Annotated in this window: 105 protein-coding genes (2 of these 105 cut by a window edge); 48 read left to right on the top strand and 57 right to left on the bottom strand. The window is 63.1% G+C overall.

Annotated elements, in window-relative coordinates; all coding sequences use genetic code 11:
• The 5 genes from XH91_RS10070 to XH91_RS10090 all read left to right on the top strand — a co-directional run.
• Nucleotides 1-1584, top strand: partial view of a thiamine pyrophosphate-binding protein gene (locus tag XH91_RS10070; RefSeq protein ID WP_128950452.1) — the 3' portion only. 144 nt of this gene lie to the left of the window's left edge; the window shows 1584 of its 1728 coding nt (coding positions 145-1728); its start codon lies beyond the left edge, outside the window; its stop codon occupies nt 1582-1584.
• Nucleotides 1585-1830: 246 nt separating this feature from the next.
• Nucleotides 1831-3435, top strand: coding sequence for a S10 family peptidase (locus tag XH91_RS10075; protein ID WP_128950453.1), 1605 nt, complete (start codon nt 1831-1833; stop codon nt 3433-3435).
• Between the two features lie 96 nt (nt 3436-3531).
• The gene (locus XH91_RS10080) at nt 3532-7320 is read left to right on the top strand and encodes a LodA/GoxA family CTQ-dependent oxidase (protein WP_128950454.1); all 3789 of its coding nucleotides are present in this window, start codon (nt 3532-3534) and stop codon (nt 7318-7320) included.
• 5 nt (nt 7321-7325) lie between these two features.
• Complete coding sequence (locus XH91_RS10085; RefSeq protein ID WP_245477348.1) at nt 7326-8456, top strand: FAD-dependent monooxygenase; 1131 nt, start codon at nt 7326-7328, stop codon at nt 8454-8456.
• Between the two features lie 515 nt (nt 8457-8971).
• Nucleotides 8972-10282 carry a vanadium-dependent haloperoxidase gene (locus XH91_RS10090; RefSeq protein WP_164934159.1) on the top strand — a complete coding sequence of 437 codons (1311 nt, stop codon included), beginning with the start codon at nt 8972-8974 and terminating at the stop codon, nt 10280-10282.
• 221 nt (nt 10283-10503) lie between these two features.
• Here XH91_RS10090 and XH91_RS10095 read toward each other — a convergent pair whose 3' ends face one another.
• Complete coding sequence (locus tag XH91_RS10095; protein WP_245470729.1) at nt 10504-11508, bottom strand: LacI family DNA-binding transcriptional regulator; 1005 nt, start codon at nt 11506-11508, stop codon at nt 10504-10506.
• Nucleotides 11509-11780: 272 nt separating this feature from the next.
• Between XH91_RS10095 and XH91_RS10100 the strand changes: the two genes are divergently transcribed.
• From XH91_RS10100 to XH91_RS10120, 5 genes are all read left to right on the top strand, one after another.
• Nucleotides 11781-12854, top strand: coding sequence for an ABC transporter ATP-binding protein (locus tag XH91_RS10100; protein WP_128950458.1), 1074 nt, complete (start codon nt 11781-11783; stop codon nt 12852-12854).
• Nucleotides 12855-12928: 74 nt separating this feature from the next.
• Entirely contained in the window at nt 12929-14170 is a 1242-nt protein-coding gene (locus tag XH91_RS10105) for an ABC transporter substrate-binding protein (protein WP_128950459.1), read from the top strand.
• Nucleotides 14171-14257: 87 nt separating this feature from the next.
• Entirely contained in the window at nt 14258-15205 is a 948-nt protein-coding gene (locus tag XH91_RS10110; protein WP_128950460.1) for a carbohydrate ABC transporter permease, read from the top strand.
• Nucleotides 15202-16056: a carbohydrate ABC transporter permease gene (locus XH91_RS10115; RefSeq protein WP_128950461.1), complete on the top strand. Its 855-nt coding sequence runs from the start codon at nt 15202-15204 to the stop codon at nt 16054-16056. Before XH91_RS10110 ends, XH91_RS10115 begins: the two co-directional genes overlap by 4 nt.
• Before the next feature lie 56 nt (nt 16057-16112).
• Nucleotides 16113-18104, top strand: coding sequence for an alpha-glucosidase (locus XH91_RS10120; RefSeq protein ID WP_245477349.1), 1992 nt, complete (start codon nt 16113-16115; stop codon nt 18102-18104).
• A gap of 67 nt (nt 18105-18171) precedes the next feature.
• Here XH91_RS10120 and XH91_RS10125 read toward each other — a convergent pair whose 3' ends face one another.
• Nucleotides 18172-18573, bottom strand: a complete 402-nt coding sequence (locus tag XH91_RS10125; protein ID WP_128950463.1) for a DUF1622 domain-containing protein — start codon at nt 18571-18573, stop codon at nt 18172-18174.
• 169 nt (nt 18574-18742) lie between these two features.
• Between XH91_RS10125 and XH91_RS10130 the strand changes: the two genes are divergently transcribed.
• From XH91_RS10130 to fabI, 6 genes are all read left to right on the top strand, one after another.
• Nucleotides 18743-20035: a DUF2254 domain-containing protein gene (locus tag XH91_RS10130; RefSeq protein WP_128950464.1), complete on the top strand. Its 1293-nt coding sequence runs from the start codon at nt 18743-18745 to the stop codon at nt 20033-20035.
• A 17-nt stretch (nt 20036-20052) separates the two neighbouring features.
• On the top strand, nt 20053-20697 hold the full coding sequence (locus tag XH91_RS10135) for a hypothetical protein (RefSeq protein WP_245477295.1): 645 nt from the start codon (nt 20053-20055) through the stop codon (nt 20695-20697).
• Nucleotides 20698-20843: 146 nt separating this feature from the next.
• Nucleotides 20844-23063, top strand: a complete 2220-nt coding sequence (locus XH91_RS10140) for a TerB family tellurite resistance protein (protein WP_128950467.1) — start codon at nt 20844-20846, stop codon at nt 23061-23063.
• Nucleotides 23064-23092: 29 nt separating this feature from the next.
• A complete protein-coding gene (locus tag XH91_RS10145) occupies nt 23093-24055 on the top strand; it encodes a phosphate acetyltransferase (RefSeq protein ID WP_128950468.1) in 963 nt (320 codons plus the stop codon).
• Between the two features lie 4 nt (nt 24056-24059).
• Nucleotides 24060-25274 (top strand): acetate/propionate family kinase, encoded by a 1215-nt coding sequence (locus tag XH91_RS10150; protein ID WP_128950469.1) that lies wholly within the window; start codon nt 24060-24062, stop codon nt 25272-25274.
• On the top strand, nt 25271-26059 hold the full coding sequence (gene fabI / locus XH91_RS10155; protein WP_128950471.1) for an enoyl-ACP reductase FabI: 789 nt from the start codon (nt 25271-25273) through the stop codon (nt 26057-26059). Before XH91_RS10150 ends, fabI begins: the two co-directional genes overlap by 4 nt.
• Nucleotides 26060-26090: 31 nt before the next feature.
• Here the strand turns inward: fabI and XH91_RS10160 are convergent, their stop codons facing one another.
• From XH91_RS10160 to XH91_RS10180, 5 genes are all read right to left on the bottom strand, one after another.
• Nucleotides 26091-26549 (bottom strand): MaoC family dehydratase, encoded by a 459-nt coding sequence (locus XH91_RS10160; RefSeq protein WP_128950472.1) that lies wholly within the window; start codon nt 26547-26549, stop codon nt 26091-26093.
• Nucleotides 26550-26560: 11 nt separating this feature from the next.
• Complete coding sequence (locus XH91_RS10165) at nt 26561-27211, bottom strand: 3-oxoacid CoA-transferase subunit B (protein WP_128950474.1); 651 nt, start codon at nt 27209-27211, stop codon at nt 26561-26563.
• Nucleotides 27212-27215: 4 nt separating this feature from the next.
• Nucleotides 27216-27863 (bottom strand): CoA transferase subunit A, encoded by a 648-nt coding sequence (locus XH91_RS10170; RefSeq protein WP_128950475.1) that lies wholly within the window; start codon nt 27861-27863, stop codon nt 27216-27218.
• Nucleotides 27864-27952: 89 nt separating this feature from the next.
• A complete protein-coding gene (locus XH91_RS10175; RefSeq protein ID WP_128950476.1) occupies nt 27953-28549 on the bottom strand; it encodes a hypothetical protein in 597 nt (198 codons plus the stop codon).
• A complete protein-coding gene (locus XH91_RS10180) occupies nt 28546-29472 on the bottom strand; it encodes an alpha/beta fold hydrolase (protein WP_128950477.1) in 927 nt (308 codons plus the stop codon). The genes XH91_RS10175 and XH91_RS10180 overlap by 4 nt, the downstream gene beginning before the upstream one ends.
• A gap of 133 nt (nt 29473-29605) precedes the next feature.
• Between XH91_RS10180 and XH91_RS10185 the strand changes: the two genes are divergently transcribed.
• The 5 genes from XH91_RS10185 (at nt 29606) to XH91_RS10200 (ending at nt 33861) form a co-directional block, all read left to right on the top strand.
• Nucleotides 29606-32113 carry an alpha/beta hydrolase gene (locus tag XH91_RS10185; protein ID WP_128954788.1) on the top strand — a complete coding sequence of 836 codons (2508 nt, stop codon included), beginning with the start codon at nt 29606-29608 and terminating at the stop codon, nt 32111-32113.
• A gap of 9 nt (nt 32114-32122) precedes the next feature.
• Complete coding sequence (locus XH91_RS10190; protein WP_128950478.1) at nt 32123-32986, top strand: alpha/beta fold hydrolase; 864 nt, start codon at nt 32123-32125, stop codon at nt 32984-32986.
• Complete coding sequence (locus tag XH91_RS10195; RefSeq protein WP_245477296.1) at nt 32943-33365, top strand: phasin; 423 nt, start codon at nt 32943-32945, stop codon at nt 33363-33365. The genes XH91_RS10190 and XH91_RS10195 overlap by 44 nt, the downstream gene beginning before the upstream one ends.
• A gap of 61 nt (nt 33366-33426) precedes the next feature.
• The gene (locus tag XH91_RS38770; protein ID WP_164934160.1) at nt 33427-33603 is read left to right on the top strand and encodes a hypothetical protein; all 177 of its coding nucleotides are present in this window, start codon (nt 33427-33429) and stop codon (nt 33601-33603) included.
• Nucleotides 33604-33663: 60 nt separating this feature from the next.
• Nucleotides 33664-33861, top strand: coding sequence for a hypothetical protein (locus XH91_RS10200; protein ID WP_128950479.1), 198 nt, complete (start codon nt 33664-33666; stop codon nt 33859-33861).
• Nucleotides 33862-33876: 15 nt separating this feature from the next.
• Here XH91_RS10200 and XH91_RS10205 read toward each other — a convergent pair whose 3' ends face one another.
• The 3 genes from XH91_RS10205 to groL all read right to left on the bottom strand — a co-directional run bounded on the left by XH91_RS10205 (nt 33877) and on the right by groL (nt 36981).
• Complete coding sequence (locus XH91_RS10205; protein ID WP_128950481.1) at nt 33877-34599, bottom strand: CBS domain-containing protein; 723 nt, start codon at nt 34597-34599, stop codon at nt 33877-33879.
• A gap of 67 nt (nt 34600-34666) precedes the next feature.
• Nucleotides 34667-35188: an Hsp20/alpha crystallin family protein gene (locus tag XH91_RS10210; RefSeq protein WP_128950482.1), complete on the bottom strand. Its 522-nt coding sequence runs from the start codon at nt 35186-35188 to the stop codon at nt 34667-34669.
• 167 nt (nt 35189-35355) lie between these two features.
• Nucleotides 35356-36981: a chaperonin GroEL gene (gene groL, locus XH91_RS10215; protein ID WP_128950483.1), complete on the bottom strand. Its 1626-nt coding sequence runs from the start codon at nt 36979-36981 to the stop codon at nt 35356-35358.
• 207 nt (nt 36982-37188) lie between these two features.
• On the opposite strand from groL, the gene ftsH reads away from it, so the two are divergent.
• Nucleotides 37189-38991, top strand: coding sequence for an ATP-dependent zinc metalloprotease FtsH (ftsH, locus tag XH91_RS10220; protein ID WP_430648553.1), 1803 nt, complete (start codon nt 37189-37191; stop codon nt 38989-38991).
• Nucleotides 38992-39061: 70 nt separating this feature from the next.
• Here the strand turns inward: ftsH and XH91_RS10225 are convergent, their stop codons facing one another.
• Entirely contained in the window at nt 39062-39400 is a 339-nt protein-coding gene (locus XH91_RS10225) for a hypothetical protein (protein ID WP_128950485.1), read from the bottom strand.
• Nucleotides 39401-39582: 182 nt separating this feature from the next.
• Here XH91_RS10225 and XH91_RS10230 point away from each other — a divergent pair, with 182 nt between their 5' ends.
• Together XH91_RS10230 and XH91_RS10235 are read left to right on the top strand one after the other, a co-directional pair.
• A complete protein-coding gene (locus XH91_RS10230) occupies nt 39583-39765 on the top strand; it encodes a hypothetical protein (protein WP_128950486.1) in 183 nt (60 codons plus the stop codon).
• Between the two features lie 177 nt (nt 39766-39942).
• Nucleotides 39943-40161: a DUF6894 family protein gene (locus tag XH91_RS10235; RefSeq protein WP_128950487.1), complete on the top strand. Its 219-nt coding sequence runs from the start codon at nt 39943-39945 to the stop codon at nt 40159-40161.
• 150 nt (nt 40162-40311) lie between these two features.
• On the opposite strand, the gene XH91_RS10240 is transcribed toward XH91_RS10235, so the two are convergent.
• Entirely contained in the window at nt 40312-40788 is a 477-nt protein-coding gene (locus tag XH91_RS10240) for a hypothetical protein (protein ID WP_128950488.1), read from the bottom strand.
• A gap of 147 nt (nt 40789-40935) precedes the next feature.
• Nucleotides 40936-41919, bottom strand: coding sequence for a zinc-dependent alcohol dehydrogenase family protein (locus tag XH91_RS10245; RefSeq protein ID WP_128950489.1), 984 nt, complete (start codon nt 41917-41919; stop codon nt 40936-40938).
• Between the two features lie 22 nt (nt 41920-41941).
• On the opposite strand from XH91_RS10245, the gene XH91_RS39230 reads away from it, so the two are divergent.
• The 3 genes from XH91_RS39230 (at nt 41942) to XH91_RS10260 (ending at nt 44181) form a co-directional block, all read left to right on the top strand.
• Nucleotides 41942-42142 (top strand): hypothetical protein, encoded by a 201-nt coding sequence (locus tag XH91_RS39230; protein ID WP_206733548.1) that lies wholly within the window; start codon nt 41942-41944, stop codon nt 42140-42142.
• A 126-nt stretch (nt 42143-42268) separates the two neighbouring features.
• Entirely contained in the window at nt 42269-43750 is a 1482-nt protein-coding gene (locus XH91_RS10255; RefSeq protein WP_128950490.1) for an aldehyde dehydrogenase family protein, read from the top strand.
• Nucleotides 43751-43785: 35 nt separating this feature from the next.
• Entirely contained in the window at nt 43786-44181 is a 396-nt protein-coding gene (locus XH91_RS10260; protein ID WP_128950491.1) for a lysozyme inhibitor LprI family protein, read from the top strand.
• Between the two features lie 25 nt (nt 44182-44206).
• On the opposite strand, the gene XH91_RS10265 is transcribed toward XH91_RS10260, so the two are convergent.
• The gene (locus XH91_RS10265) at nt 44207-45613 is read right to left on the bottom strand and encodes a DHA2 family efflux MFS transporter permease subunit (protein ID WP_128950492.1); all 1407 of its coding nucleotides are present in this window, start codon (nt 45611-45613) and stop codon (nt 44207-44209) included.
• A gap of 223 nt (nt 45614-45836) precedes the next feature.
• On the opposite strand from XH91_RS10265, the gene XH91_RS10270 reads away from it, so the two are divergent.
• Both XH91_RS10270 and XH91_RS10275 read left to right on the top strand, forming a co-directional pair.
• A complete protein-coding gene (locus XH91_RS10270; protein ID WP_128950493.1) occupies nt 45837-46145 on the top strand; it encodes a hypothetical protein in 309 nt (102 codons plus the stop codon).
• A gap of 20 nt (nt 46146-46165) precedes the next feature.
• Nucleotides 46166-47056 (top strand): sigma-70 family RNA polymerase sigma factor, encoded by an 891-nt coding sequence (locus tag XH91_RS10275; protein ID WP_128950494.1) that lies wholly within the window; start codon nt 46166-46168, stop codon nt 47054-47056.
• Nucleotides 47057-47101: 45 nt separating this feature from the next.
• Here the strand turns inward: XH91_RS10275 and XH91_RS10280 are convergent, their stop codons facing one another.
• The 6 genes from XH91_RS10280 to XH91_RS10305 form a co-directional block, all read right to left on the bottom strand.
• Nucleotides 47102-48334 carry a Zn-dependent hydrolase gene (locus tag XH91_RS10280; RefSeq protein WP_128950495.1) on the bottom strand — a complete coding sequence of 411 codons (1233 nt, stop codon included), beginning with the start codon at nt 48332-48334 and terminating at the stop codon, nt 47102-47104.
• Nucleotides 48327-49112 (bottom strand): ABC transporter ATP-binding protein, encoded by a 786-nt coding sequence (locus XH91_RS10285; RefSeq protein WP_164934161.1) that lies wholly within the window; start codon nt 49110-49112, stop codon nt 48327-48329. The genes XH91_RS10280 and XH91_RS10285 overlap by 8 nt, the downstream gene beginning before the upstream one ends.
• On the bottom strand, nt 49109-49882 hold the full coding sequence (locus XH91_RS10290; protein ID WP_128950497.1) for an ABC transporter permease: 774 nt from the start codon (nt 49880-49882) through the stop codon (nt 49109-49111). The genes XH91_RS10285 and XH91_RS10290 overlap by 4 nt, the downstream gene beginning before the upstream one ends.
• A 64-nt stretch (nt 49883-49946) precedes the next feature.
• Complete coding sequence (locus XH91_RS10295; protein WP_128950498.1) at nt 49947-50891, bottom strand: ABC transporter substrate-binding protein; 945 nt, start codon at nt 50889-50891, stop codon at nt 49947-49949.
• A gap of 83 nt (nt 50892-50974) precedes the next feature.
• Nucleotides 50975-51703 carry a histidine utilization transcriptional repressor HutC gene (hutC, locus tag XH91_RS10300; protein WP_128950499.1) on the bottom strand — a complete coding sequence of 243 codons (729 nt, stop codon included), beginning with the start codon at nt 51701-51703 and terminating at the stop codon, nt 50975-50977.
• Nucleotides 51700-53058 (bottom strand): formimidoylglutamate deiminase, encoded by a 1359-nt coding sequence (locus tag XH91_RS10305; protein ID WP_128950500.1) that lies wholly within the window; start codon nt 53056-53058, stop codon nt 51700-51702. The genes hutC and XH91_RS10305 overlap by 4 nt, the downstream gene beginning before the upstream one ends.
• 101 nt (nt 53059-53159) lie before the next feature.
• Between XH91_RS10305 and hutI the strand changes: the two genes are divergently transcribed.
• The 3 genes from hutI to hutU are packed head-to-tail and all read left to right on the top strand — an operon-like array spanning nt 53160 to nt 57613.
• Nucleotides 53160-54374, top strand: coding sequence for an imidazolonepropionase (gene hutI, locus XH91_RS10310; RefSeq protein WP_128950501.1), 1215 nt, complete (start codon nt 53160-53162; stop codon nt 54372-54374).
• A complete protein-coding gene (hutH, locus tag XH91_RS10315) occupies nt 54371-55930 on the top strand; it encodes a histidine ammonia-lyase (RefSeq protein WP_128950502.1) in 1560 nt (519 codons plus the stop codon). The genes hutI and hutH overlap by 4 nt, the downstream gene beginning before the upstream one ends.
• A 12-nt stretch (nt 55931-55942) precedes the next feature.
• The gene (gene hutU, locus XH91_RS10320; RefSeq protein WP_128950503.1) at nt 55943-57613 is read left to right on the top strand and encodes a urocanate hydratase; all 1671 of its coding nucleotides are present in this window, start codon (nt 55943-55945) and stop codon (nt 57611-57613) included.
• 18 nt (nt 57614-57631) lie between these two features.
• Here the strand turns inward: hutU and XH91_RS10325 are convergent, their stop codons facing one another.
• From XH91_RS10325 to XH91_RS10335, 3 genes are all read right to left on the bottom strand, one after another.
• A complete protein-coding gene (locus XH91_RS10325; RefSeq protein WP_128950504.1) occupies nt 57632-59638 on the bottom strand; it encodes a putative bifunctional diguanylate cyclase/phosphodiesterase in 2007 nt (668 codons plus the stop codon).
• Between the two features lie 285 nt (nt 59639-59923).
• Nucleotides 59924-60934, bottom strand: coding sequence for a hypothetical protein (locus XH91_RS10330; RefSeq protein ID WP_128950505.1), 1011 nt, complete (start codon nt 60932-60934; stop codon nt 59924-59926).
• Nucleotides 60935-61098: 164 nt separating this feature from the next.
• Nucleotides 61099-61371 (bottom strand): hypothetical protein, encoded by a 273-nt coding sequence (locus XH91_RS10335; RefSeq protein ID WP_128950506.1) that lies wholly within the window; start codon nt 61369-61371, stop codon nt 61099-61101.
• A 309-nt stretch (nt 61372-61680) separates the two neighbouring features.
• Here XH91_RS10335 and XH91_RS10340 point away from each other — a divergent pair, with 309 nt between their 5' ends.
• Nucleotides 61681-62490, top strand: a complete 810-nt coding sequence (locus XH91_RS10340; protein WP_128950507.1) for an ABC transporter substrate-binding protein — start codon at nt 61681-61683, stop codon at nt 62488-62490.
• On the opposite strand, the gene XH91_RS10345 is transcribed toward XH91_RS10340, so the two are convergent.
• The gene (locus tag XH91_RS10345; RefSeq protein WP_128950508.1) at nt 62464-63162 is read right to left on the bottom strand and encodes an ABC transporter permease; all 699 of its coding nucleotides are present in this window, start codon (nt 63160-63162) and stop codon (nt 62464-62466) included. The genes XH91_RS10340 and XH91_RS10345 overlap by 27 nt on opposite strands.
• 354 nt (nt 63163-63516) lie before the next feature.
• Between XH91_RS10345 and XH91_RS10350 the strand changes: the two genes are divergently transcribed.
• The 4 genes from XH91_RS10350 to XH91_RS10365 all read left to right on the top strand — a co-directional run bounded on the left by XH91_RS10350 (nt 63517) and on the right by XH91_RS10365 (nt 67886).
• Nucleotides 63517-64368 carry a 3-hydroxybutyryl-CoA dehydrogenase gene (locus XH91_RS10350; protein WP_128950509.1) on the top strand — a complete coding sequence of 284 codons (852 nt, stop codon included), beginning with the start codon at nt 63517-63519 and terminating at the stop codon, nt 64366-64368.
• A gap of 285 nt (nt 64369-64653) precedes the next feature.
• Nucleotides 64654-65118, top strand: a complete 465-nt coding sequence (locus XH91_RS10355; RefSeq protein ID WP_128950510.1) for a group III truncated hemoglobin — start codon at nt 64654-64656, stop codon at nt 65116-65118.
• A gap of 263 nt (nt 65119-65381) precedes the next feature.
• Nucleotides 65382-66032, top strand: coding sequence for a QcrA and Rieske domain-containing protein (locus XH91_RS10360; protein WP_128950511.1), 651 nt, complete (start codon nt 65382-65384; stop codon nt 66030-66032).
• Nucleotides 66033-66161: 129 nt separating this feature from the next.
• Nucleotides 66162-67886 carry a methanol/ethanol family PQQ-dependent dehydrogenase gene (locus XH91_RS10365; protein WP_128954790.1) on the top strand — a complete coding sequence of 575 codons (1725 nt, stop codon included), beginning with the start codon at nt 66162-66164 and terminating at the stop codon, nt 67884-67886.
• A 263-nt stretch (nt 67887-68149) separates the two neighbouring features.
• Here the strand turns inward: XH91_RS10365 and XH91_RS10370 are convergent, their stop codons facing one another.
• The 7 genes from XH91_RS10370 to xoxF5 form a co-directional block, all read right to left on the bottom strand.
• Nucleotides 68150-68413 (bottom strand): hypothetical protein, encoded by a 264-nt coding sequence (locus XH91_RS10370; RefSeq protein ID WP_128950512.1) that lies wholly within the window; start codon nt 68411-68413, stop codon nt 68150-68152.
• A 54-nt stretch (nt 68414-68467) separates the two neighbouring features.
• On the bottom strand, nt 68468-70780 hold the full coding sequence (locus XH91_RS10375) for a xanthine dehydrogenase family protein molybdopterin-binding subunit (protein WP_128950513.1): 2313 nt from the start codon (nt 70778-70780) through the stop codon (nt 68468-68470).
• Between the two features lies 1 nt (nt 70781).
• Nucleotides 70782-71234 (bottom strand): (2Fe-2S)-binding protein, encoded by a 453-nt coding sequence (locus tag XH91_RS10380; RefSeq protein ID WP_128950514.1) that lies wholly within the window; start codon nt 71232-71234, stop codon nt 70782-70784.
• Nucleotides 71235-71849: 615 nt separating this feature from the next.
• Complete coding sequence (gfa, locus tag XH91_RS10385) at nt 71850-72413, bottom strand: S-(hydroxymethyl)glutathione synthase (RefSeq protein WP_128950515.1); 564 nt, start codon at nt 72411-72413, stop codon at nt 71850-71852.
• 31 nt (nt 72414-72444) lie between these two features.
• Entirely contained in the window at nt 72445-73554 is a 1110-nt protein-coding gene (locus XH91_RS10390) for an S-(hydroxymethyl)glutathione dehydrogenase/class III alcohol dehydrogenase (protein ID WP_128950516.1), read from the bottom strand.
• 61 nt (nt 73555-73615) lie between these two features.
• Nucleotides 73616-74104 (bottom strand): c-type cytochrome, methanol metabolism-related, encoded by a 489-nt coding sequence (locus XH91_RS10395; protein ID WP_128954791.1) that lies wholly within the window; start codon nt 74102-74104, stop codon nt 73616-73618.
• Between the two features lie 111 nt (nt 74105-74215).
• Nucleotides 74216-76018, bottom strand: coding sequence for a lanthanide-dependent methanol dehydrogenase XoxF5 (gene xoxF5, locus XH91_RS10400; protein WP_128954792.1), 1803 nt, complete (start codon nt 76016-76018; stop codon nt 74216-74218).
• A 514-nt stretch (nt 76019-76532) separates the two neighbouring features.
• On the opposite strand from xoxF5, the gene XH91_RS10405 reads away from it, so the two are divergent.
• Nucleotides 76533-77495 carry a helix-turn-helix domain-containing protein gene (locus tag XH91_RS10405; protein WP_128950517.1) on the top strand — a complete coding sequence of 321 codons (963 nt, stop codon included), beginning with the start codon at nt 76533-76535 and terminating at the stop codon, nt 77493-77495.
• Nucleotides 77496-77508: 13 nt separating this feature from the next.
• On the opposite strand, the gene XH91_RS10410 is transcribed toward XH91_RS10405, so the two are convergent.
• From XH91_RS10410 to XH91_RS10425, 4 genes are all read right to left on the bottom strand, one after another.
• Nucleotides 77509-77934 (bottom strand): hypothetical protein, encoded by a 426-nt coding sequence (locus XH91_RS10410; RefSeq protein ID WP_128950518.1) that lies wholly within the window; start codon nt 77932-77934, stop codon nt 77509-77511.
• Nucleotides 77935-78230: 296 nt separating this feature from the next.
• Nucleotides 78231-79181, bottom strand: coding sequence for a substrate-binding periplasmic protein (locus XH91_RS10415; protein ID WP_128950519.1), 951 nt, complete (start codon nt 79179-79181; stop codon nt 78231-78233).
• On the bottom strand, nt 79178-79534 hold the full coding sequence (locus tag XH91_RS10420) for a c-type cytochrome (RefSeq protein ID WP_128950520.1): 357 nt from the start codon (nt 79532-79534) through the stop codon (nt 79178-79180). The genes XH91_RS10415 and XH91_RS10420 overlap by 4 nt, the downstream gene beginning before the upstream one ends.
• Before the next feature lie 9 nt (nt 79535-79543).
• Nucleotides 79544-81208, bottom strand: a complete 1665-nt coding sequence (locus XH91_RS10425; protein WP_128950521.1) for a methanol/ethanol family PQQ-dependent dehydrogenase — start codon at nt 81206-81208, stop codon at nt 79544-79546.
• 338 nt (nt 81209-81546) lie between these two features.
• On the opposite strand from XH91_RS10425, the gene lanM reads away from it, so the two are divergent.
• Entirely contained in the window at nt 81547-81939 is a 393-nt protein-coding gene (gene lanM / locus XH91_RS10430) for a lanmodulin LanM (protein ID WP_128950522.1), read from the top strand.
• A gap of 171 nt (nt 81940-82110) precedes the next feature.
• Nucleotides 82111-82191 carry a pyrroloquinoline quinone precursor peptide PqqA gene (pqqA, locus tag XH91_RS10435; protein ID WP_012029362.1) on the top strand — a complete coding sequence of 27 codons (81 nt, stop codon included), beginning with the start codon at nt 82111-82113 and terminating at the stop codon, nt 82189-82191.
• A gap of 196 nt (nt 82192-82387) precedes the next feature.
• Here the strand turns inward: pqqA and XH91_RS10440 are convergent, their stop codons facing one another.
• A complete protein-coding gene (locus XH91_RS10440) occupies nt 82388-85567 on the bottom strand; it encodes an efflux RND transporter permease subunit (RefSeq protein WP_128950523.1) in 3180 nt (1059 codons plus the stop codon).
• Nucleotides 85557-86621: an efflux RND transporter periplasmic adaptor subunit gene (locus XH91_RS10445; protein ID WP_164934163.1), complete on the bottom strand. Its 1065-nt coding sequence runs from the start codon at nt 86619-86621 to the stop codon at nt 85557-85559. The genes XH91_RS10440 and XH91_RS10445 overlap by 11 nt, the downstream gene beginning before the upstream one ends.
• 213 nt (nt 86622-86834) lie before the next feature.
• Here XH91_RS10445 and XH91_RS10450 point away from each other — a divergent pair, with 213 nt between their 5' ends.
• A complete protein-coding gene (locus tag XH91_RS10450; protein WP_128950524.1) occupies nt 86835-87044 on the top strand; it encodes a hypothetical protein in 210 nt (69 codons plus the stop codon).
• A 10-nt stretch (nt 87045-87054) separates the two neighbouring features.
• On the opposite strand, the gene XH91_RS10455 is transcribed toward XH91_RS10450, so the two are convergent.
• Genes XH91_RS10455 through XH91_RS10470 form a run of 4 tightly spaced genes read right to left on the bottom strand, consistent with a single transcriptional unit; the run spans nt 87055 to nt 89869 of the window.
• A complete protein-coding gene (locus XH91_RS10455; RefSeq protein WP_128950525.1) occupies nt 87055-87408 on the bottom strand; it encodes a hypothetical protein in 354 nt (117 codons plus the stop codon).
• 47 nt (nt 87409-87455) lie between these two features.
• Complete coding sequence (locus XH91_RS10460) at nt 87456-88166, bottom strand: ABC transporter ATP-binding protein (protein ID WP_164934164.1); 711 nt, start codon at nt 88164-88166, stop codon at nt 87456-87458.
• Nucleotides 88156-88893, bottom strand: a complete 738-nt coding sequence (locus tag XH91_RS10465; protein WP_128950527.1) for an ABC transporter permease — start codon at nt 88891-88893, stop codon at nt 88156-88158. The genes XH91_RS10460 and XH91_RS10465 overlap by 11 nt, the downstream gene beginning before the upstream one ends.
• A 1-nt stretch (nt 88894) precedes the next feature.
• Nucleotides 88895-89869, bottom strand: a complete 975-nt coding sequence (locus XH91_RS10470) for an ABC transporter substrate-binding protein (RefSeq protein ID WP_245477297.1) — start codon at nt 89867-89869, stop codon at nt 88895-88897.
• Between the two features lie 87 nt (nt 89870-89956).
• On the opposite strand from XH91_RS10470, the gene XH91_RS10475 reads away from it, so the two are divergent.
• Nucleotides 89957-90316, top strand: coding sequence for a hypothetical protein (locus tag XH91_RS10475; RefSeq protein WP_128950529.1), 360 nt, complete (start codon nt 89957-89959; stop codon nt 90314-90316).
• A gap of 100 nt (nt 90317-90416) precedes the next feature.
• On the opposite strand, the gene XH91_RS10480 is transcribed toward XH91_RS10475, so the two are convergent.
• Together XH91_RS10480 and XH91_RS10485 are read right to left on the bottom strand one after the other, a co-directional pair.
• Entirely contained in the window at nt 90417-91235 is an 819-nt protein-coding gene (locus tag XH91_RS10480) for a quinoprotein dehydrogenase-associated SoxYZ-like carrier (protein WP_128950530.1), read from the bottom strand.
• 110 nt (nt 91236-91345) lie between these two features.
• The gene (locus XH91_RS10485) at nt 91346-92272 is read right to left on the bottom strand and encodes a quinoprotein relay system zinc metallohydrolase 2 (RefSeq protein ID WP_164934165.1); all 927 of its coding nucleotides are present in this window, start codon (nt 92270-92272) and stop codon (nt 91346-91348) included.
• Between the two features lie 129 nt (nt 92273-92401).
• Here XH91_RS10485 and XH91_RS10490 point away from each other — a divergent pair, with 129 nt between their 5' ends.
• Together XH91_RS10490 and XH91_RS10495 are read left to right on the top strand one after the other, a co-directional pair.
• Nucleotides 92402-93280, top strand: a complete 879-nt coding sequence (locus tag XH91_RS10490) for a substrate-binding domain-containing protein (protein WP_128950532.1) — start codon at nt 92402-92404, stop codon at nt 93278-93280.
• Entirely contained in the window at nt 93277-93849 is a 573-nt protein-coding gene (locus tag XH91_RS10495) for a PQQ-dependent catabolism-associated CXXCW motif protein (RefSeq protein ID WP_128950533.1), read from the top strand. The genes XH91_RS10490 and XH91_RS10495 overlap by 4 nt, the downstream gene beginning before the upstream one ends.
• 114 nt (nt 93850-93963) lie before the next feature.
• On the opposite strand, the gene XH91_RS10500 is transcribed toward XH91_RS10495, so the two are convergent.
• The 6 genes from XH91_RS10500 to XH91_RS10525 form a co-directional block, all read right to left on the bottom strand.
• On the bottom strand, nt 93964-94263 hold the full coding sequence (locus XH91_RS10500) for a copper-binding protein (RefSeq protein ID WP_128950534.1): 300 nt from the start codon (nt 94261-94263) through the stop codon (nt 93964-93966).
• 149 nt (nt 94264-94412) lie between these two features.
• Nucleotides 94413-95027, bottom strand: coding sequence for a hypothetical protein (locus XH91_RS10505; protein WP_128950535.1), 615 nt, complete (start codon nt 95025-95027; stop codon nt 94413-94415).
• Nucleotides 95024-95872, bottom strand: coding sequence for an ABC transporter permease (locus XH91_RS10510; protein ID WP_128950536.1), 849 nt, complete (start codon nt 95870-95872; stop codon nt 95024-95026). The genes XH91_RS10505 and XH91_RS10510 overlap by 4 nt, the downstream gene beginning before the upstream one ends.
• A complete protein-coding gene (locus tag XH91_RS10515) occupies nt 95869-96675 on the bottom strand; it encodes an ABC transporter ATP-binding protein (protein ID WP_128950537.1) in 807 nt (268 codons plus the stop codon). The genes XH91_RS10510 and XH91_RS10515 overlap by 4 nt, the downstream gene beginning before the upstream one ends.
• The gene (locus XH91_RS10520) at nt 96672-97628 is read right to left on the bottom strand and encodes a YVTN family beta-propeller repeat protein (protein ID WP_430648545.1); all 957 of its coding nucleotides are present in this window, start codon (nt 97626-97628) and stop codon (nt 96672-96674) included. Before XH91_RS10520 ends, XH91_RS10515 begins: the two co-directional genes overlap by 4 nt.
• Before the next feature lie 206 nt (nt 97629-97834).
• Nucleotides 97835-99016, bottom strand: coding sequence for an ABC transporter substrate-binding protein (locus tag XH91_RS10525; protein WP_128950538.1), 1182 nt, complete (start codon nt 99014-99016; stop codon nt 97835-97837).
• 128 nt (nt 99017-99144) lie between these two features.
• On the opposite strand from XH91_RS10525, the gene XH91_RS10530 reads away from it, so the two are divergent.
• Entirely contained in the window at nt 99145-99645 is a 501-nt protein-coding gene (locus XH91_RS10530; protein ID WP_128950539.1) for a DUF3280 domain-containing protein, read from the top strand.
• A gap of 65 nt (nt 99646-99710) precedes the next feature.
• On the opposite strand, the gene fghA is transcribed toward XH91_RS10530, so the two are convergent.
• On the bottom strand, nt 99711-100556 hold the full coding sequence (gene fghA / locus XH91_RS10535) for an S-formylglutathione hydrolase (protein ID WP_128950540.1): 846 nt from the start codon (nt 100554-100556) through the stop codon (nt 99711-99713).
• Between the two features lie 72 nt (nt 100557-100628).
• Nucleotides 100629-101249 carry a response regulator gene (locus XH91_RS10540; protein WP_128950541.1) on the bottom strand — a complete coding sequence of 207 codons (621 nt, stop codon included), beginning with the start codon at nt 101247-101249 and terminating at the stop codon, nt 100629-100631.
• A gap of 194 nt (nt 101250-101443) precedes the next feature.
• Here XH91_RS10540 and XH91_RS10545 point away from each other — a divergent pair, with 194 nt between their 5' ends.
• Both XH91_RS10545 and XH91_RS10550 read left to right on the top strand, forming a co-directional pair.
• A complete protein-coding gene (locus XH91_RS10545; protein WP_164934166.1) occupies nt 101444-102799 on the top strand; it encodes a histidine kinase in 1356 nt (451 codons plus the stop codon).
• Between the two features lie 181 nt (nt 102800-102980).
• Nucleotides 102981-105449 carry a TonB-dependent receptor gene (locus tag XH91_RS10550; protein WP_164934167.1) on the top strand — a complete coding sequence of 823 codons (2469 nt, stop codon included), beginning with the start codon at nt 102981-102983 and terminating at the stop codon, nt 105447-105449.
• A gap of 162 nt (nt 105450-105611) precedes the next feature.
• On the opposite strand, the gene XH91_RS39365 is transcribed toward XH91_RS10550, so the two are convergent.
• The 3 genes from XH91_RS39365 to XH91_RS10560 form a co-directional block, all read right to left on the bottom strand.
• A complete protein-coding gene (locus XH91_RS39365) occupies nt 105612-106037 on the bottom strand; it encodes a tetratricopeptide repeat protein (RefSeq protein ID WP_245477299.1) in 426 nt (141 codons plus the stop codon).
• The gene (locus tag XH91_RS10555) at nt 106034-107335 is read right to left on the bottom strand and encodes an adenylate/guanylate cyclase domain-containing protein (protein ID WP_245477351.1); all 1302 of its coding nucleotides are present in this window, start codon (nt 107333-107335) and stop codon (nt 106034-106036) included. Before XH91_RS10555 ends, XH91_RS39365 begins: the two co-directional genes overlap by 4 nt.
• Nucleotides 107336-107979: 644 nt before the next feature.
• Nucleotides 107980-109830, bottom strand: coding sequence for a caspase family protein (locus tag XH91_RS10560; RefSeq protein WP_128950544.1), 1851 nt, complete (start codon nt 109828-109830; stop codon nt 107980-107982).
• Between the two features lie 615 nt (nt 109831-110445).
• Between XH91_RS10560 and XH91_RS10565 the strand changes: the two genes are divergently transcribed.
• Nucleotides 110446-110769 carry a hypothetical protein gene (locus tag XH91_RS10565; RefSeq protein WP_128950545.1) on the top strand — a complete coding sequence of 108 codons (324 nt, stop codon included), beginning with the start codon at nt 110446-110448 and terminating at the stop codon, nt 110767-110769.
• Nucleotides 110770-111020: 251 nt separating this feature from the next.
• Here the strand turns inward: XH91_RS10565 and XH91_RS10570 are convergent, their stop codons facing one another.
• The 3 genes in view from XH91_RS10570 to XH91_RS10580 are tightly spaced (at most 30 nt apart) and all read right to left on the bottom strand, a layout consistent with a single transcriptional unit that may run on beyond the window.
• Entirely contained in the window at nt 111021-112034 is a 1014-nt protein-coding gene (locus XH91_RS10570) for an ABC transporter permease (protein WP_128950546.1), read from the bottom strand.
• A 12-nt stretch (nt 112035-112046) separates the two neighbouring features.
• A complete protein-coding gene (locus XH91_RS10575) occupies nt 112047-113549 on the bottom strand; it encodes a sugar ABC transporter ATP-binding protein (RefSeq protein WP_128950547.1) in 1503 nt (500 codons plus the stop codon).
• A gap of 30 nt (nt 113550-113579) precedes the next feature.
• Nucleotides 113580-114210, bottom strand: partial view of a sugar-binding protein gene (locus XH91_RS10580; RefSeq protein WP_128950548.1) — the 3' portion only. Its footprint extends 323 nt past the window's final position; 631 of the gene's 954 nt are visible here — the last part of the coding sequence; the start codon falls outside the window, past its right edge; the stop codon is at nt 113580-113582.

The following is a 114210-nucleotide window of genomic DNA, read 5'->3' on the forward strand; positions in this document are numbered from 1 at the left end:
ATCTTCACGACATATGAGATGGAAGCCGCGTACGCAGCCGACGCCTATGCCCGCATCAAGGGGTATGGCGCGATGTGCAGCACTTATGGCGTCGGTGCGTTGAGTGCGCTCAATGGCGTCGTCGGGGCTTTCGTCGAACGCTGTCCGGTCGTCGTTATCAACGGAAGTCCTTCTGCAAGTCAGCTCGATCTTGAGATCGACTACGGCATCATGTTCCAGCATTCGACGGGTCAGCTCAAGACGGACCTGACGATCTATTCGCAGACGACGGTGGCAACAGCCGTGATCGAGCGGGCGGAAGAAGCGCCAGACAAGATCGACGAGGTTCTGATCGCCTGCATGACGCGTCGGCGCCCTGTCTACATCGAAATCAGTCAGGATCTATGGGAGCAATCCTGTGCATTGCCGGTGGGCAGGCTCAGCGCTGCGTTATCGATCGTCAATGCAGACTCGCTGTCGGAATGCCTCGACGATGCAATGGCGCGGCTCGCCGGCGCGCAGCGTCCCGTGTTGTGGGTCGGCGAAGAGCTCGATCGCTGGCGATTGCATCAGGAATGTGCGGACCTGTTGCGCGCGAGCGGGCTCGCCTATGTCACCACCCTGGCCGGAAAATCGGTGCTGGCCGAGACCACGAGGGGATTCCTCGGCGTGTATGATCGCCGGTTCGCGACGCCCGATCTTCAGGAGTTTGTCGAGAGAGCCGATTTTGTCATTGCACTGGGCACCACGATCACCGATTTCGTCGGAGACATAGTCGCGAAAGACTACGGCAGCATGATCCTCGCTTCGCAGGGTGGGGTCCGCATCGGACATCATATCTACAGCGACGTCAGCCTCAGGGATTTCATCGTTGGGCTGACGCAGCGATTGGGAGGTCATGCCGACGCTCCACCCGCTTGGGAAACGGCATCGAAGCGTCAGGCCGCCGACGTCCCATCTGGCGATTCACCCATGACTTTCGATCTTCTCTTCGCTCGCATGCCGGATTTCGTGCGGGGCAAGATTGTGATCGCGGACACCGGCCTTTCGCTCTTTGGATCCGCTGGACTGCCGATCGTCGATCGGCAGGGATTTTTGTCGCAATCGATCTGGATGTCGATCGGATACAGCCTCGGAGCTTCGGTCGGCGCGGCCTGTGCCGGCGCCAAGCGGCCGGTCGTGTTCGTGGGAGATGCCGCCTTTCGGGAGGGGCCACAGGCCCTCTCCACGCTGGTTCAGTACAAGCTGCCCGCCGTGATCTGCGTGATGAACAACGGGATCATGGGGATTCAGCAGTTCATGGGCCATCCGCGATTCTACGATAGCCCGCACGGCCAGCCGGACGGTCACAATGTGCTCCGTCGCTGGGATTACTGCGCGTTAGCTGGCGCTTTTGGTGCACGATATGCAAGCGCCAGAACCCTGGCCGAATTCGACCAGGCGCTGCGACTGGCAGCTGAGCTGACCGACGTGCCGATCTTGATCGATGTCATGCTCGATGAACGGGATATCCCGAGCGTGATCCGTCACACCATCGGGCGCACCGCTCCCGAGGCGGTTCAGGCGAATTTCGAGGCGCCGCTGCTGCGACGCATCGTGCCTTGATGCGGTACCAGTTCCTCGGTGCCGCGGCCCTGCCAAGTTGATCTGTGCGATTCTTATCACTCATTGAGAAAATATTACGGGTTCCTCGCGAACCCGTTGCAGACTAGTCTCCCGCCAAGATTGTGGCAGCGTCCCATTAAAGCCTCTCAGGGCACTGGGCGCAATTCCTATTGCTGAATACAGAGGCGACGAGACGACATTTTCGACGGACCAACGTTCCGATATCCGATTTCAGCGAGGTCATTCATGAGCGCAATGCCTTTTGAAGAACAGCCATCGGACCCGCCGCTTCTCGATACGGTCATCTATGGTGCGCGCAAGGAAGACTCGATAACGGACACGACCGAGGCATCAGTCGCCACTCAACACGAGCTCACCGTCGGTGGGGTGACACTCGAATACACTGCCAGGGCAGGCCATCTGGTTACGGTCGACCTGTACAGCGGGCAGCCGGCTGCGAAGCTGTTCTACGTGGCATTCACGGCCAATGTTCCAAATCAGAAAGAGCGCCCCGTCACGTTCTTCTACAACGGAGGGCCGGGTTCCTCGTCGGTCTACCTCCTGCTCGGTTCGTTCGGCCCACGGCGCATCAGGACGAGCATGCCGGACTTCACGCCGCCCGCGCCCTACGCCTTGGAAGACAATCAGGATACTCTCCTGGACCATTCGGATCTCGTCTTCATCAATCCCGTCGGCACCGGCTACTCGGCAGCGATCGCGCCGAACAAGAACAAGGATTTCTGGGGGGTAGACCAGGACGCCGGATGCATAAAGCAGTTCATCAAGCGCTACCTGACCGTCTTTCAGCGCTGGAATTCGCCAAAGTTCCTTTTCGGCGAGTCATACGGCACGCCCAGAACCTGCGTCCTCACCTGGATGTTGCATGAGGACGGTGTCGATTTGAACGGCGTCGTCCTGCAATCCTCCATCCTCGACTATTCCAAGGCGAGCAATCCGATCGGGACACTGCCGACGTTGGCGGCCGACGCGCACTATTGGAAAAAGGTCGCCACCAAGCCTCCTCCCAAGGATCTTCCGTCCTTCATGGAGTCAGTGGAGGCATTCGCCCGCGGTCCTTACGCGAAGGCGCTGTCCGAGTATCCAAAGATCAAGCCGGAACTTCTAGAAACCCTCAGCGAAATCCTCGGGATTCCGCCTGCGACACTGCGTCATTGGAAATTGAATCCTGCCGCCGACGACGCGACGCCATTTCTGACGAGCCTGCGCCGGGACGAAGGCTATGCGATCGGGTCCTACGATGGGCGCAACTATGCGGACGAAGAAGGAATTGCCGGCGCAATTTCCCCGGATTCCGGGAACAACGACCCGACGATCACGGCGATCGGCGGCGTCTATACCACGATGTGGAACGTCTATCTCAATGAAGAGCTGAAATACACTTCGGTATCGCCGTTCCTGGACTCAAACGATGAGGCCTTCAAAAACTGGGATTTCCGCCATATCGATCCAACGGGCGCACACAAGGGCGGACCCGATTCTCTCTACACAGCCGGCGATCTTGCCGCGGCCATGTCGCTCAACCCGAATTTGAAAGTATTTTCAGCCAACGGTTACTACGACGCTGTGACGCCGTTCTTCCAGACGAAACTGAATTTCGAGCAGATGCCGCTCAAGGGCCCACATACGGCCGAGCGGATAGAGATCCGAAATTATGGCTCGGGTCACATGGTCTATCTCGACAATGAGTCGCGGGCGGCGATGAAGGCCGACCTGGCCAATTTCTACCAGCCGCCACCGCCGACTGCGGCTGCGGCTGCACGATCAGTTCAGCAGGCCGGAAAAATTCACAGCACGCGCGTTCGTAGGCGGATGAGCCGCACTCCGTACTAGGTACCAGTCAGTTCGCAATTCCTCGAGCACCCTTCCTCATCGGGACTATCATCGCGAGCAAGATGACGGCCCTGAGCACCTTGTGGATCCGGCGTCATGACCACGTTCAGAATTCACCCCGCCATCGGCATCGCGCGCGTCGGCAACTCCGATGACTACGTGATCGCGCCGGAGACCATGGCAGGGAGTCCGGCTACCGACGGGACCAGACTGACGGGTGGATTGCCGATCCGGCGGGGAACCGAGAGCGAGCCCATTCGGAGCAGCGATCTTCGCGATGCATCCGGGGCCCTGAAGCGTCACGCCGCACGGTTTCGCCTTTTCTCCTATGGTGATGGCAATCCCGAAAGCTGGCCCCGTGGCGACGGTCGCGAAGTCCGGATTGGCGACGAGATCGACGGACGAAAGATCGCCGATATCATCTGGACCGTGCATATTGCGAACAAGAAGACAAACTGGTTCGTGCTCGCCGAGAGCGATCCGCAGGGGATCGAAAGCTACGAGAATGGGAACCTCCCTGAAATTCGAAATCCGTCCTTGACACAGGCCGGTGCTCCGCAACCCCCCGACAAGCTCGCCACGCTCGCTTTGCCGGATCGCTTGCGCAAGCTTGTGATCGATCCTGGCCCGCGTGTCGTGTCCGGCGCGTCGGCGGCTCCTGTTCGGTTTGATGCGCCGACCCCCGCGAGATATTTCGACGGTGCTCGCGGAGCGGTCGTCGATATGCCCGACTATCCGAAATCGTTTCCATCCAACGGCCTCGGACCACTCGACTGTCCTTCCGGGCCGATCGATAGCCTGGGTGAAATTCAGACCGATTCCTTCGGTCGGCTTCTCGTGCTCGGCGGTCGGGGCCCTGCGGTTGCGTGGAAGATTGCGGGAAAATCGCCCCTCGACGACGACGTCAACAACAACCAATGGTTCGATGATACGTCGGACGGGCCGGTCAGTGCGACGATCGTCTTCGAGGACGGCGGTCGTGCGGCCGCGCATGGCGCGTGGGTGTCGGCGACCGATCCCTCCTTCGCGCCGCAGATCCTCAATGTCGTATCGATGTGGGATGACGTTTACGATGTCTGGGTACGTCAACTCGAACTCGCCCCCGACATCTTCGACAAGACGTCCCAGGCTTACAATCCGGCCTACAAGCCCACTTTCGGCGACCAGGTTGCGCCCATCCTCAAAAGTGCGAGCCAGCAGCACTGGGTTGCCAATCTCAGTCAGAACGGCATCGCAGCGCATGCTGCCTTGGCCAGGATCACGGAGACGACCGATCCTGCGAGGACGTCATTGGCTGGCTTGTCTGCGGTCTTCAGGGATCCGTCGCAGGATCAGTTGAAAAATACCACCCTGATGCCTCTGCACCTCGGCGATGCAGATCAGTCACTACTCGCCTTGCGGCAAACGCAGCACTTCTTTCTGAAGCAATGGAATAAGGGCCGTGACTATTTTCGGCCGGGCTCCGGCTCCCTCGGTCCCGGGGAATTTCTGGACAAGGCTACACTCGTCAATTGCATCGGCGGCCGGTTGAGCCCGGGCATCGATCTGACATTTGTCATGCGTGAGCCGGCGCTCTACGAGCTTCCCTGGCAGACGTCGGGAGCAGGGCCATTCAGAATTCGGGCGAAGCCGCTCGCTTACGATGCGGGTCTCGTCCGCAACAATGCCTTCCTGGGCGTCGGCTACGTTCCTCGCCATGCCGATCAGTCGGGACTTGAGCCGGGGGACCTCTCCAAATTCCTGGCCTTGCCGTGGCACACCGACTACAACTCCTGCGCGACCCATCCGTTGGATCCCCCTGTTGGCAAAGTTCGGACGTTGTTCTGGTCCTGGCCAGCGCAGCGGCCCGTTGCGGTCTACGACGCATCCCAGGTGAACTGGGGACCGCGCGACCTCGACGATTCAACCAATGTATTCCAGTTGGGTCCGCAACTATGGTCGCTTCGCGGTTGGGGCACCGACGCCGCGGATGCCGAGAATTGGGGAAGATATCAAGAGCGCAAGGACATGCTGTACAACTGGCACCGGATCGGCACGGTGCTGCAGTCCCCGGCGATTGACCCTCCACTCACGCACACCGAGTCGGGCTCGACCGTCGTCACCACCGCGCCTGATGATTGGTACCTCGAGGTTGAGAGCCAGTTGCGCGACACCGGCCTCACGCCGGTCGTGCCGTTCCCGAACTACGCGACGGAAATTCCGTCGAATCTGGTTCCGCAGCCGACGCAAGATGATGCCGGGCCAACGCCGGACAGCCAGAATCCGGGCGCGGTCCGCGAGTTGTTCTATGAACTTCTAAATGTCGACGAATATCCCGGAGCGCTGCGGAATGCGCGGCACTATGTGGATTTCTGGCTGAAATGGGCCGAGGTTTTTTCGCTCGATCCCACGGTGGCCCCGTACGATCGCACGTTCTTTCCCTATTCGCCTCAGGCAATCGAGGACAGGATGCAGCTGATCTACCAGGAACTGTCGGATGATGCCGATCTCGTGGACCCCGACCCGTTGATCACGAACGTTGCGCAGATGGTCATCCGTATCAAGCAGTTCACGCCGCTGAACCTGCTGGACGGCGCCTGGCTCCGCAACATCGGGAAGGCCGGGCCGACGGACGAAGTGCGCGCGCTCCTGTTCTCGATCTGGATGGATGAGTTCGGTGACGGAGAGGTGTCGAAAAATCACTGCAATATCTATCTCGATCTCTGTCATAGCGTCGGATTCTATCCGTCGGACCTGAGCAGTCGCGAATTTGCGTTCGACGAAGAGCTTTTGGACAGCGCCTTCACGGTGCCAACCTTCGAGCTTGCGATCTCGCAGTTCACCGAGGAATACTACCCAGAGATACTCGGCATGACGCTGCAGCTCGAGTGGGAGGTGCTCGGTCTCAAACCAACGCGCGATCTCCTTGCGAGCTTGGGTCTGAATCCGCATTTCTACGTCATGCATATCGGCATCGACAATGCCGTGAACGGCCACGGCCGTCGTGCGCTCGATGCGGTTCTGCTCTATCTCCAGACGATACAAGAAGCCGGCGGGACCGACGCGGTCAACAAGGCGTGGCGACGGATCTGGAACGGATATGTCGCATTCGGGCAAATCGGAAATCTGGGTCAGGATCTTCGGAACCTCATAACGGATCCGCCGAGCCTGGAGGAGAGGATGATCGCGCTCATCAAGAGCAAGGCCGATTTCGGAAGTCGAAACCACCAGGCCCACACTTTGGGCGGGACGCCGATCAACGAGCTGTTTGCCGTGCCGGAACAGTTCCTGCAGCTCATAAAGTCCGACTTGCTGACGCCCGGTGATTGGGAGAACAGCAGGCTGAACCAGCTGATCCAGTTTCAGACGGGCGCGATGTTCAGGGTGTTCACGGATGATGAGATCGATCTGCTGAGAGACTACACGCTGTCTTTGGCCGGCGCTCCGAAGCCGCCTCCGCCGAAAGGACTGCCACCCGCTGCCGCCATGGAAGCCGTGATCAAGCAGCTGAAACCGCAGCAGATCGGCGCGGTGGGGCACACCGCGAATTCGCTGACCGACGAGTCCGGAGTGGCACATACGATCGCCTGGTGGTTCGATCAGCCACCGGCTGCATTCATGGCAGCTCTCGCATCGTCTCGGAACAACGTGATCACGCCGGGAGATCCCGCGGCGAGCTCCTTCCTGACAAACTGGATTGCGCCCACCGGGCCGATGGGAGGCGTATTCGCACAGATGGCCGTGGAGTCTCCTGGCATGACGTGCCGCGCCGTCGTTCAACGCTGGATCGCGAACGGCTGCCCGGCAGTCGACCAGGTCGTTCGAATGCTCCGGCTGACCACGCCGTCGACGAAACGGCGACGACACAAGACCGGACGCATGTTTGGGATGGGTAGTGTCCATTGATCGGAGTGATCAAGAGCGATGTCGTCGTGCTCGGCGGAGGAATTGCCGCCAGCGCCACGTCTATCGCGCTCGCTCGAAAAGGTGTCAGGGTCGGGCTGTCGTATCCGGTACACACCAGACCGCGGCTGGCGGTCGGTGAGACCGTCCCGCCCGATGTAAGGAAGCTTCTCAGTGAATTAGGGGTCTGGGAGAAGTTTCTTGGGCAACGGCATGAGGCAAGTCTCGGCAGTTGCTCAGCATGGGGCGGGACGGAGCTGGGCTACAACGATTTCGTGTTGAATCCGCAGGGCTGCGGTTGGCACCTGGACCGCGCCAGGTTTGAGGCGTTGCTGCTTGACCACGCAGCAAGCTGTGGCGTGGCCGTCTTCCCGATCGCCAAGTGCGCCTCACTGGAGCAGGCCCCGGACGGAGGCATCGCTCTCAGCGCGATCATGCCGAACGGGGCCACACAGCACCTTTCGGCGCGTTACATCGTCGATGCCACGGGATCGCGCTCCGTCGTTGCACGCCAGATGGGCGCGCGCCAGATTCCGCTGGATCGACTGAGCTTTGTCTACGGGTTCTTCGATCAGCCGCAGGCGGCCGCTTCTTCGCAACTCACCCTGCTCGAAGCCCGGGAGCTCGGCTGGTGGTACAGGGCGAGGCTGCCTGATCACAGGCTCGCAATTGCCTTCGCCTCGGACGCTTCGATCGTCCGGGACCATAATCTCGCGCGCGCGAGCGAGTGGCTCGCTCTTCTTCGCGCGACGAGTCACGTCGCGCAGGCGATCGAAGCATATCGGCTGAAGGATATCGTCGTGCGCGCCGCGCCGAGCTTTCGTTTGGACTGCGTCGTCGGGGCCAATTGGTTGGCCGTAGGAGATGCGGCGGCCGCCTGTGATCCAATTTCCTCACAGGGCATCATGAATGCACTCGAGGACGGGCTCCGCGCCGCTACGACGATTGCCGACGTGCTCGACGGACGTTCCGACAGCAGCGGGTTTTACGCCCGATACCTCGACGCCCGATACGCGGACTACCTCGCGAACCGCAACTATCTCTACAGCCTGGAACGACGCTGGCCGAAATCGCCATTCTGGCGGCGGCGATACGCGCCCAGCGGAAATGTGTCGCTTCCCGGCGAGAGAGCTGCCTAGGCCACAGGAGGACCGAAGTTTTGTATTGAGCACGAAGACTAGAAGACATTTTCCATAATTGATCGTTTCACGAATTTCATTAGGAGACAGAATTAATGGCCATATCGCGTAGAACTCTCATGTCCGGTGCGGCGTCGGCCTTGGCGTTCGCGTTTCCGGCCGTCTCTCGCGCCCAGGACGAACAGAACGCGCTCGAATTTTCCCGGATATTCGGCAAGCCCGACATGAAGGGTGGCCCGGATCTGGACACGGCTCGGATCCTGCAGGAGAACCGTACGGCCGTGCCACGCCAAGCTGGCGAATTTGCAGACTTCCTCTCCAAGTCTCCGTTGCTCCAGAACATCACCGGTGGCGTCTCCAACAATGATTATTATCATCTGTTGCAGTGGAACGCGCTTGCGCTGGATCTGACGGCGCAGGATCACTCGACCACCACCGGGACGACGGATCCGACTTACGCCGAACAATACGGTCCGCATCGATCGAGTTGGGCGCTTGCGATCCTGCACCTCGCGATGTTCGAAGCGGTCAACGCGATCATCCAGCGGCACAAGAGCTACAAAGGATCCCAGGCCGCCATCTGGTCGGGGGTCGGTCAACCGGGCACGGCCATCAATCCGAAGACGGCGTCTGTCCGCGCCGCACTCGCCTCGGCGGCGTACGACACGCTCGCGGTCCTCTACAAGAACAAGATCGCGTACACGAAAGTGGTGTTCAACAGACTGGAACTGGCCATCGACGACCCGCTGCCCGCCGTGCAGCTTGGAGCAAGGATTGGCTCCGAAGCCTCCAAGGTTATCCTCGCCACCCGCAAATACGATCCCGGCACCGGAAAATTCGGTGACGGGTCGAAAGCGCAGGTCGGGCTGCAATCGTTGTCCACCGAGCCGCGCTTCACCGATCTGTTCAAGGGGCCGGTCGGTACTCGGGATTGGGATATCGATCCCATTAGCCAGCTTCCCGTGGCACTCGGCGGACATTGGAATGAGGTCATGCCGTTCGTTGTGGCCGATCTTCACCTGCCTCCGGGACCGCCTGCTGAAAACGATCCGAAGTTCAAGTCGGCGTTGGATGCCGTCCGTAGGCTCGGCGGGGATCCTGCGCCGCCAGCCTTGGGCTCTCGCTTCAAAACGCCGACGAGCCGGAAAGGCAGCGTGTTCGCTCCGCTGGATTCCTCGAACGAGACGCTGAAGGGCATCTACTGGGCGTACGACGGGACGCCGCTTCTGTGCGCACCGCCGCGGCTTTACAATGAAATCGCGCTGTCGGTCGCATTCCGCGAGCGGCCGATCAAGCGTGTCGAGGACCTGGCGCAATACCTCGCCTTCATCAACGTGGCGATGGCCGAGGCCGGCATAGGTGCATGGACCGGTAAGTACAAATTCCACCACTCGCGGCCCGTCACCTACATTCGCAAGACGGATCCCGAAGGATCGGTGCTCGGTTCGAAGAACAAGGAGTTCACCCCGCTGGGAGCACAAGTCTCCAACGGTACGCCAGCGGGCGCAAACTTGACACCTCCGTTTCCGGCGTATCCTTCGGGGCATGCAGTGTTCGGAGGAGCCGTGTTCGAAGCGATGCGACTCTATTTGCGGGGCGACACCGCGTTCACATTCGTGTCGGACGAGTACAACGGCCTCAACAGGGGGCCGACGGGCGCCACGCGACCGAAATTCGAGCGTAAGTTCAAGAACCTCACGGAGGCCGAGATCGAGAACGGACAAAGTCGCATCTGGCTTGGCATCCACTGGCAATACGACGCCGACGACGGCATCAAGCAGGGCAAAGCGATCGCCAAGGACGTCTTCGATACGTTCAATAGCTAGATTTGGCTAAATCAAAAGCGCGGCGGCGGCTCAAGGCGTCGCCGCGCTTTGTTGCGAACTTCGGACGAGGGGCCGATGCGACCAAAGGAACGCCGAAACGGTGACCCGCCGGTGTTCTCCGCTCAAAGCCGAATGCGACTATCCACACAGAAGCAGATACGCCGAAAGCGCGGGCGGTCCAAAGGTCTGGCCCATCAGCAAAGGCAACGTCTTTCCGATAATCAGCTGCTTTGCCGATGGAGCAGGGTGAAGCGCGTATCGATGACGGCCTGTTCGGGCTCGGCGTCGGGGTGCGCAATCCGGGCGATGATGAGCCGCGCTGCTTCCTTCCCGATCAAGTCGCCGGGAGGACGGATGGTCGTCAGGGACGGATTGGAGGCCGCGCTGAAGCTCAAATCGCCAAACCCCACCACCGACAGGCGCTCGGGAATTGCGACACCGGAGCGCTGGCACTCGAAGATCACGCCGAGGGCGATATGGTCGTTGGAGCAGGCGATCCCGTCGACGTTCGGAAAACGATGCAAGGCCTCGCCAAGCAACATCGCGCCGACCTCGGCACTCGCCGGAGCGGGGTGCTGGATGATCTCTGCGGTGACGTCGGTCGTGTTTCGTGCAGTCTCGATGAAGCCCTGGGCGCGCCGCGCGGCGCGCCGATCCTCATGTAGGCGGGCGCCGAGAAACAGCAGTCGCTTGCGCCCGCGCTGAAGAAGATGCGACGCGGCGGCATGACCGACCTGGTCGTGGTGGAAGCCGACCGCCATGTCCATGGTCGGGGAACCGAGCTCCCAGATTTCGACGATTGGCACTTTGCTGTCGCGCAGCAGCCGGCGCGTTGCTGCGCTGTGAGACAGGCCGGTCAAGACGACGGCGGCGGGCGCCCAGGACAGTGCCACGCGGACCAGATTCTCCTCGTCGTGCTCCTTGTACTCGGTGTGGCTGAGCATCACCTGCAGTCGCTGCTTGCCGAGCTCGTCTTGCAGGGCCGCGACGGTCTCGGCGAAGAACGCATTGCGCACCGATGGCACGATGATGCTCACGACGCGCGATGAGGCCGCTGCCAAGCCGCCGGCCATCAGGTTCGGCACGTAGTCGAGCGCTTCGATGGCCCGTGCGATCGCCTCGCTCGCCGCCGCCGAGACCGCATCTGGCTTTCTGAAATAGAGCGACACCGTGGAGGGCGACAGCTCTGCGCGCGCCGCCACATCCATGATCGTGACCCGTTGCATCTTGCGCCGGGTGCGTAGGGGCTTTGATGCGGCCATTGCCATGTTGGCTTGAGATAATAGCGCTATTATCTAGCTGAAGCCCAGGAGCGATACAATCGTGTTTTGCCAAGAGGACGATATAGTCATCTAAATCAACCAGATAATGCCAAAATTCGTGTCTGACCGCGTCGGAGCCAGCCTTTATGGCTCAGGCGTTGATTTCCAAAAATCGTAGCGCTATGATGAATGTTCACCCCGGCCGCAAGAACCGTCGGGACGGGAGATGAGGGCTCATGGCTTCGGTCAGCCTGCGCAAGCTTGAGAAGAGCTACGGCGCGTTTCGCGTCGTCAAGGCGATCGACCTCGAGATCATGGACGGCGAGTTCGTCGTGCTCGTCGGTCCGTCCGGCTGCGGCAAGTCGACCACGCTGCGCATGATCGCCGGCCTCGAACGCATTAGCGGCGGCGAGATCCGGATCGGCGATCGCGTCGTCAACGATCTGCCGCCGCGCGAGCGCGACATTGCCATGGTTTTCCAGGACTACGCGCTCTACCCGCACAAGACGGTGCGCCAGAACATGGGCTTCAGCCTGAAGGTGCGCGGCGCCAACGCGGCGGACGCCGACAACAAGATCAGGGACGCGGCGGAGATGCTCGGCATCACCCATCTGCTCGACCGCCGGCCGGGACAGCTCTCCGGCGGCCAACGTCAGCGGGTTGCGATGGGCCGGGCCATCGTCCGGCGGCCGCAGGTCTTCCTGTTCGACGAACCGCTCTCCAATCTCGACGCGAAACTGCGCGGGCAGGTGCGCACCGAGATCAAGCGGCTGCATCAGACGATCGGGACCACCATCGTCTATGTCACCCACGACCAGGTCGAGGCGATGACCTTGGCCGATCGCATCGTCATCCTGCGGGGTGGCGACATCGAGCAGATCGGCACGCCGGACCAGGTCTACAATCATCCGGCGAGCGTTTTCGTCGGCGGCTTCGTCGGCGCTCCCTCGATGAATTTCGCGAAAGCCAGGACCACCCAAGGCTATCTCGATTTCGCCGACGGCAACCGTCTGCCGCTTGCCGGCCTCGCCGGCGCAAAACTCTCGGTCGCCGACGAGCGTGAGCTCATCGTCGGCATCAGGCCCGAGCATTTCATGCCGCTGAGGTCCGATGTCGGCCTGAACAGCCAGGTTCAGGTCGTCGAGCCGCTCGGCTCCGATACGCTGGTGCATTTTGCGGTAGGCGGCGCGACATTGACCGCGCGGCTGCCGCCCGAGCTGCGCCCGAAAGCCGGCGAGGCGATCAAGCTTGGGCTGGACCCCGCAAAGATCCACCTGTTCGATCCTGAGACGGAGCGCGCCTTGCAGTAGAGAATGCGCAGCCAGGCCACAACACTAAGCCAGTCGAGCCGCAAACAAGCGGCGATCTTTTCCGGGAGGACGGCATGAGTTCAGGACGCATTTCGAAGGTGGCGGGTTTGCTGCTCGGATGTGCAGCGGTCGCATTCGCAACCGCTGCATCCGCCGAGACCAATTTGAAGGTCTTCGTGACCAGCCAGGGGCAGCCCGCCATCTGGCGCACGCTGCTCGATCAATACGAAGCGCGCAATCCCGGCATCAAGGTCAGCATCGAGCTGGGCGGCACGACTTCGGACATGCAGGCGCAATATCTCAACACGGTGCTCACAGCGAAGGACTCCTCGCTCGATGTGCTGATGCTCGACGTGATCCGCCCGGCGCAGTTTGCGGCGGCGGGCTGGACCAGCCCGGTCGCAAGCGACATGTCTTCCTATCTGCGTGCCTATGCCGAGGCGAACACGATCGACGGCAAGGTGGTGGCGCTGCCCGCCTTTGCCGATTCCATGTTCCTCTATTATCGCAAGGACCTGCTGGACAAATACGGGCTTCAGCCGCCAAAAACCTGGGACGAGCTCGCGGACGCCGCAAAGAAGGTCGCGGACGGCGAGAAGAATCCGAACCTGCAGGGGCTGTCGTTCCAGGGCAAGGCGATCGAAGGCGCAGTCTGCACCTTCCTGGTGCCCTATTGGAGCCAGGGCAAGGTGGTGACGAAGGACGGCAAGCTCGATTTCGATCGCGAGGCGGCGACCAAATCGCTCGCGCTCTGGAAGGGTTTTGCCGACAGCGGCGTTGCCAAGAAGAACATTGCCGAGGTCGCGACCGACGATACGCGCAAGGAGTTCCAGGCCGGCAACGTCCTGTTCGCGGTAAACTGGGCCTATGCATGGGCGATGTCGCAGGACGCCGAGTCCGCGGTGGTTGGCAAGGTCGGCGTCGCGCGGCTTCCGGCCGTCAAGGGCGGCGAACAGGCGACCTGTCTTGGCGGCTGGGAGTGGGGCGTTTCCGCGTTTTCCAAGCATCAGGACGAGGCGAAGAAGCTGGTCGAATATCTGTCGAGTCCCGAAGTCTCCAAATACATGGCCATCAACGGCTCGCTGCTGCCGACCTACGGCAAGCTGTACAAGGACGCCGACGTGACCAAGGCGGTGCCGTGGTTCGCCGACGCGCAAGCCATCGTCGAGACCGCAAAGCCGCGCCCGGTGACGCCGCGCTACAACGAGGTCAGTGAAGCGATCCGGACCACGGTCAACGCGGTGCTCGCGGGTGCGACCACTCCGGCAGACGGCGCCGCCCAGATCGAGGCGCGCCTGAAGCGGATCATCCGCTAAGGCATGATCCGGAAAACTGCGAAGCGGTTTTCCGATCAGATCATGCGCAAGCTCTTAGGGCGCGTATTGCAATCCGGACCGGACCTGATGACGACGACATCGACGTTCAAAAGCGAGGCCGATCGCTCGCTCGCGCGGCGGCGATGGCTGTCGCGCTGGTCCGATCCTGACGACACCACACTTGCCGTGATGCTCTTGGCGCCCGCAGCGATCCTGCTCAGCGTGATGATCGTCTATCCGGTGAGCCGGCTGATCTACACGAGCTTTCTCGACCTGTCGCTGACGTCGGGCTTGCCGGCGCGGTTCGCCGGGCTCGCGAACTTCAGGCAGATGCCCGACGATCCGGTGTTCTGGCAGGCGACCTGGAACACGGTGCTGATCACGCTCATCACGGTGCCCGGCTCGCTCTTCGTCGGCTTCGCACTCGCGCTGCTCGCCAATCTGCCGTTCCGGATGAAATGGCCGGTGCGGCTCTCGCTGCTGATCCCCTGGGCGCTGCCGCTCTCCTTCGCCGGCCTGATCTTCGGCTGGTTCTTCCATTCCGAGTACGGCGTCGTCAATGATGTGCTCAACCGGATCGGCCTGCCCAGCGTGATCTGGTTCAATTCGCCGCGGCTCGCCTTCGCAGCGATCTGCCTTGCCATCATCTGGAAGGCCTCGTCCTTCATGGCGATGATCATTCTCGCGGGCCTGCAGACCATTCCGCGTTCGCTCTACGAGGCCGCGGACGTCGATGGCGCCGGGCGCGTGCGGCAGTTCTTGGAGATCACGCTGCCGCTGCTGAAGCCCACGATCGTGGTCGCGCTGATCTTCCGCACCATCACCGCGCTGCAGACTTTCGACATTCCCTACATGATGACCGGCGGAGGGCCGGGCACCGAAACCACCACGCTGGCCATGTACATTCACCAGAACACCGTGTCGTTCCTCGACCTCGGCTACGGATCGGCGCTCGCGGTGGTGATGTTCGGCCTGTCGATGCTGGTCACCGCGCTTTACCTGCGCATGATCCGCGGCAATGAGGCTGCGTCATGAGCACGGCTGTCGCCTCCACGTTCGACCAGGCTCTGTCGGGCAAGCCGCTGCGGGCCATCGCCGCGTTCATTCTCATCGTCAACGGCCTGTTCCCGGCCTTGTGGATCCTGTTGACCTCATTCAAGACCGAGGCGGAGCTGACGCAAAAGCCGATCACCTGGCTGCCGCACGCAGCGACGCTGCGGAATTACATCCAGGCGTTCTCAGATCAGCCGCTGCTCACCTTCCTGTTCAACAGCTTCATGGTCGCGTTGCTCTCGACCGCGCTCACGCTGCTGGTCTCGGTGCTCGCGGCCTATGCGCTCGCGCGCCTGAACTTGCGGTTCAGGGGACTGATCATGTCCGTGATCATCGCAGTTTCGACCTTTCCGCTGGTGACGCTGCTGGTGCCGCTGTTCGAAACCATGCGCGCGCTCAACCTCCTCAACTCGTGGACCGCGCTGGTCCTGCCCTACACCGTGCTGAGCCTGCCCGTGTGCACGTTGGTGCTGACGTCCTTCTTCGAAGGCATTCCGCGCGATCTGGAGAATGCCGCCATGATCGACGGTTGCACCCGGTTTGGCGCGCTGTTCAGGGTGGTCGTGCCGCTGTCGGCGCCCGGCGTCTTCACCGCCGGTATCCTCGCCTTCGTCAATGCCTGGGACGAATTCCTGCTGGCCTTGTCGTTCAACTCCAATCCGGGATTGCGGACGCTGCCGGTCGGAATCCAGCTTTATCAGGGCGAGTTCGCATTTCCCTGGCCGGTGATCTCGGCCGCGCTCGTCGTCGGCATCGTGCCCGTCGCGATCCTGATCGTGATCTTCCAGGAGCGCGTCGTCTCGGGATTGACCACAGGCGGCGTCAAGGGCTGACGGAAAGGCCAAGGAAGGGTCAGGGAAAGGCCAAGGAAAGATCAAGAGGAATGGACCTGAAACTCGACACGACCCCGTCCGGCTTTGCGCTCTCCATCGCGGGCCGCCGGATACTTGCCCACAGCGCCGCGGCGCCATGTTTTTTCGTCGGCCGGGGCAACGACAGCATCGAAATGCACCGCGGCCGCTTCACCATCGAGGATCGCCTGGCCGAACGCTGCCCGCTCGCGTATGCCGAGATCGACGGCGCCTCGATCATGCTGTCCGCGGCCAAGGGGCAGCGTCCGCGCCTCGCCGTGACGCTTGAGGGCCATGCATTGAAGCTGCGGTCGCTCGATCCCTCCGTGAACCGGTTTTGGCTGCGCGTCGTGGCCGACCGTGACGAGCATGTCTGGGGCGGCGGCGAGCAATTCTCCTATTTCGATCTGCGCGGACGGCGGTTTCCGTTGTGGAGTTCGGAGCCGGGCGTCGGGCGCGACAAGACCACCGAGATCACCTTCAAGGCCGACGTCGCGGGCCAAGCCGGCGGCGACTACTATCACACCAACTATCCGCAACCGACCTACGTCTCCTCGGCGCGCTATGCTCTTCATGTCGAGACGTCAGCCTATAGCGTGTTTGACTTTCGCGAGGATGAGTTTCACGAGATCGAGGCCTGGTCCGTTCCTGAAAGCATCGAGCTGTTCGCCGCGCCGTCGTTCGTTGCGCTGGTGGAGACGTTGTCGGCGCGATTCGGCCGCCAGCCTCCGCTTCCGGAGTGGATTTACAACGGCGCGATCGTCGGCCTCAAGGATGGCGCGAACTCGTTCGCTCGCCTTGCGGCAATGCGCGCGGCCGGCGTCAAGGTTTCCGGACTCTGGTGCGAGGATTGGGTCGGGATTCGGCCGACGGCGTTTGGCGCACGGCTGTTCTGGGACTGGAAGGCCAACGAGACGCGTTATCCTGGCCTTCGGCAGCGCATCGCCGAATTGAACGACCAGGGCATCCGATTTCTCGGTTACGTGAACCCGTATCTCTGCAACGACGGCGTCCTGTTCGAGGAGGCCCAGAATGCCGGTTACTTCGTGAGGGATGCCTCGGGACGAACGGCCCTGATCGATTTCGGTGAGTTCCACTGCGGCACCGTCGATTTCACCAATCCGGACGCCGCGGCCTGGTTCTCCGAGCAAATCATCGGCAAGAACATGCTCGATTATGGCCTGTCCGGCTGGATGGCCGATTTCGGCGAGTATCTGCCGGTCGAGGTGCGTCTCGCCAGCGGCCTCGATGCAAGGCTCGCGCACAACCTTTGGCCCGTGCTGTGGGCCGAGGTGAACGCGAAGGCTGTATCGAGCCGTGGGCGCACCGGCGAAGCCGTGTTCTTCATGCGGTCCGGCTTCACGGGCGTGCAGAAGTTCTGCCCGTGGCTCTGGGCCGGCGATCAATCGGTCGACTTTTCCAGGCATGACGGGCTGGTCACGGTGATCTGCGCCGCCCTGTCGTCGGGATTGCTCGGCAACGCGTATCACCACTCCGACATCGGCGGCTACACCAGCCTGTTCGGCAATCTGCGTACGCCCGAGTTGTTGATGCGCTGGAGCGAGATGGCGGCCTTCACGCCTGTCATGCGCAGCCACGAAGGCAACAGGCCTCGTGACAATCTGCAACTCGATGGAGATCCCGCGGTTCTCGCGCATTTCGCCAGGATGACGGCGATCTACGTTCACCTCTCGCCTTATCTGCGGACGTTGTCGCTGGAGGCTGCGCGCCGGGGCCTTCCGGTCCAACGCCCGCTGTTTCTTCATCACGAGGACGACCGGCGAACCTACGACATTCAGGATTGCTATCTCTATGGTCGCGACCTGCTCGTCGCGCCCGTCTGGCAGGCAGGCCAGGATGAGCGGGGCCTCTACCTCCCGGCAGGGATCGATTGGATTCATGTCTGGACCGGACAATCATTTGCCGGCGGACAGGAGATATCGGTCGCCGCCCCGTTGGGGCGGCCGCCCGCGTTCTATCGGGTGGATAGCGAATTCGACGCGCTCTTTGCGGGATTGCGGGAGCTGTAGGGCTGGCTGAGCTCGACCGGATCTCGTGATTTGCAAAGGCTTCGAGGGCACTTCGACAGGTCGGTGCCTAAGCGGCGGGATGGTCTTCTCGACCTGAGGCGAGCTCATCGCCGCGGTCCGACTGCCACGGCCAGCGACCTTCGATTTCAAGGGTCAGGGTCCAGCCCAGGAACGTGCGAACCAGAACCAGGCCGGCAAGTAGGCCGAGGCTCACGAAGGTCAGTTCGATCGCGATCGTCTTCACGATATCTGCGGCAACCAGCACCTCGAGGCCAAGCAACAGCGATCGCCCGATGCTGATCTTGTAATTGTCGTAGCGAGACGCGACGTTCCGTCCAAGAACGTACCGGATCGACCAGACGATCCCCAGGACGATGACGAAGACGCCATAGATCTCGATGCTGACGCCAACCAGGTGAATCCAGTGGCTGGCGGCCGTCTCGATCGACTGGGAGGGATCGGCGATCATCTTCCTGGTTTCGTTGCGTGCGCGGGTCCGACGCCATGGATGCCGGGAGCATCCCGGGTGAGGTCACATCAGCTCACGATCGCATGGACGCGCCTTGATCAAGATCAACGAAACAGCGGCTCGTCGCGAAGATGCTGGTGTCCATCGATGATATCAAAAAGGCAGTGGCATGCAGCTCTGGCTGATACCCACGCTCTACGCCGCTGCAAGTGTCGCGGCGGGCTTTCTGGTGCCGCGCCTGGAATCCAAATTCCTGGCCGTCAGTCTCAATCTGTCGACGTCTTCGGCCCAGGCTTACCTGTCGGCAGTTGCCTCGGGCATGATGGCGCTGACCGGCATCGTGTTCTCGATCGCCTTCGTGCTCGTTCAGTTCAATGCCGTCGTCTATTCACCTCGGCTCGTCGTCTGGTTTGCGCGCGACCGTCTCTTGTTCCATTCCCTCGGCATGTTCGTCGCGACCTTCATGTATAGCCTTGCGACGCTGGCGTGGGTCGATCGTCCGGGTGCTCAAGGCGTACCTTTTCTGTCTGCGGCGATCGTTGCGGCCATGCTGGTCGCCAGCGTCTTGATGCTTGCGCAGCTCGTCCAGCGTTTGAACAATCTTCAGATCATGCGGGTGCTGCAGGCGCTGGGGGATACGGGCCGGCAGGTCATCAGCAGCACCTATCAGTCCAGCCCGTGGCAGGCCCCGGGCAAAGCGGCGCGAGCGCAAGAGCAGTTGTGTTCGGCCAGGCTGACCGTCAAATATGTCGGCAATCCGCAGTCGGTGACATCGATCGATATCGACAGGTTGGTCGGCCATGCCCGGAGAATGAACGGGCTCATCATGATGGAATGCGGCGTCGGCGACACGCTGCTCGAAGATAGTGTGATCTTGCACGCTCAATGTGCGACGACCTTCGTACCCGAGGAGGAGTTGAGCGCATGCGTACATCTCGACGAGCAGCGAACGTTCGAGCAGGATCCGAAATATGCAATTCGGCTGCTCGTCGACGTCGCGATCAAGGCGCTGTCTCCAGCCATCAACGATCCAACGACCGCCGTCCAGGCCATCGACCAGATCGAGGACCTGCTGCGGCGGCTGGCCAAATGCGACCTGGAAGCGTGCCGCGCCTTCGACGAGGACGGCGTTCTGAGGGTGGTTCATCGTATGCCGACCTGGGAGGATTATCTTGGGTTGGCTTTCGATGAAATCCGGCAGTTCGGGTCGACGTCCATCCAGGTGATGCGCCGGCTCCGCGCCGCGCTCGCCGGCCTCGCCGAGTGCGTCGGCGAGGGGCGCGCGGAACTCGTTCACGCCTACCTCAATCATCTCGATTATGGAATCGAGCGCTCGAGCTTCGATCCGCAGGACCGCGCCGCGGCTCGTATCGAGGACAGGCAGGGCCTTGGCTTGTCGCACCACGTGGAAGCAGGGGTGGCCAGTCCGGCCGCGGACGGGAAGGGGCGGCCGGTGTCGTGATCACGCAAGCGACTGGATTGACGCGAGCCAGGTTGCGGGCCCCACGCGTTGCGGCCGCGGCCGGTGTCCTGTTCTCAGTGCTGCTTCTCGCAGTATTCTGGTTGATGCGGCGATCCGTGCCGGCCGACCCGCTCGAGCCGGGCGCATGGCTGCATGGAGGCACCAGCAATGTCGCTTTGGCCTTGAACCTCGTGCCCTTCGCGGGTGTGGCCTTCCTGTGGTTTGTCGGCTTTTTGCGTGACCAGCTCGGCGCGCGCGAGGACCGGTTCTTTGCAACGATCTTTTTCGGCAGCGCTGTCCTGCTGCTCGCGATGCTGTTCGCCGCCGCCGCCGTCATCGGCGCGGTCATTCTGGCCTTCCATGCCGCGCCGAACGTGCTGATCAACTCCGCGACCTTTCATTTCGGCCGCGGCCTTGCCTACGGAATGGTCAACATCTATCTCGTCAAGACCGCCTCCGTGTTCATGATCACGACGTCGACGATTGCCCTCTACACGGGGCTCACGCCGCGTTGGCTTGCCTATGGCGGTTACGCCGTTGCCGCCACCCTTCTCATCGGAAGCTACTTCATCGACTGGAGCCTCGTCGTCTTTCCGTTCTGGGTGCTTCTCGTCAGCATCAACATCTGGCTCAAGAAAGACGAGCCCGAGGCGCGACCGTAAAGACGCCAAGCCGGCCTGTATGGGGAGTTGATCCGGCCTGTCATCCGTTCTGGTCCGACCGGCGATCCATCCGATCGTTGACCTAAGTCAACGTATCCAGCCGTCTGGGGCTCTCTATGAAAGGGGCGGGCAAGAGAGGTCGGAACATGGCGATGGAAATATCAAATCTCCCCGGTGGCCCCATGTCCGGGCTGGTTGCTTCGGCCGTCGAATATATGGTCGACGCAGGGCAGCGCAGTGTGCTGTTCCTTGACATCATGCGTCGGCGCGGCGACCAATATCGTGAGCATGTGGCGCAAACGGCGCCACACGTCCTGCAGTATGCCGCCGAATTGATCATTGACGGCCGCCAGCTCGACGACCCCGTCAACTACGCGCTGGTGCGCATCATTCCGCCGAAGGGCGTCGAGATAAACCTCGAGCGACGGCCGTTCATCGTGGTCGATCCGCGCGCCGGGCACGGCCCGGGCATTGGCGGGTTCAAAGCCGACAGCGAGATCGGTGTTGCGATGAAAGCGGGCCATCCCTGCTATTTCATCGGCTTTCTGCCGGAGCCGATGCCGGGACAGACGATCGAGCGCATCGCGCGGGCTGAGGCTCTTTTCATCGAGAAAGTCATCAGCCTGCATCCAAAAGCCGACGGCAAGCCCTGCGTCATCGGCAATTGCCAGGCCGGCTGGGCCGTCATGATTCTGGCCTCGTTGCGGCCGGAACTGTTCGGGCCGATCATCATTGCCGGCGCGCCGCTGGCCTATTGGGCCGGCGTGCATGGCAAATATCCGATGCGCTATTCGGGCGGGCTGCTGGGCGGAAGCTGGCTGACGGCGCTCGCCAGCGATCTCGGCGCAGGCAAGTTCGACGGCGCCTGGCTGGTGCAGAATTTCGAGAACCAGAATCCGTCGAACACGCTGTGGACCAAGCAGTACAATGTCTATTCGAAGGTCGACACCGAGGCGGACCGTTACCTCGAATTCGAACGCTGGTGGGGCGGACACGTCAATCTGAACGCAGAAGAGATCCAGTTCATCGTCGACGAGCTGTTCATCGGCAACAATCTGGCCGCCGGCAACATCGAGATGTCCGACGGCAGCAAGGTCGACCTGCGCAACATCCGATCGCCCATTGTCGTGTTTTGTTCCGAGGGGGACAACGTCACCCCGCCTCAGCAAGCGCTCGACTGGATCCTCGATTGTTACGCCGATGTCGATGAGATCAGAGCCTACGGACAGACGATCGTCTATACGGTCCACGAGAGTGTCGGCCATCTCGGCATCTTCGTCTCGGGAGGTGTCGCAAAGAAGGAACACGCCGAGTTTTCGAGCAACATCGATCTGATCGACGTGCTGCCGCCCGGCCTCTATGAAGCCACCTTCGAGGCCAAGGGCGAAGAGACCGCAAGCTCGGACCTGGTCGTCGGCCAATGGGTCATGCGTTGTGAAGCGCGAACCCTCGACGATATCAGGGCCATGGGAGGCAACTCGCCCGAGGACGAACGGCGTTTCGCCGCCGCAAAGCGCGCATCCGAGATCAATCTCGCGGCCTACCGGAAGTTCGTCCAGCCGTGGATCAAGAGCGTCGTGACCCCGCGATTGGCGGAGACGATGCGCACTTTCCACCCGTTGCGGCTGCAATATGAGGCATTCAGCAGCAAGAATCCGCTCATGGCGACGGTCAAGTCGGCAGCGGAGGAGATCGAGGACAATCGCAAGCCGGTGTCGAAGGATAATCCTTTCCTGGCATTGCAGGAACGGATGTCGAAGCAGATCGTCCGCGCGCTCGATAGCTGGCGCGACGCGGCGGAAGCGCTGAGCGAAACGATTTTCCTCAACGTCTATGGCTCGCCGGCCGTGCAGGCGGCCCTTGGCGTCGATCCCAAGTCGGAGCCCTCGCGCCGCCGCGAGATGTCCGCCGAGCACCAGGCGATGCTGGCGGCGCGGATTGCCGAATTGAAATCCAGGATCGGTGAAGGCGGTCCGCGGGAGGCCGCCATTCGCAGCCTGCTCTACATTGGCTCGGCGCGCGGCATGGTCGACGAACGCAGCATCGAGGCCTTGCGCCGGGTGCGGCGGGATTACGGCGGGGCGCGCATGCCGCTCCCCGAGTTCAAGACGCTGGTTCGAGAGCAGTTCTTCATGCTGCTGCTGGATCAGGAGGGTGCGCTCGCAGCCATTCCGCGGCTGTTGCCAGACGACATCAATCAGCGCCGGACTTTGATTGCAGCCATGCGGGAGGTGCTGTCCGCCAGTGGAGAGATCACGGGAGAGCGCGCAAGCCGCCTCCAACGGGTGGCCACGCTGCTTGGCGTCGGCACGGAGGAGGGAAGCGTGACCAACGTTGCCCCTTTCGACCAGGCGAAAGCATCGTAGCGGCCGTCCAGACCATCGGGAGCAACACCATGTCGACCGATACCGGGCAATCACAATCCCCGAGCAAGTATGACCGGCTGATCACGGCGGCCAAGGCCGCCACTCCGGTTTGGACCGTCGTCGTGCATCCCTGCGACGAGACGTCGTTGCGGGGGGCCGTCGACAGCGCGCAGGCCGGCATCATCCGGCCTATTCTGGTCGGGCCCGAAGGAAAGGTCAGAGATACCGCCAGAAAGTTCGGTCTCGACATCGCCGGCTTCGAGATCGTCGACGCCGCGCACAGTGAGGACGCCGCCGCCAAAGGGGTCGAGCTGATCCACGCTGCGCGAGGCGAGATGCTGATGAAGGGCAGCCTTCACACCGACGAGCTGATGCGCTCGGTGACGGCGAAGGTAGGAGGGCTGCGCACGGACCGCCGTATCAGTCACGTGTTTGTCATGGACGTACCGGCCTATTCCGAGACCCTGTTCGTGACGGATGCTGCGATCAACATCTTTCCCGACCTCGATGCCAAGCGGGATATCATCCAGAACGCGATCGATCTCTACACCCAAGCCGGCTTCGGCAAGGCGCCTCGCGTTGCCATCCTGTCGGCGGTCGAGACCGTCACCTCCAAGATTCCATCGACGATCGAGGCCGCCGCACTCTGCAAGATGGCCGATCGCGGCCAGATCACCGGCGGCGTACTCGACGGGCCGCTGGCTTTCGACAATGCGATCGACCCCGAGGCGGCACGCATCAAGGGCATCAGGTCCGAGGTCGCCGGTCGGGCGCAGGTCCTGGTCGTTCCCGATCTCGAGGCCGGCAACATGCTGGCGAAGAATCTTGCCTACTTCGCCAAGGCCGATGGAGCCGGCATCGTGCTCGGTGCGCGCGTGCCCGTCGTCCTGACGTCTCGGGCCGATACGCCGCGCGCCCGGATGGCATCCTGCGCGATCGCGTCGCTCTACGCCAATGCGCGCCGACAGCAAGCCCCCACAATCGCAGCGTGATGCCATGGACAGCATTCTCGTCGTGAACGCCGGCTCCTCGAGCGTCAAGTTCCAGATCTTCTCGGTCGAAGGCGAAGGCAGGCTGCGGCGGCAAATCAAGGGACAGTTGGACGGCATCGGCAGCCGTCCGCGGTTGAAGGCCGGCGGGGCGGCGGGCGATCCCCTGGCCGACCGGGCTTATCCGATCGAGGCGGTGCCGGACGTTACGACCGCAATGGGGGTCGCCGGCGAGTGGCTGCGCGAGGAGCTCCGCATTCACCCGATCGCTGTCGGGCACCGGGTGGTCCATGGCGGCCCGGACTATGACAAGCCGGTCTTGATTGACCACGGCGTGGTGGCCTCGCTGGAGCGCTTCATCAATCTCGCACCGTTACATCAGCCGCACAATCTGTCGCCGATCCGGTCGATCCTCGCGAATTATCCGACCCTGCCGCAGGTCGCCTGCTTCGACACCGCATTTCATCGCACGCACGGTGTGTTGGCCGATCACTACGCTATACCGCATCCGCTTCATGCGGAGGGCGTGCGGCGCTATGGCTTTCACGGCCTGTCGTACGAATACATCGCGAGGACTTTGGCCGGCGTGGCCCCCGAAATCGCAAAGCGTCGGGTGATCGTCGCGCATCTCGGCAGCGGCGCCTCGATGTGCGCCATGAAGGACGGGCGGAGTGTCGAGAGCACCATGGGATTCACCGCGCTGGATGGTCTTCCCATGGGAACGCGGCCTGGACAGCTCGATCCCGGCGTCGTGCTCTACCTCATCTCCGAGAAGGGCATGCCGGCTGCGAAAGTGCAGGATTTTCTTTATCGCGAATGCGGCCTGAAGGGCCTTTCCGGTGTCAGCAACGACATGCGCGCATTGGAGCAAAGCGACGATCCCAAGGCCAGGCTTGCGATCGACTATTTCGCCTATCGGATCGGCCTTAACGCCGGCATGCTGGCCGCGGCCTTGCAGGGCCTGGACGCCTTCGTCTTCACGGCCGGTATCGGGGAGAATTCTGCAACCATTCGCGCCCGCGTGGTCGAGCAGCTCGGCTGGCTCGGTGCCACACTCGACCCCATCCAAAACTCCCGCCACGCGCGCCTGATCTCGCAACCCGGCAGCCTCATTCCGGTCTATGTGGTCCCGACCGATGAAGAGCTGATGATTGCGCAGCATACGCTGTCGTTGCTGATGAACGCGCCATCGACCAACCCCAAGCAAGAGAGGGTGTCATGATTCCCGTATATCCGGATACCAAAGTGGCCCTCAAGGGCAAGAAGGGGCTCGTCGTCGGTATCGCCAATGATCAATCGATCGCTTGGGGCTGCGCCAGGGCGTTCCGTGCGCTCGGGGCCGACCTCGCGGTCACCTATCTGAATGACCGCGCGAAGAAGCATGTCGAGCCACTCGCCCAGGCGCTCGAGGCGCCGATCTTCATGCCGCTCGATGTCATGGCCGAGGGCCAGACCGAGCAGGTTTTCGAACGAATCGCGAAGGAGTGGGGGCAGCTCGACTTCCTGCTGCACTCGATCGCTTTCTCGCCCAAGGAAGCGCTACACGGCCGTGTCGTCGACGTCGGCCGTGAGGGCTTTCTGAAGACCATGGACGTGTCGTGCTGGTCGTTCCTGCGGATGGCGCATCTGGCCGAGCCGCTGATGAAGAACGGCGGCACCATGTTCACCATGACCTACTATGGCAGTCAGATGGTGGTCGAGAACTACAATATCATGGGCGTCGCGAAGGCGGCGCTGGAATCGGCGGTTCGTTATGCGGCGGCCGAGCTGGGCCCGAAGGGCATCCGTGTGCACGCGATCTCACCGGGACCGCTGGCGACGCGCGCCGCTTCGGGCATCCCCGAGTTCGACGAACTGATGGACAAGGCGCAGTCGAAGGCTCCGTCGCGCAGCCTGGTGAGCATCGATGACGTCGGCAATGCAACGGCATTTCTGGCGCTCGACGGCGCCAAGCTGATCACCGGCGGCGTGCTCTATATCGACGGCGGCTATCACATCATCGACTGACGGGCGAGAGCGTTGCTTTCGTCTTTTTGGCTCAGCGATAGTGCAGGGCGATCAGCTCGGCGATGCAGGCCGGTTTCTTGCCGCCTTCGATCTCGATCACGAGATGGTAGTTCACCCGTAGTCCGTCGGGCGGGACGTCCTCGGCTTCCGCGATGGTGACGCGGCCGCGCAGTCGCGATCCTGCTGGCACCGGCGCCAGGTAGCGGATCCGGTCGGCGCCATAGTTCAGCGTATTGCGCAAGCCTTTCAGGCCGATCACCGATCGAATGAACAGCGGCGCGAGCGCGAGCGACAACAGGCCATGGGCAATGGTCTTGCCGCCAGGCATCTCCTTGCTGGCGCGCTCCTGATCGACGTGAATCCACTGCTCGTCGCAGGTCGCTTCGGCAAACTGATCGATGCGTTGCTGTGACACCTCGACCCAGTCGCTCACTCCGATCTCGGTGCCGATGGCGGATTTGATCTCGTTGAAGTCGCCGAAGATGCGCATGACCGTGCCCCTCAGAGTTTCATTTCCGGGACATTGTCGGGCACAAAGAGCTCGGCCTCCGTGACCGCCATGACCTCGCCGACGCTGACGCCGGGCGCGGTTTCGAGCAGCGTGGCCCTTCCTGCCGGGAATCCGATCACCGCCATGTCCGTGACGACAAGGTTTACCGGCCGCGCCGAGGTCAAAGGCAGGGTGCATTTGGCGACGATCTTGGACTTGCCCTTGGCGGCGTGCTGCATGGCGACGATGACGCGCCTGGCGCCACTGACGAGGTCCATCGCGCCGCCCATGCCTGGCACCATCTTGCCGGGGATCATCCAGTTGGCGAGCAAGCCGTGTGCGTCGACCTGGAGACCGCCGAGCACGGTGATGTCGACATGACCACCGCGGATCAGCCCGAACGACATCGCGCTGTCGAAGGTCGCCGCACCCGGCAGTGCGCTGATCGGCCGGCCGCCGGCGTCGGTGAGCAGGGGATGGGCCATGCCTTGCTCCGGAATCGGGCCAGTGCCGATCAGGCCGTTCTCTGACTGGAAGAACACCTTGAGGTCGGCCGGAACGTAGTTGGCAACCAGGGTCGGAATGCCGATGCCGAGATTGACCAGGTTGCCGCTCTGGAGCTCTTTGGCGACGCGGCGGGCGATGATGATCTGCGGGTCCATGATCTCACCCGTTCGCAATGAGGTAATCGACAAGCGGCGCCGGCGTCATGACATGGTCGGGGGCGATCACGCCGACCGGTACGATATGCTCGGCCGTGACGATGACCGTATCGGCCGCCATCGCCATGATGGGATTGAAATTGCGCGCGGTGAGCGCATAGGTGAGATTGCCGAGGTAATCGGCGAGAAAAGCATGGACCAGCGCGAATTGCGCGCGGATCGCCGTCTCCAGCAGGAACGGCTTGCCGTCGACCTCGATCTGCCGCTTGCCCTCGGCAACGAGCGTGCCGACCCCGGTCGGCGTCAGCACGCCGCCAAGGCCGCAACCGCCGGCCCGGATGCGTTCGACGAAGGTCCCCTGCGGCACCAGGTCGACATTGATCTGGTTGGCCAGCATCTGCCGCTGCGCCGTGGGATTGAGACCGATATGCGTCGCCGTCAGTTTTGCGACCAGCGTCGCATCGAACAGTTTGCCGACGCCCTTGCCGACGAAGGCGGCATCGTTGGAGATCACGGTCAGGCCCGCCTTCTGTTGCCGCACCATTTCGTCGAGCACGCGCTCCGGCGTGCCCACGCCCATGAAGCCGCCGACCATGACGCTGGCGCCTGCGGGAATCATCGCAACGGCTTCTTCGACGGAAACGGCCTTCATGATTGAAACTCCGATCGGCACGACCAGGCAGCGGACCGATGTTGGCGACGCCCCCCTTGCGATCCTTGATCTGCGTCAAAGCCTGCGCATCATTCGCGAATGTGGATGCCGAGGCTTGCCAGCATTTCGCGCCACAGTTTGCGCACCTCGCGATGCCGCCGCTCCAGCGCCGCGCTGACGGCATCGCGGTAGGGCAGCAGATCCGGCCCTTTCAGAAACAGGATTTGTGCCTGCAACAATCGTCCGCTTTCAAACTCGATCCGGCGCAGCGCGGCCACGAACGGATCATCCGCCCTTGCCTCCGTCGGAAGCAGGGCGGCCGGCCGTATTCCGGCGTGGACCGCATGCGCAAGCGTCGCGAGGTGGATGGCCTGCGCACGCGCGTCATCGGCGATGGCTTCCATCGGTTCAGGGAGCCAGGCCATCTCCCAGGAGACTGCCATGGGACCTAACGCCAGATCCGGGGTCCACGCGGTGGCGCGGGTGAGCAGCGAGACGATCTCGCTCTCGCGATAGAGCTGTGCATTCAGCTCGGTCTGCCAGGCGGCATCGAATCTAGCGGGTAACGCGAGTGCATATTGCCGTGCCAACGCGCCATGGGCGGAGACCAGGAACGCGGCGACCCGCGTCTGCTGGCTCGGCGGCAAACGACCATCGGCCTCCAGCGGTCCGAGGAACGCGCTCATGTCGCCGCCCTCTGCACCGGGATCGCGCGCAGGTGGTCGTACCCAGCCGGAAACGCCGAAATCGCGCCGCCGGGCTCGTTTGGCGCGATCAAGACAGCCTTGTTGCCCTGCCAGCGTCCGGCCAGCACGTCCTCGGCGAAGCGTGCGAGCAGGTCGGCGGTGAGCGCACCCTTCTCGAGCGTGAAGGCGTGATAGGCCTCTGGAACGATCACCAGCGCACTGTCGGGAATTTCGACGCGCAGGGTCTCATGCAGCGCCCGTGGCGTCAGGAAGTCGAATTCGCCGTTCAGGATCATGGTCGGCGCAGCGATCGACGAGAGAAGCGGCGTCAGCGGCTTGAAGTCGAGAAAGGACTCCATCAGGTTCTGCAGGGCATAAATGTCGTTGACCAGCCAGCCCTGGCGCTTGACGCTGTCGAGCTTGTCCAGCAACGGCTTCAGCCATTGGTCGGACAGGTTCATCGGCAGCAGCAGGTCCTGGAGGTAGCCGGTGCCGCCGAGGATCAGTCCAGTGCGCAAGGCATTGCCAATCAGCAGCAACTGCGGTGAAAGCTCGGCAAAGCAGCTCATCGGCACCAGGCCCGACAGCCGTGCGCCGTGTTCAATGGCATAGCGAAGCGCGATCAAGCCGCCGAAGCTGATGCCGCTGAGAAAAATCGGCCCGTCGCCGAGCTCGCCGATCAGGCGATGCAGCACGGCAACGTGGTCGTCCTGGTTGATGAAAAGCGCAGGTTTGTCGGAGACGCCTTGGCCGAGCAGGTCGAAGGTCGCGACGCGGAAGCCGCGTGCGGTCAATGCGTCGCGATAGGCTCCCCATAGCTCCGAGTATTGGGTGAGGCCATTCACCAGCACATAGGCGGGCGCATCCGCAGGTCCGTCCAGCTCATAGCGGATCCGGTATGAGCCGTGACTGAGGAAGGGCATTGCTGGATCCGGCGGCAGGTTTCAACCGGAATGATCCTCACAACCCGCAAGGTTCAATCCATTGAGTTAGATCAAAGCTCGTCCGGCCGCCTTGCCTAGCGTCGCGTCAAAATGCGTCAGGGAGGACTTCGTGATGGTCCGGAGAGAGATCGCAAAGCGCTGCTTCGTCAGCCTGATCCTGCTGCTGGTCGGCACTGCGCTTGCAGTCGCCCAGCCCTTCACGCGTCGCTCGTCGCAGATGCAGCATGACGGCTTGAAGAAAACCTACGAGATCGCCAACTTCAAGATCGGCGGCAAGTATGATCTATCCGATCCCTCGAAGTGGGAATTTGGTGGCGAGGGCGGTGTCACGCTGGAATCTCTCGGTGCGGGCAAGCTGCGCACCGCCTACATCACGATCGGCACCGCGCGGCGCAATGAGGCGGGCGAAATCACCAACGCCGTCGTCATCAACTCCTATTACTCCGGTGACTCCACCGACATGTATGAGCAGTGGGTCAAGGGTGCGCCACTCTCGGGCGGCGTGCCGATCATCGGCCCGGGCCGGCCGATCGATACCGACCGCTATTACGTCATCATGGTCGATCCGCTCGGCACTTGGGGCGCCAGCAAGCCATCGGACGGCCTCGGCATCAAGTTTCCGCAGTACAGCTACTACGACATGGTGCAGGCGAACTATCGTCTCTTGCGCGACGAGCTGAAGGTCGCGCGCGTCGCACTCGTGACTGGCGTCTCCATGGGGGGCACGCAGACCTATGTCTGGGGCGTGATGCATCCGGAGTATGTCAGCGCGATCATGCCAATCGGCGGCACGACGCAGTCCGATGGTGACGATCCCGTCGGCAACTGGACGTTCCAGATGATGACGGCCGCGATCGAATCCGATCCGGTCTGGCAGGCCACCAAGGGCGACTATTACAAGCTGCCCAAGGAGAAACATCCGGTGCCGGGCGTCGCGTTCGGCTGGTCGATCCTGGGAATGACCGGGTACGACTTCGCCTTTCGCACGACCCAGAACTGGAAGGCGGTGCAGCCTGAGATCTTCTACTGGGATCCGCCGAACGAGAAGGCAGGCCTGAACGTCACCAACCGCGCCAAGCTCTATGACGCGGTCGACCTCGTCTGGCGCAATCGCGTCGGCGAGACCCACAACATCAACCCGTATCTCGGCCGCATCCGGGCGCGCACGCTGGTGATGCATATCACCAACGACCTCTGGCTGAATTTCAAGTTGGCGCAGCAGGCCGTCGATCGTGTGCCGGGCGCGGACCTGATCGCCCAGGAAAGCCCGGTCGCCCACTACGGCGTCTTCCCGATCATTAACCAGCGCAAGAACGATCCAAAATTCGTCGCCTTCATGGACGACGTGGCGGCGCTCGATCGTGCGCAGTTGTTTGTCGACAAAAACTATCGTGTTCCGCGCGTCGCGGAGAAGATCGATCCAAGCAAATCCTTCTGGAAGGACTTCGTCACCTATCCCTATCCGGTCAAATACGCCAACGCCAAGGACAAGATCGGTAACACCTGGCAAATCGGTTACATGGACGAGTATGCCGGCACCGACAAGGATCCCAAGGTCCTCGTCATCATTCACGGCAAGGGAGCGTTCGGCGGGCACTACGGCAACATCATGCAATACGCGCTGCGGAGCGGCCTGCGCGTGATCGTGCCGGACTTGCCGGGCTACGGCATGTCCGGGCCGGGCAATCTCGACAAGAGCCCGGCGCGCACCATGCAGGACATGCGCGAGACCATCTACGATCTCGTCGTCAACCAACTCGGCGTCAAGAAAGCCTATTATCTCGGCCACTCGCTCGGCGGCCAGTTCGTCATGGGCTATGCGCTGACCTGGCCGGATGCGGTGCAGGGACTTGCACTCGAAGCGCCGTCAGGTCTCGAGGAATACCCGCGAGACATCACGATTGCGAAGGACAAGAAAGCACCCTTGTTCCAGCAGGGTCTTGGCCGCGATTTCGACAAGTGGAGGCAGATCTGGGATCAGACCGGCATCCTTGCGGCGGAAAAGGCCCGCGACGAGCAGAGCATCCGCGACTTTTTCTACTTCAAGAAGCGTGATCCCGACACCGGCGTCGTGTCGGCGGCCAAGAGCGGCTACTTCTTCAGCGACAGCGAGTATGCCCGCTTCCACACCGAGCAGCGCGTCGGGCTGACAAGGGGTAACCCGAAGGAGCTCGAACAATGGTGCAACGTCTTCATCTTCGACATCTACACGATCGGATCCGAGCTCCAGCAGGATGATCCGAAGAACCTCTACGAGCGCGTCACGGAGATCAAGGCGCCGATCTTCCTCGCGTTCGGCGACAAGGAGCCGTTCATCCCGACGCCGGCGTTCAACGGACTGACCGATCTCGGACGGGACGTAATCACGCCGTTCATGACGCGGATGACCAATGCCGGTAACCGGCCGATGCTCAAGATCTATCCGGAGACCGGACACTTCATCCACACCGACAACCCGGTGGAATATTCCGCCGATGTCGTCGACTTCGTGACCAAGGGACGGGTCGACGCCTCATCGCCACTCGGCACGGACCGCATGATCAAGGGCGCGGTGGCGTCGGCCATTCCGGTAGCACCGACGCCGCCCGGCGCGGCGCCGACGGCAGGGCTGAACAAATAGGATGGTTCGATGCCGCGGGTGCAGGCAGGTGAGGTCCAGCTCGGCTGGCGGGAGTGGGGACAGGGCGATGTCACGGTCGTGTTCATCCACGGCAATCTCGCCAGCAAGGATTGGATCGAGCTTGCCGCGCCCATGTTTCCCACCGGGCTGCGCGTGATCGCGATTGATTGGCGTGGGTGCGGCGACAGCGACCGGCCGAAGCCGACTGCGGACTACTCCAACTACTCGATGCAGCAGCATGCGCAGGATCTGCTGGCGGCTCTCGATGCGCTTGATATTCTCTTCTGCCACCTCGCCACCCACTCCACGGGCGGAATCATCGCGGCACGGATGCTGCTGATGCAGCCCGAACGGTTCGGGCGGGTGTTCGCGCTCGATCCGGTCACGCCGCTCGGCCTGGCCTTCAATGCCGACCAGATCGGCGTCTTCCGCGCGATGATGGCAAGCAAGGACGTGACGCGAGCGGTGATGGCGACTGCTGCGTCTTCCTTGTTCGTTCCTGACAGCCTTGCGCCGACGTCCATGCCGAGGTTTCGGGAGGGGCTTGGCGACGTCCAAGCCTTGTTTGAGCGAATTCTCGAACAAACCTTCGGCGTGTCCGAGGGAATATGGCTCGGCACCCCCTTCAATCTCAACCGCGAGTGGGAGAGCAAGCAGCTCGGGCTTCGGATGGCCGAAATCCGGCATCCGCACCTGGTGCTATGGGGCGAGCGGGATGGGTGGATCCCGCCGGCGGATCTGAGAGCAATGGCGGTGGCGATGCCTGACTGCCGCTTGGTGATCGTGCCCGGTGTCGGCCATTCGATGAATCTTGAAGTCCCGGCGCTCTATGCTGGCTATTTCGGCGCCTGGTTCGGAGGCCTTTCGCGATAACCCGTTTTCCACCCAAGGGAGCCATGCCATGGCAAATATCAATCCTTCCGCCGACAACGTCCGGGCGATGCTGACAGAATCGCTCGGCCGCGTTCGACAGGCCAGCACCGAGTATTTCGACCTTCTCGAAAAAAATCTCGGCGCCTCGCCGCTGCCGATCGCCGATCAAGCCAAGCAGTTTTGCAACTATCTGCAGCGCAACGTTGTGGCGACTTTCGACCTCGGCGACAAGCTCATCCAGGCCAAGGACGTTCAGGATGCGCTCAAGGTACAGTCGGAATTTTTCCAGGCCCAGATGCGGGCGCTGACGGACCAGGCCAAGGACATGGGCGAGTCGGCGATGAAGGCTGCAAGCGGCATGTTTCAACCGAAGAGCTGAAGTACTGCCGCGAAGAAGGTTTCCTGCTCGCAGACACCTGCCATCGAGAGGAGTTAGCCAAATGGCGGATACCACCAAGATCTCGGTCGAGAAGGCGCTCGAGAAGATCAGAGAGGGCGATCAGCTCAAGTCGAAAGATCAGCGCCGCGATGAGCAAACCGAGAAGCTCAATGAAGACATCAAGCGCATGAGAGCGCAGAGATCACGTCTCGACCGGACCTCTCGTCCGCGCGATTGAAGCGCGGGGTCCTTGCGAGGTCATCGGCGCGCCTATTGCGGCGCGGCAGTCCGGGATACAATGGCTGATGATGGCATTATGCCGGTGTTTTGCCCGACGGAGCAAGTGGTTTTGCAGACGCAAATGGCGGCGATGAAAAAATCCAATGATTCCATGCGCGGTTCTACTGTGCATGGGGTTGTTTTCACGCTGCCGGAAATCTTGGGCTCGAAAGAGGTGGTGGCCCCTTCAATGCTTCGAGAGGAGCTTCTGGGCTGAACCTGCGGCTGGTGCCTAGCCGGCCGCTTTCAAGTCCTCCGGCGATTCCAAATAATAGCCGGAGTAAGAGTCGACGAGGCCGAGGTGGTCATGGACTTCCTTGACGCCGCTGGTGTTTTCGGCAGCGATCATCGACGCTCGCCGGGCCTCGTCGGTCGTGATGAGACCGTGCAGATGGACGATGCCGTTGCGGACATCCGCTCTGAAACCGATCGGGCGCCAGTCGGCTTTATTGATCGCCCGCGTGATGCGGTCGCAGATGTGCTCGTCATCGGCGGTTGGGTCCGGGATTTCGTGTGCGAGGCTGGCCATGGCTTGCAGCAAGTTGCTCCTCGTCACGATTCCGATCGTTGCCTTGCCCCGCATCACCGGGATGCGTTTGATGTCGTGCTTTTCCATCAGATCAACGAGGTCGGCCAGGGAGGTTTCCTCCTGCGCGGAGACGACCTGCCGCGTCATGACATCCTCCACCTTTCGGCCACTTTCGTGAACGAACTCGGCCGCGGCCCGCCCGGGTCCCATGAAGAATTTCAACCAAGCGGCGTGCCTACGACCGGTGCCAATCTCGCTGCGGCGAAGGAAGTCGCTTTCCGAGACAATGCCGACAAGGTTGCCGGCGTCATCGATGACGGGCAGGCCGCTGATGTGCATCTGCAGCATGATCTTGGCGGCTTCTTCGATCGTCGTATGAGGCGTCACCGCGACAACGTCTCTGGTCATCACATGGATGGCGTGCATGATGCGCTCTCTGTCTCGAATTGCAGACCCTGGGGGAGGCCGCGATGCGGCCTCGCCCCGGCAGCCTTCAGGCCGCCTTCACGTTGATGGTCTTGGCGGGCTTCTGGGCGTCCTCGGTTTTCGGAAGCACGACCTTGAGCACGCCGTTCTTGAAGGTCGCCTCGATCTTGTCGGCGTTGACGCCCTCCGGCAGGGTGAAATAGCGCTCGAACGCGCCATAGCGTCGCTCGGAGACATAATAGTCCTTCTTCTTTTCCTCCGTCTCCTCGCGCTTCTCGCCCTTGATCGTAAGACCGCCATTGACGAGCTTGATATCGATGTTCTTCTCGTCGAGCCCCGGGAGCTCCGCCGTGATTTCATACGCCTTGTCGCCTTCGGCGACGTCGACGGCGGGCGCAGCAATCGACTTCGAGATGTCGCGCTCCAGCCGTGCGAGCGAACGGAACGGTCGGTTCCAGAAGCCGTTGCCGAAATCGTCGAAGATCTGATCGATCTCGTTTCTCAAGGCCTGGAATGGGCGCCAGGTCTCGGCCGCGACGGCAGGCGCGGTAGAGGTTTTCGTAACGGGCAATTTGGTTTCGGTCGCCATGATCATTTCTCCTTCGAGGTTTGACCATCTCGGTCGCCGAAAAGAATAGTCGCTCGTGCAGGTTGGAAAGTTGATTTCGCTCAAACCCGCCGTTGGGCCGCTGAAATTTCTTCCTCGGCACGCCGCGCCAATGAGGACGCGCTGCTGGAGTTTCCTGGCCTGGCCAGTTAGGGCATTGCCATCTCCTGCTCGGGCAGCCGCTCGCGTTTCGGCTCCTGGATTTCCGTCATCGTCGCTTCGGTCAGAAGGAGCACGCTTGCGACGGAAACCGCATTCTCGAGGGCTGTCCGTACGACCTTGACCGGATCGACGATGCCAGCTTCGACGAGGTCGACATAGACCTTGCGGGCGGCATCGAAGCCAAAGCTGCCTTGACTTTCGAGCATCCGGGCAACCACCACGCCACCGTCGGCAGCGGAATTCTCGGCAATCTGGCGGGCGGGAGCTTCAAGCGCGCGTTTCAGAATCTGCACGCCTGTCCGTTCGTCGCCTTCGCAGGCTGCTTCCTCCTTGGCCACAGCCGCGATTGCGCGAAGCAGCGCCAGCCCGCCGCCCGGCACGATGCCTTCGGCGACCGCCGCTTTGGTCGAACTGATTGCGTCGTCCAAGGCTTCCTTCTTCGCCTTCATCTCAGCCTCGGTCGGCGCCCCTACCCGGATCACGGCTACCCCGCCCGACAGCTTGGCGAGGCGCTCTTCGAGCTTTTCGCGATCATAATCGCTGGTCGTCTTGTCGATCTCGACCCGGATCTGGGCCAGTCGGCCATCGATGCGGGTACGATCGCCACCGCTGCCGATCAATGTTGTATTTTCCTTGTCGGCGACCACGCGTGCAGCACGGCCGAGTTGTTCAAGGGTAGCACTCTCCAATTTCAAGCCGATTTCTTCCGAGATCACCTGGGCGCCGGTCAGGATGGCGATATCCTCGAGCATGGCTTTGCGCCGGTCGCCAAACCCGGGGGCCTTGACGGCGCAGGCCTTGAGCACACCCCGCAATTGATTGACGATAAGCGTGGCCAGCGCTTCGCCCTCGATGTCCTCGGCGATGATCAGAAGCGACCGGCCGCTTTTGGCGACCTGCTCGAGAAGTGGAACCAGATCACGCAATGCGCCGATCTTGTGGTCGCAAAGCAGGACGTAAGGGTCCTGCAAGACCGATTCCATTCGATCGGCGTCGGTGACGAAATAGGGTGAAAGAAAGCCTCGATCGAATTTCATGCCTTCGACGACGTCGAGGAGGGTTTCGGTCGTCTTGGATTCCTCGACCGATATCACGCCGTCGCCGCCGACCTTTTCGATCGCATCCGCGACGAGCTCGCCGATCGACGGATCGTTGTGGGCTGAAATGGTGGCGACTTGCGCCTTCTCCGCTCTGGATCTGACGGGCTTTGCCATGGCGCGCAACGCAGCGATAGCGGCCTGTGTCCCGCGATCCAGACCACGTTTGAGATCGATCGCGCTCGCGCCGGCGACAACGTTGCGAACCCCATCAGACAGGATGGCATGTGCGAGGATGGTGGACGTGCTCGTGCCGTCGCCGACGACATCGCCGGTCTTTTCGGCGGCCTGACGCAACACCTGGGCACCGAGGTTCTCTTCGGCGTCCTTCAAGTCAAACTCCTTGGCTATGGTCACGCCGTCGTTGCAGACAATGGGTGCTCCCCAGGCCTTCTGAATCAGGACGGATTTCGATTTCGGGCCGAGTGTCACGCGCACTGCGTCTGCGAGGAGAGATGCACCGCGCAAGACCTTCTCACGAGCTGCTGAATGGAACAGGACTTGTTTGTGTGCCATTTCAATTCCTCGAGGTTTGTCGTCGTTGCTGTTATCGCGCGTCACTTTGTAACAGCGCGTCCGGCGCAGTTTGATCCTGGTCAACCCGAGGCGAGGTTGACCTGAATCAAGTTCACTTCTTTGGGCCAAATTAGCATTTCAAAGAATTGACCCGGACGGGAGGCGGACTTGGATTCCAATCAGATCTCGCGAAAGCAGACGATAGCGATGGCCATCATCTTCGCGGGAAGCATGCTGCTCGTCGTCCTGCAATTCATTGCTACGACTTACAACTCAATCGAATCCATCCCCTACAGTCAGTTCGAGCAGTTGCTCGCCCAGGATAAGATCGTCGAAGTTTCGGTTGGCTCTGATACGATCCAGGGAAAACTGAAAGAGCCGCTTCCCGGTGGGAAATCGGCATTCGTGACGTCGCGGGTTGATATGGCCCTGGCCGAGCGGTTGGCGGCAAAGGGCGTCGTCGTAACTGGCGTTCCGGGAAGCGGTCTGCTTCAAGGTCTGCTGTCCTGGATATTCCCGGTCGCCGTCTTCCTCGTGATCTGGTATTGGGCCGGTCGCAGCATGAGCGGCCGCCAGGGGTTCGGCGGGTTGATGGCGATCGGGAAGTCCCGTGCCAAAGTCTATGTCGAGAAGGACATCAAGATCACATTCGCCGACGTCGCCGGCGTGGACGAGGCCAAATTCGAGCTTCAGGAAGTCGTTTCGTTTCTGAGGGATCCCGCCAGTTACGGCCGATTGGGAGCGCACGTGCCCAAGGGGATATTGCTGGTCGGACCGCCGGGAACGGGAAAGACCCTGCTGGCGCGCGCCGTGGCCGGAGAGGCCGGTGTTCCCTTCTTCTCGATTTCGGGCTCTGAATTCGTCGAGATGTTCGTCGGGGTGGGCGCGGCCCGCGTCCGAGACCTCTTTGAGCAGGCCCGTAAGGCAGCTCCCTGCATTATTTTCGTAGACGAACTCGATGCGCTCGGACGCAGTCGCGGGCCGGTGTCTTTCGCGAGCCATGACGAGAAGGAGCAGACCCTCAATCAGCTGCTGTCGGAGCTCGACGGCTTCGACCCGAGCGCGGGCGTCATTCTGCTCGCGGCCACCAACCGCCCGGAAATTCTGGATCCTGCGCTGCTGCGAGCGGGAAGGTTCGACCGACAAGTCCTCGTCGACCGGCCGGACAAGATCGGGCGCACGGCCATTCTCAAGGTGCATGTCCGCAAGATTCGCATGGGGGCGGGGGTCGATCTCGACAAGGTCGCCGGCCTTACGACCGGCTTCACAGGCGCTGATATCGCCAATCTCATCAACGAGGCTGCCATCGCCGCAACCCGCCGTGGCGGAGAGGAAGTCTCGTTCGCTGATTTCGTCACTGCGATTGAGCGGATCGTTGCCGGGGTGGAGAAGAAGAGCAGGGTCCTCGGCAAGGATGAGCGGCGCAGGGTGGCCTATCACGAAATGGGGCATGCCCTGGTGGCCGCAAGTCTGCCCGGCGTCGATCCGGTGCAGAAGGTTTCGATCATACCGCGCGGGATCGGCGCGCTCGGGTACACCATCCAGCGCCCGACCGAAGACAGGTTCTTGCTGACGATCGAGGAGCTGAAGAATCGCATTGCCGTGCTGATGGGCGGACGGGCATCGGAGCGCTTGATTTTTGACGGCGCGATCTCGACGGGAGCCGCCGACGATCTTCAGCGCGCGACGGAAGTCGCCGTCGAGATGGTCACCAAATACGGCATGGACGAGGTGGTCGGCCAGCGCACCTATGCGCCCAAGCCTCAAGCATTCCTCGCGGCCCAGGATGCGGTCGTCACCGCCGCGGAAGCCACCGGCCGCGAGATTGACCTCGCGGTCCGGAACCTGATCGAGGAGGGTGACCGCCGTGCCCGGGATATTCTGCAAAGGCGGCGTGCCGACCTTGACGCCGGTGTTGAGCTACTGATTGCAAATGAAACGGTGACCGCAGAGCAGTTTTCTCCGCTGCTCGCCAAGAGTGCGGAAAAGAACCATCAGGTCGCCGCATAAGCCAGTTGCGGCGGAGGTTGATGTCCATCGAGCGCCGTCGGTCACACGACGGGCCAACGGTCTGTCGTCCTCAGACCGAGCGTGGTCCGACCTTGTTTCGCAGGCGATGGCAGAAGTCATCGAGCAAAGTCTGAACATTCTCGAGATGGATCAAGTGGCGTTCCGCGTCTTGCCGTTGCGTCGTCCCTGCGGGGGCGGAGTCGCGGATCGATGCCGCTTGCGCGACCTGCTGCCTGCTGACTGCTACTTTGCTCTCGGCAAACTCGAGATGCTCGGCATCGTTGCTCAGCTTGTCCAGCTCGACGACGAGCAGCGAGATTGTGGTGCTCCGTTGCTGCATCGTCAGCCCGGCGTCTTTCAGAATACCTAGGTAGTGCTCGACATTGGCCCGGGCGACATACCGGTGCATGGCGCGCTCCCCGCTACGCGTTACTGTTCAATATTACCACTCCAAGGCCGGCGCGGCGATATTCGGTTCCGACGTGCGCGGATTTGTGGTGTTAAAATACCACTTCCGAACCGAGTACCTAAGGGATCTTCCCGAGTTGATCTGTCCAGGGGGAGAGAGCACGTGGACGGTAGGGAGATTTCATGTCCAAGACCCTGTTCCGCTGTCCCAACACCGGTATGAATGTGCAGCACCATGTCGGCGAGGCATCCTCTGAAACGAAGGATGGCGCGGTCGTGGTGGTGAGTTGCCCGGCCTGTGCGAGAATTCATCTGGTGAATGTCGCTACGGGCAGATTGGTGAGCGATCCCCGGAGCCAATCGTAGTCGATCCAGATTTGATCCTGATCAAGCGGGGGCAATGCAAGCTGGCTTAGATTATTATTTGCGTAGCTAACCCACGGCTATGTCCCCCCAAGTTGCCGCCGAGGCGTCCCCCCAAGAGTCTCGGCGGCTTTTTCTTTTCTTTTTGGTTGATCGAACCGGGACCAGGATAGCCCGCGAATGCGCACCTATTATTTCGACATGAAGGACGGCGTTCCCACGCGGGACAAGGCAGGCGTGGAATTGGCGAGCGACGGCGCTGCGATTGCGCACAGCAAGCAGCTGGCAGACAAGGTGCGCTTGGAGAAACCCGCGGGCCATCAGGATCTACGGATCGTCGTCATCGACGAAAGCGGTCGCGAAGTTCACCGCGAGCAGGTTTATCAACGCAAGATTTGATCACCGTCTGGGCCTGGCCGCCGGTTGCCTTGCCGATGACCCGCTCCGTTATATCTTCCGGACAGCTCGACCACCGCGACGGTGGGCAGTACGCGCCTCTCGCTTGCAGTCTGCCCTGGACGTCGAATGGATGTGCGGCGCAGCGGTGACTTAACGCTGTCCCGGGACCGAAAATATCTGATTTCCGGGCGGGCGTTGGTCGGTCGGTATGCCAATGGTGATGAAGCCCCGCTCCATCGAGGTGTGGCAAGCGTTGCAGCCGTCGGTCAGGCTGCGCATGGAAGCGGCAAACTTTTTGCTGTCGCCCGCCGTTATGGCGTCCGCGATAGACAGCAGCGGATCTTTCATCGTGGTGACGTTGCTGACCGGAATGCCAGGGTAGAAAATTGCGGCTTGGGCCAGGCTGTCGGTCAATTGTCGTAGCTCGAAATTGGCGAGGTCCCAATTTTTGGCCTTGCCAGCGTACCAGAGTTTCAGGTGCTGAAGTTGTGCGGCAGTCATGGTTTCGACCAGACGAGGCGCATACTTTGCATTGGGAGACGGCGGAAAGTCCGGCTGTGCAACGGCAACAGACGTCGCCGCTGTTGCGGACACCGCCAGGATCGCGCACCAATTTCGTAGCTCCATTTGATCAATCCTCGTTTGACGGATGAAAGCCTATCAGAGGGCCAAAGAGGCCTGTTGCTCTGAATCAAACCAAGCGTCGTGCCGGGCCGGTCGTCCCGATCCTGGCCTTGTGCCAGCTGCTCACTCCTGTGCTCCGCGTCGTCGCTGTCATGGACACAGCACTGCGGCACCAAGCAGCTTGCCGTCGCGTAAACGGGCGAGCGCTTCGTTGGCTTCGGTGAGCGGGAATATCGTCGTGTGGGTGTGGATCTCAGTCTTCGCGGCCGCGGAGAGGAAATCGATGCCGTCTTGGCGCGTGAGATTTGCCACCGATATGACCTGCCGCTCGCCCCAAAGGATGTTGTAGGGAAACGTCGGAATATCGGACATGTGAATGCCGGCGCAAACGACGCGACCGCCCTTCCTCACTGCGCGCAGCGCAAGCGGCACCAACGCGCCGATCGGTGCATATATGATGGCTGCATCCAGTTCGGACGGTGGCTCATCTTCGGACGCGCCGGCCCAAGCCGCGCCAAGCGAAAGCGCGAGGTGCTGTGCGTCTCGGTCACCGCCGCGGGTAAATGCGTAGATCGACCGGCCTTGGGCGCGGGCGACCTGCGCTATGATATGTCCGGCCGCTCCGAAGCCATATATGCCCAACGTTTTCCCTTCGCCGGCCATCACCAGGGATCGCCAGCCGATCAGGCCAGCGCAAAGCAGCGGCGCGATGGCAGCATCATCGCCATGCTCGCCGAGCGGAAAGCAATATCGGGCATCGGCGACCAGGTGGCTCGCAAAGCCGCCATCGCGCGTGTAGCCGGTGAATTTGGGGTGGTCGCAGAGGTTCTCCTTGTCTGCGCGGCAGTAGAAGCACTCACCGCAGGTGTATCCGAGCCAGGGAACGCCGACGCGCATTCCTGGCACGAGATCCATAACGCCTTCCCCCACTGCATCGACACGGCCGACGACCTCGTGGCCCGGAATAATTGGATAGGGAACATCGGGAAGGTCGCCGTCGACGACGTGCAGATCAGTACGGCAAACGCCACAGGCGCCGACCTTGACGCGGACTTCACCCGGACCGGGTGTGGGGTCCGGTCGTTGTTGGAGCGTCAGCGGACCACCGCGCGTGGATAGGACCATTGCATACATGTCGTCATCCTGGCCTCCCTCCGTGACCCGGGCCATCGATTTTCGCGTCGCGCCAAATCAAGTTTCTGCGTTCACGCCCGCCCTCGCCTCGTTCGCCGATTTGCCGGCCGAAGCTGCGGCGCGGGCTGCTGACGCAGGCGTCGATCCGGCGATCTTTGTCGACATTCTGGCCAAGGGGGCGGTGCCGGCGTTGCGCTCCAGCGCATGGCGCACGCCCTGGTGACCGGCGATGTCGGCGCAGTTCCGTTCTCGATCGGTAATGCGCTAAGGGATATCTCCTGCTACCAGACGATGGCAAGCCGGCAGCCCAGGCCAGGGAATGAGTGTTGAGACAGGAAAGACCAAGCGAATGACAAAGACCGATATCCGATTTCCCTTGGACGGCCGAACGCGCAAGATGTTCGTCGATGGCGTCTGGGTCGAGGCCCGCTCGGGCAAAGTCTTTGAGACGCGTAACCCTGCGACCGGCGAAGTGATCGGGCGTGTCCCGCGTGGCGATGCCGGCGACATCGACATCGCCGTCACTGCCGCCCGTCGGGCCTTCGTGGGACCGTGGAGCCGCTTCAAGCCGTTCGAGCGGCAGGCGCTGCTCCTGCGCATCGCCGATCTCTTTGACAAACATTGGGAGGAGATCAGCCAGTCCGACACGGCGGACATGGGCATGCCGATCGTGAGGACGCGGGCGAACAAGCTTCGCGTGCTCGGGATGCTCAGATATTACGCCGGCATGGCGACCGCGATTCACGGGCAGACGATCGACAATTCGCTTCCGGGCGACATCGTCTCGTTCACGCGGAAGGAGCCCGTCGGCGTCGTCGGCGCGATCATTCCCTGGAACGCGCCCACGGCTGCGTCTGTCTGGAAGATTGGACCTGCGCTGGCGACCGGCTGTACGATCCTGCTCAAGCCCTCGGAAGAGGCACCGCTGACGCCGCTCCTGATCGCAGATTTGATGAACGAGGCAGGCGTGCCGCCCGGTGTCGTCAACGTCGTGACCGGGACCGGCTCCGAAGCTGGCGCGCCTTTGGCCGAACATCAGGGCGTCGATAAAATCGTCTTCACCGGCTCCACGGCAACCGGGCAAGCGATCATCCGCGCCTCTGCCGGCAACCTGAAGCGGGTGTCTCTCGAGCTTGGCGGAAAGTCGCCTGTCATCGTCTGCGCCGATGCGGACCTCGACAAGGCCGTGCCGATTGCCGCGATGGCAGCCTTCGCAAATTCAGGCCAGATCTGCATCGCGGGCTCCCGGCTGTTCGTCGAGCGGAAGATCCATGACGAATTGGTCGAACGGCTTGGCAAGTTTGCCTCGGCCCTCAAGATCGGCGACGGAGCCGATCCCACGACGGAGATCGGACCTCTGGTTTCCGAGCGACAGCTCGACAAGGTCGAAGGTTTCCTGAACAGCGGACGCGACGAGGGTGCGAAGCTCGTGACCGGAGGGCGGCGACTGAGAGAGGGGAGTTTCGCGAAAGGCAACTTCGTCGAGCCGACCGTGTTCGCCGGCGTCTCCGACACCATGCAGATCGCGCGCGACGAGATCTTTGGTCCTGTTATCTCCGCGCTGCCGTTCGACACTCTCGATGAGGCCGTGGAGCGGGCCAATGCGACGCCATACGGGCTGGCCGCGGGTGTCTTCACCCGCGATGTGAGCAAGGCCCACATCGTCTCGCGCAGCCTGCGCGCGGGCTCGGTCTGGGTGAACACTTATCACGCCATCGATCCTGCGTTGCCCTTTGGCGGCTACAAGATGAGCGGATATGGCCGCGAGGGCGGCACCGAACAGCTCGACGAGTATTTGAACACGAAGGGGGTCTGGATCAAGCTCGACTGACCCGATCAATCCACAATATTGCATGAGACCGCCCGATGTTCTGGAAATCATCTCTTGTCGTGGGGACCGCCTTCTATATCGCCGCATTTTCTGCAAGCGCGCAGCAGAGTGCGGAGTTCGATGCGTGCGTGGCCGAGGCCGACGGCGTGTCCTCAAAAATGTTGGATTGCGGCGAGGCCGAGATCAATAAGTGGGACGTGAGGCTGAATGCCGCCTATCAGACCCTTCTGCACAGGTCCGTGGACAAGACTCGGGCGCAATTGCAGCAGGAGCAGAGGGCCTGGCTCAAACATCATTTGAGCGAGAGCCACCGTCTGGCTGCTGATCCCGACAACGGGTCCGTCGCATTTCTCGACTCCCAGTCTTTTGAATTGGATGATCTGGTCGCGCGGACGTTGCAGCTTGAAAAGCGCGTCGGCGGGAAGCCTTGATGGCGCAACTCCCGCGTCGTGAGCGTCACGCGTCCTGTGGCGCGGCTGCGACGGCGGCGCGTCGCCGTGCCGGCAGGAGACATCCCGCAATCGCGCCAGCCAGCGAGAGCGTTGCCGCAAGGCGCATCGCCGCGGCAAATCCGCTGTCGAAATGTGCGGCCGAGTAGGCTCCGCCATGGGCCGAGAAGCTGGCCACCAGCGCGGCGATGCCGAACATGCCGCCCAGGAAGCGGCCCATGTTGAAGACGCCGGACGCCTTGCCCATCTCGGCCACCGCGACCGAGCTGAGAATGGCGTTTTGCGCCGCCGGCATCGCCATCGAGACGCCGACGCCGGCCAGCACCAGCGGTGCCACCAGGGCGGAGTAGGCGACCGTGGGACTCGCGATCTCCGCGATCCAGCCGAGGCCAATCGCCTGCATGAGCAATCCCGTCACCACCAGCGGCCGCTCGCCGAACCTGTTGACGACCGCGCCGGCGATCGGTGCCGTGACGAACAACGTCGCCGTCCAGGGCAACAGGCGAAGTCCGGCGCTGAAAGCGTCGAAGCCGAGCGCGGTCTGCAGAAACTGCGGCAACAGAAACAAGACGCCATACATAGCGGCGTAGAACAGCACGCTCGCCGACATGCCGGCGGCGAGGGCGCGCGATGCAAACAGCCGCATCGGTACCATCGGCGCGGCCGCGCGCAATTCCCAGAGCACGAAGGCGGCCGTGAACACCAGGCCCGACAGCAGCGTGCCCACGACCTCGGCGCTCGTCCACCCCACCGCGTTGCCGCGCAACAGGCTCCAGACCAGTGCGAGCGCCGCTAGCGCCACGAGCGATAATCCAGGGATGTCGAGCGCGGCAGGAAGTCCAAAGCTTTCGCGCAACCGTGCCAACACCAGGGCGATCGCGATCAGGCCGATCGGCAGGTTGATCCAGAATACCCAGCGCCAACCGAAATGTTCGGTGATGAAGCCGCCGATGGCCGGGCCGATGATCAGCGCGCATCCGGTGAGGCTGCTGAAAATGCCGAGCGCGCGGGCGCGCTCCTCCCGGCCGAACGTGCCGCTGAGGATCGCCATCGCGAGCGGCATCACCAGCGCGGCGCCGGCGCCTTGCAGCGCGCGGGCAGCGATCAGTGCGGTGGCGTTGCCGGCTAGCGCACAGGCCGCCGATGCGACGACGAACAGGGCGATCCCGGTCGCGAACATGCGACGCCGACCGAAGCGATCGCCGAGCGCGGCGCCGGACAGGAGCAACACGGCGAAGGTCAGGTTGAAGGCGTTGACGGTCCATTGCAGCGTCTCGACCGGGCTGCCGAAATCGGCGCGGATGGCCGCGAACGCCGTCGTAATGATCATGGCGTCCAGCGCCATCATGAAAGATGCCAGCGCGGTGACGCCAAGTACCCAGTTCTTCTCGGCGCGATTGATCGAGGTCTGCATTGGCCACTCTCCATGTGCCGCGCCGCCCTGTCGCGGCGCGCTGTGCTGGCTAGACGGGGCCGACGCGGTAAAGGGTGCGCCCGGAAATAATCTTTTGCGGACCGAATCCTTTGGCAACAGGCAAACGTCCTCGGAGGTGATGCGGCATCGGCTTTCCCGGAAGGTTTTGCTAAACTGGACGATGGCGCGACGAGCAACCAGGTGAATAGCTGAGGAGCGCGTGATGAGAAGAACGTTGATCAGGTACAAGTCCAAGCCGGAGCTGGCCGACAAGAACGCCGAGCTGGTTTCTGCCGTGTTTGCGGAATTGAAGGCAGCGGGGCCCGACGGCGTGCGCTATCTGACGCTGCGGCTGGAGGACGACACCTTCATCCATCTTGTCGAGGCTGCAGCCGAGGACGGCTCGAGCACGATCCCGAAGCTCAAGGCGTTTCAGGTGTTCCAGGACGGCATCCGTGACCGCTGCGTGGAGCCGCCGCTGGTTCGTGATGTGAGGATCGTCGGCAATTATCGTATGCTGGACGAGACCTGACCAGGCGAGGCGGAGGAACAATGGCGCCAGACCCGCTGGCTACCGTCGACATCGAGGCCCTGCTGGCGCGGATGCGGCCGAAGCTGCACCGCTACTGCGCCCGCATGGTCGGTTCGGTCATCGACGGCGAGGACGTGCTGCAGGATGCGCTGATCAAGGCGATGGCGGCGCTGCCATCGGTCTCGCCCGTCGCCAATCCGCAAGGCTGGCTGTTCCGCATTGCGCACAACACCGCGCTGGATTTCCTGCGCCGGCGCAACCGGCAGGAGGCGCTGCATTCGGCCGAGGAGGTGGACATGATCGCCGGCCAGCTCGATGATGTGGAAAGCCGCCAGATCGCTGCGACCAGCCTGCGTACCTTCATGCGACTGCCGGTGGCGCAGCGCTCCAGCGTCATCCTGATGGACGTGCTCGGCTGCTCGCTTGCGGAGGCCTGCGACATCATGGATTTCAGCCTACCGGCGGTGAAGGCGGCGCTGCATCGCGGACGCACGCAGCTGCGCGACTTCGCTGCGGAGCCGGACGATGCGCCGCAGCCGGGCCTGTCGGAAGCCGATCGGACGCGGCTCAACGCCTATGTCGGCCATTTCAACGCCCGTGACTTCGACGCGATCCGCGCGATGATCGCCGACGATGTCAGGCTCGAGCTCGTCAACCGCACCAAGTTGAAGGGCAAGGCCGAGGTGTCGCGCTATTTCGGCAATTATTCGAAGGTCAGCGACTGGCACCTCGTGACGGGACAGGTTGAGGGACGTCCAGCGATCCTGGTGTTCGATCCGAATGAGCCGAACAAGCGGCCGAAATATTTCATGCTGCTGAATTGGTCCGCCGACAAGCTCGCCACCATCAGGGATTTTCGTCACGCGGCGTATGTTATCGATGCGGCCGAGTGGGTGGTGGATCGAGGGTAAGTGGATGAGCGTCTGCCGCTCGCGCCGCGCCCGACACGGCCTGGTCTAGCGAGCGAGAATCCGCCGGCAGGCATCGACGAACACCTGCGCGCCGGTGACGATGTCCGCGTCATCAGTGTTCTCGGTCCAATGATGGCTGATGCCGCCGATCGAGGGGACGAACAGCATGCCCGCCGGCATGACGGTCGCCAGCATCTGCGCATCGTGGCCGGCGCCGCTCGGCATGCGCAGCGATCGTCCCCCGGCAAGCGCCTTGCTCGCGGCCTCGATTGCATCCTGGAAGCCGGCGTTCATCATGGCGGGGGCGCCGGTACGAATCTTCTCCACGATGACGGTGCAGGGTCCCCTGGCGCTGACCTCGTCCGCCATGGTGTCCAGCAGCTGCTCGAGCCGCGCGATGACGGAGGGATCGTCGTCGCGGATCTGGAACAGCATTTCCGCGCCGCCGGGAATGATGCTCGGTGCGCCCGGATCGAGCGTGATGCGGCCCGTGGTCCACACCGTGCGCGGCCCGCATGCGGCCGGGAATTGCTCGTCGATCGCCACGCAGAACTTCGCCAGCGCCAGGCCTGCATCTTTGCGCACGGCCATGCGCGTGGTGCCGGCATGATTCTGCTCACCGGTGAAGGTGATGCGGTACTGCCAGATGCCGACGATGGAGGTCACGACGCCGATAGCAAGCTTGCCGCTTTCGAGCGTGTCGCCCTGTTCGATATGCGCCTCGAGATAGCCGATATGCCGTCCCGGCTCGGACGCGATGCGCGGACGCCCGGCAAGCCCCATGTCAGCAAGGGCATCGCGCATGGCGCGGCCGTTGGTGCGATCGCGCGCGGTATCGATTTCGGCCTCGCCGACCTGTCCGACATAGGAGCGTGAGCCGAGGAAGCTCCCGAAATGACCTTCCTCGTCAACCCACGCGGCCACCTCGACCGCGCCTTTCACGGAAGGATCGGCATTGAGCACGCGTGCGGCTTCGAGCGCATAGACGACGCCGAGCGGGCCATCGAGCCAGCCGGCATAGTTCTGGCTTTCCAGGTGCGATCCGGCGAGCAGCTTCGGCCCGGGCTTCGCGCTCTTGCCGACGATGTTGCCAATGCCGTCGATCGCGCCGGTAAGGCCGGCATCGGGGAGCTTCCGCACAAGCCAGTCGAGCGACTGTCTGTGCGGCTCGGAGAAAGTCGGCTTGTGCACGCCGGTCTTGTAGGCGCCGAGCGCGCGGAGCGCATGGAGATCGGCGAGGACGCGCTCGCCATTGGCGTGCGGTTTTGTGTCAGGCATGTTCGGCAACCTTCAGCGCCTCGGTGCGGATTTCCTCGACCAGCCGTTCCTTCAGCTGGACGAATTCCGGCGTGGTCTTGATCTTGTAGGAGCGCGGATGCGGCAGGTCCACGGCGATCTCGGCCTTGATGCGGCCGGGGCGGGCGCTCATGACGACGACGCGGCTGCCGAGGAAGATCGCTTCCTCGATGTCGTGGGTGACGAACAGCACCGTCTTCTGGTCGCGCTCCCAGATGCCGAGCAGCATCTCCTGCATCAGGGCGCGGGTTTGGTTATCGAGCGCGCCGAAGGGTTCGTCGAGCAGCAGGATTTTTGGATCATTGGCAAGCGCGCGCGCGATCGCCGTGCGCTGCTGCATGCCGCCGGAGAGCTGCTTCGGCCAGTGGTTCTCGAAGCCGGCAAGCCCAACCTGACGGATGAAGGCGTCGGCGACCTTGTTGCGCTCGGTTTCCGGCACGCCGCGTTCGCGCAGGCCGAAGGCGATGTTTTCACGCACGGTGAGCCAGGGAAACAGAGTGTAGGACTGGAACACCATGCCGCGATCGGCGCCCGGTCCGGTGACCTCGCGACCGTCGAGCGTGACGCGTCCGCTGGTCGGACGGTCGAGGCCGGCAACGATGCGCAGCAGAGTGGACTTGCCGCAGCCGGAGGGGCCGAGGATGGTGACGAAGTCGTTGTTGCCGATGGTGAGGTTAGTCGGCTCCAGTGCGCGGGTGGGCGCATTGCCGTGGCGCGCAGGGAAGGTACGCGAGACTTGCTCGACCTTGAGCACCGTCATGCCAGCCTCCACGGAAACAGCCAGGCGTTGAATGCCTTGAACATGAAGTCCGAGAGCAGGCCGATCAGGCCGATCACGATGATGCCGAAGATGATCTGGCCGGTGTTGAGCAGTGCCTGGCTGTCGGTGATCATGTGGCCGATCCCCGAGGACGAGCCGATCAGCTCGGCGACGATGACGTAGGTCCAGGCCCAGCCCAGCACCAGGCGCAGGATTTCCGCGATCTCGGGCGCAGAGGAGGGCAGCAGCACGCGGCGGATGATGCCGCGGTCGCTTGCGCCAAGCGTATAGGCCGCCTCGACCAGATCACGCCGCGTCGCACCGACGGTCACCGCAACCATCAGGATGACCTGGAACACCGAGCCGATGAAGATCACGAGCAGCTTCTGCAATTCGCCGATGCCGGCCCACAGGATCAGCAGCGGAATAAAGGCGGAGGCGGGCAGATAGCGCGCAAAGGAGACGAACGGTTCGAGAAAGGCCTCGATCGGCTTATAGGCGCCCATCAGCACGCCGAGCGGCACGGCGATGATGGCGGCGAGCGCAAAGCCGCCGACGACGCGCCAGATCGTCATGCCGATGTCGAACACAAAGCCCTGCTTGACCAGCAGATCGTAGCCTTCCTGCACCATGGTCAGCGGATTGGCGAGAAAGGTTTTCGACACATGGCCGCCGAAGGTCGCCCAGGACCAGAGGGCGACGAACAGCACAAAGAAGGCAAGGCCATAGGCCACGCGCTGCTTCGATGTCACGGAATCCAGGGGACGCATCGATCGTTGATCCGAATGGCCGAGCCGGTCCCACGTCTCCGCGGGACCGGCGATCGCGAGAATCTTACTTGATGAAACTGGCGTCGAAGAGGTCCTCGACCTTCGGCGTCGATTTGATGATGCCCATTTCGAGCAGCAGCTCGGCCGCATCCTTGTTGAAGGCGAGGAAGTCGCCGGTGAAGAATTTCTGGTTCGCGGCCTTGTCCTGCCAGCGCAGATACTTCGCCGAATTGCCGAACTGCTCGCCGGTCTGCTTCACGTCGGCGCCCATGATCTCGTAGGACTTGGCCTGGTCCTTGGCGATCATGTCGAGCGATTCGAAATAGCTGTCGGCCAGCGCCTGCGCCGCCTTCGGGTTCTCGCTCAGGAACTTCGGCGTGCAGCCGAACGTGTCCATCACGATCGGATAGTCCAACGTGGTCGCGATGATCTTGCCCTTGTCGGGCGCAGCGCGCACGGTCGACAGGTAAGGCTCATAGGTCATCGCGGCATCGTTCTGGCCGGAGACGAAGGCCTGCGCGGCGGCGGCCGGCTCGAGGTTGACGACGGTGACGTCCTTCACCGTGAGGCCGTTCTTCTTCAGCATCCAGGCCAGCGCGAAATAGGGCGAGGTGCCGGGCGCGGAGGCGGCCACCGTCTTGCCCTTCAGATCCTTGATCGACGTGACGTCGTTGCGCACGGCCATGCCGTCGGCGCCGTAGCTCTTGTCGAGCTGGAAGATCTGCTTGGTAGCGACACCGTTGGCATTCCAGGAGATCCAGGTCTCGACCGTGGTCGCCGCGCACTGCACGTCGCCGGAGGCGATGGCGAGGTGGCGGTCCTTCTGCGGGATCTTTTTGATCGTGACGTCGAGGCCGTGCTTCCTGAAGATGCCGGCTTCCTTTGCCAGCGTCAGCGGTGCAAAGCCGGTCCATCCGGAGATGCCGATGCCGACCTTGACGTCGTCGGCGAGCGCGGGAGTGGCGGCCGCGAGCGCAATGATTGTCGCAAAAACTGTCGAACTACGCATGATTGTCGTCCTCTTGCCCAGATGGTTTGACGTCCTGTCGATCTCTGCGGAAACGTTGCACGATTTGTGCCGACATTGTTCGCTCAACCTCCCTTGAATCGCGCGACAAGGCGGTGAGAGTCGCCGGGATAGAGCAGGCGCACCGCGGTGATTGTGCGCGCGCTACGCCAGGTATAGCGGTCGATCACGAGACAGGGCGCGCCGACGGCGATGTCGAGCGCCTCAGCCGTGCGATCATCAGCAACGATGGCGCTGATCGTATGCTCGGCTTCCGTCCATGGAACGTGATGAAGCAGCCATGAGCCGGGCGGCTCGCGCGAGAAATCTGCGGTCGCCGCGGATGGCACGGATGACAGATCGATCAGCCGATCCTCGACGGCGAACGGCACGTTGTCGGCGCTGTGGCGGCAAGAGATTGCGACCACCTTGCCGGCTTTCTTGACGCCGAGACGCTCGCGGTCTGCAGCGGTTGCCGCGCGCAGTTTGCGGCTGATCAGCTCGTAACCATAATTGCGGCCGAGCGCGGTAATCTCAGCGCGCATGTCGGCGATCTTGAGCACTGCTGATTGATGCTGCGGCCGGCGCACGAACGAGCCGGCGCGGCGCCGCCGCTCGATCAGATCGGCCTGGGCGAGTTCCGACAGCGCCTTGTTCACCGTCATGCGCGAGCAGCCGTAGCGCGCGACCAGCTCGTGCTCGAACGGAATGCGATGGCCGGGCGGCCATTCGCCGGTCAGGATGCGTTTTTCGATGTCCGCGCGAATGCGCTTGTAGAGCGTCGGCTTGTCGGCGCTATCTGTGGCAAGGCTCATGCGACGAGCCTTCGCATCGCGGCGTTGAAGCGCTGACGCGCGGATTGGCGCGATTTGTGCCGGCCACCTTCAACAACCTTGTTGCCGCCGGCCCAGACGCAATCGATCGCGCCGCTTCCTGCCGCGAAGATCCAGCCGTCGATGACGGCGTCGCGCGTGCGTCCCGCCAGCGAGGGATGCGTGGCGTCGAGGGTGACGATGTCGGCGCGCGCGCCAGGGATGAGGCCGACTGTCGCTTGCGCCAGCGCCCGGGTGCCGCCTGCAAGGGCCGCGTCGAACAGCGCCCGACCGGTCGAACGGCCGGCTCCGCCCGAGAGCACGTTGCGCGCGCGATGCTTGAGCCGCTGGCCATATTCGAGTTGACGCAGCTCGTCCGCAGCGCCGACCAGCACGTTGGAATCGGTCCCGACGCCGAACGAACCGCCGGCGTCGAGAAATTCTCGTGCCGGAAAGATGCCATCGCCGAGGCTCGCTTCGGTCACAGGGCAGAGTCCCGCGACCGCGCCGGTGCTGGCGAATGCGCTGACTTCCCGGTCCGTCATGTGCGTCGCGTGAATGAGGCACCAGCGCTCGTCGACTGGCGCGTGCTCCAGCAGCCATTGGACTGGACGCTGGCCCGACCAGGCCAGGCAATCCTCGACCTCTTTCACCTGCTCCGCGGCGTGAATATGCACGGGGCCGCCATTGGCGAGCGGAATGATCGCCGCGAGCTCGTCCGGCGCCACCGCGCGCAGGCTGTGCGGGGCGATGCCGATATTCGCGCCTGGCAGGTTTGCGATCGCCCTGCGCGAGGCCGCCATCAACTTGGCGAACTGATCGACAGAGCAGAGGAAGCGACGCTGGCCCCCATGCGGCGCAGCACCGCCAAAGGAGCCATGCGCATAAAAACTCGGCAGCAGCGTCAGGCCGATGCCGGAGGCGTCGGCAGCTTGGGCGATGCGCACCGCCATTTCGGCGGGGTCAGCGTAGTGCGAGCCGTCGCGATCATGATGCAGATAATGGAATTCGCCGACGCGGGTAAAACCCTGCTCCAGCATCTCGACATAGAGCAGTGTCGCGACGGCGGCGACGTCGTCAGGCGTCATCGCCAGCGCGAAACGGTACATCGTCTCGCGCCAGGTCCAGAACGTGTCGGCGCTGTCGCCGCGCTGCTCCGCAAGTCCCGCCATTCCGCGCTGAAACGCGTGGCTGTGCAGGCTCGCCAGTCCCGGAAGCGCGATGGCGTGGCGTTCATGGTCCGCCGCGGGCGCGACATCGGGCGTCACCTCTGCGATCGCGCCGGCGGTGATCACCACCTGCACGTCATTGGCCCAGCTCGAAGGCAGGAGCGCGGAGGCGAAATGCAGACGGGTCATGATTGATTACACGCCGGCTGGACAGAACCGCGTTACGATTATATGTCTAGACATATAAGTCAAGCATCCCAGGGCGCAGGGACTTCGCGGGAGGCAGTGGCATGGCAGAGCGCTTCGACCGGATCTGGCATAACGCCCGGCTCGCCACCATGCGGGCCGACCGTCCCGATCTCGGCGAGATCGACCGCGGCGTGATTGCCACGCGCGGCGGCCACATCGCTTATGCTGGCGCTGCGGCGGATTTTCCCGGCGATGCCGACGCCATCCAGTGGATCGATTGCGAGGGGCGCTGGATCACGCCGGGGCTCGTCGATTGCCACACTCACCTCGTCTATGGCGGCAACCGCGCGCATGAGTTCGAGCTGCGCCTGAAGGGCGCAAGCTACGAGGAGATTGCGCGCGCCGGCGGCGGGATCGTTTCCACTGTGGCCGCAACGCGCAAGGCGAGTGAGGCCGAACTGATCGCAAGTGCCTTGCCGCGGCTGGATGCGTTGATCGGCGAGGGCGCAACCACGGTCGAGATCAAGTCCGGCTACGGTCTCGATACCGAGACCGAGATGCGGCAGCTTTCTGCTGCGCGTAGCCTTGGCCGTCAGCGGAAGGTTGCGATCCGCACCTCCTTCCTCGGCGCGCATGCATTGCCGGTGGAAGCCGGTGGTGACAAGGATCGTTATATCGGCCTCGTCTGTGAGGAGATGCTGCCGGCTATCGCAAAGGCCGGGTTGGCCGATGCGGTCGACGCCTTCATGGAGGGCATCGCGTTTTCGGCCGAGCAGACGGCACGGGTGTTCGAGGCGGCGAGAGGGCTGGGTCTGCCGGTGAAGTTGCACGCCGATCAACTCTCGAATCTCGGCGGCGCCGCGCTCGCCGCGAAATTCTCCGCGCTGTCGGCCGACCATCTCGAGCACACGGATGAGACCGGGGCCGCCGCAATGGCAAAAGCCGGAACGGTGGCGGTGTTGCTGCCTGGCGCGTTCTACTTCATTCGTGAAACGCAAAAGCCGCCGGTCGAGACCTTCCGCAGGCACGGCGTTGCCATGGCGCTTGCGACCGACTGCAATCCCGGCAGCTCGCCTTTGACCTCGCTGCTGCTCGCCATGAACATGGGCGCGACGCTGTTCCGGATGAACGTCGCCGAATGCCTCACCGGGACCACGCGCGAAGGCGCGCGGGCGCTTGGCGTCCTTGGTGAGACCGGCACGCTCGAAGCCGGAAAATGGTGTGACCTCGCGATCTGGGACATCGAGCGGCCCGCCGAGCTGGTCTACCGCATCGGCTTCAATCCGCTGCATCGACGGGTGTGGAGGGGCCAGTGACCGGGCAGGGCACAGCGATCGTCGTCAGGCCGGGATCGGTGAGCTTTGACGATCTCGCGCGCGTGCTTGCGGGTGCTGCTGCGGTGCTCGATCCATCGTTCTGGTCGCGCGTCGAGGCGGCCGCGGAGATCGTTGCAAAGGCGGCGCTCGGCGCCGCGCCCGTTTACGGGATCAACACCGGCTTCGGGAAGCTGGCCTCGAAACGCATTCCGCCTGACCAGACCGCATTGCTCCAACGCAACCTCATCGTCTCGCATTGCTGCGGCGTCGGGCCGGCCGCGCCCGAGCCGATCGTGCGGCTGATGATGGCCCTCAAGATCATCTCGCTCGGGCGCGGCGCGTCCGGCGTGCGCCGCGAGGTGATCGAGCAATTACAGGCCATGCTGGCCCACGGCATCTATCCGCTGGTGCCGCAGCAGGGCTCGGTCGGTGCCTCGGGCGACCTCGCGCCACTCGCGCATATGACCGCCGTGATGATCGGCGAGGGGCAGGCTATCGTCGACGGGAAGATCGTCTCCGGCAGCGAGGCGCTTGCTGCGGCCGACCTTGCGCCGCTGACCCTCGGTCCCAAGGAGGGGCTCGCGCTGATCAACGGCACGCAGTTCTCGACGGCCTATGCCATCTCAGGCGTACTGCGCGCATTTCGACTCGCGCGCGCGGCATTGGTCTCCGGTGCGCTGTCGGTCGATGCCGCCATGGCTTCGACCGCGCCGTTCCGGCCCGAGATCCAGGCGCTGCGCGGTCTTCGCGGCCAGATCGCCGCGGCCGCAACGCTGACGGCACTGCTCGACGGCAGCGATATCCGCCTGTCGCATCTCGAAGGCGACGAGCGCGTGCAGGATCCCTATTGCCTGCGCTGCCAGCCACAGGTCGCGGGCGCCGCGCTCGATCTCATCACCCAGGCCGCGCGCACGCTGATCGTCGAGGCCAATGCCGTCACCGACAATCCGCTGGTCCTGGTCGAGACCGGCGAGATCGTCTCCGGCGGCAATTTCCACGCCGAGCCGGTGGCCTTTGCCGCCGATACGATCGCGCTCGCCTTGTCGGAGATCGGCGCCATCAGCGAGCGGCGCATCGCGACGCTGGTCGATCCCGCGCTCAACTTTGGCCTGCCGCCGTTCCTCACGCCGGATCCCGGCATCAATTCCGGCTTCATGATCGCCGAGGTGACGGCGGCCGCGCTCTACGCCGAGAACAAGCAGCGCGCCGCGGCCTGCTCGATCGACTCGACGCCGACCAGCGCCAACCAGGAGGACCATGTCTCGATGGCCGCGCATGCCGCGCGGCGCCTGTCCGACATGGCCGACAATCTCGCGTCCATCCTGGGTATCGAGCTTCTGGTCGCGGCCCAAGGCATCACGCTGCGCGCGCCGCACGCGACCAGCGCGCCGCTCGTGGCGGTCATCGACAAGCTTCGCGAGCACGTGCCTGCACTCGGTGCCGACCGCTACATGGCCGGCGATCTCGCCAAGGCCGCCGCGCTGATCGAAGCCGACGCTCTGCCGGCCGTCGCGCTCACTGCGCTCGCATCTGATCCGTTTCCAAGGCTTGACTAAGGGGTTTTGCTCATGAACCGCCGATTGGACAATGACCGCACCATCCGCGCGCCTCGTGGCAGCGAAATCAGCGCCAAGAGCTGGCTGACGGAAGCACCGCTGCGCATGCTCATGAACAATCTCGACCCCGATGTCGCCGAGCGGCCGAGCGAGCTCGTCGTCTATGGCGGCATCGGCCGCGCCGCGCGCGATTGGGAGAGCTTCGACCGGATCACGAATGCGTTGCGCAAGCTCGAGAGCGACCAGACCCTGCTGGTGCAATCCGGCAAGCCGGTCGGCATCTTCCGCACCCATGCCGATGCACCGCGCGTGCTGATCGCGAACTCCAACATCGTGCCGCATTGGGCGACGCTCGATCATTTCAACGAGCTCGATCGCCAGGGCCTGATGATGTACGGCCAGATGACCGCGGGCTCCTGGATCTATATCGGGAGCCAGGGCATCGTGCAGGGCACCTACGAGACCTTCGTCGAGGTCGGCCGTCGCCACTATGGCGGCAGCCTGGCCGGCAAATGGATTCTCACCGCCGGCCTCGGCGGCATGGGTGGCGCGCAGCCGCTGGCGGCGACCATGGCCGGCGCCTCGATGCTCGCTGTCGAATGCCAGCCGAGCCGCATCGAGATGCGGCTGCGCACCGGCTATCTCGACCGCCAGGCGGCAACGCTCGACGAAGCGCTGGCGATCATGGCGGACGCGGCCAAGTCGAAGAGGGCCGTCTCGGTCGGCCTGCTCGGCAATGCCTCCGAGATTTTTCCGGAGCTGGTGCGCCGCGGCGTCAAACCCGACATCGTCACCGACCAGACCAGCGCGCATGATCCGATCAACGGCTATTTGCCGAAGGGCTGGACTCTCGCTGATTGGGAGGCCAAGCGCGCCTCCGATCCGAAGGCCGTTGAGCGCGCCTCCAAGACATCGATGGTCGAGCACGTCCAGGCCATGCTGGATTTCCATGCGCAGGGAATCCCGACGCTCGATTACGGCAACAACATCCGCCAGATGGCGCAGGACATGGGTCTGACAAACGCCTTCGATTTTCCCGGCTTCGTGCCGGCCTATATCCGCCCGCTGTTCTGCCGCGGCGTCGGGCCGTTCCGCTGGGCTGCGCTGTCGGGCGACCCTGAAGACATCTTCAAGACCGACGCCAGGGTCAAGGAGCTGATGCCCGACGACAAGCATCTGCACAACTGGCTCGATATGGCCAGGGAGCGCATCAAGTTCCAGGGCCTGCCGGCGCGGATCTGCTGGGTTGGCCTCGGCGATCGCCATCGCCTCGGCCTTGCCTTCAACGAGATGGTGGCGCGCGGCGAGCTGAAGGCGCCCATCGTGATCGGTCGCGATCATCTCGACTCTGGCTCGGTGGCGAGCCCCAACCGCGAGACCGAGGCGATGAAGGACGGATCGGACGCGGTGTCCGACTGGCCGCTGCTGAACGCGCTGCTCAATTGCGCCAGCGGGGCGACCTGGGTGTCGCTGCATCATGGCGGCGGTGTCGGCATCGGCTATTCCCAGCACGCCGGCATGGTGATCGTTGCCGACGGCACGCCGGAAGCGGCGAGGCGCATCGAGCGTGTGCTGTGGAACGATCCCGCCTCTGGCGTCATGCGCCATGCGGATGCGGGCTACGACATCGCGATCGACTGCGCCCGCGACAAGGGGCTCGATTTGCCGAGCCTTTCGAAGTAGCCAGGCAACCAGTCCGGCTCAGGCCACGACCTTGGCTGCGCCGTGGTCAAGCCGTTCGCGCTCCCTGGCGAGGTAGTCCTCGATCGCCGCGCCCGGCATGGGCTTTGCGAAATAATAGCCCTGCACGAAGTCGCAGCCGAGGCGGCGCAGGCTGTCGAGCTGGGCGCGGGTTTCGACACCTTCGACCACGCAGGCGATCTCCATGTCGTCGCACAGGCCCGTCAACGACTTGATGATCTTGTGGCTCACAGGATTGTCGTTGATGTCGGCGACGAAGCTGCGGTCGATCTTGAGCTTGTCCAGCGGCAGCCGGTGCACGTGGCTCAGCGACGAATAGCCGGTGCCGAAGTCATCTAGCGAAATGCCGCAGCCCATGGCCTTCAGCGCCGCGATCGACTGCTGCGCGCGCGCGAAGTCGAAGGTCACGGCCGTCTCGGTGATCTCGAAGTCGAGCCGGCGCGGCGGCACGCCGCTGTTTTCGATGATGGCGATCAGCGGCAGGATGCCGTCGGGCGAGCAGATGTCGTGGGCCGAGAGGTTGAACGACAGGCGGGTATGGTCCGGCCAGGTCCTGGCCGCCGCGAGCGCGCGCACCAGCAGCGCCTGCGTCAGCGGACGGATCAGGCCGATGCGCTCGGCGGCCGGGATGAAGTCGGCCGGCGAGACCCAGCCGAGGCGGGGGCTTTGCCAGCGCGCCAGCGCCTCGAAGCCCGCGGTATGCTCGCTCATGGCATCGACGATCGGCTGGAACACCAGGTCCATCTCGGCGCTGAAATCGGCCGTGCGCAGCAGGGTTTCGATCACGCCGCGGCTACGAATCTCGGCCTCGTGCTCGCTCGAGAAGATCACGGTGCGGCCGCGCAGATGGCGTTTGGCGTGGTAGAGCGAATAGTCCGCGCATTCATAGAGCGCTTCTGCCGTCGACGCCGAGCGCGGGTACAGCGCAAAACCGATCGAGCACGACAGGCCGGTGTGGGCGGTGTCGAGCTGGTAGGGTAGCTTGACCTGCTCGCCGATGCGTTCACCGAGCCGCTCGAGATCGGCATCTTCGGGGTCGCCGCAGACGACGAGACCGAACTCGTCGCCGCCGAGGCGCGCGAACTCCACACGCTGCGGGCCGAAGCCCTCGCAGACCTCGCGGATGCGGCGTCCAGCCTCGATCAGGACTCGGTCGCCGACCGAATGGCCGTAATTGTCGTTGATTGGCTTGAAGCCGTCGAGATCGATGATGCCGACTGCGACGCGCACGTGCCTGCGCTCGGCATCGTTGAAGGCGCTCGACAGCTCGGCGAAGAAGCGGCGGCGGTTCGGCAGCTCGGTGAGGGAATCCAGATTGGCGAGACAGAAGTTTTCGTCCGACAGCGCCTGCGTCGCCGCCTGCTGAACCAGCAGCGATTTGCGGCTGGCGACGAGATCGGCGAAGTCGCGGTAATAGATGAACAGCACCGTTACCATCGCGCCGGAGACCAGGAGGTTGTTGACCGCAATCGCCTTCAGCGTCGGTTCGCCCGTCGCCCAGAAGAACAGCACATAGGGCACGTCGACGATCAGCGTCACGATCAGCGCAGCCGAACGCAGATGCATCAGTGAGAAGATGCAACCGATCACGGTCACGGCCATGTAGAACGCGACCTGACTCCTGGCGAAGGGATCGCCGTACGGATAGAGCGCGAACGACCAGGCGGTGAAGCCGGCGGCGATCGGCAGCGTCATCCAGTTCGTGGCGCGCAGATTGCGCAGGATGTCGGCATCGCTGCGCACGAAATGGCGCTGGCGCAGCCACCAGAAGGTCCGAAGCGCGGCGAGCACCGTGAGCACGCCCGGCACGATCATCGTCAGCCAGTCCGGTGCGACGTTGACGTAGGTATAGGCCACCGCGATCGTGTTGCTGATCAGGATGAAGTAGAGCAGCGGAATCTGCTTGGAGAAGGCGTCGAACTGCGCGCGCGTCAGGTCCGGATCGTCGGAGACGCGAAACAGCTGCATCGCAGCGGCGAGGTAGGCCTTCAAATTGACGGCAGGCATGGCAATACGCGCCCCAAATCCCTTCAAAAACGAAGTCGATCTTGCACGGCGGGAGTAAAGAGGGCGTTAGATTGGTTCCTTCCGGAACTCTAGTTGCGGTTGCGCGCCGTCGCGGAACGGGCAGCTCGCGTGCATTGGTGAGAGACTGTTAAGGATGCGCGGCTGGCGCGGATGCCGTCTCGCGCCGCAGATCGTTGCAAACGATCGCGGCCACGTTCCGCTAACCATACAGGACCCGGCCAGACATCCCGTCGCGGCGCGACGCTTTATCGCAGCGGAAAAGGATCAGGCGAGCGCGACCTGGCGTTCCCGCACGGGCTCACGGTTGCGATCGGCGCCGCGCGGTTCGGCGAGCCGGGTGAAGCTGCGCTGGCCGGCGTGCACGGGCGCCTCGACGATGACGCCCTCGCACACGACCTGTCCGCCGAGCATCCTGAATTCGAGCTTGTCGTAGCGCGGCATGGTCTCGCCCGGCTCCGGCGGCAGCAGCCCGATGCGGCCCTGGATGTTGAGCGCTGCATCGCCGGTGCCGTGCAGCCGCGGGTTCCACATCCTGATCCCGGTCTCGGCCCAGCGTTGCCGGATCAGCGCGGCGCGATCGGTTGGCTCGACGATCTTTGCGCGAGGCTTCTTCGGAGTGGCAGCCGGAGGAGCCTCAACCTGTGCAGCGACGACAGGAGCGTCGGCGACGTCGGCCACGGGATCGCTTGCGACGACCGGCTCGATCCCCATCACGACATCAGGAGCCGCCTCGGTGTCGATCCTGACCTCGGCGACGACAGGCGCCGCGATGTCGGCATCGCAGTTGATGACGGGCTCTTGAGGTTCGGCCGCTTCGAGTTCGGCAGAAGCGACCGGCGCCTCTTCCACGAGTTCGGGGTCGGCGTTCGCCAGCAATTCTGCGGGGAGGCCGCTGATGACGACGGGCTCGGGAGCATCGATTGCTCCGACCTCGACGGACGGTGCCGGAGCCTCATCCACGTCATCAGGCTCGACATTCGCCAAGCGTTGCGCCGGCGGATCGCTGCTGATCAGTTCGGGCGCATCAACCGGCTCATGCGCGATCTCAACCGAACAGATTGAAATCTCCTCGACGACGCCGGGCGCAATTGCTGCCAACGTCTCCGGGGACGAATCCTCGCCGGCGATTGTCTCGGCGGTCGGAGCGGCCTCTGCGATCGCGATGACGGCGGGCTGTTCATCCGCTGCGCTCGGCGTCAGCTCGATGCTGCCGCTGTGCGGCAGGGGCCGAAGCCGGTTGAACGCCCATTTCACCGCAGGAATGCGGCTCAGCAACGATATCAGTCTCGAAAGCACTGGGAGTTGTCCAAGAGGTACTCGGGGCCGTGGGCTTCAGCTGATTCGCCAGCAATGTGAAAAACTGCCCCGGCCGTCACGCCCCTGTCAATTGAGGCGGGACCAATTGCAGAACATCTGCACAGGCCGGCGGGCCACAGCGTTCATTCGAAATGCATCGATGCAAGCGGATCTTCGTCATGATCGGGCAGGCGCGACGACGAAAAAGGCATGACGGCGCGCTCTGCTTTGCGGCTGTTCGAACGCGCCGGCGCATGCTTGCGGACGAGCGCCATGGCGAGCGCTTCGCAGTCTGTGGTTTCGTTGCCCCAGGCGCAGTCGACGCTCGAGGACTGTCCAGGCCAGGCCTGCGCTGGACCCGCGATCGCAAGTGAGAGGATGATCCGCAAGGTGGCAATGATATTTGTCTTTGTCATGGGACGCTCAAAGCTGTTGTATCCCTAGGGATCGGCCGGAACGTGCGAAATTCCGCGCCGCCACGTGATTGCAGGACTCATCACGTGAGGTTCAACAGCCGTGAGGCCGGCGTGAAGCAACCGCCGACACGGCGGCCAAGCATTCCGCCCTCATCGTCAGGGCCCGCCGGATGCAGAGTCTCGAAGGATGCGTCGCAGGAGGACCGCCCTATACGCGATAGCGCTCATGAGGCGCACACGCCCAATGTCGGGCTTTCCTGCGTCATCCTCTCCATCTAGTTTGAATCATCTGAGAGTGAGGACGATATCATGAAGAAGCTTGCCGCCATCGCAGCGGTTCTGGTCTGGTCGACATGCGCGATGGCGCAGGACCGCAGCATCACCGTGGCCTCGACGACGTCGACGGAGCAGTCCGGCCTGTTCGGCTATCTGCTGCCGCTGTTTACGAAGGCGGAAGGGATCGTGGTGAAGGTGGTCGCGGTCGGCACCGGCCAGGCGCTCGATATCGGGCGGCGCGGCGATGCCGACGTTGTGTTCGTCCATGACAGGCCGGCCGAAGACAAGTTCATGTCGGAAGGCCAGGGCGTGAAGCGCTTCGACGTGATGTACAACGACTTCGTCATCGTCGGCCCGAAGAGCGACCCCGCAAAGATCGCCGGCGACAAGGACGTCGTCGACGCCCTGCGCAAGATCTCGGCGGCCAAAGCGCTGTTCATCTCGCGCGGCGACAAGTCCGGCACGCATGCCGCCGAGCTGAGATTGTGGAAGGAGGCCGGTGTCGATCCCGCTGCCGGCAAGGACGGCTGGTATCGCGAGATCGGCCAGGGCATGGGCCCCGCGCTGAACATGGCGTCGTCGTCGAATGCGTATCTGCTGTCAGACCGCGGCACCTGGCTGTCGTTCAAGAACAGAGGCGAGCTTGCGATCCTGACCGAAGGCGACAAGCGGTTGTTCAACCAATACGGCGTCATGCTGGTCAATCCGGACAAGCATCCGAACGTCAAGGCGAAGGACGGGCAGGCCTTCATCGACTGGCTGATCTCGGCGAAGGGGCAGGATGCGATCGCCGGCTACAAGGTCGGCGGCGATCAGCTATTTTTCCCCAACGCGTCCCACTAGCAGGAAGGCGACGGTCGAGACCGCGATGCTGAGCGCGAGCAGGATCAAACCGAGCCCGAGCGCCAGCGGCAGGTCGCCCTTGCTGGTCTCCAGCGCGATCGCCGTCGTCATCGTGCGGGTAAAGCCCCTGATATTGCCGCCGACGATGATGATGGCGCCGACCTCGGCGATGGCGCGCCCGAACGCGGCGAGAAACGCCGTCAGCAGCGAGGTGCGGCCGAGCGCGAACAACAGGCCGATGCTGCGCAGCGTCGAGAGCCCGTCGATCCGCGCGAGGTCGCCATATTCAGCCCATAGCAGGCTCGCCGGCCGATGCACCAGCGCGACCACGATCGGGGTTGCCAGCAGAGTCTGCGCGATCACCATCGCCGTCGGCGTGAACAGCAGGCCGGCCGCGCCGAGCGGACCGGAGCGCGACAGCAGAAGATAAAGCGCGAGCCCGACAACGACTGGCGGCAGGCCGAGCAGCGCGTTGGTCAGCACGATGATGACTTGGCGCCCACGAAAGCGCGTGATCGCCAGCAAGGCTCCGAACGGCGCGCCGATCAGCAGCGCGATCATGCTGGCCGTCAGGCTGACGCGCACCGACAGTGCGACGATGCCGAGCAGCTCGGGATCGGCCTCGCCGATCAGCGTGAATGCGGCAACGATGGATCGCGTGAAATCGTTCATCCGGCGTGATGTCTCGGCGCCAGGCCGAATGTCAAGGGATGGTCACTGCCGTGGCCGCGACCTCGCTTCAAAACTCGTCCCTGCCGTCGTGACGAGTGTCAGAGAATACAGGCACGGAGCGGCTTGGATACTCTCAGGGGGCGAAACCAGCCGCAAAACTCGGGCCGATCAGGCCGCGAGGTCGCCAAATCATGTCCTTTGCCTACGGAAAGGCGGCTTTATTCTCGCCACGGATGCGCTAAGGAAGAGCCTGGATGCGGTGCAGCACGCAAAGCGCGCCGCGGCTCGAAATTCAGGTCAAACCGGGCACGCTGCCGCTCAAGGCCGGCCCGTCAACGAGAAGGACGTCATTCCATGATCAATACCGTTGGCATCATCGGAGCCGGGACCATGGGCAACGGCATCGCCCAAATCTGCGCCGCGGCCGGGCTGTCGGTCGTGATGGTCGACATTTCCGATGCGGCGGTGAACCGCGGCATCTCGACCGTCGGCGGCAGCCTTGAGCGCCTGGTCAAGAAGGAGAAGATCTCGGCGGCCAACCGCGAGGCGACGCTCAAGCGCATCACCGGCACCACTGATCGGGCGAAGCTTGCCGACTGCGATCTCGTCATCGAGGCCGCGACCGAGAACGAGGAGCTCAAGGTCAAGATCCTGAAGGACCTCTGCGCCACGCTGTCGCCGCGCACGCTGGTTGCCACCAACACCTCGTCGATCTCGATCACCAAGCTTGCCGCGGCGACCGATCGTCCCGATCGCTTCATCGGCATGCACTTCTTCAACCCGGTTCCGGTGATGCAGCTGCTGGAACTCATCCGCGGCTTGCAGACGTCCGACGACACCCACGCCACGGCGCTCGACTTCGCCCAGCGCGTCGGCAAGGTGGCGATCACGGCCAAGAACAGCCCTGGCTTCGCCGTCAACCGCATCCTGTGCCCGATGATCAACGAGGCGATCTTCGCGCTCCAGGAGGGCATCGCGACCGCGGAAGAAATCGACGCCGGCATGAAGCTCGGCTGCAACCATCCGATCGGGCCGCTGGCGCTGGCTGATCTGGTCGGCCTCGACACCATGCTGTCGGTGATGGAGGTCTTTTATAAAGGCTTCAACGATCCTAAATACCGTCCAGCCCCCCTGCTCAAGGAAATGGTCGATGCCGGCCATCTCGGCCGCAAGACCGGGCAGGGCTTTTATAGCTACGGCGCGTGAACCTGTAATCGCTGCAAAGATGGCGCTGTAGGGTGGGTTAGCTTAGCGGCTGCGCGAAGCGCGGTTCGTTGAGTAACCCACCAACTTCGGTCGCATGCGCAGAAGCATGGTGGGTTACGGCTTCGCCCAACCCACCCTACAATAATGCTCAAGGAGCATGCGCCGGGCTCGAATTTGCCCGCCGCCCAACCCGCAATTTGCGCCACGACAAAGACGTCGCGCGCACTTGGCCCGACAATGTTGAATGGGCGGCTCGCGGGAACAACAAATCGGAAAACGAAGGACATGTCGGATCGACTGAAGGCCGAGCGCGAGGCGGCGGCCGCGCGGCGGAACCTGCTCACCCAGGATGCGATCGAGCGCACCGGGATCACCGAGGAGATGATCGGGGAACTCGTCACCCGCTTCTATGGACGGGTGCGTGAGGATGCACTGCTCGGGCCGGTCTTCGCGATCGTGCAGAATTGGGACGAGCATCTGGCCAAGCTCAAGGACTTCTGGTCCTCGGTGGCGCTGATGAGCGGCCGCTATCACGGCTCCCCGATGCGGGCGCATATGCCGCTCGGCTTGAAGGGCGATCATTTCGACCGCTGGCTCGACCTGTTCGAACAGACAGCGCGCGAGGTCTGCCCGCCGCCGGCGGCCGGCCTTTTCATCGACCGGGCCCGTCGCATCGCTGACAGTTTCGAGATGGCATCGGCCACCATCGCCGGCCGCATCGCATCGCCGCGCCATGTGCTGCGGTCCTGAACGCGCGAAGCTGCCATGAGACCTTGCGGTTGAATCGCTTAAAAGTTGCATCGTCTGGCCAACCGCGTGCCGCACCAATTCCTGGAGCATCGACCTGATCTGCAAAATCATCATGCCGATCGCGCGGCATGATGTGGAAACGGCAAAAACGCGTTTGAATGCGTGCAATCGTGTTCAATCAAAGCGAGTAAGGCCATATTGATGCACTGCGGCGCCAATTCTTCGCCTTCATTTCGGCAGAGTTCCAGCGCCTGCTAGCATGCATGTCGAATGCATCATCCAACATCGCATCGTCATCCTCCGACAACATTGCGGAACCTGAAACCTGCGCCGAGCAAACGCGACGAGCGCTGCTGCTCGGTGCGCTCGCCACCACGGCCTGCCTGGCCAGGCCCGCGCCAGCAAGGGCTGACGATGATCAGCCGGGTGCTGACGAGCGGCCGCAGAAAGGCGATCTGCTCGTGCTCTCCGAGGGCGACAACGAAGGTCAGCTCATCAAGCCGGACGACCTGAAGCTGGGCGGCCCTCCGGTTCGCGCCTGGCCGAAGGATCCAAAAACCTCTGTCGTTCGCAGCGGCTCACGCCTGAACGAGATTCTTGTCGTGAAGCTCGACGCAAACGAGCTCGATGAGACCACGCGCGCACGCGCAGCCGGCGGTATTGTTGCCTATTCGGCGGTCTGCGCTCATGCCGCCTGTCCGGTAACGGAATGGGTGAAGGCGGATCAGGGGGGCGACGTGACCGTCTTCAAGTGTCCCTGCCACAACTCCGAATATGATCCTCGCCAGGGCGCGCAGGTCGTGTTCGGGCCCGCCCCACGACGCCTCGCGGCACTGCCGCTGTCGTTAAGCGACGGTTCGCTCAGCGTTGCGGGTGGCTTCATCGGAAAGGTAGGTGGCGCGCAGCAGGGATGATGGATCGTGCGGGATACGCCCGCCTCACGAGAGGCCGCATCCGCCCAGCGGCGGATTTCGGGACGAACGACAAGAATTCAAAACAAGAATTCATTCGGATGAAAAGGGGAAACGTCCATGAAAACGTACATGACCAGGAAGCAATGGTTATTGTCCGGCTTCGTCGCCTTCACATGTGTCGTCTCGACCGCCGTGATCGCCGGCCCGATCGAGAATTACGCGCCCGTCACCCAGCAGCGCCTGGAAAATCCGGAACCCGGCAACTGGATGCTTTATCGGCGCACCTATGACGGGCAGGGCTATAGCCCGCTCGACCAGATCAACACCTCGAACGTGAAGGACCTCACGCCGGTCTGGACATTCGCCACCGGCGTCGTCGAAGGCCATGAGGCGCCGCCGATCGTCAACAACGGCGTGATGTTCGTGGCGACCCCGATGGGGCAGGTGATCGCGCTGAATGCGAAGACCGGCGACGAATATTGGCGCTACAAGCGGCAGCTCCCCGACGATCTGTTCCAGCTGCATCCGACCAGCCGCGGCGTCGGCCTGTGGGAGGACAAGCTCTATCTCGCCACCACCGACGACCACGTCGTCGCGCTCGATGCCAAGACCGGCAAGGTGATGTGGGACACCAAGGTGCAGGATTACAGGAAGGGTCAGTACATGACCCTGATGCCGCTGATCGTCGATGGCAAGGTCATCGTCGGCGGTTCTGGCGGCGAGTTCGGCGTGCGCGGCTATGTCGCTGCCTACGATGCCAAGGACGGCAAGGAGCTGTGGCGCACCTTCACCATTCCTGGCGAGGGCGAGCCCGGCCACGACACCTGGCAGGGCGACGACTGGAAGAACGGCGGCGGCTCGGCCTGGATGACCGGCACCTACGACAAGGACACCAAGACGATCTATTGGGGTGTCGGCAATGCCGCGCCGTGGCCCGGCGAGATGCATCCCGGTGACAATCTCTATACATCGTCGGTGCTCGCGCTCGATCCCGGCAACGGCAAGATCAAGACCTATCACCAGTACCACCAGAACGATTCCTGGGACTGGGACGAGGTCGATGCGCCGATGCTGGTCGATCTCCAGCGCGACGGCCGCAGCATCAAGAGCCTGATCCATCCCGGCCGCGATGCCATCTTCTGGGTGCTCGAGCGCACGCCGACCAAGATCAACTACGTCGCGGGCTGGCCGTTCGTCTCGACCGACGTCTGGAAGGGCATCGACGAGAACGGCAAGCCGATCCTCGATCCCGATCACAAGCCGGTGGTGGGCAAACGCGTCGAGTTCTGTCCGTCATTGTGGGGCGGCAAGGACTGGCCGTCGGCGGCCTACAGCCGGAAGACCAGTCTCGTCTACGTGCCCGCGAACGAGAATTTCTGCGGCGGCTTCACCGGCGAGAAGATCCCGCTCAAGCCCGGCGAGCTCTGGCTCGGCACCAAGCCGGAGGACATCGGCCTGAAGACCAAGCCGGGCGCCGATCATTTCGGCGAGATCCAGGCCTGGGATCCCGCGACCGGCAAGAAGGTCTGGCAGCACAACTTCCCGAAGTCGCAGATGTTCGGATCGGTGACGGCCACCGCAGGCGATCTCGTCTTCGCCGGCGGCACCAACGACCGCAACTTCCGCGCCTTCAACGCCAAGACCGGCGAGCTGCTCTGGGAGCAGAAGACCAACTCAGGCATCATGGGCATGCCGATGTCCTATGAGATCGACGGCACGCAATATGTCGCGATCCAGTCGGGCTGGGGCGTGGACGCGCAGCGGATCCAGGACGCGCTCGCGACCAACAATATCGGCATCGAGTCCAACGTGCCGCAAGGCGGCGTGATCTGGGTGTTCGCGCTGAAGAAATGAGCTCCGCAGGCGGATCGAGAGACGCGGAGCGACAGGGGGCAAATGCGGCGGACGGCAACGTCCGCCGCATTTTGCGTCCTTTCATTCCTTCTCCCCTTGTGGGAGAAGGTGGCGCGAAGCGCCGGATGAGGGGTTGCTTCAGCAGCTTCATAAGGCAGTTGGATTCGCGGAGACAACCCCTCATCCGAGGGAGTGCGCATCTCCCAGCGTCGCTGCCCCTCCCGCAAGGGGAGAGGGCACATTCATGCGGAGCCGTCAGGTCACTATTTGCCCTGCCGATCGACCTTGTCTTTCTCGGCCTGATTCATCTCCCGAACCTTCGGATCGGTGCTGCTCTGACCTGTGGTCTGGGTGGTCGAGGCGGGTGGGGCGCTGGCGTTGGGAAGCGAGCTCTGGTCCGGCGCGGTGGGGCGCGTCGCCGTGGTCGGCGGCGTGGTGTTGCTGCTCTGGGCGAACGCGGCCGCCGTGGTCAAAAGAAAGGCGCTCGACAGCAGCGAGACTGCGAGCGCCCTGGGAATGTTGATCATCGATCTGCTCCTGTCAGATCGATGGGAAACGGCGCGACGCCGTTTGTGTTCCCGCTAAGCCTCAAGTTGCTTGCCGATCGGAAGCGCGCGGATGCGCTTGCCGGTCGCGGCGAAGATCGCGTTCATCAGCGCCGGTGCGAAAGGCGGCACGCCGGGCTCGCCGACGCCGCTCGGCGGCGTGTCGGATGCGGGCGGCACGATGTGGACGTTCGTCACCAGCGGAGCCTCGTCGATCCTGACGACCTGGAAGTCGTCGAAGTTCTTCTGCTCCACCTTGCCGTCCTTGAAGGTGACCGCGCCGTATTTGGCGAGGCTCAGGCCCATGATCGCGGCGCCTTCGATCTGGGAGGCGATGCGCTCGGGGTTGACATAGGTGCCGCAGTCGATTGCGGTGTCGACCCGTGGCACCGTCAGCTTGCCCTTTTCGTCGACGGCCACCTCGACGATGGTGGCGATATAGCTGACGAAGCTGCGGTGCACGGCGATGCCGAGCCCATGGCCCTTCGGCACCGTCCGTCCCCATTCGCCCTTCTCGGCGACCAGCTCGACCACCTTGCGCAGGCGCGCCGTGTCGATCGGGTAGCTGTCATAGGGCTCGCCGTAGTTCCAGAGGTCCTTGACGTTTGGCTTGACGATGCGCGGGCTGCCGATCAACGCGAGCAACGTCTCCTTCTGGTCGCGCCCGGTCGCATTCGCGATCTCGCCGACCATGGATTGCACCGCGAAGGCGCGCGGGATGTTCGAGACCGAGCGGAACCAGCCGATGCGGGTGAACGCCGCGGCTTCCGGGTTCTCGCAGGAGATGTTGGCGATCTCGAACGGCATGTCGACGAGCCCCATGCCGAGCTCGAACGACGCTGCATGCTTGGCCCCGGCCGCGAAGGTCGAGGCGATGGTCGGCGCCACGCTGCGATGACGCCAGGCGATCACCTTGCCGTCCTTGTCGAGCCCCGCCTCGATCCGTTCCACCGAGACCGTGTGCAGGAAGTCGTGGTGGATGTCGTCCTCGCGCGTCCATTGCACCTTGACCGGCACGCCGAGCTCCTTCGAGAGCAGCGCTGCCTCGAGCGCATAGTCGCATTTCGATTTGCGGCCGAAACCGCCACCGAGCAGCGTGACGTTGACGGTGACATTGCCCTCGGGAATGCCGAGGGTCTTGGCGATGTCCTCGCGGGTCCCCCCGGGGCTTTGCACCGGCGCCCAGATCTCCGCCTTGTCGCCCTTGACGTCGGCGACCGCGACCGGCGGCTCCATGCTGACATGGGCAAGATGCGGCAGGTAGTATTCGCCTGTTACGACCTTGTCGGCGGACTTCAGCGCGGCGTCCGCGTCGCCCTCTTGCCGCACGACCAGACCCGGCTTGCGCGAGGCCTCCTCGAGCTCCTTGCGGTAGGCGACGGAATCGTACTTGCCGTTGGCGCCGTCATCCCAGACCAGCTTCAGCGCGTCGCGGCCCTTGATCGCAGCGCCGGTGTTGCGGGCGATGACGGCGACGCCGCCGAGCGGCTGGAATTTCGACGGCCACGGCCAGCCTTGAACCTTCATCACCTTCTCGACGCCGGGCACTTTCAGCGCCGCGTCCGGATCGAACGAGGTGAGCTTGCCGCCGGTCACCGGCGGGCGCGCGATCACGGCGTATTTCATGCCGGGAAGACGCACGTCGGCGCCGTAGCGGGCCTTGCCGGTGGTGATGTCGTGGAGATCGACGATGCTGACTTGGCCCTTGCCGAGATAGCGGAAGTCTTTCGGATCCTTCAGCTTGAGGCCTTCGACAGCAGGCACCGATTCCTTGGCAGCATCGGCAGCCAGCTCGCCGAAGCCGAGCTTGCGTCCGCTGGCGCTGTGGACCACCTCGTGATTGACCGCCTTCACCTCGGTCGCCGGCACATTCCAGCGCTTGGCCGCAGCCTGCTCCAGCATGGTGCGGGCGGAGGCGCCGATCTGGCGCATCGGGATCAGATAGTGCCGCGTGCTGCGCGAACCATCGGTGTCCTGATTGCCGAACTTCACCTCGTCGCCAGGAGCCTGCTGCACCTTGACCTTGGACCAGTCGGCCTCCATCTCCTCGGCCACGATCAGCGGCAGGCTGGTTCGCACGCCGGTGCCCATCTCGGAGCGGTGGGCGAGGATGGTGACGGTGCCGTCAGGCGCGACCGCAACGAACACGCGCGGATCGACCACGACGCCATGCGGCATCTTGCCGGCGCCGGTCTCGTAGGCAAAGGCCTGCCGCGTCATCACGGGCGCGGCGAGCACGAAGCCGCCGGTGACGCCGAGCCCCTTGAGGATGCTGCGGCGGGAGATCTTCTCGACCTTGATGTTCTTCTCGAAGCCACGGAGCTTGCCGGGATTGTCGATGAAATTCATGTCACACTCCCGTCGATGCGAGATGAACCGCGTTCTCGATGCGCTGATAGCAGCCGCAGCGACAGATGTTGCCGGACATCGCTTCGCGGATCTGGTCGTGCGATGGCTTGGGATTGTCCATCAGCAGCGCAGCCGCCTGCATGATCTGGCCGGCCTGGCAGAAGCCGCATTGGGGAACGTTGACCTGGCGCCAGGCTTTCTGGACAGGATGATCTCCGTCCGGATGCAGCCCCTCGATCGTGGTGACCTCGCGCCCGGCGACATCGTTGATCGAGGTAATGCAGGAGCGCACCGCCTCCTTGTCGACGATGACGGTGCACGCGCCGCAAAGCGCCTGGCCGCAGCCGAACTTGGTACCGGTCAGGCCGGCTTCGTCGCGCAGGAACCAGAGTAGCGGCAGATCCGGGTCGCCGTCCCAGCTCTGTTCCTGGCCGTTGATCTTCACCTTGATCATGATCGTCCCTCGCTCTTCATAAGCTTGCTGATTTCAACATTGCCGATTTCGGTCGGCGCAATGCCCGTAGTGTCGGTGTGATTGCATTCCAACTCGTCGTCCCACACGGGCAGGTCCCGGCGGGAAGCTGGAATGCGAATCGTGATGTCCGGATGTGCTCGATACCTCCCGTTTTGTTCTTATTTGATTGAACTCGCGCGGCATCGTGATGGCGCGACCGTAGCAGGAAACGCGCCGCACCGGCATTCACAGCCGGGTGTAGTCGACGTCGACAGGCTGCATCCGGGGTTTGTCAAAAGCAGGGCGCGACAAGGCGTCGTGCGTGGGGCGATCAGGAAATCGAAGCTGCAGCGAAAAAGCTTCGTCCGCCAGAGGGACTGGGCGGACGAAGCAGTAGTCCTCAGTCGAGGGAGGGAGAATCGCTGGGCCGCGCCGACTTCAAGACGGAAGAGGGGCGGCTCTGCGCAGTCATTCAAAGACCAGGACTGAGGGAGCGGGACGCGCTCGCATACGCAAAGCGCTCAGGCGGCAGCATGGCCGCAATCGTTCGAGAGCCGCACCCATCACGCTCGCTGGCGAACCAGCGAGCGGACGGGGCATCGTCACGCGGCCTTGTCAGGCAGCTTTGGCCTTCGCCACGTGGGTCGCGATCGCATCCATCAGCGCCGGCGACAGGCAGTCATAGGGCTCGAGGCCGATTTCCTTCAACCGCGACCGGATGCCGGCCATCTGCTCGGGCTTGACGCCGGACTCGATCACCGAGGAGACGAAAGCGGCAAATTGCGGCGCCTGCGAGCCCTGCTCCTGGAACAGCTCCGGATGGATGAAATCGAGACCGTAGAACGGATGGTTCTTGTTCTCGATCCGACCGAACATGTGGGTGCCGCAGGCCTTGCAGGCATGCCGCTGGATCACCGCGGAGGCGTCGACGATCTGGAGCTTGTCGCCGTTCTCGAGCACGGTGAGGTTCTGGCGCGGGACGACGGCCACGACCGAGAAGGTCGCGCCCTGCGGCTTCCAGCACTTGGTGCAGCCGCAGGCGTGGTTGTGCGCCACGTCGCCCTTGATGCCGACCTTGACCTGATGGTCCTTGCATTTGCAGGCGAGCGTGCCACCGGCAAAGTGCCCGGTACCTTGTTTGAGGCCGTTATCGATCGATGGGTGGAGTGCAACAGTCATGGGTCGATCCTCCTTGGGGGTGACGCTTGGGCTAGAACACGACGACTGAACGAATTGATTTGCCCTCATGCATCAGGTCGAAGCCCTTGTTGATGTCTTCGAGCTTGAGTGTGTGGGTGATCATCGGATCGATCTGGATCTTTCCGTTCATGTACCAGTCGACGATCTTCGGCACGTCGGTGCGGCCGCGGGCGCCGCCGAAGGCGGTGCCGCGCCAGTTGCGGCCGGTGACGAGCTGGAACGGACGGGTGGCGATCTCCTTGCCTGCTTCGGCAACGCCAATGATGATCGAGGTGCCCCAGCCGCGGTGGCAGGCTTCGAGCGCCTGGCGCATCACCGTCGTGTTGCCGGTGCAGTCGAAGGTGTAATCGGCGCCGCCGTCGGTCAGGGTAACCAGATGCGGGACGATGTCGCCCGTGATTTTCTTGGGATTGACGAAGTCGGTCATGCCGAACCGGCGACCCCATTCCTCCTTGGAGTCGTTGATGTCGACGCCGATGATCTTGTCGGCGCCGGCCATCTTGGCGCCCTGGATGACGTTGAGGCCGATACCGCCGAGACCAAACACGACGACGTTGGAGCCGGGCGTGACCTTCGCGGTGTTGACGACGGCGCCGACGCCGGTGGTGACGCCGCAGCCGATGTAGCAACTCTTGTCGAAGGGCGCGTCCTCGCGGATCTTCGCCACCGCGATCTCGGGCAGCACCGTGAAATTGGAGAAGGTCGAGCAGCCCATATAGTGGTAGATCGGCTTGCCCTTGTAGGAGAACCGGCTGGTGCCGTCGGGCATCACGCCCTTTCCTTGCGTCGCTCGGATCGCGGTGCAGAGATTGGTCTTCTGGCTCAGGCAGCTCTTGCACTGCCGACATTCCGGCGTGTAGAGCGGGATGACGTGATCGCCCGGCTTCACCGAGGTGACGCCCGCGCCGATCTCGCGGATGATGCCGGCGCCCTCATGGCCGAGGATCGACGGGAATATCCCTTCGCTGTCGAATCCGTCGAGCGTATAGGCGTCGGTATGGCAGATGCCCGTCGCCTTGATCTCGACCAGGACTTCGCCGGCCTTCGGTCCTTCCAGATCGACTTCGACGATCTCCAGCGGTTTCTTGGCTTCGAAAGCGACAGCGGCGCGTGTCTTCATCGGTAACTCCTCAAATTCTCGCAGGATGCCGAGACGTAAGTCTCGGCCGGGCTGCAAACGTTCACTTCTTGCCCATGCACGAGTCTTCATTCTTGGTATAGGCGTCGTTCTTGTCCTCATGCTTGGCCGGTCGGGCGCGACCCCAGGCGTCGTTGGAGCGGGCGCGCAGATAGATGTAGAGATCGTCCATGTAGCAGGCGACGTTCGGGTTATCGCCGAAGGCCGGCATCACGTTCTCTGCCGCGGTCGACACGTTCTTGCGACCAGACGCAACGGTGCTGAGAAAGTCGGCATAGCTCATCGTCTTGAGCGAATCCTTCAGCGCCGGCGCATAGGACGAGCCCATGCCGTCGGGGCCATGACATACATGGCAGTCGGAGTGATAGCGGCGATACCCGGAATAGGTATACCAGTCGACGGAGTCGCCGTTGATCTTGTAGGTCGGATTCCCGTCCTTATCGAGCCATTCGCCAGTTTCGTTCTGTTTGACGGCGGTCGGATCGCCCGATCCGTCCGCAACAGCAATTCCCCCGGACGCAACGAAGATCATCGCAGCAATGACAGAGCAGATTTTACGCAAGAGATGTTCCTCGAAGGCATCAGGTGGAGACAAGCCGGCGCGTGGAGCTGATCCACGCGCCGGAGCGATACCGAACAGAGACTAGTTGGGCAGCGAGAACACGGTCAGCGTGCCGCCGAGCGCCGTGTAGTTGCTGAGAGCCGCGTAGCCACCGACCGCGCCGAGGCCTGCGGTCGGGTCAGTCAGACCTGCTGCCAGACCGATACCGGCCCAGCCGCCGACGCCCGAGAGCACTGCGACATACTGCTTGCCGCCGTTCTCATAGGTGGTCACGTTGCCGATGATGCCGGAGGGAGTCTTGAACTTGTAGAGCTCCTTGCCGGTCTTGGCGTCGACCGCCTTCAGGTAGCCTTCGAGCGTGCCGTAGAATACCACGCCGCCTGCGGTTGCGAGTGCACCCGACCAGACCGAGAACTGCTCCTTGTTCGACCACACGATCTTGCCGGTCTTGCCGTCCCAGGCGATGAAGTTACCCATGTTGGTATCGCCCTGCGGGGGATACATCGAGAGCGTCGCACCCACATAGGGCTGGCCCGCGGTGTAGCTCACCTTGAACGGTTCGTAGTCCATGCAGACGTGGTTGGTCGGAACGTAGAACAGCTGCGTGTCCGGCGAGTAGGCTGCCGGCTGCTCGTCCTTGGTGCCGAGCGCCGCCGGGCAGATGCCCTTCACGTTGTGATCTTCGCCCGCCTTGTCGGTCGAAGCTGCGTCGAGCACCTTCGGACGACCATAGGTCGGCGAGTTCTTGTCCATGTCGACGCCGGAGGTCCAGTTCACCTTCGGATCGTACTTCTCGGCGACCAGAAGCTCGCCGGTGGCGCGGTCGAGCGTATAGCCGAGGCCGTTACGATCGAAATGCGTCAGCAGCTTGCGGGCCTGGCCGTTGATCGACTGATCCGAGAGGATCATCTCGTTGACGCCGTCATAGTCCCATTCGTCATGGGGCGTCATCTGATAGACCCACTTGGCAACGCCGGTGTCCGGGTTACGTGCCCAGATCGTCATCGACCATTTGTTGTCGCCGGGACGCTGCTTCGGATTCCAGGTCGAGGGGTTGCCCGATCCGTAGTAGATCAGGTTCAGCTCGGGATCGTAGGAAATCCAGCCCCAGGTGGCGCCGCCGCCGATCTTCCACTGATCGCCTTGCCAGGTCTTGAGGCTCGAATCCTTGCCGATCGGCTTGCCGAGTGCGGTGGTGCTGTCGTTGACCAGGATCTGGTCATCCGGCCCTTCGGAATAACCGCGCCAGGCCAGCTTGCCGGTCTTGATGTCGTAGGCGCTCATGTGGGCCTGAACGCCGAACTCGCCACCGGAGATGCCGATCAGCACCTTGTCCTTGACGACCATCGGTGCCGAGGTGCCGGTCTCGCCCTTGCTCGGATCGCCGTTCTTGGCGGTCCATGCGACCTGACCGGTCTTGGCGTCGAGCGCGACGAGAGTCGTGTCGGCCTGATGCAGGAAGATCTTGCCGTCGCCGAAAGCGAGGCCGCGGTTAACCGTGTCGCAGCACATCACCGGGATGACGTTCGGATCCTGCTTCGGCTCGTACTTCCAGACGATCTTGTTCTCGTTCGAAAGGTCAATGGCGTAGACCTTATTCGGGAACGGCGTATGGACGTACATCATGTTGCCGACGATCAGCGGGCCGCCTTCGTGGCCGCGCAGCACGCCGGTCGAGAAGGTCCAGGCAACCTGGAGCTTGCCGACATTTTGTGCGTTGATCTGATTGAGCTTGGAGTAGCGGTTGTTGGCGTAGTCGCCGGTCGGCATCACCCAGTCTTTCGGGTTCTGCGACATCTTGATCAACTCGTCATTGGCCGACGCGGTCCCGACGGCGAGAGCCGCCGCGGAGCCGAGAAAGGTCGCCAGTAGCACCTTGCGCATAGTCATTCCTCCGTTGGTCTCGTTTATTGTTTCCGAAGCATTGCTTAATCACCGGGCTTCTCGTCCGGCGTCTGCTCGTGCAGGGCGGTCACTTAGGGGACCAGAAACGATGCTGTGCTGTTTCCTCCTCCTGATGAGAGCTACGGGTCCACGTGCAGGAGCGGCCCGTTCTTTTTGTTCCTGCCGCAATCCCTAACGACTTCGCCAACGGGAAACTTGCCCAAGAGTGAACCCGCTTTGCTCGACAGCGCACGAACGCAAAGTTTTTGATTTTGCGGTAGCGAATTCAGCGGCTTCGGTGCGGCGCGGCGCCACGCTCAACGCTCAGGTTCCCCTTGACGGCGGTGCAACTAAGGCGGAGGATTAACCGTCAAGGGTGGCAAGGGAACGATGGCGCTCGTTTCAAAAGACCGCCTAAATTTGAGGTAAACGTCACGCAATCATGGCTGAGGGCTCCAGCAGGCGCTGGCCGCGATTCGCGTCGAATCTCCGGGTATCACCAGTGGCTGGATTAATGTCCGACACAATTCACACGCTCTCGACGACGGGACTGACGCCCAAGCGACAGATCCAGAGCTGGGTCGACGGATTGACGAGCCTGTGTGGTCACTTCGATGTTGATCCGCTGGAGGCGTCCTCGCTCGAAGGGCGCATCGACTACACCTCGGTCTCGCGGCTGAAGCTCTGTCAGATCGAAGTCAGCCAGCATCGCATCGCGCACACGCTCGCGCGCGCCAAGGCCAACGAGCACCCGTACATCAAGATTCATTTCCAGACCTATGGCGTGTCCTACTTCGAACAGGAAGGCCGCCACATCGAGCTGAATCCGGGCGACATCATCGCCTATGACGTCTCCTGTCCTCACTCGATCATCAGCCCTGCTTTCACACGCCATGACGTGGTGATCGTGCCGAAGGCCCTGCTGCGCGATCGTGGCTTCCCGTCACAGCGCATGCCGGCCTGCAAGCTCTCGGCAAAGATCGGAACGGGGCGAATCGCCCACGACTTCGTCCATGCCACGTTCGACGAGGCGGCGAAGCTGTCGGCCAACAGCGCGGTCGGTGTTGCCGATTCGCTGATCGACCTGCTGCTGCTGCCGCTGCGCGAAGCCGACACGATGTTCGATCGGGTCGGGCCCGAGGCGATGTACGTGCGTGCCCAATTCTTCATCCGCGAACATTTGCGCGATCCGGATCTGTGCATCGACCAGATCTCCGCCGAGCTCGGCTGCTCCAAGCGTTATCTGCACATGCTGTTCTCGGAGCGCGGCACCACGGTGAGCGACTACATCTGGCAGGCACGCCTGCAGAATTGCCGGCAGGAACTTGAGGCTCACGGCGGCAAGACCATCACCGATGTCGCATTCTCCTGGGGCTTCTCCAGCTCATCGCATTTCAGCCGCGTATTCCGGAAATATTTCGGCGTGGTGCCGTCCTCGATCCACAAGGCACAGCAGGGCGCGGTGGACGAAACCTAGGCGGGTCTGCTGCTTAACTCGAGGTAGCTACGTAGGGAATGCTGGTCACGAGCGCCGCGACCAGCGTTGCGTTGCAGAGCATGCCGCTCCAATGCAGTTGACGTAGTCGACGAACGGCATCGGGATCGCCGGCATCCCTGGCGCTGAGCTCGTCGTCCATCCGTCGCATGAACCAGCCGCGCCCCCGGATCGCGAGGGTCGCGATCAAGCCGATGCCCATGGCAAACAGCGGCCGACCAGCGACGAGGAAAGCCACGGTCGCAAGGACACCGGTCACGGCAATCATTCGGAATTGGATGTTGAACATCCCGCGCAGCAACTGCGTGACGGGCGGAATGTCGAGCTTCACCAGCAGGAATGCGGGCGAGGCCAGCAGGAAATAGCCCATCGGAAAGAGCAGGATGACCAGGGCGGCGATGGCGACGGCATCGGGTTTCATGCGCTCGGCCTTTCTTGCCCGGAGCAGAGAGGGGCGCCCGGCGACAGCGCGTGATCATAGCCGGCCAATGTGCTTGTGACACCAGGCTTTGTCGGATGCGCAGGGGCAAGCCGCCTGACTTCGGTGCGCGAGCTGACATCTTGCCTCACTCACGCTGTCATCGCCCGGCTTGACCGGGCGATCAGTACTCCGAGGCGGCAGGGATTGACCCGACAGGCCGCGGCGTACTGGATGCCCCGCCTACGCGGGGCATGACACGGGAGAGCGGCGCTGCATGGCGCCTCTGCATGACGTCCTCACCGCTGAATGATCTTCGTCCAGACATCGCCGAGGATCGCGGGCTCGCGCGGCGGCAGATAGGTGAGGCCGGCCTGCTTGCCGAATTCGGCGATCCTGCCCTCGGCGGCTAGATCCGTCAGCGCCGTGTTGACGCCCTCGATCAAGGCGGGATCGCCGTCGAGCCCGACATAGCCGCGATTGGCGCCGATCGGATAATAATAGCCGGAGGCGGTGATGGCGGTGTCAGGATGCGCGGCGCGATGGGCGTCGTAGCGGGCAAGGTCGATCAGGGTCGCGTCATAATCGCCACGATTGAGCGCGCCCAGGAGGTCGTCGCGGCCGGGAACGAGATGGGTGATATTGTCGATCAGCTTTCCCTTGTCGAACGTCATGAGGATGGCGTCGCCGAGAGAGCCGCTTTCGATCGCGAGGCGAAGCCCGGCGAGATCGCCGATATCGGCAACCTTGCGCTCGCGCGCCTTCGGCCCAAGGACCACCGTCATCGGCGAATAAACGTAAGGCTTGGTCGGCGCCAGCACGCCGAGTGCGACGCGGCGGCGATGGTCGTCACGCGTGGCGCCGGAGAAATCCGGCAGGCGCGCCGTCTTCATGCCGGGCTTGACCAGCGCATCCGTCGTCAACGCGTAGCCGCCGACGAGTGAGCAGCGGCCGTCGGACAGCAACGCATTGGCCTCGAGCTGCGGGCTCGAATCCTCATCCAGCTTGCTCTCGAACCATTGGATCCTGAGCTGCCGCCCCATCCGCTCCGCGATCGCCTGCGCCAGCAGCACGTCGAAGCCCGAATCCGGCTTGCCCTTGCGATGCGCCGAGAGCGGCGGGCGATCCTCGTCGAGACAGATGGCGAGGGGTTCGGCCGCCCAGGCTGGCGTCCAAGCCGCTGTCCAGGCCGCCGTCGCCGGAGTTGCGAGCATCGTCAGCAGCGCGAGCGCCGCAAGCCGGTCCCTCATGGCTTCCTCCGGCTCGAGATGAAGGCCCAGAGATCGCCGATGTCATCGTCGTTCAGGATATCGCCCCAGGGCGGCATCCTGTTGTTCTTGCCGTTCTTCACGGTGGTGACGAAGCGCGTCTTGTCATCAGGGAAGGCGCGCAGATCAGGCGTGATGGTGCCGGAGTTCATCAAATTGGGGCCGTGGCAGTGCGAGCATTTTTCGGCATAGGTCGACTTGCCGTGGTCGATCTGCGCCTGCAGCGGATTGCCGTTCGAATCATCCGCGGCACGAACGGTCGCCGCAAGCGCGACCGTCAGCACCGCGACGGTGGCGAGGATCGCCACCGTCTTGTGAGATATGTGCCTCAAAATGTCTCGCCGTTACTGCTTCACCGCAAAGACCCACAGCGAGCCGCCGGGCGGCACCTTGGCCAGCCGTTCGTCGCCGGAGAACAGCGAGTAGACGCCGCCGTAGCCAGACGTGACGGCGACATATTGCACGCCGTCCTGCTGCCAGGTCACCGGCTGTCCCTCGATGCCGGAGCCGGTCTGGAACTGCCAGAGCTTCTTGCCGGTGTCGGCATCGAAGGCCTCGAACTCGCCGGTCAGCGCACCCGTGAACACGACGCCGCCCGCCGTCGACAGCACGCCGGAGAAGCGCGGAATGTCGCTGGCCGCCTCCCACTTCGCCTTGCCGGTCATCGGATCGATCGCCTTCAGATGGCCGCGCGCACCGTCACCCCACTCCCAGGGATCGGTCAGGTCCATGCCGAGATACCATTCACCCTGCTTGAAGGTGACGGGCTCCGACTTGTACTTGCCGCCGAAGGCGAGCGTGTTGGCGTAGGCAAGGCCCGTCTGCGGGTTGAACGACATCGGCTCCCAGTTCTTGCCGCCGAGGATCGACGGATAGACGGTGACCTTCTTGCCGTCGCGAGCATCCTTGACGACGTCGGTCTCGATCGGCTTGCCCGTCTTCAGGTCGACGCCGGTCGCCCAATTCACCTTCACGTAAGGATTGGCGGCGAGCAACTTCCCGTTGGTGCGGTCGAGCACGTAGAAGAAGCCGTTGCGGTTGGCGTCCATCAGCACCTTGGTCGGCTTGCCCTCGACATTCATGTCGGCGAGGACCATCTCGGCCACCGCGTCATAGTCGAACGGATTGTTCGGCGAGAACTGGTAGTGCCACTTGATCTTGCCGGTCTTGGGATCCATCGCCAGCACGGAGCAAGTGTAGAGATTGTCGCCGGGACGCACGGCCGCGTTGAACGGGCCGGGATTGCCGATGCCCCAATACACGGTGTTCAGCTCGGGATCATAGGACCCCGTGATCCAGGTCGAGCCGCCGCCGAGCTTCCAGGTGTCGCCCTTCCAGGTGTCGCCGCCGGGCTCGTCCGGCGAGGGGATCGAGTGGGTGCGCCAGAGGTGCTTGCCCGTTGCCGGATCCCAGCCGTCGATGAAGCCGCGGGTGCCGAATTCGGCACCGGAAATGCCGGTGATGACGACGCCGTCGGCGACCAGCGGAGCGACCGTCATCGAGTAGCCTTCCTTGATGTCGGCCGCCTTCTGTCGCCACAGCTCCTTGCCGTCCTTGATGTCGATTGCAATCACGTTGGCATCGAGCGTGGTGCGGAACAGCTTGCCGTCGAACAGTGCGCCGCCGCGGTTGATGATGCCGCAGCAGACGATGCGCGGGGTCTCTGCCGGATATTCGATCTTGGATTTCCAGATCTGCTTGCCGGTCTTGGCGTCCACCGCCATGGTCGCGTTGTGAGAGGTCACGTAGATCACGCCCTGATACACCAGCGGCTGCGATTCCTCGCTGCGATCGTCGTTGAGGGAGTAGTTCCAGACCGGGACGAGATTCTTGATCGTATCCCTGTTGATCTGGTTCAGCGTCGAGAAGCGCTGAAGATTGTAGCCCATGCCGTAGTTGAGAACGTTCGACGTATCGGTTGCGCCCTTGACCAGTTGATCGGTCGTCTGTGCGCTCGCAACCGAGCATGCGGATATGACGAGGCTCGCGGCCATCGCAAAGCGTTTCATCCGTTCCTCCCAATATGCGCGCCTTTTGACGCTGCGATCGCAACACTCTGTCGGAAAGCAAAACAGGTCAATACGAAAGTCGAAAGCACGCTACCGATATGTTGGATTCCAGACGCGGTCACCTGGAGGAAACTGACGAACAAACTCCGACTTGCGCGCAGACGCTGAAAAAATTCCGCGGCATGATGCAAGGCCTGCGATGAGCGGTCGCCTGGACAGTCCCGGTTCTGCCGGTTGTGCAGTGCGCACGTTGCAATTGCGGACTTGAACTGCGGCCGTCTTGCCGACTTATGTTGTCGCGAGCCCGGCGAATCGGGCCCTTGGTCAGGGAGGTCAGAATGATATCGCGTCGCTCAGTTGCACTTGCGCTCACGCTCACTGCGCTGTCCGGTCCGGCCTGGTCGGCCTCCGGCACCGCCGTCAAAATGTTCGACACCGACAATGACGGCACGCTCGATCTGGCCGAGGTGAAGAAGGCCGCAGCCGCGCTGTTCGCCAAGCTCGATCCGGACCATGATGGCACGCTCGATGTACGCGAACTGCGCGGACGGTTAACGGCGAAAGAACTCGCCGCCGCGGACCCCGATCACGACGGCACGCTGACGCTCGATGAATATCTCGCCGTTGTGGAGCAGCGCTTCAATGCGGCGAATCCCGACAAGGACGGCACGCTCGACGCCAAGGAGCTGCATTCGCGTGCAGGTCGCGCATTGCTGCAATTGTTGCGCTGAGGTCGTCAGCGCTTGACTGGGAGCGAAGACGATTTGCCCGAGAGTGAAATTTGCGCGTGTTATTCGATACTTCGCGGTGTTTGCGGTCCGATTCCAGACTTGCGCTGTGCTTGAGGCAGCCCTAGGTTTTGCCCGGCGCGATGTCGCGCTCAATACTTGGGGAGACCCCGAATGGCCTGGAAAGCTCCGAAGATCGTCGAAGTGCCGGTCGGCATGGAAATCAACATGTACGCCTGCGCAGCGCGCAAGTAAGACTGACGACCTGCCACGGCTTCGATCGCAGATGCCCTCGAAGCCGTGGTAGTGTCGGAATTGCGGTCGCGCCCCGTCATGTGGCTCGCGCCGACCTGCCATTCATGAAAAGCCACGTCTGATCGAGCTTGGGCTCGGTCCTCTCCCGCCAAATACGTCCTGCGTTTTCCGCGCTCCGCCTTTCGCCGGCACCCGGTCAGTGTGGCTGCGTTTGAAGCTGCGTATCGTCGTGCTTCTGCGCCCCATCGGGATGGTTCTTGAAACGCGCATATCGAAGCGCCAGGGTCGGCAGGACCAACAGACTAAGCGCCATCGACGTCATCAATCCTCCGAGGATGACGATCGCCATGGGTCCCTCGATTTCACGTCCGGGCTCTCCCGCGCCGATCGCGAGTGGCAGCAATCCCAGGCCTGTGACAAGGGACGTCATCAGAATCGGAACGAGGCGGTCAGCCGCGCCTTCGATCGCGGTATCGAGGTCCCAGACGCGACCATCGACCAGGACGAGATGTTCGTAGTGAGAGATGATGAGGATGGAGTTGCGCAGCGTGATCCCGAACAGCGTGACAAAGCCGACCATCGATCCGAGCGAAAGCAGGCCACCCGTCAGCGCCAAGGCGAACACTCCGCCGACGAAGGCAAATGGCAAGTTGATCATGACCAGCAACAGATTGCGCCAATGGCCGGTGACCATGGCAAGGAGAATGATGATGCCCGTTCCGGCCAGCAGGAAGTTGACGATGAGATCGCGCCGAGACCGGGCCTGGGCCTCGGCGGCTCCGGCAAATTCGAGGCGGGCACCGGTCGGTAGCGTGACCTCACGAGCCAGTTTTCGTTTGGCGGCCGCCACGAAGGATTCGAGGTCGCGTCCGTTGACATTCGACGTGACCGTCTGAACGCGCTGCGCGTTCTGGTGCTGGATTTGATACCGTCCGGAGGTTTCGTAGACGTCGGCGATCTGCTTGAGCAGAATGTAGGCTCCGCTCGGCGTGCGCACCGGCAAGTCTCCGATCTGGGTGAGCCGCGCTCGGACATGCGCATCGAGAATCACGATCACATTGAAGACGGCATTGCCTTCGTATCCCTGTCCGACGATGTCGCCCTGATAGGCCGTGCGCACCAGCTCGAGCACCTCGACCGCATCGAGCCCCCAACGTTGCAGATCGGTCGGGCGAAGCGTCACATTGACCTGCGGCATGCCCGGCGGAGTTCGCCGCTGCACGTCGGCCGCGCCGCCGACCTCGTCGAGTTCGCGCGCGACGTCGCGCGCGGCGCGGTCGAGTGAGTCGAGATCAGGCCCATAGATGTTGATGACGACAGCTGCGCTGAAGCCAGAGACGGTCTCTTCCACGCGCTCCGTCAGATAGGTCTTGCTGGAGAAAGAAATTCCCGGGAAGTCGGCCAGAGCTGCCCTGATGCGTGCTTCGGCTTCGGATTGCTGCCGGCCCGAGAGCTCCGGTTCCAGATCGACCTCAAACTCGCTGGAGTGCGGACCAACGGTGTCGATGCCGGCCTCGGCCCGTCCTGCATGCTGCGCGACCCTGCGGATGCCGGGGATATGTTGCAGCGCGTCCGTCATCAGTTTCCCGATGCGAAGGGATTCGTCGAGCGAGGTCCCGGGAATCGCCGAGACGTGCAAGATCAGATGGCCTTCACGCAGATCCGGCAGGAAGGTTCCGCCGAAGAAGGGCAACATCGCTGCGCCGGCGATCGTGATAGCCGCGGCGGCCGCCATCACGAGCTTCGGAAAACGGCCGATATGACGCAGCAGGGCCTGGTAATGGCGACGCGACCATCGCACCGCAGGCGGTTCATGCAGGCGCTCCGTGTTGCTTCTGCCGACGAGGAGCAGCATGGAGAGCGCCGGCGTCACCGTGAGGGCGACCGCGAGCGAGGCGATCACGGCGAGGATGTAAGCGATACCCAGGGGGGCGAACAGGCGGCCGGCAATGCCGGAAAGGGCCAAAACCGGAAAGAAGACCAGCAACACCGCAAACGTCGCATAAGCGACCGCGGTGCGCACCTCGAGGAAGGCGTCGAGCACGACGCGAGGCTCGGGCCTCGGCACTGTCGCCCGACGATTTTCGCGCAACCGGCGCACGACGTTTTCGACACCGATGACGGCATCATCGACGACCTCGCCGATCGCGATCGCGAGGCCGCCCAGAGTCATCGTGTTCAGAGTCTCGCCCATCCATTGCAACGCGAGTACGGCCGCTATCAATGACAGGGGGATAGCAGTGCAACTGATGATCGAGGTGCGCCAGTCGAACAAGAAGAGAAAAAGGACGACGACGACCAGCGCCCCGCCGATCAACAGGGCGTTGAGGACGTTCTTCGTTGCGGCGTCGATGAAGCTGGCGGGACGAAATATGTCCGCATATAGCTTGACGTTGTCGGCCTCGAGGCCGGGACGCAGCTCCTGCAGCGCGGCTTCGGCGCGCGTGGTGATCTCTCGTGTATTCGCGCCATATTGCTGGCTGACCATGAGCATGATGCCAGGTGCGCCGTCAATGAGGGCGGCGCCGATCGGCGGTTCGGGAGCGGTTACGACAGTGGCGACGTCGCCGAGGACGACGCTGGCGCCGCCTTCGTGCAGAAGGACGGTGCGGGCAAGTTGGTCGGGCGTCAGTGACTGGCCCTGGGTTTGCAGCGTGATGCGCTGATTGGCGGTGTCGATGAACCCGGCGCCGCGCACGCCTGTGGCCTTACGCGCGGCGGCCAGCACATCGTTCATGCCGACGCGAAAGCGGATCAGGTCATCCGGACGGACCTGAACCTGCAAAGACCTGACGTCCTTGCCGTAAGTCGAGACTTGCGCCACGCCCGGCACGGCCAGCAGCCGTCGTGCCACGGTCCAGTCCGCGATGGTGCGCAGATCCATCAGCGATCGCTTGTCGGACGTCAAGCCGATGACCAGTACCGTGCCGGCAAGTGGGGTCAATGGCGTCATCGACGGCGGTTGAACGCCTTGCGGCAGTCGCGCGGCGACGACCGCGAGACGTTCCGTCACCAATTGTCGCGCCCGGTAGATATCGCTGCGCGGCTGGAAGACGACGGTTACGACCGAGAGGCCCTGGATCGATGACGACCGCAGACTCTCGACGCCGGCCAGGCCGTTGATCGAAGTCTCGATCGGCTGCGTGACCAGGATCTCGACGTGCTCCGGGCTGAGGCCGGGAGCTTCGGTTTGTATCGTCACCTGAGGTGGGGCGAATTCGGGAAAGACCCCGTATTTGGCTTCGCCGATCGCGAACAAGCCGTAGCCCAGCAGAGCAAAGGAAAGCGCCAGCACGATGCCTCGGAAGCGGATGGCGAATGCGACGAGAGCGGCTTGCGGCCCCGACCTGCCGGAGCCGATGTCATCAGTCGTCATCGCCGCCCCGAAGCTCGCTCTTGGCCTCCTCGGACAACAGGACCTGCGCTCCGCGCATGACGATTTCGGATCCGGATGGAATGTCTCGGACGACATAGTCGTCGTCCGAGACCGGCTGATCCATGCTGATCGGGTGCCGCCGGAAGCTGTCGGGGCTCACGCGCAGGTAAACCCACGATCGCCCCTGCCATCGCACGATCGCGGTGTCCTCGATGAACACACCCTCATAGGTGTTACCTGACGGCACATAGACAGTGGTGTTCATGCCCGGCAGCAGGCCGCTGTCCCCCGGCACGGAGAAGAAATAGCTCAATCCCTGAATACGAGGGTCGGTGCGCGTTGCCGGAGAGATGTACTGGAGATCGATATTGGCATTCCGCGTCGGTGCCTGCGCCAGAGCCGTTCCCGGAGTGCCGGTGACGGTCACGCCGGGCGGCAGTGTCACCTGAACCAGCAACTGGTCGCGCTCGATCAGTTTGACAACGGCAGGCGAGCGCTCGACGATTCCCCGGCCGATGACCGGCCCCCATTCCTGCTGTGCCGTTGCGGTGAGAGTTCTGAGCTGCGATTCCGCGCCGGCCAGTGCGGCCTTGTCGACGCGTAACGTTCCCTCCGCGGTCTCGGCTTCCTTCTTCGGAAGGGCGGCGGAGTCGACGAGATTCTTGGTGCGGTCGTATGCGCTCCTGGCGACTTCGAGCTTAGCCTGCGCTGTCTGGAGTTGAGCTTGCGCATTGGCGTAGTTGTTGGTGAGCTCCGTGATGCGGGAGATATCGAGCACGGCACCATAGGCGCGGAATTGCTCCGGATGTGGCGCCGCTTCCAGGAGCGCGGTTTCGAGCCCAATCTGTGTTTGCTGGCTTGGCGTCAACTTGACCACGGGCTGGTCGCTGTCTGCAGTGCCGGAAGGCGCCGTGCGGGCAGAATTCGATTTGTCGGACGGCGTCTCGGCAGCAGCTCGCCGGACGTAACCCGTGACAGCCCAGGTGCTGGCCAAAAGCACCAGCACGCAGACTGTGGCCGCGACGCCGCGGCGGGAGGTTTCCGTAAGAGCCATCAGCCTGTTAGCAGTTGTCGGGAACCAGCTTATTGGCGAAATTGACAGGCGGCAAGGCACCGGCTGCACCTCTGTCACTTCGGGCAACCCAGGTGCGTATGGCGGCGAAGCCGTAACCGTTGCCTCGCATGGCTCGCGCCCATTTGAAACTTCTGACTGCCCAGGACGTAGGTTTTTATGGTAGTTTTCTTCGATCCCTGAAGGATTCTCGGCATGAACCCGATCGATCTGGTGGTGACTGTGTGTGCGCTGCTCTCGCCCGCGACCTGCGAGGAGCAGCATCTGGTCTTCAACTTCGGCGGCTCACCGGCGCAATGCTCCATGGCCGCGCCGCCCTATATCGCGCAATGGATCGGCGATCACCCGAAATGGCAGGCGGTGCGCTGGCGCTGCGAGTATCCGCATACGCATGACAAGGCGTGATGCGCGAGCGCTACTTCGTGCACTCCTTCAAATCCTTGTCGGCGATCGAGAAAACTGCGTCCGCCTTGATCTCGATGTCGCGGACGATGCATTGCCGGGAATTGGGATAGCTGACCTTGGCATCATAACGGCCGGGCTCGACGCCGGTGATGCGCAAGCGTTCGTCGTGGTCGACCTCCTTGTCCTTGTCGTTCAGGCACTGGTTCGGGCCCCAGTCAGTCTTGCCTGATGGCGCGAGCTGGAAGCCGGAGATCGTCTCGCTGGTCAAATTCCAGAGCCTGACGCCCTTGCCCTTGGTCTGCGCAAGCGCCGCACCCGGCATCGCAACCAAAAGGATGCCTGCCGCAATCAGCTGACGGCGCATGGTGACCTCCCCGACTTGTCTCATTGGACGTAATTGACCACGAGTTCTCATTTCGATTCAAGCAGCAAGGCCGCAAGCTCCGCCCTGATCCTGGCGAGCTCGACCTCGCTGCGCTCTGCGCGCGGAGTCAAGATCGGGACCTCCTGCACGATGCGTGCGGGGCGGGGCGACAGGAAGAACAGGCGGTCCCCGAGGCGGATGGCGTCGTCGAGACTATGGGTGACGAGCAGCGTCATCACGGGACGGCTTGCCACCAGCGTCGCGATCTCGTCGCGCAGGCGGCCGGCGAGCGCATCGTCGAGCGAGGCGAGGGGCTCGTCGAGCACGAGCAGGTCGGGCTCGACCGCGAAGGCGCGCGCAAGCGCGACGCGGCGGGCGAGACCCAGCGACAATTCGCCGGGGAAATGGCTGCGGTGCGCCTCCAGCTCGAGGATCCTGAACAGCTCCGCCAGCTTGGCATCGGTGACATCAGGCGCAGCCAGCCGCACATTCTGCTCGACCGAGCGCCACGGTAGCAGCCGCGGCTCCTGGAACACCATGCCGATCCGCGCCTCCGGTGGGCGCGCGACGCGGCCGTCGAAGTCGCGGTCGAGTCCGAGGATGATGCGCAGCATCGTGCTCTTGCCGCAGCCGGACGGGCCGATGAGCACGCCAACTTCGCCGGACTGCAGAGCGAATTTCAGTGGCGCCAGCACCTGGTGCGATCCGCCCGCAGCGCTCCGGTAGGTCTTGCCTGTGATCTCGACCTCAAGCCGCACGGGGCCGCCACCGCGTTGCACGGGCCTCGAACGGCTGCACCAGCGCCGTCTCGATGACGAGCACGACCGCGGCGAAGGTGAGAGAATAGGCGAGCAGGCGAGGCGTGTCGAACAGCTGGAAGGCGACGCCAATCTCGAAACCGACGCCGTTCGGCCGCCCCAAGAGTTCAGCGACCAGCACGATCTTCCACACCAGCGACAGGCCGGAGCGGGCGGAGGCCGCTATATAGGGTGCAAGCTGGGGCAGCACGACATGGCGGAACGCGCGCCAACGCGGCATCGCAAAGACGGTCGCCATCTCGTCGAGAGAACGGTCGAGCGCGCGCGTGCCCTCGCGCAAGGTGACGACCGCGGTCGGCAGCTTGTTGATGGCAATCGCGGCGATCGCTGCGGCCTCGGTGAGCCCCGCCCAGATATAGGCCAGCACGATCACCACCAGCGCTGGCAGATTGAGCAGCAGGATCAGCCAGGGATCGCCGAGCCGGTCGGCGAGCTTCACCCGTCCCATCAGATAGCCGATGGCGCTGCCGAGCGACATCGCCAGCACGAAGGCGAGCGCGACGCGCGCAAGCGTGGCGCCGAGATGCAGGAACAGCGCGCCCGATGCTGCTTCCGCGATGATGACGTGGAGCACGACGGGCGGGGAGGGCAGTTTTGCACCGCCGACGAACAGCGCGGCCGTCCACCAGATCGCAAGCAACAGGGCAATCGAAAGAAGGCGCAGCACCTCAGTCTCCGGGCACGGCGTGATAGAAAGTGCCGGGATCGACCTCCGCCGCCGGTCCCACCAGATCGTGACCGCCAATCTCGGCCAGCACGCGATAGAGCACGCGCGCATCCGCCTCCTCGTCATTGATGCTCCGGCGTGGAATGCCGTCGCGATAGCGGTCGCGGTATGTCTTCAGCATGGCGGGATCGGCCGTGCCGGTGAGCGGGGCGATCTTGTCCCAGGCCGCGTCGGAGGTGACCAGAAGCTGCTTGGCCTTGCGGGTCATGGCGATGAAGCGCGCCACGGCGTCGCGATGGCTCGCGGCCCAGCTCTCATCGAAGACATAGCCGACGGCGGAGACCGCGCCCTTGGCGCCGAGTTTCGGCAGGATCTCCTCGATACCCGCAAGGCGCCTGAAGCCCTTGGCCTCGAGCTGGGCGCAGAAATTCCAGAAATTCAAGCTCGCATCCATCTCGCCGTCGAGCGCCTTAGCGGCGATCAGAGGCGGCGCGCCATAGACGATGGTCGCATCCGACTTGAGGTCGATGCCGTCCTGCTTCATCCGTGCCTGCAGCAGCAGCCAGCTCTTGTCGATCGGGCCGCCGCCGACGCCGAGCTTGCGTCCCTTCAGATCGGCGAGCGTCTTGATCGGCGAGGATGCCGGCACCATCACCGCGCCGAGCGCGCTGGAATAGGGATAGAAGGTCAGCTTGGCGCCGAGTGCACGCTCGCGAGACACCCAGAGCCAATCCGACAGCATGATGTCGGCATTGCCGGCGCGGAGCGCGATCTTGCCAGCCTCGGGGCTCGCAAGCTCGGTGACCTCCAGCGACAGATCGGCCTCCTTGTCGAGCCCGGCCTGGCGGATCGTCGCCAGTTCCCAGGAGAACGTTCCGGTCTTCTGCACCGCAAGGCGGATGGTGTCGGCGGCATGGGCCGGCGTGCCCACTGCCAGCAGCATCAGCAGCACTATTGTTCGTGCCAAATCTCTCATCACCTTGTGAGCCATTTCCCCGGACAGAGTGCTTTTCAGGACAATACGCATAGCATAGCTTCCATCGCAACCAGCGGGAGGACGCTCATGAGTTTTGCGGGACGGGTACGACCTGTTGTCGCCGTCGTGGTCGTGCTCGGAGCGAGCGCGTATGCGGCCAGGGCCGAGGAGGCCAATGATTATCCGACCTCGGCGCGCGCGGAGTATGTCTATGGCTGCATGAAAGCCAATGGCGAGACGCGGCAGGCGATCGAGCAATGCTCCTGCTCGATCGACGTGGTCGCCTCGATCGTGCCCTATGAACGCTACGTCACTGCCGAGACCGCGCTCAGCATGTCCCAGGTTCGCGGCAATCTCGGCACCCAGTTCCGGACGTCCGAGCAGGCGAACGCGGCCGTGAATGATCTGCGCCGGGCGCAGGCTGAGGCCGAGGTGAGATGTTTCTGATTTAGCGCCCGTCATTCCGGGATGGTCCAAAGGACCAGACCCGTAATCTCGAGATTCCGGGTTCGATGCTTCGCATCGCCCCGGAATGACGGCTTGACTACTAAGTCCCAGACTTCTCCACGTCCCACTCGTTCCTGAACACGTGCCCGTCCGTGTCCTTGGCCTCCGCGCGGAATCGCTTCGCGCCGTTGGAGACATAGGTGAAGCGCAGGTTGGGATCTTCGGAGATCGAGATGCCGCCTTCCATCGACAGCACGGGACTGTCGTCCTGGGTCAGCTTCAGCTGATTGATGAAAAAGGCGGGAATATAGAGCTGGGTCACCTGATCCATCTGCAGGCCGGAATTGTTGGGATGGCCGATCATGATCTGGGCTTCACGGATGCGGCTTGCCGGCGCATCCTCGCGCGCGAATTGCCGATAGCGCATCTGGCCGAGGTGGTTCTTGGCCTCCTCGGCGTTTTTCCCGGCTGGTGCCGAGCAGCCACCTGACGCCTTCACATAGGTCTTGGAGACATAGAGCTGGCCGTCGCTGAGCTCGGCGACCGCGTGTACGTCAGTGTAATTGTTGACGCGCACGCGCGTGGAGATTTCGCTGACATTGGCATCCGGCCCGAGATCGAACTTTGCTGCCATCGGCGCCGGGTTGCGGTCGATCACCAGCGTGATCGAGCGGATGCGGCGGCTGTCTGCGGGCGACAGCTTGCTGCGCAGCGTCACAGGCACGATCGCCGCATCCTCGGCGCGATAGGGCATCTCGATCGCGATGACGTCGGTGCCGTCGTTCATCGGACGGTTGTTGAAGATGTCCTGCACCAGGCCGGGCCAGGGATCGTATGCCTCTTCGGCGCTGGCAGGTGCAGCAAAGGCGATGCCGAGCAGCGCGGCGATCAGGGTCAGGCGGCGTGTGCATCCCGTCATGGTCGTGGTCTCGCACGGTCGAAGCAGTCTGGGTCAGCGTAGCTGATCCCACTGGGTAGCGTAGCTGATCCCACTGGGTCAGCGTGGCTGATCCCAACGTAGCGCGCCCGCTACTCCCATTCAATTTCAGAAAATGCTGCAGTTGCGTTGCGGGCATTGTAATCGTCAAAAAGTTCCCAATGCGATCGCTCGGTCGCGGCGGCCTTATCGGCGGCATTTCGGATCGTCTCGCCCTTCTGGTTCGACGCACGGACATCCGACAGCAGCACCGAGAGATAACGCCGTTCATCGGCCAAAGCGGCAGGCCAGCTACTCACCGGACCGTGACCGGGAATGACGCGGACCGCCGGAACGGCCTCGAGCCCCTTCATCAGTCCAAGCCAGCCGAGAATGCTGCCGTCCATCACCGGAATGTGGCGGAGAAAGACGAGGTCGCCCGCGAACAGCGTCTTCGTGGTCTCGTCAAACACGGTCAGATCGCTGTCGCTGTGCGCGGCCCGCCACGCCCGCAAGGTGATCAGGCGGGATCCGAGATCGAGCGTCATCGTGCCTTTCACGAGCAAAGTCGGCGGCACGATCTTTACGGGGTCGATCAGCTCCGCGCCCATGATGCGCCGGAAATTGTCGAGATAATACGGCCCGCGCGTCGCGAGCGCCTGCGGCAGCTTGCTGTGGCCGACGAAGCTGGTTCCATCGGCCACGAAGGCGGCGTTGCCGAAGACATGGTCGGGATGGCCGTGGGTGTTGATGACGTAGCGGATCGGTTTCCTGGTGTGGGCCCGTACAGCCGCGAGCAGCGCCTCGCCTTCGCGAAGGCTGCCCCCGGTGTCGATCACGGCCACCGCATCCTCACCGATGATAAAGCCGACATTGGCGATATCGCCCTCGTTCTCGCGGGTCATCAGGGCGATGGCCCCGGAGTGCACGAAGATTCCGCTCGCGACTTCGCTTACAGGCAATTCGGCCGCCCAGGCGCGTGCTAGCGTCGCCAGTCCAAGCAGAGATAGGGCTGCGATCTTTGAAATGAGCTGCGACACTTTTCCGCCCCAGTTCAGGATTTGCCTGATGCACTGCAACACAACGAGCCAACACCAAGTTTGGCAAACAAAAGAGGGTGCGTCCTGATTTGCATGGATACCACTCGAGGGAAATGAGGAGGAAGCGCGATGGAGGCCGGACGACATCGTCGCTGGTTGTTTTCACTGTGTGTGATGGCGGCGTCCTGTGCGATCGGCGACCTCGCCCGCGCGCAGACGAGTGATGGTGGCGATCTCTCGTTCGAACTGGTCGATCCCAAGGTGCTGCGGGTCTGTGCCGATCCGCGCAACATGCCGTTCTCCAACGAGAAGGGCGAGGGCATCGAGAACAAGCTTGCCGAGTTGTTCGCCGACAAGCTCGGCAAGAAGCTCGACTATGTGTTTTTCCCACAAGCGACGGGCTTCGTGCGCATGACGCTGGGCGCGCATCGGTGCGACGTCATCATGGGCTTTCCGCAGGGTGACGACATCGTGCAAGGCACCAATCCCTATTACCGCACCACCTATGCGATGGTGGCCAAGGCCGGCGGTGGGCTCGAGGATGTCGACACGCTCGAGGATCCAAGGCTGAAGGGCAAGCATGTCGGTATCATTGCCGGTACGCCGCCTGCGACCAACATGGCGATCGCCGGGCTGATGAGCGACGCCAAGCCCTATCCGTTGATGATCGACACGCGCTACGACAATTCGGCGCAGGCGATGATCGACGATCTCACCTCGGGGAAAATCGATGCCGGCGTGCTGTGGGGGCCGATGGCGGGATATTACGCCAAGAAAGCCGGCTCGCTGCACGTGACGCCGCTGGTGAAGGAAACCACGGGCCCAAAACTGGTCTATCGCATCGGCATGGGCGTGCGTGTCGCCGATCAGAACTGGAAGCGGCAGCTCAACAAGCTGATCCAGGACAATCAGGGCGAGATCAACAAGATCCTGCTCGATTTCGGTGTGCCTCTGCTGGACGAAAATGACCGGCCGCTCGGCGTGGAGGCGGCCAAGAAGGCGCCATGAGATGGCCTCTCGCCGCAGCGCTGGTCGCCGCCATGCTGGCGGCGGCGGTGTCGGCGCAGCAAGATCAGGCGCGGCAGCAAGAGCCGTTCGAGCCGGAAGGCTATCGCACCGACGTTTACCGCGCGCCGGTGCCGGCGACATTGGAAGGCGCGCGCGTGCTGACGACGGCGGACGCGGAGACGATCTGGCGGTCGAAGAGCGGTGCTTTCATCGATGTGCTTCCGCGCGCACCGAAGCCGAAGAATCTCCCCGCAGGCACCGTGTGGCGCGATACGCCGCGCAGAAACATTCCGGGCAGCATCTGGCTACCGGACACAGGCTATGGCGCGTTGCCGCCGGCGATGGATGACTATTTTCGCCGGGGCCTAACACACGCCTCGCACGGCGACACGGCCGCGCTGCTCGTGATCTATTGCCTCGCGGACTGCTGGATGTCCTGGAACGCCGCCAAGCGCGCGCTGGCGTACGGCTATTCCAACATTGCTTGGTATCCTGAGGGCACTGACGGCTGGGAGCATGCGAAGTTGCCGACGGAGGAAGCGCAGCCGGAGCCGCGGCCCGAGCAGTAGGCCCAACTCTTTCCCCGTCATTGCGAGCGCAGCGAAGCAATCCAGAATCTCACCGTTGAGAGACTCGGGATTGCTTCGCTGCGCTCGCAATGACGATGTGGGTAAAGCGTCGCCCTACTGCTTCTGCAACTTCGTCAGCGTGCTCGATCCATCCATATCGGTCGCGGTGTACGTCACCCTGTCGCCGGCATGGACGGCATCCAGCATCGCGGCGTCCTTGGCCTTGTACTGCTGGAGCGCGCCGGCACCGCCGGCACTGCCGCCGACCGTACCTTTCTGCATCTCCTGAATCGAGATCGTGTTGTTGAGCCTGTTGATGCTGGTGACCATTCCGGTCATGTCGTCAGCAAAGGCGCTTGTCGTGAGTACGGTGATGGCCGCAGCGCTTGCGAGGATGAATCTTGCTGTTCCCATCGAGGCCTCCCGGCGTTTGCAATTCACGGGACAAGCCATCCTAGATCGATTTGGTTCCGGCAGATAGCGCGGCAAACATTAATGATCGCGTTGATACCGCAGGAACTTTCATGAAAGCCGTCAGCAGGACTGACGTTTTAAAGATCGCGCTATTCCATTTCCTGCTGGATCACCCGGCCGAGCGCGAACAGACGCTGGTCGATCGTGGTCGGAACCTCGCAGACGAAACGCACCACCTTGCGGCGGTCCTCGAAAATGCGGGTCTCCCAGATCAGCTGGTTGCTCATGGCGTCGACCTTGGTGTCGTCGCGCGGCGTGGCATCCTGGAGCGCCTGGAGCTGGATGGTCTCCTCGCGGATCTTGTCGGCGGCCTCGCGCTGCTTGTGGCTGACGCGCTCGAGCCCGCTCATGACCTGGGAGCGCTGGGCGTTCAGCGTGTCGAACAGGCCGGCGAACAGCAGCTTTGCGTTGGTGCTCTTGTCGGCGGCCGAGCCGGCCAAAAAGTCCTTCACCGATTTCTCGGCCTCGTCCAGCGGCGTTTTGCGCGCCGCGAGCTTGGAGACCAGCGCGCTGATCTTGCTGTCGTCCTTCCACTTGGTCTCGGCGTCACCGAGCTCCGGACCGGCCCACACCGCGGCTAGTGAAATCTCCGGAACCTTGGCCTGCGCACACGGCCAGTTGGGAAAGCGCGGATCGGCGGCGCGCGCGGCGGTGGCGGAGACCGCGAACGCGAGAGCCGCCATGGCAACTGTCCGAACCGTCATCCTTCGCCTCCCGCGGGCCCGCGCCGCGCCAGCCCGCGCGACGGATCATAGGCGAAAATCGCTGCCGTCATGAAGACGATTGTGCAGCCGCCAACCACGGCGAGCGAGATCCAGTTGATCTGTCCGTACAGCGCAAACCGTATCAGCTCGACCGCATGGGTGAACGGATTGGCCTGGCAGACATAGTAGAGATAGGGACTGCCCTCCTGCACCCGCCAGAGCGGATAGAGCGCCGAGGACGCAAAGAACATCGGGAAGATGACGAAGTTCATCACGCCGGCAAAGTTTTCCAGCTGCTTGATGCCGGAGGAGATCAGCATGCCCAGCGAGCCCAGCATCAGCCCCGACAGGATCAGGGCCGGAAGCACGGTGAGGTAGCCGATCGGCGGTGGCGTGATGTCCCAGAACCAGGCGATGATCAGGAACGCATAGACCTGGAGCAATGACACCGCGGTGCCCGCGAGCAGCTTGCAGAACAGGAGGAAGCCGCGCGGCAGCGGGCTCACCAGTAGCGTGCGCATATTGCCCATCTCCCGGTCATAGACCATCGAGAGCGAGGACTGCATGCCGTTGAACAGCTGGATCATCGCCATCAGCCCCGGCGCGATGAAGACCTCATAGAGGATGTAGGTCTCGTAAGGCGGGATGATGGAGATGCCGAGCACCTGGCGGAAGCCGGCGGCGAAGATGAACAGCCAGACCAGCGGCCGCACCAGCGCCGAGACGAAACGCTCACGCTGATGCAGGAAACGCAGGCCCTCGCGCCAGACGATGCCGGTCAGGCAGGTCATATATTCCGCGGCGGAGAAGCCGCGTGGTGCCTCGCGCGTGGCGATGCTGCTCATGCGCCGCCTCCCGGCATCGCTTGCGCACCTGTCAGGCGCATGAAGGCGGTGTTGACGTCCTGCGCGCCTGATTCGCTGATGACGCGACCCATCGGCCCCTGCGCCAGCACCTTGCCCTGGTGCAGCACCACGAGGTCGTCACTGGGCATGATCTCGTCGAACAGATGCGTGGCCCAGAGCACACCGATGCCTTGCTCGGTGACGAGCTGGCGGACATGGCTGATGATGTCGGCGCGCGCCTTGACGTCGAGACCGACGGTCGGCTCATCCAGCAGCAGCAATCGCGGCCGGTGCAGCAGCGCGCGCGCGATCTCCAGCCGTCGCATCTGCCCGCCGGAGAGATCGCGCACCTTGCTGCCGGCGCGGTCCTCGAGCCCAATGCGCGCGAGCAGCTCGGCGCTGCGCGCGGCGGCCTCGCGGCGGCTGATGCCATGCAGCGCGGCGTGATAGAGCAGGTTCTGCGTCAGCGACAGGTCGAGATCGAGCGTGCGCGGCTGGAAGACCACGCCGAGCAGGCGCAGCGCTTCGCCGGGACTCTTGCCGATGTCATGGCCGAAGATGCCGATACGGCCGGTCTGGATGCCGAACAGCCGCGTGATCAACGAGAACAGCGTGCTCTTGCCGGCGCCGTTGAGGCCGAGCAGGGCGGTGAAGCTCGCCGGCTGCACCTTGAAGGAGACGTCGATCAGCGCCCGGCGCGGGCCGTAGGCATGGCTGACACCGTCGATCGACAGCGCCGGCACCGCGGCGGGATCGGGCCGTGGCGTCTCGCGTGGTTCGGCGATGGGGAGGGGACTTGTCATGGCGCGATCGTGATGCCCCAGGGCAGCTCGCCCACCTGAATGGTCTTGATCACCTTTTGCGCGGCGACGTCGATGACGGAGACATCGTTGGAGACGCCGTTGGTGGTGAGCAGGTATTTTTCGTCCGGCGTGAACGCCATGTGCCAGACGCGCTGGCCGACCAGGAGATATTTGGTCACCTTGCGGGTGGCGGTGTCGACCACCGCGACGCGGTTGGCGGGTCCGAGCGCGACGAAGGCGGTCTTGTCGTCCTTGGTCATGCCGATGCCGACCGGCTGGATCGCTTCTTTCCGCAGCCCCGGGATCTCGAAGACGACCTTGCCGATCACCTCATGCTTGACGGGATCGACGATCGACACCGTGCCGCCGATCTCGGACGACACCCACAATTCGGAGGCGTCGTGCTTGAACTCCGCAAAGCGCGGCCGCGGATCGACCAGCACGTTGGCGACGATCTGGCGCGACGACGTGTCGATGAAATGCGCCATGTTGGTCGTCTCAGACGTGTTGATCAGGGTCTTGCCGTCGGGGCTGATGGTCATGCCCTCGGGCTCGACGCCGACCTGGATGTCGCCGAGACGGGCGCGTTTCTCCAGGTCGATCACGGTCACCGTGTTGTCGTTCTCGTTGGCGACATAGAGCGTCTTGCCGGCGGCATCCTGGGTGAACAATTCGGGGTCGGGGCCGGAGGGAAGGGTGTCCACCACGCCTTGCGTCTTGGCGTCGATCACCTGGATCGTGTCGTCGTCGCCGACCGCGACCATCACGAACTTGCCGTCGCGCGTGAACTCGATGCCGCGCGGACGCTGGCCGACCTTGACGGTCTTGGTCACCGTCCAGCTGTCGGTGTCAATCACCGACACCGTGTTGCTCTTCTCGTTCGAGACATAGGCGATGAAGGCCTGCGCGGGCGTGGCGGCGAGCGTTAGGGCGAATATCGACGCTGCTCCCAAGATGTGCGATATCTGTCCGCGGGCTGGTTTCACCTCTCCCGCTTGCGGGAGAGGTCGCATCGCATCGATAGATGCGATGCGGGTGAGGGTTCTCTCCTCTTGGGGGCTATCGCCTGCGGAGACACCCTCTCCCCAACCCTCGCCCGCAAGCGGGGGAGCGGGCGCAGCGTCGTTACGGCCGCAGCTCGAGCTCATCGCACAAAGGTTTACTTCAGCTTGCATTTGCTCTCCGGGCGATCGTAGCCGAGCGTGTCGAGCTCGGAGACCTGGTGCAGAAAGCCTTCCTGCGGCGAGACCGACACCACCATGCGGCCGTCGACCAGCAGGATCGGCTGGCGGAGCTGGAGATTCCAGTCGCGCACGGTAAGCCTTGTGCCCTTGAAGGCGGCGACCTCGAAATTCGGTCCCTTGATGAAGTCGGTGACTTTCTTGACGTCGCCGGAATTGGTCCTCGAAGTCGCTTCGCCGATCATGCGCACCGCGGTCCAGGCCTGCATGTCGAGCGCGGTCATGCGGCGCGCGTTCAGCTTCATGAAGCGGTTCTGCATCTGCGTCGCGCCCCACTGGTCCTGCGCCGCGTCCCAGCTGCGCGGCACGAGGCCGGCCGAGCCCGCAACGGGGCGGGGGTCCCAGGTGCGGTAGGGCAGATAGGCGGCGAACACCTCGCTCTCGTCGGCGGCAACCAGCACGTCATAGGCGGGGGCCTGTTGCGTGAACACCGGAATCTGGCGCTGGATCAGCGTGACGCCGGAATCCGTGCGGCGTGCCCCGCCGGTGTCCTCGAAGGTACGCTCCTGCACGATCTTGGCGCCGAACCGCGTCGCGGCGCGCCGGAGCGCATCGGCGTAGAGCTTGTCCTCGTCATGCGAGCCCACCACCAGCAGCCAGCGCGACCATTTCTTCCACACCAGGTACTGGCCGAGCGCATCCGCCAGCATCGACCGCGTCGGCGCGGTGTGGATGACATTGGCGCGGCAATCGGCTTCGCGGAGCCGCTCGTCGATGGCGCCGGCGTTGAACAGCAGCGTGCCGCGGTCACGCAACGCGTCGGCCACCTTCAGAAGTGCATCGGCCGGCAGGTCGGCGACGATGAAGCCGTTCTTCTCGGCGAGCGCGGTCGCAGCCTGGACCGGATCTTCTCCCTCCTTGATGCGGTGCTCTTCCAGCGTGAAACGCTGGCCCAGGAATTTTCCGGTGGTGTTGTTGTCCTCGATCGCGAGCTTGGCGCCCGCGACGCCGTCATTCTCGGCCGGCTGCTCGACCAGGGACAGCGTCGATCTGGCGCCGGCGACACCGAGATAGCCGACGCCGATCGTAACAGGGTCGGCCGCGAGCGCTTGCGCCGCCACCAGACACAGGCCGATCGGGCCGAGCAACCATCGGATCATGCTTCCTCCGCAACGCCCTCCCCGGCTTGACCGCAGGTGGAGAATTGTTTCTCTTCAAGCATGACCGATTTGGCCGGGCTTGCAACCCCGCATTTGGTCGTCGCGACATGAGGATCGGAATCACGATCATGCGAGCGCTGATATGTATCGCAGCTTTGCTGCTGATGGGGTCGCAGGCAGCCGCCGAGCCGCCGAAGCTTGCCGTGTTCGATTTCGAGCTGATCGACACCAGCCTGCCCGGCGAATTCTATGGTTCGAAGCCGGAGGAAGTGCGGCTTGCGCATATCAGCGAGCAGCTCCGCAAGGAACTGACCGATTCAGGCAAGTTCCAGGTGCTGGACATCGCGCCGGTCAGGGATGCCGCCATTCACAGCAATCTGCAGGCCTGCGGCGGCTGCGACCTCAAGCTTGCCGGACAATTAGGCGCTGACCTCGAGATCACAGGCATGGTGCAAAAGGTCTCGAACCTGATCATCAACCTCAACATCTATCTGCGTGACGTCAAGACCGGCGCCATGATCACCGCGGCGAGTGCCGACATGCGCGGCAACACCGATGAATCCTGGACGCGCACGATGAGCTACCTGATCCGCAACCGCCTGCTGGCGCCGAATTACGGCAGGCCGTGAGTAGGTTTTTACCCTCTCCCGCAAGGGGAGAAGGAAGAAGGCGGCGTTTGCTTGGCGCGCAAACCTCACCCCTTCAGCCTCTCCGCATGCCAATGCAGATGATCGCTCATGAAGGTCGAGATGAAATAATAGCTGTGGTCATAGCCCGGCTGGCGGCGCAGCGTCAGCTCGATGTTGGCCTTGGCGCAGGCCGCTTGCAGCAGCTCGGGCTTGAGCTGTTCCTTCAGGAAATTGTCGGCCTCGCCGACATCGACCAGGAAGCCGGAATATTTCGCGCCGTCCTCGATCAGCGCCACCGTATCGTGGTTGCGCCAGGCGTCCTTGTTCGGCCCGAGATAACCCGTGAGCGCCTTGATGCCCCACGGCACCTGTGACGGCGCCACGATCGGGGCGAAGGCGCTGGCGGCGCGATAGCGGTGCGGGTTGCGCAGCGCGACCGTCAGCGCGCCGTGGCCGCCCATGGAATGGCCCATGATCGATTGCCGCTTGGCATCGACGGGAAAATTTCCCGATACTATCTTGGGCAATTCGTCGGTGACATAGCTCCACATGCGGTAATTGCGCGCGAACGGCTCTTGCGTGGCATCGACATAGAAGCCGGCCCCCAGGCCGAAATCATAGGCATTGTTGGCATCGCCGGGAACGTCGGGTCCGCGCGGCGAGGTGTCGGGGGCGACGAAGATCAGGCCAAGCTCGGCGCAGGCTTTGCGGAATTCGCCCTTCTCGGTGACATTGGCGTGGGTGCAGGTGAGACCGGAGAGATACCAGACCACGGGCAGCTTGGCGCCCTCGGCATGCGGGGGCGCATAGACCGAGAACACCATGTCGGTTCCGGTCGCCTGGCTGGCATGGCGGTACACGCCCTGCACGCCGCCATAGGATCTGTTGGTCGAGACAGTCTGGATCGTCATGCCTGATAGCTCCGTGGCATTTTACCACATCGAGAATGCGATGCTTGTGTGACCGAAATTTGTGGCGCGGTTCTAGGCCACGCCGCTGTCGATCGCCAGCCGCACCAGCTCGACGGAAGTCTTCACCCCGAGTTTCTGGCGCATGATCGAGGAGGTGTTGGCGACGGTCTTGTAGGACGATTGCACCAGCCAGGCGATCTCGGAGAGGCTCTTTCCTGCGCTGAGCAGCCGCAAGATCTCCATCTCGCGTGCGTTCAGCTTCGACAGCGGGCTCTGCGCCAGCGTCGGCCCTGCGAAAGCGATGCTGCGGGCGATCGCGCTCGGCAGATATGTGCCGCCGGCGCCGACGGTGCGGATCGCCTCGACGAGATCGTCGGGGTCGCCGGTCTTGGAGACATACCCCTTGGCACCGCATTCGATCGCGCGGGCGGCGAAGGCGGGGTCGTCGTTCATGCTGAACATGATGATGCGGGCTTCCGGCGCGCGCTCGAGGATGCGGCGCGCCAACTCGAAGCCGGAGACCGTCGGCAGGTTGATGTCGATGACACAGAGGTCGGGGCGCTCCACGATGAAGATGCTCTCGCCGTCCTCGGCGTCGGCGGCCTCCAGGATCTCGATCTCGCCCTCGTCGGCCAGCACGGCACGGCAGCCGGAGGCGACAATGGGATGATCGTCGACGATCAGAATGCGCATAGGCGTTCCCCGTGACAGCGCCGGCCTCTTTAGTTTCGCGATTTCGCGCCGCATGGTGCCGAACGAGGAAATCCGTCCGGTCATGCAACCCGGCCGGGATTGCTGTACGCTTCCGATTAGATATCGGGCGCTTTGCCCCTGTCAACGTTATCGGACAGGCGCGGGCGCTCCTCGACGGGGCACGGGCGAAAGCAATGTGGCAAAATCTCTCCTTGCGCGGGCGCATCAACCTTCTGCTGGCGCTGTTGCTGGCGCTCGGGCTCGCCGTCAACATCGCTCGCCAGGTCGCGGAGGCGGGGCCGCGCGTGCAAGCCGAGGACCAAAGCGTGATCCGGCTGGCGCGCGAATTCATCGAGATGATCGTTGCCGATCTCAACGAGGCGCCGGATCCCGATGCCAGGCTGAACCAGATCGCGCACGATCTGAACCGTCTGCGCCATGTCAGCATCGCGCTTCGCGATGCCGGCGGTAACCCGCTGACACCATTGCGGTCCGGTGCGGATGATACGCCGGGGCCGCCGGCCTGGTTCGTCAGCCTGGTGCATCCCGAGCAGACCGCTGTCACTGTGCCGGTCTCGGTTCATGGCAAGCCAGGCTCCCTGGTGATCACCTCGCATCCCAACGACGAGATCGCCGAGATATGGGACGCCATCGTCACCCAGCTCGAGGTCGGATCGGTGATCGCGCTGGCGCTGTTCCTGGTGATGATGACCGTGGTCGGCCGCGCGCTCGCGCCGCTGGAATCTCTGGCGCAGACCATGGGCGAGCTCGAGGGCGGCGACTACGATGCGCGCGTTGCGCCCGGTGGCGCGCCGGAGCTGGCTGCGATCTGCTCCAGGCTCAATCATCTCGCGGCGACTCTCGGCGAGGCGGTCGAGGACAAGCGTCGCCTTGCCGAGCGCGCGGTGTCGCTCCAGGACGTCGAGCGCAAGGAGATCGCACGCGAGCTGCATGACGAGTTCGGGCCGTATCTGTTCTCGCTGCGCGCGCATGCCAGTGCGCTGGCGAAACTGGCCGATGGACGGGCGCCGAGCGCGGACGCCGTGCGAAAGCACGGCGGCGCGCTGCTGGAGCAGATCAACGCGCTGCAGCAGTTCACGCGCCGCGTGCTGGAGCGGCTGCGGCCGGTCGGGCTTGCCGAGCTGGGCCTCGGCAAGGCGCTGGAATCGCTGTCGCGGCTGTGGCGGGAATCGCATCCTGACGTCACCATCGAGACCACGATCTCGCCGGCGCTTGGCCCGACGGGCGAGACTGCCGACCTCACGATCTATCGCGTCGTGCAGGAGGCCCTCACCAACGCGTTCCGCCACGCCGGCGCAACTGCGATCAACGTCGTGATCGAGCCCGCGGAGCAGCCGGGCCGCGATGGCCGCTTCTGTGCGCGTGTGCGGGTCAGCGACAACGGCCGCGGCATGGAGCCCGGCCAGAAGCTCGGCTTCGGCCTCGTTGGCATGCGCGAGCGCATTCTGGCGCTCGGCGGCACGCTCAACGTCGCCAGTGGTGAGAGCGGCGTCACCGTGGAGGCGCTGGTTCCAACCGCGGCGGCCTGATCGCGCCCGCCTTCATCAGGGAAATTTCCCGATCGGGAAAAGTTCCCGATTTCGTCGGGAAAACGGGTGCGGATTCCCTACGACCTTTTGGGGCTAGTGCATCAGGTGTCGTCGAATAGACTCGCCCCAAACCATCAGGCGAACATCAATACAGCCGGTGGTGCCTGATGGGGCGATGGGAATGGGCAAGCTGGGACACGCGCGTAATTTGCTGATGGCCTCGGTCTCATCAGGGTTGCTGTCCGTGCCTGTATTCGCGACCGACGCGCGGGCTGCGCAAGACGAGGAGACCAACGTCCAGAATTTGCCCGCGGTCGAGGTGGTGGCTCCGCAGCCGACCGCACGTCGCGCGCCGTCCCGTCCCGTCGCGCGGACGGCCGCGAATTCCGGGAAGCCGAGGAGTAGCGGCAGGATCTACGTCTACCCGACAGCGCCCGGCACCGGCAGGGGTCTCGAGGTCGACAAGGTTCCGTCGGCGATCAATGCCGTCGATGCGAACCAGATCAAGCGCACCGGCTCGCTCAATGTCACGGATGCGCTGCGCGACAACATCGCCGGCGTCAGCATCAGCGAGGTCACCGGCAACCCGTTCCAGCCCAATGTCGAGTTTCGCGGCTTCATCGCCTCGCCCGTGACGGGCACGCCGCAAGGCCTCGCCGTGTACCAGAACGGCGTCCGCATCAACGAAGCGTTCTCTGACGCCGTCAACTGGGACCTGATCCCGACCGCGGCGATCAGGTCGGTGACGCTCGTGACCAACAATCCCGCCTTCGGCCTCAACGCGCTCGGAGGCGCGATCAATCTGCAAATGAAGGACGGCTTCACCTATCAGGGTGCAGAGCTCGATGTCATGGGTGGCTCGTTCGGCCGTATGCAAGGCTCGGCGCAATGGGGCAAGCAGGTCGACCAGAACTGGGGCATCTACGCCGCGCTCGAAGGCCTGCACGACGACGGCTTCCGCAACTTCTCCCAATCGGATGTGCGGCGCTTCTACAGCGACGTCGGCTACAAGGCCGGCGACAGCGAATTCCACGTCAATATGGGAGCCGCCAAGAACGATTTCGGCGCCAACGCCACCGTGCCGGCCGAGCTCCTGAACAATTATTGGGGCGCAACCTACACGACGCCGCAGACCAGCTCCAACCGCGTCGGCTATCTCAACCTGACCGCCAAGGCCGACGCGACGCCGACCTGGACGCTCGAAGGCACCGCTCATGTGCGACGGTACGAGCAGAAGATCGTCGACGGCAATCCCACCAACGTCGGAGAGTGCACGGCGGACGCGACGCTGCTGTGCTTCGGCGACGGTGCGACTCCCGCGAACGGCATGAACGGCGTGCAGCTCGACAATCCCTTTGCGCCGGGAACGATCCTCGGCGAGATCGACCGCAGCTCGATACGGTCGACCAGCTTCGGCGTCTCGGGGCAGGCCACCAACAGCGATCAGTTGTTCGGGCACGATAACCGCTTCGTGATGGGCACGAGCTACGATGCCAGCACCACGCGCTACGATGCCATGGCGGAGATCGGCTCGATCGGAGAGAACTACATCGTCAGCGGCAGCGGCGTCTTCCTGGGGCCGACAGGCACCATCGCGACCGGGCTTGCCGGTCCCGTCTCGCTGCGGACGGTCAATCAATATAACGGCTTCTATGCGACGGATACGTTCAACGTGACGGATGCCTTCGCGCTCACGGGCGGAGGCCGCTTCAACGTGGCGCGCATCTCGCTGGAGGACCAGCTCGGCACCGCGCTCAACGGCGACTCCACCTACACGAGGTTCAACCCGGTGATCGGCGGCACCTACAAGATCACCTCGGAGTTGACCGCCTATGCCGGCTATTCCGAGGCCAACCGCGTGCCGACGCCGCTGGAGCTCGGCTGCGCCGATCCGAACAATCCCTGTCTCATCGCGGCGTTTCTGGTCTCGGACCCGCCGTTGAAGCAGGTCGTGTCCAAGACCGTGGAAGCGGGCTTGCGCGGCACCAGGGAGCTGACCATCGGCACGCTCGGCTGGAAGATCGGCGGCTTCCGCGCCACCAACTATGACGACATCCTGGCCGTCCCGGTCCCTGATCGAACCGGATTTGGTTATTTCACCAATGTCGGCAGGACGCGGCGGCAGGGGCTCGAGGCCGAGGTCAACGTCAAGTCAGCGGCACTTCAGTTCCAGGCGAGCTACACCTTCATCGATGCCCGCTTCCTCGACCCGTTGACGCTCGGCTCGAACAGCCCGTTCGCCGATGCCGACGGCCACATCCAGGTCTTGCCCGGCAACCAGATCCCCGCGATCCCGCGCCACCGCATCAAGATCGGTGTCGACTACGCCGTGACCGATGAGTGGAAGGTTGGCGGCAACGCACTGTTCGTCTCCAGCCAATATCTGGTGGGCGACGAATCCAACCAATCTGCGAAGCTGCCGTCCTACACGGTCTTCAACCTGCACACTTCCTACCAGGTCACCAGGAACGTCCAGCTCTACGGCAAGGTCGACAACGTCTTCGACAACAGATACGCGACCTACGGACAGTTCTTCGACACCGGCGCGCTGCCGAATTTCACCAACGGCGGAAACCCCTTCACCGACCCGCGCTCGCTGAGCCCGGCAAGGCCAAGGGCTTTCTATGCCGGGGCGCGAGTCACGTTCTGAAGCCGTGTACTCATAAATCCGCGCTGTACGTCGTATGAGGTCCGTTCTGCCTCTGAGAGCTGCGCGGTGGCACAGCTTACCCTAAGTCCGAGATGGGCCAAGACGAGACATTACCAGCTATAGAAGTCGTCCCTAACATCGGGCGGCTCCGGGCAACTAGCATCAATCGGGAAGACCCGCTAAACGCAGACCCTCGAGAAACCTCTCAACATCTTGCTTTCGATTGAAAGGTGACCACTCCTCTACATTGGAAAGGCGCATGACCATATCGATTTCGCGCAAGCGCCCCATCATTGACCGTGCTTGATCAAGCCTCCCTGATAGGGCATGTCCAACTGACGCAATTCTTAGGGATGGAGTAATTCTTGGCTGAATAGCGAGCGCGCGCTCTGCGCTGTGGCAAGCTTCATCATATTTACCCAGAAAAAGCAGGGCAAAGCCCCTAGCATTTTCTAAGTGATAGTTTTGCGGGTCGATTGGGTTAACGCGGATCGCGCGATCAATCTCATTCAGGGCCTTCTCGTGTTCCCCGAGATAAACACTGATCCATGCGCGCGCACGAAGCGCGATTGCAAGATTGGAGTTCATGGCAATAGCGCTATCAACCAACGTAGCGGCCTGCTCATGTTCAAAAAAATAAAAGAAAGTGCAAACGCCACGCGCGACAACGCGACGGCGTCGTCCTGACCAAATTTGATAGCGCATTCAATCAGACGCCTCGCTTCGGCAAATTCGCGCTCTTTATCTACGATCCACCCGTTCATTTTGCGAACGTGATATCGGCTGGCCGCCCAGCCATAGGCTGAAGCTGACTGCGGATCCAGTTCTATTGCACGGTAGAAAAACCGCAGCGCTTCATCATCTTTTTCCCTGTCCCCAGCCGTTTGTAAACAGTCCATTCCCCTCAGAATGGAATCATAAGCATCGAGGTTTTGGATGGGCTTGCGCTTGGCGCGATCAATCTCAACTTGCTCAAGTTTTGGTACGATTGCGCCGACGACGCTTGTCGTCAAGTTGTCCTGCAATTCAAAAATATCTTCCAACGAACCGTCGAATCTATCCGCCCACACATGCGCGCCGCTCACTGCGTCTATCAATTGCCCAACAATACGAACCTTTCGGCCAGCCTTTCGGACGCTGCCCTCAAGTACGTAGCGAACGCCAAGCTCGCGACCAACCAGCTTGATGTCAACTGCCGCCCCCTTGTAGATAAAGCTCGAATTGCGTGCGATTACGAATAGGGATTTGAAGCGAGACAATGCGGTGATTATGTCATCGACTATTCCGTCAGCGAAATATCCCTGCTCCGGATCATCGCTCATATTCTGAAACGGAAGCACCGCGATTGAGGGCCGATCGGGCAAGCGCAGTGACTTGGTCGTTTCCGAATGAGGCTTGGCGCTCGTGGTAGATGCCGACCGAGCTGAATAAAGCCGTACCGGCCGCTCGATGTTCTTCAAACTGCGGTCGCCGAGATCGTCGAAGGCAAATGCGGTCTTGCCGCGGACCTGCTCGTAGGCGCTGCCGGACAGGCAGACGCCTCCGGGCTCGCATTCACTCTCAACACGCGCTGCGACGTTGACGCCGTCGCCGAAGATATCGTCGTCATCAATAATGATGTCGCCGACGTTTATGCCGATCCGGAACGAAATAGTCTCGTTCCTCCGAGCGATCTGATCCTGAATGGTCACGGCGCTGGTGACCGCATCAACCGCGCTGGCGAACTCGACCAGCATGCCATCTCCGGTCGTTTTGACGATGCGGCCTTTGTGCGCAGCGATGGCGGGATCGACGATCTCGCGACGAATCGCTTTGAGAGCCTGCAATGTGCCGAGTTCGTCAGCGCCCATGAGGCGGCTATAACCGGCAACGTCTGCCGCCAGCACTGCCGCCAATCGTCGCTCTACGCGTCCGCCTGTCACTGCAAATCCCCACCAATCCCGAAAATCGGGACCTATCCAATCACGGGATAGTCAGGCCTACCAGTCCGGGCGCCAGGATTCCGACGATCATCGAGGTCCGAAATGGGTCATAAGCCGACGTGACCAAAAGGCCGGAAATCGCTGCCGCCCAGAAATTCCGCGCGATAAAGCCCCGTCCCGTGGTTCCACTTAAGTAAAGCTCCAGAGGGGCAACGCTCTCTATTCCGGTGTTAGTTTGGGGCAATGGAAAAGACGGCCTATCCCTGAGAGCCGAACTGCCACAGGTGCGGTCTGCCACGCATGCGCCTCGATGCCGTTTCATCCGGAAGCACCGGCTCTATCGCCGTACTTGCGGCTACCAAGCGTGGAAGTGAGCAGCTCGTTCTGAGTTGCTCAATGCGACAGGCATGAGCAGCGAGGCAATCGCTGAATTGTCCAAGATACGATTGGCGTTGGAGTGACACGCTGCCGACCAAGACCACCAACATCCATCGTATCGCGTTCGCCCGCGCCGTCCCAATCACCGTGAACGGGGGTACTGCGGCAAAGTTCCGACCATGGAGCGGGAAGGGGAGTCAATAAAGACGCGCAGTTCTTCGTGCTCGTCGTCAGTTGCAGACTTCGGTCGTGCCCACCCCGCTTCCGCTTCGCGCATACGCCTGCTGCCCGTACAGGGCGTCAAGGTGACAGCCCGGACGAACCGGACGGCAGCCCGCAGAGTTGCAGAATATCTGGCCGCTGGCCCGCGGCTTCGCGGGTTCAGCCTCGGTCTGCTTGCGCTCGGTGTCCCGTTTCCTGGCATCCTCGCGAGTCACGACGGGTTTCTTGTCCCGCACCTTCTCGCATTCGTCATCGTCGTTGATGCGATAGCCGGCTCGGCATGCGATCTTCACGCATGCATTGCCATCGGCCTTGAAGCCGTGCTCGCACACCAGCGGGCAGACGCGGCCGGGCTTGGCCTTGATCGCGTCGAGTGCCTCGAAGCTTGCAAGCTTGGCGTCGAACTTTGTACCGGCGAACCTGTTGAACAGCGTCAGCGAGCGCTGCGAGGCCGTATTCCAGTCGCCATCCGGGTTGCCGGCCAGACATCCGACCCGGCGCAGTTCCGACTGCACCAGCTTCGCAATCTCCGCGGAGGACAGGCCCGGCGGCGTCTCGGCAGGCGTGATAGCCGCAACCTTGCGCTCGCTTTCAGGCTGCGCCTTTTCGGGCGCCTGCTTCTCCGCTTGATCGGACACCGCCTTGTCGTTGGCAATCTTGTCGGCGAGGGCCTTCTCGGCGGCCTGCTTGTCGGCGAGTGCCTGGGCGACGGCGGCTTCCGCGTCCTTTCGACGCTGTTCGGCCGCGGCCGCCTTGGTCTCTTCGATCTGCTTGGCCTTCTCTGCCGCGATCCGTGCATCCTCGGCGGCCTTGGCGGCGGCCGCCGCCTTGTCCTGATCAGCCTTCTTCGCGCGTTCGGCGACCAGCCGCGCTTTGTCCTCCTCGGCTTGCCGCGCCTTTTCGGCAGCCGCCGAGCGGGCTTCCTCGGCCGCGATCTTGTTGAGCTGGCCCTTGGCGAGGTCGGCATAGAATCCGTCGGCATACCTGTTCAGGAAAGCCGTCCAGGCGTCACGGGTGCCGAGTTGCAGCGCGAGCTCGTAATTGCGGCGAACCGCCTCCTCGGGGTTCGCCTGCGGGCCCGTCGTCACGGGCTTTGGGGCTACCAGCGGCACGTCGTCGCCGCCGAGCGAACCGTAGACATACGGCTCCTGCTGATAGGCGGTGTTCTTCAGGACATCGTCGCGGACGAAGCCGAATGCCTTGCGCAGGTCGAGGCCGGGTGTCGGCAGGCGTTCGACGAGCGCCGTGGCGAACGGGCTGTTCCTGCTACTGCCGTCCGATGCGGTCGAGCCGGCTTTCGCGGCGAAGGCGATCATGGTGTTGGGGCTGGTCGGCTCGACCTTGGCGAGGCCGCGTCCGATGGCGCGGGCCGCCACGGTGCGCTTCATGGTCTTGGCGAAAGGATTGTCGCGGCAGGCGTCAAGGATGATCAACCGAAGCTGCTTTGCAGGCTCGACTGCGAACAGCGCACGGTCGAGACCCACGGCTTCGTCCAGCACGTCGCTGTCGGTCTCGAGCGCCGCATCGACCGGAATGAGATAGTTGGTGCCGTCGAGCTCGATGCCGTGACCGGCATAGTAGATGACGGCGACCTCGGCATCCCGCGTCCGCTGACCGAAGTCGCGCAGGGCCTTGCGCATCTCGGATGCGTTCACGTCGGTCTTGATGTCGATCCAGTCGAACCCGGCGCTCCTGAACATGCCCCCGACTAGCGCGGCATCGTTGGTGGGGTTGGCGAGTTTTGGGACGCGTTTGTAGGCCGAGTTGCCAATCACCAGTGCCATGCGGCGCTCGGCGTGCGCCGTGCCGCACACCAGCCAAATGGAAACGACCAAACAAAACCAGCGAAAAGTACCCATTAATGTCCCCGGCAATAAGTGCGCAGCCTATCTAGAGACTGCTGAAAGACAAGGACCACTTATGTGACATCGATCACCTAAAGATCATTGGATCCAATACAAGGCGAGGTCTGCTGCGGGTCACAAGCCGTCGATCATGCTTAACATGGCAGACTTCCGCGGTGCGTTGGTGAGCCGACGTGTATGAGTGCACGCCCTAGTTAACCTTCGGAGCCTCACGCGTGGGACGCGGCGTGAAGCTGTGAGACATTGAGACGGAGTCGGCGGAGCGAGGGCCCGACCCAGCAGTCCCTGATGGCGCCATCATGCGCCTGTCTCGTCCGACGAGTGAAAAGATGTTCTGTTTTTCGGAAGTATCGTGCTCGAACGACAGGCTCATGCGCGATGACTGGTCATCCCGAACACAGTGCGCTTTCCGGGTCGGCGAGGGCAGATACGACAGCAGCCCGCGCCCTTTGGCCCCGACATCCCGTTTTAAACTTGTGAATACCTTGATCGGCCGCAAGGCAGCATCTTGCCAGCTGCCCGTAGGCTCTCCGGCGTTATAGTGCGGCGTTACGCGAGCACGATAAGGCAGAGACAATGTGGATCAGAGCATTCCTGCTGGGATTGAGCTTGACGGTTTGTGCGGCGCTTCCAGCCGACGCTCGGTCGGGAGGCGTTGGTCATGACGATCCCCTGAATTCCGAGCACATCGACGTTCTACCCGCCGAAGTCCGGCACTATATTGCCGGGATCTGCAAGGGCCCCGCGCGCGCCCAACACGACTTCGCGACCTATCTGCCGTCGGAGAAGCGATGGCGCATCAACCTCGAATATCTGCGTTGCGAGGGCCTGGGCGCTTTTCGTCGCGGCAACCAATGTCTGGACGTTGATTTCGTCGGCGACGGCTCGCACTTCCATTTGGCGCGGAAGGGCTATGCGGACTGTGGTTTCTGACGTCGGCCGCAGTTCGATCGAATCGATTGCTGGGTCGGGAGGAAACGCAGCCGAACACTGCGGATGATGTCACCATACACCTGTTTTGCCCGACAGGTCAAATCAAATGCGGATTTTCGGAAAAATCTTGGCCGGACAACGACCTCGCGCGCGATGATACCTCATCCCGGTCGCATCGCGCTTTAAGCCATTGATTTCGCTATCCCCGGCTACTGTGCATGGGGTTGTTTTCGACTTCCCTCACGCCACCGTCACCCCTCCAGCGGGGCGGCGGCGAGGCTGGTCTGCGTCCGGCCCTTGGCCGCGCCGACGCGTTGCCGGCGCTGGACGAGATACTGGTCTGCGAGGACGCCGATCAGGATCACTGCGCCCATCACAGCGAAATTCAGCGAGCTCGGAATGCCCAAGAGATTGACCAGGTTCTGCAGCACCTGGAGCAGCACGGTGCCGAGCACGACGCCGACGATCGAGCCTTCGCCACCGCGCAGGGAGCAGCCGCCGAGCACGGCCGCGGCGATGGCATAGAGCTCGTAGAACGAGCCGTGCACGGCCGGCGAGATCGAGCGGGTGTACATCGCGAACAGGATTGCCGAGAACGCGGTCAGCCCGCCGCAGATGACATAGGCCGAAACCATCACGCGCTCGGAGCGGATTCCGGAATAGCGCGCGGCCTCCTCGTTCTTGCCGACGGCGTAGAGATAGCGGCCGAACACCGAGCGATGCAGCAGAACCCATGCAATGGCGGCGACGACAATCAGGGCCACCAGGCTGTGCGGGACGGGAAAGCCGAGTAGATTGGTGCGGCCCGCGGTCAGCCATTCCAGCGTCGGAAAGCTGGCGCCGAAGCCGAAGCCCGCGGTCGCGTCCTCGGTGTAATAGCGCGCGGCGCCGCGATAGATCAGAAGTCCGCACAGCGTCACCACGAACGGCTGGATATGCATCCGCGTCACCAGCGCGCCGTGCACGAGGCCGATCACGAGGCCGCCCGCGATGATTGCGGCAAAGGCGAGCATCCAGTTGACGTCGTGATTGACGATGAGGTCGATGAAGAGAACGCCGAGCAGCGCGATCACCGATCCGACCGAGAGCTCGATCCCGCCGATGATGATCACGAAGGCTTCCGCGATCGAGAAGATGCCGAACATCCCGACCTGGTTCAGCGTGTTGGAGAGATTGCCGACGTAGAGGAAACGCGGATTGATGAAGGCCACGACCGCGCCGACGACGAGGATCAGGACCAGCAGGCTCAGATCTTTCTTGTTCAAGGCACCCTCATCTCAAACCGCGTGGCCGACGGCCAACTGAAGCACGTTGTGCTCGCTGAACTGGCTGCGATCAAGGAACCCCGAGATCGCCCCCTCGTGCATGACGGCGATCCGGTCGCTGACCCCGATCACCTCCTCCATGTCGCTCGAAATCATCAGGATGGCGACGCCGGCGTCGGTCAGCCGGCGCAGCATCTCGTAGATTTCCTGCTTGGCGCCGACGTCGACACCGCGCGTCGGCTCGTCGAAGATCAGCACCTTGGGCCGCATCGACAGCCATTTGGCCAGCACGACCTTCTGCTGATTGCCGCCGGACAACGAGCCGACCGTGGTCGCAACATCGGGCGCGCGGATCTTGAGCTGCTCGCGCTGGGCCCGGGCGTTCTTGGTCTCCTGCGCGGTGTTCACCAGGAAGAAGCGCAGATAGGACGACAGATCCGGCAGCGAAATGTTCTCGGCGATCGACACGTCGAGCAGGAGCCCGCAGCCCTTGCGGTCCTCCGGAATCAGGTAGATGCCGTAGTCGATCGCCGCGCGCGGGTTTGTCACGCGGATCGCTTCGCCGTTCAGCTTGATCGCGCCGCGGCGGAGCGGATCGACGCCGAAAACGGCGCGCGCCAGCTCGGTTCGGCCGGAGCCGACGAGGCCGGCCAGCCCCAAAATCTCCCCGCGCCGAACCGACAGGCTCACGGCGCGCTCCGGATAGGTGTCGGTCACGGCCTCGATGATATCGAGCACCGCCTCGCCGGGCGGCGCGGCCGGCGGCACGTAGAGCGATTTGAGGTCGCGCCCGATCATTAGCCGGATCATCGCCGCCGGCGACAGCTCGGCCCGGGTCAGCGCGCCGACCATGCGTCCGTCGCGCAAGACCACGGCGCGGTCGGCGCACTGCATCACCTCGTTGAGGCGATGGGTGATGAAGATGATGCTGACGCCGTGGGCCTTCAGGGCGGCGATGACCCGCATCAGCCGGTCGGTTTCGGAAAGGGTCAGGCTCGATGTCGGCTCGTCCATGATGACGAGGCGCGCATCGAGCGACAGCGCCTTCATGATCTCGACGAGCTGGCGCTGGGCCAGCGACAGCTCCGCGAGCGGCGCGTCCGGCGCGAAATCGGCACCTAAGCGGTCGAGCAGCGGCTGCGTCCTGGCGTACAGGGTCTTGCGGTCGATCAGCCGCAGCGGCCCGCCATGCACGGGCTCACGGCCGATGAACACGTTGCCGGCAACGTCGAGATTGTCGAAGAGGTTGAGCTCCTGATGGACGAAGGCGATGCCCGCGGCGATCGCCTCAGCCACCGTCAATGCGTTTCGCTCGACGCCGTCGACGCGGATGCGGCCGCCGCTGGGCTCGACCACGCCGCCGAGCACCTTCATCAAGGTCGACTTGCCGGCGCCGTTCTCGCCGATCAGCGCGATCACCTCGCCCGGCGACACGGCAAGGCCGACGTGGTCGAGTGCGACCACGCCGGGATAGCTCTTGCTGATATCGACGAGTTCGAGAAACGGCTCAGTCATTAAAGGCTGCGGGCAACGCCCGCACGTCTCCTACTTCTTGAGCATCGCCTTCATCGAGGCCATGAAGTCGTCGACATTGCTCTTGTCGATGACCTTGCCGGGCACGATGATGATGCCGTTGGCGGGCACGCCGGACTTGTCGCCCTCGATGTACTTCGCCATCAGCTTCATGCCCTGATAGCCCCACTCGAACGGCTGCTGCACGACGGTGCCGGCGATGGCGCCTTCCTTGACGCCGCCCAGCGTGATCGGATCCTCGTCGAAGCCGATGATCTGGATCTTGCCGAGCTTGCCGGCCTCCTTCAGCACTTCATAGATGCGGGGCGTGTTGTAGGAGTAGAAGCCGACCAGGCAGCTCACGTCGGGCATGGCGGCGAGGATGTCCTCGACGTTGCGCTTGGCGCGGGTCTGATCGATCTCGTCGCCGCGAACGTCGACCAGCTCGACCTTCGAGCCCTTGATGGTTTCCTTGACGCCTTCGATGCGCTCGCGGGCGTTGTCGGCGCCGGGCAGACCGACGAAGCCGACGCACTTGCCGCCGTTCGGCAGCGCCTTGAGCATCAGCTTGCCGGCGTCCTTGCCGAGGTCGACGTTGGACGAGCCGATATAGGCGATGCGCTTCGAGTTCGGGGCGTCGCTGTCGGTGGTGAACAGCAGCGTC

This window comes from Bradyrhizobium guangzhouense, from assembly GCF_004114955.1.
Lineage (GTDB): Bacteria > Pseudomonadota > Alphaproteobacteria > Rhizobiales > Xanthobacteraceae > Bradyrhizobium > Bradyrhizobium guangzhouense.

Excerpts from the sequence above, each read along its gene's own strand:
- XH91_RS10075 (WP_128950453.1), top strand. The coding sequence starts at position 1,831 with ATGAGCGCAATGCCTTTTGAAGAACAGCCATCGGACCCGCCGCTTCTC.
- XH91_RS10080 (WP_128950454.1), top strand. The coding sequence starts at position 3,532 with ATGACCACGTTCAGAATTCACCCCGCCATCGGCATCGCGCGCGTCGGC.
- XH91_RS10090 (WP_164934159.1), top strand. The coding sequence starts at position 8,972 with ATGTTCGAAGCGGTCAACGCGATCATCCAGCGGCACAAGAGCTACAAA.
- XH91_RS10095 (WP_245470729.1), bottom strand. The coding sequence starts at position 11,508 with ATGCAACGGGTCACGATCATGGATGTGGCGGCGCGCGCAGAGCTGTCG.
- XH91_RS10100 (WP_128950458.1), top strand. The coding sequence starts at position 11,781 with ATGGCTTCGGTCAGCCTGCGCAAGCTTGAGAAGAGCTACGGCGCGTTT.
- XH91_RS10105 (WP_128950459.1), top strand. The coding sequence starts at position 12,929 with ATGAGTTCAGGACGCATTTCGAAGGTGGCGGGTTTGCTGCTCGGATGT.
- XH91_RS10110 (WP_128950460.1), top strand. The coding sequence starts at position 14,258 with ATGACGACGACATCGACGTTCAAAAGCGAGGCCGATCGCTCGCTCGCG.
- XH91_RS10115 (WP_128950461.1), top strand. The coding sequence starts at position 15,202 with ATGAGCACGGCTGTCGCCTCCACGTTCGACCAGGCTCTGTCGGGCAAG.
- XH91_RS10125 (WP_128950463.1), bottom strand. The coding sequence starts at position 18,573 with ATGATCGCCGATCCCTCCCAGTCGATCGAGACGGCCGCCAGCCACTGG.
- XH91_RS10130 (WP_128950464.1), top strand. The coding sequence starts at position 18,743 with ATGCAGCTCTGGCTGATACCCACGCTCTACGCCGCTGCAAGTGTCGCG.
- XH91_RS10140 (WP_128950467.1), top strand. The coding sequence starts at position 20,844 with ATGGCGATGGAAATATCAAATCTCCCCGGTGGCCCCATGTCCGGGCTG.
- XH91_RS10145 (WP_128950468.1), top strand. The coding sequence starts at position 23,093 with ATGTCGACCGATACCGGGCAATCACAATCCCCGAGCAAGTATGACCGG.
- XH91_RS10150 (WP_128950469.1), top strand. The coding sequence starts at position 24,060 with ATGGACAGCATTCTCGTCGTGAACGCCGGCTCCTCGAGCGTCAAGTTC.
- fabI (WP_128950471.1), top strand. The coding sequence starts at position 25,271 with ATGATTCCCGTATATCCGGATACCAAAGTGGCCCTCAAGGGCAAGAAG.
- XH91_RS10160 (WP_128950472.1), bottom strand. The coding sequence starts at position 26,549 with ATGCGCATCTTCGGCGACTTCAACGAGATCAAATCCGCCATCGGCACC.
- XH91_RS10165 (WP_128950474.1), bottom strand. The coding sequence starts at position 27,211 with ATGGACCCGCAGATCATCATCGCCCGCCGCGTCGCCAAAGAGCTCCAG.
- XH91_RS10170 (WP_128950475.1), bottom strand. The coding sequence starts at position 27,863 with ATGAAGGCCGTTTCCGTCGAAGAAGCCGTTGCGATGATTCCCGCAGGC.
- XH91_RS10175 (WP_128950476.1), bottom strand. The coding sequence starts at position 28,549 with ATGAGCGCGTTCCTCGGACCGCTGGAGGCCGATGGTCGTTTGCCGCCG.
- XH91_RS10180 (WP_128950477.1), bottom strand. The coding sequence starts at position 29,472 with ATGCCCTTCCTCAGTCACGGCTCATACCGGATCCGCTATGAGCTGGAC.
- XH91_RS10185 (WP_128954788.1), top strand. The coding sequence starts at position 29,606 with ATGGTCCGGAGAGAGATCGCAAAGCGCTGCTTCGTCAGCCTGATCCTG.
- XH91_RS10190 (WP_128950478.1), top strand. The coding sequence starts at position 32,123 with ATGCCGCGGGTGCAGGCAGGTGAGGTCCAGCTCGGCTGGCGGGAGTGG.
- XH91_RS10195 (WP_245477296.1), top strand. The coding sequence starts at position 32,943 with ATGCTGGCTATTTCGGCGCCTGGTTCGGAGGCCTTTCGCGATAACCCG.
- XH91_RS38770 (WP_164934160.1), top strand. The coding sequence starts at position 33,427 with ATGGCGGATACCACCAAGATCTCGGTCGAGAAGGCGCTCGAGAAGATC.
- XH91_RS10200 (WP_128950479.1), top strand. The coding sequence starts at position 33,664 with ATGGCTGATGATGGCATTATGCCGGTGTTTTGCCCGACGGAGCAAGTG.
- XH91_RS10205 (WP_128950481.1), bottom strand. The coding sequence starts at position 34,599 with ATGCACGCCATCCATGTGATGACCAGAGACGTTGTCGCGGTGACGCCT.
- XH91_RS10210 (WP_128950482.1), bottom strand. The coding sequence starts at position 35,188 with ATGGCGACCGAAACCAAATTGCCCGTTACGAAAACCTCTACCGCGCCT.
- groL (WP_128950483.1), bottom strand. The coding sequence starts at position 36,981 with ATGGCACACAAACAAGTCCTGTTCCATTCAGCAGCTCGTGAGAAGGTC.
- ftsH (WP_430648553.1), top strand. The coding sequence starts at position 37,189 with ATGGCCATCATCTTCGCGGGAAGCATGCTGCTCGTCGTCCTGCAATTC.
- XH91_RS10225 (WP_128950485.1), bottom strand. The coding sequence starts at position 39,400 with ATGCACCGGTATGTCGCCCGGGCCAATGTCGAGCACTACCTAGGTATT.
- XH91_RS10230 (WP_128950486.1), top strand. The coding sequence starts at position 39,583 with ATGTCCAAGACCCTGTTCCGCTGTCCCAACACCGGTATGAATGTGCAG.
- XH91_RS10235 (WP_128950487.1), top strand. The coding sequence starts at position 39,943 with ATGCGCACCTATTATTTCGACATGAAGGACGGCGTTCCCACGCGGGAC.
- XH91_RS10240 (WP_128950488.1), bottom strand. The coding sequence starts at position 40,788 with ATGGAGCTACGAAATTGGTGCGCGATCCTGGCGGTGTCCGCAACAGCG.
- XH91_RS10245 (WP_128950489.1), bottom strand. The coding sequence starts at position 41,919 with ATGTATGCAATGGTCCTATCCACGCGCGGTGGTCCGCTGACGCTCCAA.
- XH91_RS10255 (WP_128950490.1), top strand. The coding sequence starts at position 42,269 with ATGACAAAGACCGATATCCGATTTCCCTTGGACGGCCGAACGCGCAAG.
- XH91_RS10260 (WP_128950491.1), top strand. The coding sequence starts at position 43,786 with ATGTTCTGGAAATCATCTCTTGTCGTGGGGACCGCCTTCTATATCGCC.
- XH91_RS10265 (WP_128950492.1), bottom strand. The coding sequence starts at position 45,613 with ATGCAGACCTCGATCAATCGCGCCGAGAAGAACTGGGTACTTGGCGTC.
- XH91_RS10270 (WP_128950493.1), top strand. The coding sequence starts at position 45,837 with ATGAGAAGAACGTTGATCAGGTACAAGTCCAAGCCGGAGCTGGCCGAC.
- XH91_RS10275 (WP_128950494.1), top strand. The coding sequence starts at position 46,166 with ATGGCGCCAGACCCGCTGGCTACCGTCGACATCGAGGCCCTGCTGGCG.
- XH91_RS10280 (WP_128950495.1), bottom strand. The coding sequence starts at position 48,334 with ATGCCTGACACAAAACCGCACGCCAATGGCGAGCGCGTCCTCGCCGAT.
- XH91_RS10285 (WP_164934161.1), bottom strand. The coding sequence starts at position 49,112 with ATGACGGTGCTCAAGGTCGAGCAAGTCTCGCGTACCTTCCCTGCGCGC.
- XH91_RS10290 (WP_128950497.1), bottom strand. The coding sequence starts at position 49,882 with ATGCGTCCCCTGGATTCCGTGACATCGAAGCAGCGCGTGGCCTATGGC.
- XH91_RS10295 (WP_128950498.1), bottom strand. The coding sequence starts at position 50,891 with ATGCGTAGTTCGACAGTTTTTGCGACAATCATTGCGCTCGCGGCCGCC.
- hutC (WP_128950499.1), bottom strand. The coding sequence starts at position 51,703 with ATGAGCCTTGCCACAGATAGCGCCGACAAGCCGACGCTCTACAAGCGC.
- XH91_RS10305 (WP_128950500.1), bottom strand. The coding sequence starts at position 53,058 with ATGACCCGTCTGCATTTCGCCTCCGCGCTCCTGCCTTCGAGCTGGGCC.
- hutI (WP_128950501.1), top strand. The coding sequence starts at position 53,160 with ATGGCAGAGCGCTTCGACCGGATCTGGCATAACGCCCGGCTCGCCACC.
- hutU (WP_128950503.1), top strand. The coding sequence starts at position 55,943 with ATGAACCGCCGATTGGACAATGACCGCACCATCCGCGCGCCTCGTGGC.
- XH91_RS10325 (WP_128950504.1), bottom strand. The coding sequence starts at position 59,638 with ATGCCTGCCGTCAATTTGAAGGCCTACCTCGCCGCTGCGATGCAGCTG.
- XH91_RS10335 (WP_128950506.1), bottom strand. The coding sequence starts at position 61,371 with ATGACAAAGACAAATATCATTGCCACCTTGCGGATCATCCTCTCACTT.
- XH91_RS10340 (WP_128950507.1), top strand. The coding sequence starts at position 61,681 with ATGAAGAAGCTTGCCGCCATCGCAGCGGTTCTGGTCTGGTCGACATGC.
- XH91_RS10345 (WP_128950508.1), bottom strand. The coding sequence starts at position 63,162 with ATGAACGATTTCACGCGATCCATCGTTGCCGCATTCACGCTGATCGGC.
- XH91_RS10350 (WP_128950509.1), top strand. The coding sequence starts at position 63,517 with ATGATCAATACCGTTGGCATCATCGGAGCCGGGACCATGGGCAACGGC.
- XH91_RS10355 (WP_128950510.1), top strand. The coding sequence starts at position 64,654 with ATGTCGGATCGACTGAAGGCCGAGCGCGAGGCGGCGGCCGCGCGGCGG.
- XH91_RS10360 (WP_128950511.1), top strand. The coding sequence starts at position 65,382 with ATGTCGAATGCATCATCCAACATCGCATCGTCATCCTCCGACAACATT.
- XH91_RS10365 (WP_128954790.1), top strand. The coding sequence starts at position 66,162 with ATGACCAGGAAGCAATGGTTATTGTCCGGCTTCGTCGCCTTCACATGT.
- XH91_RS10370 (WP_128950512.1), bottom strand. The coding sequence starts at position 68,413 with ATGATCAACATTCCCAGGGCGCTCGCAGTCTCGCTGCTGTCGAGCGCC.
- XH91_RS10375 (WP_128950513.1), bottom strand. The coding sequence starts at position 70,780 with ATGAATTTCATCGACAATCCCGGCAAGCTCCGTGGCTTCGAGAAGAAC.
- XH91_RS10380 (WP_128950514.1), bottom strand. The coding sequence starts at position 71,234 with ATGATCAAGGTGAAGATCAACGGCCAGGAACAGAGCTGGGACGGCGAC.
- gfa (WP_128950515.1), bottom strand. The coding sequence starts at position 72,413 with ATGACTGTTGCACTCCACCCATCGATCGATAACGGCCTCAAACAAGGT.
- XH91_RS10390 (WP_128950516.1), bottom strand. The coding sequence starts at position 73,554 with ATGAAGACACGCGCCGCTGTCGCTTTCGAAGCCAAGAAACCGCTGGAG.
- XH91_RS10395 (WP_128954791.1), bottom strand. The coding sequence starts at position 74,104 with ATGATCTTCGTTGCGTCCGGGGGAATTGCTGTTGCGGACGGATCGGGC.
- xoxF5 (WP_128954792.1), bottom strand. The coding sequence starts at position 76,018 with ATGCGCAAGGTGCTACTGGCGACCTTTCTCGGCTCCGCGGCGGCTCTC.
- XH91_RS10405 (WP_128950517.1), top strand. The coding sequence starts at position 76,533 with ATGTCCGACACAATTCACACGCTCTCGACGACGGGACTGACGCCCAAG.
- XH91_RS10410 (WP_128950518.1), bottom strand. The coding sequence starts at position 77,934 with ATGAAACCCGATGCCGTCGCCATCGCCGCCCTGGTCATCCTGCTCTTT.
- XH91_RS10415 (WP_128950519.1), bottom strand. The coding sequence starts at position 79,181 with ATGAGGGACCGGCTTGCGGCGCTCGCGCTGCTGACGATGCTCGCAACT.
- XH91_RS10425 (WP_128950521.1), bottom strand. The coding sequence starts at position 81,208 with ATGAAACGCTTTGCGATGGCCGCGAGCCTCGTCATATCCGCATGCTCG.
- lanM (WP_128950522.1), top strand. The coding sequence starts at position 81,547 with ATGATATCGCGTCGCTCAGTTGCACTTGCGCTCACGCTCACTGCGCTG.
- pqqA (WP_012029362.1), top strand. The coding sequence starts at position 82,111 with ATGGCCTGGAAAGCTCCGAAGATCGTCGAAGTGCCGGTCGGCATGGAA.
- XH91_RS10440 (WP_128950523.1), bottom strand. The coding sequence starts at position 85,567 with ATGACGACTGATGACATCGGCTCCGGCAGGTCGGGGCCGCAAGCCGCT.
- XH91_RS10445 (WP_164934163.1), bottom strand. The coding sequence starts at position 86,621 with ATGGCTCTTACGGAAACCTCCCGCCGCGGCGTCGCGGCCACAGTCTGC.
- XH91_RS10450 (WP_128950524.1), top strand. The coding sequence starts at position 86,835 with ATGAACCCGATCGATCTGGTGGTGACTGTGTGTGCGCTGCTCTCGCCC.
- XH91_RS10455 (WP_128950525.1), bottom strand. The coding sequence starts at position 87,408 with ATGCGCCGTCAGCTGATTGCGGCAGGCATCCTTTTGGTTGCGATGCCG.
- XH91_RS10470 (WP_245477297.1), bottom strand. The coding sequence starts at position 89,869 with ATGAGAGATTTGGCACGAACAATAGTGCTGCTGATGCTGCTGGCAGTG.
- XH91_RS10475 (WP_128950529.1), top strand. The coding sequence starts at position 89,957 with ATGAGTTTTGCGGGACGGGTACGACCTGTTGTCGCCGTCGTGGTCGTG.
- XH91_RS10480 (WP_128950530.1), bottom strand. The coding sequence starts at position 91,235 with ATGACGGGATGCACACGCCGCCTGACCCTGATCGCCGCGCTGCTCGGC.
- XH91_RS10490 (WP_128950532.1), top strand. The coding sequence starts at position 92,402 with ATGGAGGCCGGACGACATCGTCGCTGGTTGTTTTCACTGTGTGTGATG.
- XH91_RS10495 (WP_128950533.1), top strand. The coding sequence starts at position 93,277 with ATGAGATGGCCTCTCGCCGCAGCGCTGGTCGCCGCCATGCTGGCGGCG.
- XH91_RS10500 (WP_128950534.1), bottom strand. The coding sequence starts at position 94,263 with ATGGGAACAGCAAGATTCATCCTCGCAAGCGCTGCGGCCATCACCGTA.
- XH91_RS10505 (WP_128950535.1), bottom strand. The coding sequence starts at position 95,027 with ATGACGGTTCGGACAGTTGCCATGGCGGCTCTCGCGTTCGCGGTCTCC.
- XH91_RS10510 (WP_128950536.1), bottom strand. The coding sequence starts at position 95,872 with ATGAGCAGCATCGCCACGCGCGAGGCACCACGCGGCTTCTCCGCCGCG.
- XH91_RS10515 (WP_128950537.1), bottom strand. The coding sequence starts at position 96,675 with ATGACAAGTCCCCTCCCCATCGCCGAACCACGCGAGACGCCACGGCCC.
- XH91_RS10525 (WP_128950538.1), bottom strand. The coding sequence starts at position 99,016 with ATGATCCGATGGTTGCTCGGCCCGATCGGCCTGTGTCTGGTGGCGGCG.
- XH91_RS10530 (WP_128950539.1), top strand. The coding sequence starts at position 99,145 with ATGCGAGCGCTGATATGTATCGCAGCTTTGCTGCTGATGGGGTCGCAG.
- fghA (WP_128950540.1), bottom strand. The coding sequence starts at position 100,556 with ATGACGATCCAGACTGTCTCGACCAACAGATCCTATGGCGGCGTGCAG.
- XH91_RS10540 (WP_128950541.1), bottom strand. The coding sequence starts at position 101,249 with ATGCGCATTCTGATCGTCGACGATCATCCCATTGTCGCCTCCGGCTGC.
- XH91_RS10545 (WP_164934166.1), top strand. The coding sequence starts at position 101,444 with ATGTGGCAAAATCTCTCCTTGCGCGGGCGCATCAACCTTCTGCTGGCG.
- XH91_RS10550 (WP_164934167.1), top strand. The coding sequence starts at position 102,981 with ATGGGCAAGCTGGGACACGCGCGTAATTTGCTGATGGCCTCGGTCTCA.
- XH91_RS39365 (WP_245477299.1), bottom strand. The coding sequence starts at position 106,037 with ATGAACTCCAATCTTGCAATCGCGCTTCGTGCGCGCGCATGGATCAGT.
- XH91_RS10560 (WP_128950544.1), bottom strand. The coding sequence starts at position 109,830 with ATGGGTACTTTTCGCTGGTTTTGTTTGGTCGTTTCCATTTGGCTGGTG.
- XH91_RS10575 (WP_128950547.1), bottom strand. The coding sequence starts at position 113,549 with ATGACTGAGCCGTTTCTCGAACTCGTCGATATCAGCAAGAGCTATCCC.